Consider the following 113,378-nt stretch of genomic DNA (forward strand, 5'->3'; position numbering starts at 1 on the left):
GGCGTCACCGACAAAGGGTATTACACCAACAGCTTCCACCTCGATGTGGAGAAGAAGGTGAACCCGTACGATAAAATCGATTTTGAAGCGCCTTACCCGCCGCTGGCTAACGGGGGCTTTATTTGCTACGGCGAGTACCCGAATATTCAGCACAACCTGCGGGCGCTGGAAGACGTGTGGGATTATAGCTATCAGCACGTGCCCTATTACGGGACCAATACGCCTATCGATGAGTGCTACGAGTGCGGTTTTACCGGTGAGTTCGAGTGTACCAGCAAAGGCTTCACCTGCCCGAAATGCGGCAACCACGATGCCTCTCGCGTGTCGGTAACCCGCCGGGTATGCGGTTATCTCGGAAGCCCGGACGCCCGCCCGTTCAACGCCGGCAAGCAGGAAGAAGTGAAGCGCCGCGTGAAGCATCTGGGCAACGGGCAGATCGGTTAATTCCAGGTGGTTTAGCCCCTTCCCCTCTCCCCAACGGGGAGAGGGGGCCGGCCCCGTAGCCGTTTGGCCACTAAGGAGCCGTTCCCGGATCGCGGCGCAAAGCGCCTTATCCGGGCTACAACCGCGTATGCGGCTCTTCGTAGCCCGGCCGAGCGCAGCCAACGCGGCTATGGCGTTAATTGAGAAGCGAAAAATGAATTACCATCAGTACTACCCGGTAGATATTGTTAACGGTCCGGGCACCCGCTGCACCCTGTTCGTTTCCGGCTGCGTTCACGAGTGCCCCGGCTGCTACAACAAAAGCACCTGGCGGCTGAACTCCGGCATGCCGTTTACCGCCGAGATAGCCGACCGCATCATTGCTGACCTCAACGATACGCGTATCAGGCGCCAGGGGATCACGCTTTCCGGCGGCGACCCGCTGCACCCGCAGAACGTGCCGGAGATCCTTAAGCTGGTGCAGCGCGTTCGCGCCGAGTGCCCCGGCAAAGATATCTGGGTATGGACCGGCTACAAGCTGGACGAACTTAACGACGCGCAGATGCAGGTGGTGGATCTCATCAACGTACTGGTTGATGGCAAATTTGTGCAGGATCTCAAAGACCCGGCGCTAATCTGGCGCGGCAGCAGCAATCAGGTTGTGCATCACCTGAGATAGCCTCTCGCGACAGCCGTTTATTGACGTTCCGATAGACGGCTAGTTTTTCTCGTTTTCCCACAGGAATAACCTAAACCTTCAATCACCACCTCATCCCGAACCTGATACACCAGTCGGTATCCCGCTGATTTCAGCTGAATTTTATAGCAGTCGGGTCAGCCGCGAAGATTCAATATGAAGGTTCTCCAGCACGACCGCCAGCTGACTTTTGAACTGCTCTTTTACGGTTTCACCCAGCTTATACCATTCTCTGGCAGCGCATCTCAAAACCGGCTGACGCACTCCATGGCCACCGCTTTAAACTCAGCGAAGCTGCGGGTGGCAGCAAGGCGGGTCATTGCGCGCTCGCGCAGGAAGGTGACGAAAATATCGTAGATCGCCATCGCCTCTTCATACTCGCTTTTACTGATGGCGAGCAGGAAGATGATATGCGCGGTTTCATCGCCCCAGGCGATGCCGTGCGGCGCAATTACGGTATAAACCACGGTCTTTTTTGCCAGCAGCCCGAGGGCGTGAGGTAACGCGATCCCGTCGCCGAGCATGGTACTGACGATAGCCTCACGCTCCGCGACCGAATCATGGAACTCCGCCCCGACAAACCCCTCCTGCTGCAGCTGCTGGCACAGCGTAGCAAACAGCGCCTGCTGATCCATCGGGGTATCTATCACCTGAAAGTGAGTCTCATCAAAATACTTATTCAGCATCCAGGGACGGGTGCGGTCCACCAGCACCAGCTTGCCGATTTGGTCGAGCTGGTAGTCGGTAGGAAATGGCGCAATGGTAACTACCGGCTTATCTTTCTCGCTGATGCGCACGGTGGAAATGACAAAATCTTCCGCGATCTCTTCCCGCTGTTCATATTCGCGCTGCGAGAGGGTGGCGGCAATTTCCAGCTGCGGATACTTACGCTGCAGGATGGCTTCAATCATCCTCACCATCGCATTGCTGGTATCGCAGACCAGCAGCACCTGAGGCTGGCGCTGGTAGCCGATATTGTAATGGCGCTCCAGCCCGACGCCGATATGCAGCACCAGAAAGCCGATCTCGTTTTCGCTGATGGCGTAGGGGGTATATTTTCCCCAGCTGGATACCGCCGCCAGGGTCATGTCCCACGCCATGGGGTAGTGCTGTTTGATATTTTCCAGAAGCGGGTTGGGGATCATTATCTGGTAGCGCACGCGGGTGATCATGGTCTTAATATGGGTCAGCAAATCCGCATGCAGCTGGGCATCCTCCAGCAAATTATAGTTATATTGCTGATTGATATAGCGCAGGATGTAGTTCACCAGCGCTTCGTCGTCGTCGGCGCTGATAGTCCCCGGATCGACATCCTGCACCTGGCGGGCGGCAAGGTGGACGCACAGCCACTCCTCTTCCGCCGGAGCAAGCGGTTTGCCCGCCAGCTGCTGCATCGTATTTGCCAGCTCGCGGGCGGCATCGCGTACGTTTTGCGCGACATCCTCGGCGCTAAAATCGGCTAAAGGATATCCTTCGCTCACTCGGCGCACGGCAACCGCGCCGTACAGGCAAATAAAGCGCTCCCCGGCGTCGGTCAGGCGAACGTGATGGCGGGTTAGCATTTCCTGCAGCACGCCAGCCAGCAGCGTCGGTACGCTGGCATCAAACGCTTCTTCACCGATAAGCGGGTTCAGCGGCCCCTGCTGACTTAGCTCCCACAGCAGATCGGTCAGGCAGGCGCGAATGGAGACCTCGCTGCCGAACAGCTTCATACCGTGACGCGGCCGGGTCTCAAGGGTGAGCTGATAACGCTGAAAGCGCTCGCGTACGTCAACCATATCGCCCTGTAAGGTGGCGCGGCTGACGAACCACGCATCGGCCAGATCCTCCAGCTTGATTGAGAAAGCGGAAGTTAAAAAGCGCACCAGCAAAAAGTGGATGCGATCCGCCGCGGTTCGCGGGATATGCTGCGCTTTCGGCGCACTCTCTTCCAGCGTCTGATAGCGCGACGAATCGTGAATCACCAGCTGATAACCGCTGCCGCGGGTGAGGATAAACTGCGCGCCATAGTGCTGCAGCAGCGCGTTCAACGCGGTGATGTCCGCGCGCACCGTGCGAGTAGAAACCGACAGCCGCTGCGCCAGCTCCTCCTGGGGCAGCGTTTCGTTTTGCAACAGGGTAAACAGCTGCGCTAAACGTTGATTGGGAAATCGCATGTCAGTTCCTTTTTCTTACGGCTCAGGGTTGAGCGGATATCACCATCTGCGACGGGCTGCCAACCGGGGTATAGTCCGGAGAGAACGTCAGCCTGCCATCCTTCGGCGCGACGCGAAAGCGGGTGATGTTGTCGCTACGCTGGTTCATGACGTACAGCCACTGCCCCTGACTGTCGAGCGTCAGCGTGCGCGGATAGTCGCCGCGGGTCCAGATATCGTCCTGATGGCGCAGGCTGCCGTCGGCCAGCACCGTAAAGTGGCCGATGCTGTTATGCAGTCGATTAGCAACGTACAGCTGCTTGCCGTCGCGGCTCAGAACCAGACCGGCGGCAAAACTGGTGCCCTTATACGCTTCCGGCAGCGCCGAGACCGTTTTCCCCTCGCGCAACAGGCCGCTTTGCTTATCGAGATGATAGAAAGTGAGCGTCGACGCCTCTTCGTTAATTAACCATAGCCCGTCGCCCTGCGGCGTAAACACAAAATGGCGCGGTCCGGCGCCGGGAGATGAGGCCGCAATAAACGGCGGATCGTTCGGCGTTAGCTTCCCGGTGGCGTTATCCAGCCGGTACTGATAGATCCGATCCAGCCCGAGGTCGGTGGAGTAAACGAACTTACCGCTGGGATCGGCGGCGATCATATGGGCGTGGGGGCCGTTATGATCGCTAATGGCAAAACTGCCTTCGACGGCTGCCGCCGGGCGTTCCGCACCCGCAGGGCCTTGATCCTGATGCACGTCCACCGCCTCGCCCAGGTTACCATCTTCTTTCACCGGCAGCACGGCGATACTGCCGCTGACGTAGTTTGCCACCAGCAGATGGCGTCCATCGGGAGTCAGGGAGAGATAAACCGGCCCGGCGCCGCCGGAAGCGACCTGATTCAGCTCACGCAGTTCGCCGTTACTGCCGATGCGCCACGCCTGCACCACACCCTTTTCCACTTCGCTGGCGGCGTACAGGGTTTTGCCATCCGCCGAAACGGTGAGCTGGGCCAGGTTAGGTAGCTTAGCGACCAGCGCTTTATCGCGCAGCTCCCCAGTCTGGTTATCGACGGTAAAGCGATACAGGCCTTCCCCATTGGGGTTGTAGGTACCGACCCAGGCGTACTGGGTTTGCGCAGCGGCGCCGGCGGCGAGCAGAGAGAGTGAAGCAACAAGCAGGTGACGAGCGGTTGGCATGGTGACTCCTTGATGGTTCGGTGGAGGTTTCCCCTTACCCTAATCCTCGCCCATAGGGCCGAGGGCGCAGTTCGGTATTTCTTCGCGCGATCGGCGCAAAAGGCTCCGTCTCTGCTTTTCTCCCTCTCCCTGTCAGGGAGAGGGCCAGGATGGAGGGGCAATCGGCGCTATTGTACTAACTGTTTGGTGATCGAAAGCAGCTGACGCACGTCCGCCGGGCGGGTATTACCGCTGGCTTTATCAATAATCGAACTGTAGATATGCGGGATAATTTTACTCACGCCGGCGTCCAGCGCGATCTGCAGGATCTCGCCGTAGTTTTCCAGATCGATCCCGCCGGTGGGCTCCAGCCAGAAATCATGACGGGCGCAGGCCTCGGCCACCGCAATAAACTCGTCACGATGCTTTAGCCCGCCCATCGGAAAGTATTTAATTGAACTGCCGCCCATATCTTTCAGCAGGGCAATCGCGGTTTCCAGCGGCACGATGCCGTCCGGCGCGCCGCTGCTGAGCGGGCCGGTGGAGATCTTCACCCTTCCCGGCGTACCGGTTGGCGACACCAGGCCGTTAACCACGGTTTCGTTCTGGCCCAGCAGCGCGCGGCTGGTCGCCACGCCGGTAAATACCTGGTTGACGTGCTGCGGCTGCACCTGACGCGAAATTTCGCTGACCATCGCCGACTGGTTCGGGTCGCCCGCGCCCAGCCCCACGGAGAGCGCGTTATCAATCCGCTGCGCGTATTCACGCATATCGGCAACCGCGCTGGCGACGTCCGGGTAATTTTTGGAGAGCACGCCCACCAGTACATGACCTTCCGCCGCCTCATAAATCTCGCTGGCGTTCTCTTTGCTTACCGCCAGCACGTTCAGGCAGACGCGGTCACGATAAAAATTAGGGGTCAGTTTCATGCGTTTTTCTCCTTGTTCAAAACCTCTGCGATGCGACGGGAGACAATCTCCAGTTGCTGCGCGTTCACGCTGCGGACATCAGCTTCAATAATGCCTTCATTTGCTTTATAGCCACGGAAGTAGATGGCGTATTCGCCCTGCTTCAGCGCATTGACCAGATCGCCGGTGTTGACGCCGGTCACCGCTTCATCAAACTTAATCTCCGCCCGCGCGATATCGCGGCCGGCGCTGTCCCAGACCACGCGCGCGGTGACGCCATCGAGCGTATTAAGCTGCTGAATAAACGGCGTCATCTTCGCCACCATCTCTTCACCGCTCTCTTTGCTCGCCGTCAGATAGTGTTCAATGGCGCAGGTCAGGCCGAGGATCCCCTCTTTACCCACCTTCATCGCCCGGCCAATGCCGTTCGACTGGCGTTTGACCCACTCAACGTATTGGGTTTTGCCGATAACCAGCCCGCTGGTCGGCCCTTCTATCGCCTTCGCGCCGCTATAAATCACCAGATCCGCGCCGGCGCGATAGTAGGCCTGGAGGTCTTCTTCCGCCGCCGCATCGACAATCAGCGGCAGATTATGGCTCTTCGCCACCGCTGCCGCCTGCGCCACGTTGAGCATGCTTTTCTGCACGCAGTGGTGGGATTTGATATACAGAATGGCCGCGGTGCGCGGGGTGATAGCCGCCGCCAGCTGCCCGGCAGAACATTCGTTGGCGTAGCCCGCTTCCACCAGCCTGCCGCCGCCCAGCGCTACCATGGTGCCCACCGGCGCGCCAAAGTTGACGTTGTGGCCCTTAGGCAGCACGATTTCGTTGTTTTCAATCGGCGTCACGTGCAGGTTTTCCAGCAGCCAGTCGCTGTCTTTTACCAGCACCGCCGCCACCGACTGGGCGATGCCCGCCGAGGCGCAGGAGACCACGGTCGCCCCTTCCACGTCCAGCAGCTTCGCAATATACGCGCCGGTTTTATTGACCAGATCTTTCATCTCGAAGTACTGGTTCATCCCCGCCATCGCGGCTTCCACGACTTCCTGTCGCGGCGTCGAGACGCCGAGAATGGTCATGCGCCCGGAGGTGTTAATGACCCGCTTTAAATCATATTTCTCAAAAATCGAAGGCATTTTCCGCGCTCCCTTGTTCGGTCAGATAGCCCTTGCCCGCGCGAATGGCGGCAAGCGGCAGCAGAATCTTGTCGGCCTGAAGGCTCTCTTTTTCAGCATCCACCAGCACCGTTGGCATCTGCGCGAGAGTAAACAGCGTCAGGTCGGCGTCATAGCCCACTTCCAGCCGCCCTTTATGGGAAAGATGCAGGCCTTCCGCGGCGTTGGCGGTCACGCAGTCGATAACCTGCGGCAGCGACATCCCTATAGCGAGGAATTTCGACATCACCAGCGCCAGCGAGCGCACCGGACCGTCGATACGGTTGCGGCAGTAGATATCGGAGCTGATGGTGTGCGGCAGAATGCCCATGGCAATCGCCCGGCGCGCCACTTCGAAGCTGAAGCTGGCGGTGCCGTGGCCGATATCAAGGCGCACGCCGCGCTGTAGCGCGCGGGTAATCGAACTCTTCAGCTCGCCGGACGGCGTCAGAATGCGATTGGGCTTGCCGTTATAGCAGTGAGTAATAATGTCGCCGGAGGTCAACAGATCGGCGATTTCATCCAGATCGGGCGGATTGTTGCCGATATGCACCATCAGCGGCAGGCCGCAGTTTTCCTGCTGAATTGCCTTTGCGCGCGCCAGCGGCGTAATGCCGTTTTCACCCACCACGCTGCTGCTCATCCGCGCCTTCAGGCCGACGATAAAGTTCGGGTAGCGGTTGACCGCCTGCTTCACCGCCTCTGCGTCGATATTCGCCATATTGGCCAGTTCATTCTGGGCAATCAGCCCGACGCGGGAAATGTTAAGCAGGGCATAAACCTCGGTCGCGGCTTTGCGGGTCAGTTGGTAGAAGTCATCAACGTCGTCCGCACCGGTGCTGCCCGCGTCAATCACGGTGGTCACGCCGGTAGCAACCCCCACGCTGTCCGGCTCATCATGGTAAATCGGCGAGTTCGGATAGCAGTGAACGTGAGAGTCAATCCAGCCTGCGCTGACGTAATAGCGGCCGTCCAGTTCAAGGGTTTTGCGCGCAGGCGCGCTAATCTCGCCAAGCGCCGCGATTTTACCGTCCCGGATGGCGATATCGGTCAGGGTATCGTCGACGAGGCGCGCACGGCGCAGGAGTAAATCAAACATATCTCTCTCCTGTTAACGCGGGCGCCGAGGCGCCCGCAGGACTTAACTAATCGCCACCGGGAAGATTGACCCAAGAAGCATGGCGCCAAGGATCGCGCCGCCGGTGATAGGCTTCTGCCAGATGTAGAACAGCAGCGCGCCCACCAGGGAACCGATGCCGATTGGAATAGAAGCGGTCATGGCGCTGAGGATAATCAACGGTCCGAGGAAGCGGCCTGAGGCGTTACCGGCCCCCATCATGACGTCCGCGCCGTAGGTGGAGTCGCTCTGGTTGATGGTGAATTTGCGCGCCAGGATAATGATGTAGCCAATGGCGAGCCCCAGCACCAGGCCAGTGACCAGTGAGGCGGCAAAGTTGGCGACCGGGAAAACAAAGCCCGCGCCGAGCAGCAGCGCCGGAACGCCTAAGCCGACGCCGGTCTGGATCGCCCCGCCGATATCCAGAATCCCCACCAGTGAGCCTTCGATAATACGCGCGAACAGGAAGCTGGCGCCGAACGCCGCTACCGCGCCGTAGGCACCGGTATCAATTCCCGCTTTCAGCATCGCCACGAAGGCGACTTCGTTAAACGCGCCGATGCCGTAGAGGTAGTACATATGCGTCCCGGCAAAAACGCCGGCGGAGAGCAGACCAACAAAGATCGGGAACGACCAGTCGGCATACCAAAAACCTTTATTTTGTTCCATGAGAGGCCCCTGTTATTTACCGCTGAGCGAGTTGTGGATCAGTTCCAGCCAGTTCGGCACGGTCAGATGGAAGGATTCAATCATCTTCATGTCGAAACCGCGGAAGAAGCCGCTCAGAACGAACAGCGCAACGATTGCTACCATCATCACTTTGGTGACGCGGTGCCAGCCGCTCTCTTCCACGCCTTTCCCGATCAGGATGCCCAGCACCAGGCCCGGGACGGCGTTACCCATAATCAGCTGCGCCGCGCCGCCGAAAATCGTCGCCCAAAAGCCCGACTTTTTGCCGGCATCAATCGCCGCCAGCCAGAAGATGACCGGCATCACCGTGTTCACCAGCAGGTTTGCCGCCGGAACCAGCACTTTGACCGCCGTCACCTGTAGCGCTTCCGGTACTGAAGAGGCGGTCAGGTTGAGGAAAGCCACAACGATCATGCCGATAATGCCGCAAGCGATGGCCATCTTTTTCGGATCGTGCAGCGTCTCGCCGACGTTGCGGTTTTTGATCATCAGCGCTGCCGCCCCCCAGTTGGGGATGATGCGGTGGTCAACGTCCTGAGTGAAGGAGCCTGCCGCGACGGAAGAGGCCCAGGCGTTGAAGAAGAAGCCCAGACCAAAAGAGAAGTGTGAAGCCGGATCGCCTTCACATGAATTCAGCTCGCCCAAGGTACGAAACGCCCCCATCCCCTGCGTGGTGGGCGCATGAAACATGCGTGCCGCTCCGGCGCCTACGCCGACGCCGACCAGGCCGCCGATGATGAGCGATTTTATTAAAATTATCAGGAACATAGTCTGACCCTTTGGTGAAAATCAGGTTTGCGTGACGAAATCCACTTTATCGAGATTAATGGCGGTCACGGTGACGGTAACGTTCAGCTCCACGCTGTAGGTCCGTCGCTCACGGCGCAGAAAGAAGAATAAAAATGCCTCTTTCCGTACCGCTTCACGCGCATGAACAACCTCCACATCCTGTGGTTCAATACGCAGTAAGATGTGCGGCGACGTTTTCATCACCGCCGCCTGGACATGGTTCAGGGCATCGGCGAAAGCACGCGTTTTGCTCTCGCCTTTGCCGGTAACGCTCACCGTGGTGGTGAATTGCTCTTTCATACTCACGCGCCGTATTTCTTCTTCCAGGCTTCCACCAGGCGTTCGCCCAGTTCTTCTTTATCCATAAAGCCGAAGCCCAGTACGTTGTAGCCTTCGTTGATCGCGGTGACGCCCTCATCAACGGAACGCATGCCATATTTTGCTTTGTAGCCATGCTTATTCTGCGCGGTGATTGCCCCTGCGCCGCCGCTGCCGCAGAAAGAGATACCGAAGGTAGCGTTTTCGGCTTTCATCATGTCGCCCAGTTTCATATCCGCAGCAACGCCCGGAACGACAACGGCGCGAGCGCCAGCTTTTTCCGCACCTGCGGCAACTTTTTGACCTTTACCCAGGCGATCGCCAATAACAACGGTGATTTGTTCCATTTGTATGCTCCTTACAGGTTATCTTTCGCGACTTCGAAGTGGACAGACAGCAGCCAGGCTTCTTCATCTGGCAGATTGCCGAACTGCGCGACCACTTCGCGGGCCAGCATCATTGAATCTTCTGAGATCTCTTCGAACAGGCTGGCATCCACTTCCGGCAGCGGCTCGCCGCTGATTGACCGATGGGCCATCGCCCGAACGTGGGAAGTCAGCATTTGCTCCTGAACGTCGTTGGGAACGATGTTGCGGCGGCTTAATAGCGCGAAAACCTGCTGCAGCATCCTGTCGGCCAGCTGTTCGGTTAGCGTGGCCTGCTCCTCTGGGACGTGTGTTACCGCTCCGTTATTCACTTGAATTACCCCGTTGATGTCTCTGGGGATAACACTAATGCCGGGGGATAAGAGTTTGTAGCGAGTTGTTTTCCACTTCGAAGTGGAAAGAACGACGGCATGTGTGATTCATTTCACATAACCACAGAGAATGTGTTCATTTAGCTAAATTCGCGTGATGAATATCACATAATCGCAGCGCTGGCGGCGCGGAACGACCTGAAGAGAAAAACGCAGAAATGTGATGGAACAGGTTTTTTATCCGCCCGCCAGGCTGCCGGGAAAGCGGAAAGGGTTGGGATCAAGGTGAGGATGGGAACAGGGCTTGAGGTTACCGACCGAGGATTCAGGTTTAGATTTGGGGTCTGGTAGGCCGGGCAAGGCGTCAGCCTCCGCCCGGCAGAAATACCCGAAATCTGCAGACGATTAACGATACTTCTTATGATACGTATTGCGGGTGGTTTTAAACTCTTCCGCTGCGGCCTGAGCCTCTTTGACTTTACCTTCGTCAGCCAGCTTCAGCGCGCCGTCAATCTGGCCGATCAGCACATCAAAACCGTGACGATAGTCCTTCATTTCCGCGCTGTCATCCGCTTTACCTTCCAGCTTCGGCGGCGTCTCTTTCTGGGCGTCAACCGCCGCTGTACGCATCTTATTCAGCGCCGCTTTCAGCTCACCGGCATCTGAAGTTTTCTGCACCACTTGCAGGTTCTCGGCAAGGGTATCCATATCTTCGCCCAGATCGGCGAAAGCCGATGCCGAACCAAGCGCAAAAGCCGATACGGCCAGCATCGCTAACAGTTTTTTACGCATTGCTCACTTCCTTTTTTATTATTAAGCACACAGGTGTTATTGACCGGCGATCTTCATCTCCGGCAGCAGTACAGAACCGCACTGAATGTTGCTGCGCGTTTCGATATCGTCGCCGATGGTCACGATATTACGCCACATATCTTTCAGATTTCCTGCAATGGTTATCTCACTGACCGGATACTGAATTTCGCCGTTTTCTACCCAGAAGCCGGATGCGCCGCGTGAGTAGTCGCCGGTGACGCCGCTTACACCCTGCCCCATCAGTTCCGTGACGACAAGACCGGTCCCCATCTCTTTAAGCAACTTTGCAAAACTCAGGCCGCGGCCGTTAATACGCCAGTTATGAATGCCGCCCGCGTGGCCGGTGCTCTTCAATCCCAGCTTGCGCGCCGAGTAGTTGGTCAACAGCCACTGGGTTAGTATGCCGTCTTTAATGATATCGCGGCGTTCCGTACGAACGCCTTCGCTATCAAACGGCGTAGAGGCCAGCCCCTTCAGCAGATGCGGATGCTCTTCAATGGTCAGCCAGTCCGGCAGGATCTGGGTTCCCAGCGCATCAAGCAGGAAGGTGGATTTACGGTAAACCGAACCGCCGGCAATCGCCCCGACCAGATGACCAAACAAACCGGTAGCCACTTCATTGGCGAAAATCACCGGCGCTTTCATCGTCGATAGCTTACGCGGGGCCAGGCGCGACAGGGTGCGGCGGGCGCACTCCTCGCCAACCCACTCCGGCGATTGCAGATCGCCAATCGCCCGGCCAATGGTGTAAGCGTAATCGCGCTCCATATCGCCATTCTCTTCAGCAATCACGCAGCTGGAGAGCGAATGGCGAGTCGAGCAGTAGCTCTGCAGCATGCCGTGGCTGTTACCAAACACTTTGATGCCGTAATGGCTGTTAAAGCTACCGCCTTCGGTATTGCTGATGCGTTTATCAGCTTTCAGCGCCGCCTGTTCCGCGCGGGAGGCCAGCTCAATGGCTTCATCCGGGGAAACATCCGCCGGATGGAACAGGTCCAGATCCGGGGCATCAAAAGCCAGCAGTTCTTTATCCGCCACGCCCGCGCACGGGTCCGGCGAGGTGTAGCGGGCAATATCCAGCGCCGCCTGCACCGTGCGGGCAATGGCCTGCGGGCTAAGGTCGGTCGAAGAGGCGCTGCCTTTACGATTCTGATGATAAACGGTGATGCCTAGCGCACCATCGCTATTGAATTCTACGTTCTCCACTTCGCCGTAGCGGGTGCTAACGCCGATACCGGTGGTTTTGCTGACGGAGACTTCCGCGCCGTCGGATTTGCCTGCCGCCAGTTCCAGCGCCGTGGTCACGGCCTCTTCCAGCGTCTTACGCTGTTGTGCAACTTGAGAGATGACTTTCATCGCTAATGCCATAATGTAAGAAGGAGTTAACTGAAGTCTAACAGAGAACCGTTTTTCAGTGCGCGCCTTAACTGGTAACATTAGTCTCTTTTTTAAGGAGCCTGAGATGACAAAGCAGCCCGAAGACTGGCTCGACGACGTCCCTGGTGATGACGTCGAAGATGAAGACGATGAAATTATCTGGGTCAGTAAAAGTGAAATTAAGCGCGACGCCGAAGAACTGAAGCGTCTTGGCGCGGAAATGGTCGAGCTGGGTAAAAACGCGCTCGATAAAATCCCGCTGGATACCGACCTGCGCGACGCGATTGAGCTCGCCCAGCGTATCAAGAAAGAAGGCCGCCGCCGCCAGCTGCAGCTGATTGGTAAAATGCTGCGCAGCCGTGACGTCGAGCCGATCCGTCAGGCGCTGGACAAGCTGAAGAACCGCCACAACCAGCAGGTTGCGCTGTTCCATAAGCTTGAACAGATCCGCGATCGTCTGATTGATAATGGTGATGACGCCGTTGCGGAAGTGCTGAACCTGTGGCCTGACGCCGACCGTCAGCAGCTGCGTTCGCTTATCCGCAACGCGCAAAAAGAGAAAGAAGGTAATAAACCGCCGAAATCCGCGCGGCTTATCTTCCAGTATCTGCGTGAACTGGCCGAAAACGAAGGCTAATTCTGCATAACTCCCCCGGATTACGGCGCTTGCCCGATCCGGGCGACCCGCCCTCCCGTACAAGCGACATCATCGATCTCTCCCTTCTTCTTTTCTCTGTATCCTGATTGGTTTTAATTTTTCATTTTAATTTCAAATAAGCGTTTAATTTTAACTTTTATTTCACAACAAAACCTGACACGGCAAGACAGCCAACCGCTCTCTTTTCACCACCCTTGAAAAATTAAAATTATAATTACATGATTTTAATGAATTAAATAATATCACCTCGCCTTTAACAGGCTGCCTTTAACAGCAGTTTGCTTATCTTTGATCCATCTCTCAAAACGGTTTTTGTATTTCATACATCATTATAATGAAAAATTAATTTCATTAGCGAGCGAATAAACGCAACGGTACCCGAGAAGTTTCTGGTCAGTCAGTTCTGTTAATTAAAACCAGGCATCTGCAGTGGCGGAAGGTTTGGCGTCATTACAGGAAAGGCACATGTTTTACTTAAGAGAATTCAATCCCTTACGGAGAAAACTTATGTCACTCATCACCAGTAATGACGACCTCGATGCCCTGGTCGCGCGGGTACGAAAGGCGCAACAGGCCTATGCCAGCTTTTCTCAGGAGAAGGTCGATAAAATCTTCCGCGCCGCCGCGCTGGCCGCCGCCGATGCCCGCATTCCGCTGGCCAAAATGGCGGTTGCCGAGTCCGGCATGGGCATCGTGGAAGATAAAGTCATCAAAAACCACTTTGCCTCCGAATATATCTACAACGCCTATAAAGATGAGAAAACCTGCGGGGTGCTGTCTGAAGATGACGCCTTTGGCACCATGACCATTGCCGAACCCATCGGCCTGATCTGCGGGATTGTCCCCACCACCAATCCGACCTCCACCGCCATTTTTAAGTCGCTGATTAGCCTCAAAACCCGCAACGGCATCGTTTTCTCCCCGCACCCGCGGGCGAAAAACGCCACCAACCGTGCGGCGGAGATCGTGCTGCGCGCGGCGGTAGAGGCCGGCGCGCCGCCGGATATCATTGGCTGGATTGACGAGCCGACCGTGGATTTGTCCAGCCGCCTGATGCACCACCCGGACATCAACCTGATCCTCGCCACCGGCGGGCCGGGCATGGTCAAAGCGGCCTACAGCTCCGGTAAACCGGCGATTGGCGTCGGCGCGGGCAACACCCCGGTGGTGATCGATGAAACCGCCGACGTGAAGCGCGCTGTGGCTTCGATTCTGATGTCAAAAACCTTCGATAACGGCGTCATCTGCGCCTCCGAGCAGTCGGTGGTGGTCGTGGATGCGGCCTACGACGCAGTACGCGAACGTTTCGCCAGCCACGGCGGCTACCTGCTGCAGGGGCAGGAGCTGAAGGCCGTGCAGGGGATTCTGCTGAAAAATGGTGCGCTCAACGCGGCTATTGTCGGGCAGTCAGCGGTCAATATTGCCGGAATGGCCGGGATCGCGGTGCCTGCGGACACCAAAATCCTGATTGGCGAAGTCCGGGACATCGACGACAGCGAGCCTTTTGCCCACGAAAAGCTGTCGCCCACGCTCGCCATGTACCGGGCGAAGGATTTCGCCGATGCCGTGGAGAAAGCGGTGAAGCTGGTGGATATGGGCGGCATCGGCCACACCTCCTGCCTGTATACCGACCAGGATAACCAGGCGGATCGCGTCAGGCTGTTTGGCGAAAAGATGAAAACCGCGCGCATCCTGATCAACACCCCTACCTCCCACGGCGGGATCGGCGACCTCTACAACTTCAGCCTCGCCCCTTCCCTGACCCTCGGCTGCGGCTCCTGGGGCGGCAACTCGATCTCGGAAAACGTCGGACCGAAGCACCTGATTAACAAGAAAACCGTGGCTAAGCGAGCTGAAAACATGTTGTGGCACAAACTTCCGAAATCTGTCTACTTCCGTCGGGGCTCACTGCCAGTCGCTTTGGACGAAGTGATCACCGATGGTCACAAACGCGCGCTGATCGTCACCGACCGCTTCCTGTTTAACAACGGCTACGCGGATCAGATCACTTCCGTACTGAAAGCGGCTGGCGTTGAAACAGAAGTTTTCTTTGAAGTGGAAGCTGACCCGACTCTGACCATCGTCCGTAAAGGCGCTGAGCTGGCGAACGCTTTCAAACCGGACGTGATTATCGCCCTGGGCGGCGGCTCCCCGATGGACGCGGCGAAAATCATGTGGGTCATGTACGAACATCCGGAAACCCACTTCGAAGAGCTGGCGCTGCGCTTTATGGATATCCGTAAACGTATCTACAAGTTCCCGAAAATGGGGGTTAAAGCCAAAATGGTGGCGATCACCACCACGTCTGGTACCGGCTCGGAAGTGACGCCGTTCGCCGTTGTTACCGATGACGCCACCGGGCAGAAGTACCCGCTGGCTGACTATGCCCTGACCCCGGATATGGCGATTGTTGATGCCAACCTGGTCATGGAAATGCCGAAGTCCCTGTGCGCGTTCGGTGGTCTGGATGCGGTGACCCATGCGCTGGAAGCTTACGTTTCCGTACTGGCCTCCGAGTTCTCTGACGGCCAGGCGCTGCAGGCGCTGAAGCTGCTGAAAGATAACCTGCCGGCGTCTTACCATGAAGGTTCCAGGAACCCGGCAGCGCGTGAGCGCGTGCACAGCGCGGCGACTATCGCCGGTATTGCCTTTGCCAACGCCTTCCTCGGGGTATGCCACTCGATGGCGCACAAGCTGGGTTCACAGTTCCACATCCCTCACGGCCTGGCGAACGCGCTGATGATTTGCAACGTCATTCGCTATAACGCCAACGACAACCCGACCAAACAGACGGCATTCAGCCAGTATGACCGCCCGCAGGCCCGTCGTCGCTATGCAGAAATCGCCGACCACCTGGGTCTGACTGCACCGGGTGACCGCACCGCAGCGAAAATCGAAAAACTCCTTGGCTGGCTGGAAGCACTCAAAGCTGAACTGGGCATACCAAAATCCATCCGCGAGGCGGGGGTGCAGGAGGCCGATTTCCTCGCCCACGTCGATAAGCTGGCGGAAGATGCGTTCGATGACCAGTGCACCGGCGCCAACCCGCGCTATCCGCTGATTTCTGAATTGAAACAGCTGCTGACAGACAGCTTCTACGGCAATCAATACGCTGAAAAATCACCGACCGCAGCCGGAAAATCGCAAAAAGCGGAGGCCGTTGTCCGGAAATAAGCGCTTATTCAATATTCAAGAAAGTGGCTGACCCGGCGGTAAGTGATTTACCGCCGCTCAGAGGCTGATTATGAGAGAAAGTCGACAGATATTATCATGGAGAAAAATATGACTACTGTACCAAGACTGAAATATTTCGTTGATGGTCAATGGCGCGTTTCGCAGACCGAACGCTATATGGACGTCTATAACCCAAGTACCGGGGAAGTCATGGCTCAGGCCCCCTGCTGCACCGAGCAAGAAGTGCTGGATGCCGTTGCCGCGGCGCGCAAAGCCTTTCCGGCGTGGTCAGATACTCCGGCGATTAAACGCTCGCAAATTATGTTTCGCGTTCGTGAATTATTAATCCAGCATCAGGATCGCTTAACCGAGCTGGTGGCGAAAGAAAACGGTAAAGCCTGGGGAGATGCTCAGGGCGATGTATTAAAAGCGAAAGAGGGCACCGAGCTTGCCTGCTCTATCCCGACTCTGCTGGCGGGTGAAAATCTGATGGACGCGTCAGCCGGGATCGACACCAACCTTTACCGTGAGCCGATTGGCGTGTTCGCCGGCATTGTGCCGTTTAACTTCCCGGCGATGATTCCGATGGGATGGATGGCGCCGCTATGCGTCGCATCCGGTAACACTATGGTGATTAAAGCGGCCAGTATGACGCCGATGACCTGTATGGAAATCACCAAACTCTATCAGGAAGCGGGCGTACCGGATGGCGTGATTAACATCGTGACCTGTTCACGTAACGAAGCCGATATTCTGCTGACTCATCCGGACGTTAACGGCGTCTCATTCGTCGGCTCGACGTCCGTCGGCCTGCACGTATACTCCAAAGCCGCCGCCCACGGCAAACGCGTCCAGGCGCTGTGCGAAGCAAAAAACCATGCCCTGGTGCTGGCCGATGCGCCAGTTAACCGTACCGCCGCCGGCATTATCAACGCCGCGTTCGGCTGCGCGGGCGAACGCTGTATGGCGCTGCCGGTCGTCGTGGTGCAGGAAGAGATTGCCGACAAGCTGATTGCCGCCGTCGTCGAAAAAGCCAAACAGCTGAAAATCGGCCCCGGCTATCTGCGCGATACCGACATGGGTCCGGTGATTTCTAAAGACCATAAACAATCCGTCATCAACTGGATTAATAAAGGCATCGAAGAGGGTGCGAAGCTGGTGCTCGATGGTCGCGATATTAAGGTGCCGGGCCAGGAAAAAGGCTTCTATGTCGGGCCGACTATACTCGATGGCGTGACCGAGGAGATGAGCGTCGGGACGCAGGAAATTTTCGGGCCGGTCCTGTGCTTTAAGCGGGTAAAAACCTTCGAAGAAGGTCTGAAATTAATGAACAATAACCCGTTTGCCAACGGCTCGGTTATTTTCACCCAAAGCGGCTACTACGCCCGCGAGTTCCAGAAACGCACCCACGGCGGTATGGTCGGTATTAACGTCGGCATCCCGGTGCCGGTCGGCGTATTCCCCTTCTCAGGTCATAAACAGTCGTTCTTCGGCGACCTGCACTGCCTGGGCAAAGATGGCGTTCGTTTCTATACAGAGTCCAAATGCGTGACTTCGCGCTGGTTTGATGAAGAAGAAGCAAAACGCGAAAAAGTCGACTCCTGGGACGGTACGATTTAATAGCCATTTAAACCCAACATATAACGAGTTGCGGGACAGGTAGCAACCCAGCGAATCCTCAGTCATTTACTGGCGTAAATGGCTGAGGTCAACAAATGCGGGTAACGTACAAGCAGCTTGAAATATGACGGTCAGCTCCCTCCAGATATTGCTCCGGCAGTATCTGGAGCATTAATTCGATTTTTTTATTCTGCACGTGTCGCTGAATCGTTAATAACGACTGCACACTAAAAAAATCCTTAATATTAAATGGAGTTTCCTATGACCCAGGCCTTCTCAATTCCTCGCAGTATTATTTATGGCGAAAATGCTTTAGAGCATCTTTCCACCCTGAGCGGAAAAAAAGCCGCATTAGTCACCGGCGGCAGTTCAATGAAGCGTTTTGGCTTTCTGGATAAAGCCGTCAGCGAACTCAATAAAGCGGGTATAGAGTGCATTATTATCGATAATGTTGAACCCAATCCGTCCATTAAAACCGTCTGGCGCGGAGCCAAAGCGATGCTGGCCTTTGAACCTGACTGGATAGTGGCCATTGGCGGCGGTTCCGCGCTGGATGCCGCTAAAGTTATGTGGTGTTTCTATGAACATCCGCAGCTGAAGTTTGAGGATATTATTCCCGTCGGTGCCATGCCGCCGCTGCGCAGCAAAGCACGGTTTGTGGCGATCCCCTCCACCAGCGGCAGCGCGTCCGAAATCACCGCCTTCTCGGTGATCACCGATACGGCAAATCATATCAAATACCCGATTGTTGCCGCCGATCTGGTGCCGGATATCGCCATTCTCGACCCCACTATTCCGGCAAAAATGCCGCCCCACGTGACGGTTCACACCGGCATGGACGTTTTGACCCATGCGATTGAAGCCTACGTCTCCACTGCAGCCAACTCGTTTACCGACCCTTATGCGGTAGAGGCCATTCGGCTGGTATTTAAGCATCTGGAAACCGCCTGGCGCTCACCCGATGATTTAAATGCCCGCATGCATATGCATAATGCTTCCGCGCTGGCGGGAATCGCCTTCACCAATGCGTCACTGGGATTAGTGCATTCGATGGCGCATAAAATTGGCGGCGAATTTGGCATTACTCACGGTCTGGCGAATGCGATTATGTTGCCGTATATCATTCAATATAATGCGAAGTTCACCAAAAAATATCGTCAGCTGGAAGCCGCATTAGGTATGGATAATTTAATTGCCGCGATCAATGCGCTGAATCAACGGCTGGGCGTCCCGAAAACGCTGAGCCAGTGTGACGAAGTGGAAATCAATGAAGTGACCTTTGTTAATGTGCTCGACCGAATGAGTCGCCATGCCGTCGACGATCCCTGTACATTAACCAATCCTAACTATCCGTCAGTTCAGGACGTTAAAGGGTTGTACACCCTGGCATTCTACGGCGCTTGATAGCCTCAGCGCTGCGATGTTGTGAACGGTAAAGCCACGTTGCCTAAGGCTGCAGGGAATAGCGACTCCCTGCAGCCATCCCTTTTATCCCGCCTCGGTATTTCTGCAATGAACCCAAGCTGAATCGTTAAAGCAAAAGACGATAGTAATCACATAATTTCAGCAACGAAATTCAATATCACTGACGAAAAGAGATTTATATCTCATTTAAAAATATAAAAACGCCTGTTTTCTCACCAGGTGAGACACTTCACATTTTCATAATCCACTTGCAACTAAATTCCCTGCATCAGTGACACAATCGATTCAGCAAAAGGGATGAAAAATGAAAAAGACATTAGCTTTGACGGCCATTGCCGCGCTTATTTCTACGCCGGTAATGGCAAAAACGTGGGTGCTGACAAGCGCTGAAAGCGGCATAGATAAAGGAAACTGGCAAATAACCAGCGATCAGCTGAAGATAAAAGAGCATAACTTCAGCATTGAGCAAAAAGTCCTTCACGGCGGTAAACAAGAAGGCAGTAAAATCCTTGTGATCCATAGTAAAGACGGCCTGACCATCGCGCTTAGCCCGACCCGCGGCATGAACCTGCTAAAAATCGAAGGCTTTGGATCGCGAATGGGCTGGGATTCGCCGGTCAAAGAAGTGGTTAATCCCGCCTTTATTAACCTCGAAAGCCGTAACGGACTGGGATGGCTGGAGGGTTTCAATGAAATGATGGTACGCTGCGGCTACGAGTGGACAGGCCACCCGGTGACCGCCGATGGGCAGATTTACACCCTGCACGGCAAAGTCGGCAACACGCCGGCTTCCCAGGTAGAAGTTGAAGTGGCGGATACCGCGCCATATGAAATTCGCGTTCGTGGACTGGTGAAGGAGAGCACCTTCAAGAAAGCAGATTTGCAGACCATGACCGAACTGCGCTACGTGCCAGGCAGCAATAGCTTTAGCCTGCACGATGTCCTGACCAACCAAGCCGACTATCCGCATGACTATCAAATTATCTATCACAGCAACTTTGGCAAGCCGATCCTCGAAGAAGGCGCCCGCTTCCTGGCCCCGATCGCCAGCATCAGTCCATTCAACGACTACGCCAAAGCGGGCTTAAAAAGCTGGCAAACCTACGCCGGACCAACGAAAGATTTCGATGAAATGGTGTTTAATATGCAGCCTCTGGCGGATGAAAATCATCAAACGCTGGCCGCAGTGGTCAACAAAGCCGGCGATAAAGGAGCATCTATTCAGTTTGATACCCGCCAGCTACCGGTGCTGACCCTGTGGAAAAATACCGATACCGAGAAACAGGGTTACGTCACCGGTATTGAGCCAGGCACCAGCTACGCCTATCCGGTCACTATCGAGCGGGAGCAAAAACGCGTTAAGCAGCTTCAGCCCGGGGAAAGCGCCCAGTTTGATCTGACCTATACGCTGCTGCACAGCAGCGAGCAGGTTGCCGAGGTGGAGAAGAAAATCGCGGCTATTCAGGGCGATAGCAAAGTGGCGGAAAACGAAACGCCTATCGCGAAAGAGTAATTTAACGCGTTGAGCATGTTCCGGGCGACAAAACACGCAGACGGCGGTGAACTTGTCGCCCGGCTAAGCGCAACGCGAACCGGAAGAAAAGCGGAGGCCGTATTACGCACGGCTTCCCGGAGGCGGCGCTTGACGCGCCTTGTCCGGGTGACAAAAACTCAAAACACGCGGACCTTTAGCCCAGCTCAGGCATCAGCCGCAACCGGGGATTTTCCCGGAGGCGGCGCCTGGCACACCTTGTCCGGGCGACAATACCTCGATCGCACCAGCCTGAGCCATGACCACCAAACGCAAATCCCGCGCAAAGCGCTGATACCGCGTCTCATCAATCGGCTGCGGGTAGCTCAACACGATCAATTCATGATCGGCAATACCCTGATGATAGGTCGGATGGCGATGCGCCCAGGGATTCGCGCAAAACCCCATGGTTTCATAAAAGCGCAGACGCTTATGGGCAATCTCGCTGGTCAGCGGATCGATTTCGAGAATAGTCAGCGGCGCAAGCTGAAGTATTTCAGCTAACAGCCGCTTGCCGTAGCCACGCGATCGTAACGTATCGTCGATGGCCAGATGTTCAATGTAACTATAGTCAGCAAACCGCCAGCAGCCGCTCAGGCCGATAAACAGACCATCATCGAACCAGGCTTCCAGTACATAATGGGGATTATCAAGCGCCTGCTGTTTAGCCTCGGCTTCACGCTGTTCGTGCCACGGGAAGGCCCTGCCGTACAGAGCGTCCAGCGCGGGAAAATAAGCGGAATCGGTAGAGGTCACTCTTTGTGAAATCAACATGAACCATCCGTAACTATCCGCCCTCACGCGGAGGGCGGATCAACGCGGAGAATGGCCTATTCGGCCGCCTCGGCTTTTTTCGCCAGCTTATCGAGCAGCTTCTGATGAATGCCGCCAAAACCACCGTTGCTCATGACCAGAATGTGGTCGCCAGGATGCGCGGTCTTCACAATCATATCCACCAGCGTATCGACATCGGCGCTCCAGTGCGCGGGCTGTACGCAGGCGTCAGCTACTTCAGCTACCTGCCACGGAATATGCTGCGGCTGCAGCAGAAAGACCTCGTCGGCACGACCGAGAGACGGCGCCAGGTCATCTTTGCAAATGCCCATTTTCATGGTGTTGGAACGGGGTTCAAGCACGGCAAGAATTCGCGCGGTACCGCCAACTTTGCCGCGTAGCGCCTGCAGAGTCGCCAGAATCGCCGTCGGGTGGTGGGCAAAATCGTCGTATACGGTGACGCCGTTGGCTTCGCCGCGTAGTTCCAGACGGCGGCGGGCGTTGATAAAGCTACCCAGCGCATTGGCCGCATCGGCAGGCAGCACGCCGACATGACGGGCGGCGGCAATGGCCATCAGGCCGTTATGCATATTATGTTCGCCGACCAGCGCCCACTTCACCTCGCCCACTTTCTCGCCGTCCAGCCACACTTCCCATGAGGAAGCATCGGTGGTCAGCTTTTTCGCCTGCCAGTGGCCCTGTTCGCCGACCAGTTCCTGCTCGCTCCAGCAGCCCATCGCCATCGTCTGTTTCAGGTTGATGTCGTTCTCAGGCAGAATGATTTTGCCCTTGCCCGGCACAATGCGCACCAGATGATGGAACTGTTTCTGGATGGCCTTCAGGTCGTCAAAAATGTCCGCATGGTCGAACTCAAGGTTATTGAGAATTAACGTACGCGGGCAGTAGTGAACGAACTTAGAGCGCTTATCGAAGAAAGCGCAGTCGTATTCATCGGCTTCAATCACGAAGAACGGGCTGTCGCCAAGGCGCGCGGACACCTCAAAGTTGCCCGGTACGCCGCCGATGACAAAGCCCGGCTTGTAGCCGCAGGCTTCAAGGATCCAGGTCGCCATTCCGGCAGTGGTGGTTTTACCATGCGTCCCGGCAACCGCCAGCACCCAGCGATCGCGCAGGACAAAGTCGTGCAGCCACTGCGGCCCGGACATATACGGGATGTTATTTTCCAGCACCGCTTCCACGCACGGGTTGCCGCGCGTCATCGCGTTACCGATGATCACCAGATCCGGCTGAGGATCCAGCTGGCTGGCATCATATCCTTGAATTAACTCAATTCCCTGGGTTTCCAGCAGGGTACTCATTGGCGGATAGACGTTTGCATCCGACCCCGTTACCTCATGACCGAGGGAACGCGCCAGCATCGCCAGCCCCCCCATAAACGTGCCACAGATTCCTAAAATATGAATGCGCATTCGTCATTTCCTTCTCTTATCTGAAGCACAGTTTACCGGGATGTTGGGGCTGAAAGAAATGCATTTCAGGGGAATCCGTATTTTGCTGGCGCGATTCACCTGTGCGAACTTTTTTTATTCTTTGTTAAGATTGTTTTGTTCGTTTTACTTCACATAAACATGCAGGGAACGGGTTATGAAAACGTTAGGTGAATTTATTGTCGAAAAGCAGCACGAGTTCTCTCACGCAACGGGCGAGCTGACTGCTTTGTTGTCGGCGATAAAGTTAGGCGCCAAGATCATCCACCGCGATATCAACAAGGCCGGTCTGGTCGATATCCTGGGTGCCAGCGGTGCTGAAAACGTTCAGGGCGAGGTGCAGCAAAAACTCGACCTGTTTGCCAATGAAAAGCTGAAAGCCGCACTGCGAGCACGCGATATTGTTGCCGGGATCGCCTCTGAAGAAGAAGATGAAATCGTCGTCTTTGAAGGCTGTGAACACGCCAAATACGTGGTGCTGATGGACCCTCTGGATGGCTCCTCTAACATCGACGTTAACGTCTCCGTCGGGACGATTTTCTCTATCTATCGCCGCGTCACGCCGGTGGGTACTCCCGTCACCGAAGAAGACTTCCTGCAGCCGGGTAACCGCCAGGTCGCCGCCGGCTATGTGGTTTACGGTTCCTCGACGATGCTGGTTTATACCACCGGCTGCGGCGTCCACGCCTTTACCTACGACCCGTCCCTTGGCGTGTTCTGCCTGTGCCAGGAACGCATGCGCTTCCCGGAAAAGGGGAATACCTACTCGATTAACGAAGGTAACTACATCAAGTTCCCGATGGGCGTGAAGAAGTACATCAAGTACTGCCAGGAAGAAGATAAAGAGACCCAGCGCCCGTATACCTCGCGCTATATCGGCTCGCTGGTAGCGGATTTCCACCGCAACCTGCTCAAAGGCGGTATCTACCTCTACCCGAGCACCGCCAGCCACCCGGACGGTAAACTGCGTCTGCTGTACGAGTGCAACCCGATGGCGTTCCTCGCTGAACAGGCGGGCGGCAAGGCCAGCGACGGTAAAGAGCGCATTCTGGATATTATCCCGGAAAGCCTGCACCAGCGCCGCTCTTTCTTCGTCGGCAATAACCATATGGTCGAAGACGTCGAGAACTTTATTAAAGAGTTCCCGGACGCGTAATATTCAGACGCCGGATAATTCCGGCGTCTATTTGCTTTAGTTCACGAAGGTGAGTTTGACGCGTTTCGACAGGCGGAAATAAGGTATCCAGATGATTATCTGCAGCGCGCATGAGGCCAAAATTTTTATATCTTCAACCTCCAGCCCTAAACCATAAAAATGCGCAGCAATCCAGCAGTCGATGGCGTAGAGAATCGTGGTGAACAGAACCCAGACAGTATAATAATTTGGCAACTGACGTTTCTTCCTGAAAAACAACATCGTCGTATAAACTACCAATAACCAAAGAAATAGTGCCCCAGCCGCTTCAAACAGCGCAAACGCTCTAAACTCCTCTTCAACATCCAGAAAAACCGTCACCGTATTACATATCCCGACGATCTGTAAAAGCGAGCTGAGCGTCAGGGTTAAAGCCGGCAGATAAAGCCAGCCGCCGATACCGGTATATTTTTTATCCTTACAGGTTTTACAATAACGCGCCGGAGGCAATACCTTTTGCCCACAGCTGGCGCACTTGCCTGATAATCCTTCACCTTCAACCATATCCATTAATAGCGTTCCTTTGCTCAAAATATCCCTTTCCAGGGTGCCTGTTGTATCAGGCACCTATCATGGATGAACGTGGCGAGTACGTACATAAGTTGAGCGAAAAACCAGAATACTACTCAGCAGTCGCACGCACATTTACCCTTGTCACCGGCGAACTCTGCCGATTCTCCCACAGCACCGTCAGGCCGCGCTGCAGCGCGATAAAGATGAACAGCAGAATACCGATGGCGATCTTGGTCCACCATGAACTAAGCGTACCGTCGAAGTTGATATAGGTTTGAATCAGCCCCTGAATGGCGACGCCAAACAGGGTGCCGAGAACCGTGCCCACGCCACCGCTTAACAGCGTGCCGCCGATCACCACCGAAGCAATGGCGTCCAGCTCGACGCCAACCCCTGCCAGCGCATAACCCGCCTGGGTATAAATAGAGAAGACGATCCCCGCCAGCGTCGCCAGACCGGTAGAGAGCATATAGATGCGAATCGTCGTACTCCGCGTGGAGATCCCCATCAGGTTGGCCGACGTCGCGTTGCCGCCAATGGCGTAAACCTGATTGCCAAAGCGGGTGCGGTGGGCCATAAAAATGCCACCGATCACCACCAGCAGCATCAACAGCCCCATGGCGCTCAGACGACCGCCGCCGGGGATGGTCCATGCCAGTCCGGAAAGCGCGTCATACACCGGATGATTGATGGGAATCGACTCCTCCGAAACCAGATAGCTGACGCCGCGCAGAAAAAACATCCCGGCAAGGGTGATGATAAACGCCGGGATCTTCAACGCATCGATGAGCAGCCCCATAAAGGCGCCAAAAGCGCAGCCCATCACCAGCACTAGCGGAAATGCCACCAGCGGCGAGATCCCCCAGAAACCGATCGCTTTGGCGAGGAATACCCCGGTGAAGGCGATCACCGACCCCACCGACAGATCGATCCCGCCGGAGAGGATCACGAACGTCATGCCGACGGCGATGATCCCGAGAAAAGCATTGTCGGTCAGGATATTGCAGATCACCCGCGTCGAGGCAAAGCCGGGAAACTGCGTCAGGCAGTAAAGGTATCCCAGTACGAAGACCGCGAGGGTAATCATTAACGGTAAATTACGTTTTATCATGGCCACGCATCCCCTTCAGTATGCTGATAAAGCGCGGCGACTGGACGATCAGTACGCACAGCACCACCACCGCTTTGACTACCTGATTAAGCTCCGGCGGGAAACCGGACAGCAGGATCCCGGTATTCATGCCCTGGATAATCAGTGCCCCGACAACCGAGAGCAGCAGATTAAAGCGCCCGCCCATCAGCGAGCCGCCGCCGATAACGACCGCCAGAATGGCATCCAGCTCCAGCCATAGCCCGGCGTTATTGGCATCCGCGCCGCGAATATCCGCCGCGACGATAATGCCGGCGATGGCCGCGCATACTCCGCTCAGCACGTAGGCCAGCATCACGACGATGCGGGTATTTACCCCAGCGTTTTTCGCCGCACGAATGTTAATCCCCACCGCTTCGATAAACATCCCCAGCGCGGTTTTGCGGGTAAACAGCCAGAACAGCACCAGCGTAACGATGGCGATTATCACCGGCGTCGGGAACAGCAGCAGCGATCCGCTGCCCAACCAGGCCAGCGGCGGGGAGTCAAAGGTGACGATCTGCCCGGAGGTGATCAGCTGCGCCACGCCGCGTCCGGCGACCATCAGGATCAGCGTGGCGACAAACGGCTGGATCTTCAGCACCGCCACAAGGATACCGTTCCACAGGCCCGCCAGCGCGCCGGCTCCCAGCGAAGCCAGCAGCACAACCGGCAGGCTGTGTCCCGCCACGGTCATCGACGCCGCCGTTGCGCCGGCAATCGCCATCACCGCCCCGACCGAGAGGTCAATCCCGCCGGTGGCGATAACCAGCGTCATGCCGATCGCCAGCAGCGCCACCGGCGCGGCGCGGTTCAAAATATCAATCGGGCTGCCGAACAGTCGCCCCTCCTGGAGCACGATCTGGTAGAAATGCGGGGCGACCAGGCTGTCAACCACCAGCACCAGCAGCAGCGCAACGATCTGCGGCATCCCTTTGGGCCAGTTAACGCGCCGTTTCGGCTGGCCGGTTTTCGGAACAGATTGAGGCATCATCGGTTACTCCTTATGCCGCAATAGCGTTCATGATCGCCGGCACGGAGAGCTCGCTCAGAGCCAGCTCCGCCACCTGCTGGCGATCGCGCATGATAATCACCCGATCGGCGTAACCCACCAGCTCTTCCAGCTCTGAAGAAATAACCAGCAGCGCCAGACCATCGGCGCACAGGGTTTCGATCAGGCGGATGATCTCGGCGTGGGCACCCACGTCAATACCGCGGGTGGGTTCATCGAGGATCAGGAACTGCGGTTTCGTCAGCAGCCAGCGGGAGAGCAGTACCTTTTGCTGATTACCGCCGGAGAGAAATTCGATCGGCTGTTCGGCGCTGGGGGTACGAATACCCAGCTGACGAATAAAACGTTCGGCAATCTCATTTTGTTCGCGCCGCCCAATCGGCCGCAGCCAGCCGCGCTGCGCCTGTAGCGCGAGAACAATATTTTCCCGCACCGAGGCGGCGGCGATAATGCCGTCGGTTTTGCGGTCCTCCGGGCAGAAGCCGATCCCGAGGCAGGATGCCTGATGCGGCGAGCGCAGGGTTTGCGGCTTGCCTTTGATCCACGCTTTGCCGCTGTCGGCGGGTTTAATGCCGAAGATAACCTCCGCCGTTTCCGTGCGCCCCGAGCCTAACAGACCCGCCAGGCCGACGATTTCACCGGGACGGACCTGCAGACTAAACGGTGCAATGGTGCCTTTTTTGCCAAAATCTTCGAAGGCGGCCACTGGCTTATCGCTGAGCAGGGTGCGGCCCGCGCGCTGCAAGGCGTTATGCTCCAGCTCTCGGCCCAGCATCATCTTCACCAGCTCAATTTGCGGCAGCTCGCGGGTTTCCCGGCAGCCGACAAAACCGCCGTTGCGCAGCACGGTGATACGATCGCTGACGGCGTAAACCTGGTCGAGGAAATGGGTGACGAAAATCAGGCTGACCCCGCTATCGCGCAGCTGGCGCATCAAGGTGAAGAGCATCTCCACCTCCTGGGTATCCAGGCTGGCGGTCGGTTCATCAAGAATTAACACTTTTGCTGACAGATCGATCGCCCGGCAGATGGCGACAATCTGCTGCATCGCCACTGAAAAGCGGTTCAGCGGCTCGCGTACATCAAGGGAAAAACCGTAGGATGCCATCAGCGCGGTGGCGCGCTTTTCCATCTCTTTACGCCGCAGCAGGCCAAAACGCCGGGGCTCACGGCCGATAAACAGATTGTCCGCCACCGACATGTTAGGCAGCAGGTTCACTTCCTGATAGACGGTACCAATCCCCAGCTGTTGAGCATGGGCGGTGTTTTTCGGCGAAATCGCCTGGCCTTCCAGCCAGATTGTCCCGCGGTCGGCGTGATAGACGCCGGTCAGCGCTTTAATCAGAGTAGATTTACCCGCGCCGTTTTCGCCTAGCAGAGCCATGATTTCGCCCCGGCGCAGGCTGAAATTAACGTTATCCAGCGCTTTCACGCCGGGGAAAAACTTGCTGAGCCCTTCCGTACGAAGGATTTCCTGATGCGATTCGCCGTTCATGCTCCCCCCTCACCTTTGCCCTCTCCCCGAGGGGAGGAGAGGGAAATCAGCCGTGCTATAGCGACCGGGGAAATCCCGGAGGCGGCGCTGCGCGCCTGTCCGGGCTACCCGCTCCGCAGACGGCGGTAAAACTGTAGCCCGGTCAGCGTAGCGCCACCGGGAACGTGGCCTGTTTTTAGCTACGACTCAGTAGCCCATATTTTTCTTCTTCTCTAACTCTTCTTTCGCCGTATCCGGCAGGTAGAGCGTCGATTGAGTGATGGTGACTTTTTCAGGCAGGGTGCCGTCTTTTTTGTATTTCTCCAGCGCATCGAACGCCGGGCCGGCCATATTCGGCGTCAGCTCGACGCTGGCGTTAGCTTCACCGGCCATCATCGCTTTATAGATATCCGGCACGCCGTCGATAGAGCCGGTTAGGATATCTTTGCCCGGCTTCAGCCCGGCTTCTTTAATCGCCTGAATAGCGCCAATCACCATGTCGTCGTTATGGGCGTAAACCATGCAGATGTTCCTGCCGTTGTTCTCCGCTTTGATAAAGCTTTCCATCACTTCTTTGCCCTTACTGCGGGTAAAGTCGCCGGACTGGGAACGGATAATTTTGATATTAGAGGCTTTAGAAATGGCTTCGGCGAAGCCTTTCTTACGGTCAATCGCCACGCTGGCGCCTACGGTCCCCTGCAGCTCAACAACGTTACACGGTTTGCCATCGACGGTTTTCACCAGCCACTCGCCGATCAGCTGGCCTTCCAGCACGTTGTTGGCGGTCACGGTGGTCATGTAGAGGTCTTTATCTTTAACATCAATGGAGCGGTCGAGCAGGAATACCGGGATTTTGGCCTCTTTCGCTTCTTTCAGTACCGGTTCCCAGCCGGTCGCCACCACCGGAGCGATGAAGATGGCATCGACGCCCTGAGCGATAAAAGAGCGGACGGCTTTAATCTGGTTTTCCTGTTTTTGCTGCGCATCGGCAATCTTCAGAGTGATACCGCGCTTCGCGGCTTCCTCCTTCGCGACGTTGGTTTCTGCCGCACGCCAGCCAGATTCAGAGCCGACCTGTGAAAAACCCACGGTCAGAGGGGCAGCCATGGCCATAGACGACATAGCTGCGGAAACTGCGGTGACAAGAAGTAAGCGCTTCCACATAAGAGGATCCTCGTAGGGTTATTGTTGGATAAAGCCTCACCAGCGGACAAACTATAGACAATCGGAGATGTAACTGAATGCGTTACATCACACTTCAAAAAAGTTAATTAGATGTTAATCGGTGCGTTACTCTTCAGCGGAGAGCCGGTGAGGCTTCGCGACCCGCGCGAGCTTCGCCGTTTATGACGAAATTTTGCGCGCTTTGAGATATCAAGCATATGCAATGAAAACGGTTACATAATTTTATTCAGTATGCGGCTATGTTTATGGATTTTCAGGCTGTATTACGCCGAAAAATTCGGACTCCACCCACCCGTTCTGGGGAAAAAGAAGCGAAGACATTCGATGTGAGTTGGCTATAATACCGGGCACTTGTTTGCCATACATTTTAAAGGAAACAGACATGAGCTTACTCAACGTACCTGCGGGCAAAGATCTGCCGGAAGACATCTACGTCGTGATCGAGATCCCGGCGAACGCAGATCCTATCAAATACGAAGTCGACAAAGAGAGCGGTGCACTGTTCGTTGACCGTTTCATGTCCACGGCGATGTTCTATCCGTGCAACTACGGCTACATCAACCACACCCTGTCCCTGGACGGCGACCCGGTTGACGTTCTGGTCCCGACGCCGTACCCGCTGCAGCCGGGTTCCGTTATCCGCTGCCGTCCGGTTGGCGTACTGAAAATGACCGACGAATCCGGTGAAGATGCGAAACTGGTTGCGGTACCGCACACCAAGCTGAGCAAAGAATACGATCACATCAAAGATGTGAACGACCTGCCGGAACTGCTGAAAGCGCAGATCACCCACTTCTTCGAGCACTATAAAGACCTCGAAGCAGGCAAATGGGTTAAAGTTGACGGCTGGGACAACGCTGAAGCGGCGAAAGCCGAAATCGTGGCTTCCTTCGAGCGCGCTAAGAAGTAATTCTGCCGCACTCAGGTTCGCAAAAACACCGCCTCCGGCGGTGTTTTTTTTGGGCGTTGCTCTATTGCTGAGCGGCGGCTGATGCCTTAGCGGGCCGACAACATCCCCCCATAAAAAACAACGCCACCCGAAGGTGGCGTTATCGTTATTAATACTGGTCTTTGTCCAACCAGTTGCCGCTTTCTATCAGCGTGAAGCCCTCAACGGGGCGCTGATAGACATACATCCAGGCGCTACCGTAGGGCGTCTGGATCAGGTGACGAGCATACTCGCCGCCTTTAGTACGCAGCGCATCCAATTCAGCCAGCGTCGATGCGTCAATACGATAGACCTCACCATGTACCGTGCCATCGCCGGGCACCGCGCCTGGATAGTGGCCCAGGCTGTACAGTTGATAATCATTGACACTATGATCGCCCAGCCACTGAGCGTTGGTCATCCAGTGGCTGTTGCCTTGTTTGCGTCGTAAACTGCCGTAAACAAATATTCGCATTGCTAAAACTCAAACTGATAGAGCAAATCGAGAGCCTGGTCTACGCCAGACACGGCTTCCATATATAGCTTAGGCATCAGGCGATAACGTAACGTCAACGTCGCCAGGGAGTCAAAGATCCCTACCCCATATTTTACCTGCAGACCCGGCAGCACGTAGCCGCTGACCACCACCTGGGAGGAGTCGCCCACCCCTTCGGTATCCAGCGCCAGATTACTTACGCCAAACGTCTCGCCGATTTTACCCACAACCTGACCACTTTGTGCAACCCCCATACCAATAAGCATGGAGGTCATTGCCGCACTATCGCTCTGTCCGCTGCCCAAACCCTGCCCGCGCAGCAGGTAAGAGAGCGCTTCCTGCTGCGACATGGCCGGATCGGAGAAAATTTCCGCTTTCGGCTGATCGGCCGAACCGGTCACGCGAACGCCGGCGATCACGTCGTCTTCCGTGGCATCCGGATTACGAATGGCTTCGATGTTCAGCAGCGGCTGATCCGGCGGTCCGGAGAACAGCAGTTCGCCTTTACGCACGATCAGATCCTGGCCGTAGGCATGGAAGCGGCCTTCCGGGATATTAATCTGCCCGTTGAGGCCCAGCCCCTGTTTATCCTGAGCCACTTTCAAATCGCCGGTCAGACGCGCTTTCAGACCAAAGGCGTCGAGGCGAACGTTGTTGCCTACATGAATCGTCAGGTTGCTGTTAATCGGAATACCGGCGCTCTGCTGCTTAATCGGCTGCAGATTTTTATCCAGCATGACTTCGTCAGAAGAGACCCCAACGGCGCTTTCCGGCACTTCATTGACGACGATTCTTGCCCAGGGCACGTCAACGCTACCATCCAGGTTAAACAGGCTTGGCGTGGCGGTAAAGACGACATCTGGCGAAACATCCAGGCGCACCATCGGCGGCACGGTTATCCGCACCCGGCTGCCCTTCGCGGCAATCTGCGCGCGCCAGTTGTCAATCTGCGTCCAGTCGGCGTTACCGCTGAGCGCAATATGGCCCTGGCTGGTATTCACCGTCCCTTGTAGGGTCGAGCGGGTACCGGTGAAATTCATCGCCAGCTGGCTCGGCTGCATATCGAACGGCATAAAGTTGCCGTCAATATCCACGCCATTCAGCTGCATCTGGCCGTACAGCTGCGGGCTCTGTACGTTGCCGCCCAGCGTCAGACGCGCATTGAGCCGCCCTTCCGCCTTTTCACCGCGCGAGAAGATAGGGTTGATCATCGCCAGCGAGAAGTTGCTGATATTCACGTTCCCGCCCAGATTACGTCGGCCCTGCGGATCGGTGACCTGCACCTGCCCATCCAGTTGACCATTGTTGGTCAGGCGAATCAGCCAGCCCAGCTGGGCGCGATTGTTGTGCAGATCGGCCGTAAGATTCAGGGTATCGAACGCCACCGGCAGCGGCGCGTCGTTGACCGTCTGGGTCACCTTCACGTTACGTCCGCTCAGGGTGACCTTGCCCTGCGGTAGCCCCTCTTTGGTGGTGTCCCAGCTCACGTCGGCATTGCCGCTAAACACGCCGCTGGCCTGCGTCTCTTCCGGCATAAACGGCTTCAGCATCGCCAGGTCGAAACGGTTGAGATTCACTACCGCGCGCCCGCTCGCGCCGGCGTCAATGGTCTGCGGTACGCACAGTTCGGCATTCGGGTTAGTCCAGCAGTGCGGTCCAATGCTGATTTTCTGCTCGAGGTTACGGTAATCCAGCGCGATGTTGCGCGTCAGCGCCACCGGCCCTACCGGCGTCTGGAAGCGGGTATTGCTCAGCGTGCCTTTCCAGCGCTCCTCTTTGCGGTCAAAACTGCCTGCCAGCGACAGCTGTCCGGAAACCGGATCGCCCTGCACCCGCAGCTGCAGGTCGTGCTGTTTCTCGTTGCCCTTCGCATTGAGCTGCACCAGGCTGATATTCACGCCCGGCTGGCTAATGCGGTCCACGCGTACGTCAAGATGACCGCCAATCTGGTCGGTGGATTTCACATCGCCCTTCACGTTCACCTGAGCCACCGATAGCTCCTGCCAGCGCAGCGCCCGGGCGGTGATATCCGCCAGCAGCTGCGGCGCATCGACGGTGCCGCGAACTTTTACTAATCCCTTCGCCATCCCGCCCAGGCCCGGCAGGGCGTTATCGAGATGCGGCGTGTCAATGGTGGCGTCGAGGTTAAGATCTTTAACTCCCAGCTCGCCTTTCACGTCGGCGCTGTTGGGGCCCAGAGCCAGATGCAGGCCGGGGATTTTCCACTGCATATAGCTGTTGCCCTGCAGCGAACCGCTCACGTCGACTTTGTTTTGCTTCACGTTACCGGTGATTTTCAGCTCCGGTACCGACATCTGCCAGCTGCCGCCGTACAGGCTGCCCTGGGTCTTAATCAGTCCGTTGAGCTTCGACGGCCAGTCCGGTACCTCTTTAGCGGTGTTGATACCGTTAAGCGTCAGTTCGCCGCGCCAGCTGATCGCCTGCTGCCAGTCGAGCAGCGCTTTCAACTCGGTTTTTCCTTCGAGGGCGGCGACGGTGAGCTTGTCGAGATTCACCTGCTGCTCGTTGCCCTTCGCGTTCAGGCTAATTTTCGCTGGCGGCAGCGACTGCCCTTTCACCGCGGTGCTGAAGGCCAGCGTGTAGTCGGTCATCTTGCCGTTAAATTTCAGCAGTAGGTCGTCAGCCTGATACGCTTTCTCGCCGGTAAATGGCCAGTAAAGCTGCTTGCTTTTCACCTCCATATCCAGCGGCAGGCCGGCCTCCGCCAGCTGCGTTTCGGCGCGCAGCGTCATGGCGACAGGGCCGTTCAGATCCACGCCGAGCGTGAGCTTTTTACGCACTTCGCCGCCCACTTTGAGCTGCACTTTCTCGCCCTTGAGCGGGTCAATATTCAGCGTACCGTTGAGGGTGATATCGACCGGCCAGTTATCCTGCAGTTGTGCATTACCGGAAGCCGTCACTTTGCCCTGGTCAGAATCCACGTCCAGCGCGTCCAGCTTCATCTGCCCATCAATGCTGCTGACTTTGAGTAGCAGTGAGTAGATGGTCATATCGGTATCGCCGGTCAGACGCAGCTGCTCGCCGCGAAACTCCTGAATATTGAGATTCAACGGCAGATGGACATCGGTCATTTCCGGCAGCACCGGCTTCGAGAACAGGTCTTTCATCGTCTCGCCGAGCGGCTTTTCTTCTGGCTGCGGATTGTCAATTTTCGGCTCAACGACCTGCTCCTGGGCCACTTTCGCCACCTTCGGCAGCGCGATAAGCAGCCCCTGCAGCGAGGTTGGCGTCAGGGTCAGGTTTTTCTCTTGCCAGTTAAGCCCCGTGGAAAAATCGCGCAGCGAAACGGCCGTATCGTCAATTTTCACGTTGACGTTATGCAGCGCCACCCGGCTCAGGGTGATGGGGTAAGGCGTGGAGAGATTCAGCGGTCCGCTATCTTCTTCTTCAACCGGCGCCGCTGGCGGCATTTTGCTGGTATCGATCGCCACATAGATATCGCGCAGAGAAATATCGTTGACGCACAGGCTACTGTCCCACAGGCAGCGTAGCTTAACGCCAAGGTGGAACTGCCCGGCGGTGACCGCCACGCCCGGCTGCTCAAAGCGCACGTTCTCCAGCGTCAGATCGCGCCAGCCGCCGGTGGCTTTGCCAATTTCCAGCCCAGGGACCCAGCGATCGGCGGCTTTGATAACCAGATGCAGGCCAGTCGTCGTCCCCACCAGGAATCCTACCGTCCCCAGCAGCAGCACCAGAAAAATCAGTACGCCGAGGCTTATCTTCTTCCATAAACTCATAATTCAGGCCCCAGGCCGATATAAAACTGTAAACCGTGTTCTTCTTTGTCACCGATCGGTCTGGCGATATCCAGCTTGATTGGACCGACCGGGGACTGCCAGCGTACGCCGAGGCCAGCGCCGGTTTTAAAGTTGCTTTCGCGGATATCGCTCACCGCTTCGCCGCTATCGACGAACACCGCGCCCCACCATTTGCCGCTCACGTTGTACTGATACTCCAGCGAGCCGGTGGCCAGCTTCGAAGCCCCCATCAGCTTGCCGTCATCATCTTTTGGCGAGATAGATTTGTATTTATAACCGCGAATGCTGCGGTCGCCACCGGCGAAGAAACGCAGATCCGGCGGGACTTTGCTGAAGTTATCGGCCTCAATCCAGCCAAGGTTGCCGCGTACCACGAAGCGGTGGCGGTCATAAAGGGTGCGGATCCAGACGTCCTGCGCCTGCATCACGATAAAGTTAATATCCGAGCCCCACATGGTGTTGGAGTAGTCCACCGAATAGCGCTGTGAATCGCCCCAGGTCGGCATCAGGCCGCCGCGAGAACGGGTCCGGTTCACCGACACGCCGGGATAGATCAGCATCGTGGTATTGGTGACGTTGGCCTGGGTAAAGTGGTCGAGACTCCAGCGCAGGTTCAGCGCGCGCTGCCAGCCGCTCGACATCTCCCAATAGCGCGACACGGCCAGGGTGGTAGAATCCGCCTGGGTATCATTGAGATCGGTACGCTTAAAGCCGCCCTGCATCAGGTAGTACTGTTCAAGCGGGCTTTTTAGCAGCGGTACCTTGTAGCTGAAATCAAGCTGCTGTTCAGGAGCGGACAGGCTGAGGCTGGAGGTCAGGCTGTGGCCGTAGGAGTTCATCCACGGCTTTCTCCAGGTCCCTTTGACGCGCGGCCCGACGTCGGTTGAGTAGCCGACCCCGGTCTCAACAGTATTCTCTTTGCGCGGAGAAACCACGCCCTGCAAAGGCAACACTTTCGTCTGGCGGGACTTCTCAAACTGCGGCGCCACGACGACGGAACTGAACCAGCCGGTCGCCGCCAGGCGGCGGTTGAGTTCGGCGAGATCCTGCGAGGTGTAATAGTCGCCCTGCTTAAACGGCACCAGATTTTGCAGATATTCGTCGCGAATTTGCGAGCCCTCAAAGGTCACCGGGCCAAAGCGGTAGCGCTCGCCGCTGTTGTAGTCGATATCCCAGAAGGCCTGATGACGGTCAAGAGAAACCCCAAGCTGGCTTTTATTAAACTCGCTATCGAAGTAGCCCTTACGCAGCGCGACCCGGGTCAGAGAGCTTTTAAAGCTATCATAATCACCGTGATTGAGGATGGTACCGATGGCCGGTCGCGTGTTTAACAAATCCAGATAGTCGCGATCGGTTCGGGCTCCGCCGCGTAAAATGACTTCCGTACCACCAATGCGCACCGGTTCGCCAGGCGTGACTTTGGCGATCAGTACCTGGCGCCCCTTCGCCGGCGGCGGACGTAAATCAAAATCGATGGTGGGCTCATAGTAGCCGAGCGCTTTCAGACCTTCGCGGATAGCATCATCCACGCGCGCGCGAAAGCGCCGGTCCGGCGTAACTTCATCGCTCTGGATCGTAGAGAGTTGGGCGCGGACGTTTTTTTCCAGTTCCCCGGATAACCCCTCAACCTGCAAACGCACGTTCGCTGCGCTGGCGACCCCGCTGACCAGCAAAAGGCTGGTGATACATAACTGGCGGATTTGTAGCACGTTTTCTCCTGAATATCCTTGTTTCCCCCCGAAGGAAACGAAAGTGCCGCTCCACGGCTTAACAAAACCCTAACAACTAAGGGTTGAAAAATAGACGTTAACCCAAATAATTCTTATGTTTAAATCTAGACGTATTAAGCGTGGTTATTGTGTTAAAAGTCACGCTTGGTTACAACCTTAACCACATTTTCAGTTAGAGAGGCCCACCGTGAGTCTATTTGATAAAACGCATCTTGTCGCCCAAGCGGACGCGCTGCCGGGACGCAATACGCCGATGCCGGTGGCTACGCTCCACGCCGTCAATGGCCATTCGATGACCAACGTCCCCGCCGGAATGGAAGTCGCTCTGTTCGCCATGGGCTGTTTCTGGGGCGTCGAACGCCTGTTCTGGCAACTGCCCGGCGTTTATAGCACCGCCGCAGGTTACACCGGCGGCTACACGCCAAACCCCACCTATCGTGAAGTTTGCAGCGGCGAGACGGGCCATGCTGAGGCCGTGCGCGTGGTCTACGATCCGCAGGTTATCAGCTATGAGCAGCTGCTTCAGGTCTTCTGGGAAAATCACGACCCGGCGCAGGGCATGCAGCAGGGTAACGACCGCGGCACGCAGTATCGTTCCGCTATTTATCCGCTGACGCCGGAACAGAGCGAAGCCGCGAAAGCCAGCCTCGCGCGTTTCCAGGCGGCAATGAAGGAAGCCAACGACCCGCGCGCTATCACCACCGAGATCGCCACGGCAAAGCCGTTCTATTATGCGGAAGACGATCATCAGCAGTATCTGCATAAAAACCCCTACGGATACTGCGGTATCGGCGGGATTGGGGTTTGTTTACCGCCGCAGCCCTGATGCCGTTGACCCGTAATAGCAGGCTGCCGGATTGAATAATTTACGCTCTGGCGGCTTTACAGTACCTTACGCTATACTACGCCGTGTTATCGCCGGTCCAGAGCCTTCGGACCGGCTTTTTGTGAATTCCACTTAGCGTTATCCACTTCCCTTCCGAGGATCTGATCTCAACGGTCAGATAAGATATGTTAAACAGTATTTTAGTAATACTTTGTCTGATAGCCGTCAGTGCGTTCTTTTCGATATCGGAAATCTCGCTGGCCGCATCACGTAAAATCAAACTCAAGCTGCTGGCCGATGACGGCAACGTCAACGCTCAACGCGTGCTGAAGATGCAGGAAAACCCCGGTATGTTCTTTACCGTGGTGCAAATCGGCCTCAACGCGGTAGCGATTCTCGGCGGTATCGTTGGCGATGCTGCATTTTCGCCGGCGTTTCACGGCCTCTTTAGTCGCTATATGTCCCCCGAGCTCTCCGAGCAGCTGAGCTTTATTATCTCCTTTACCCTGGTCACCAGCCTGTTCATTCTGTTTGCTGACCTGACCCCGAAACGCATCGGTATGATTGCGCCTGAAGCCGTCGCTTTACGCATCATCAACCCGATGCGCTTCTGCCTGTTTCTCTTCCGCCCGCTGGTGTGGTTGTTCAACGGCATGGCCAACAACATCTTCCGCCTGTTCAAAATTCCGATGGTGCGTAAAGACGACATTACCTCCGATGATATTTACGCCGTAGTGGAAGCCGGCGCGCTGGCCGGGGTGCTGCGTAAGCAGGAGCATGAGCTGATTGAGAACGTGTTTGAGCTGGAGTCGCGCACCGTGCCTTCGTCCATGACTTCGCGTGAAAACGTCATCTGGTTCGATCTCCATGAAGATGAACAGAGCCTGAAGAATAAGGTTGCAGAGCATCCGCACTCCAAGTTCCTGGTGTGTAACGAAGATATCGACCACATCATCGGCTACGTTGACTCCAAAGACCTGCTGAACCGCGTGCTGGCGAACCAAAGCCTGGTGCTGACCGGCGGCGTGCAGATTCGCAATACGCTGATTGTCCCGGATACCCTGACGCTGTCTGAAGCGCTGGAAAGCTTTAAAACCGCCGGTGAAGACTTCGCCGTGATCATGAACGAGTATGCGCTGGTCGTCGGGATTATCACCCTTAACGACGTGATGACCACCCTGATGGGCGATCTGGTCGGCCAGGGGCTGGAAGAGCAGATCGTCGCACGCGATGAGAACTCCTGGCTGATTGACGGCGGCACGCCGATCGACGACGTGATGCGGGTGCTGGATATCGATGATTTCCCACAGTCCGGAAATTACGAGACCATTGGCGGCTTTATGATGTTTATGCTGCGTAAAATTCCCAAGCGGACCGACGCGGTGAAGTTCTCCGGCTATAAATTCGAGGTGGTGGATATCGACAACTACCGCATCGATCAGCTGCTGGTGACCCGCATCGACAATAAGCCGACGGTGCTGGTGCCCAAGCTGCCGGACGCGGCGAACAGTGATAAAGAGTCAGCGTAACGCTTTCTCGCGAACACTATTCTTCCCCCCCCCTGTTGCCGGGCGGCGGCTAACGTCTTGCCCGGCCAATAAAGATCGCAATCTCGTCAGATTACGCATTGCCCATCGATATACACTTAAGTCTGCGTATGCCGACCAATCTGGGGCTGATGCCGGGTCCAGAAACATCAACGGCTCCCTGGGGGAGCCGCCTTTTTACCGTGTAGTCATACCACTTTTCAGGTTATGCCATCTCTGTTTGTAGACGGCTGACCTGGCGGTTGACTTCGGACATCACTGACAAATGCAGCTTGTCCTTAACCTTCGGGATAAGGATTTTGCCCTTATCAAACTCAAAAGCGCCAACGTCCTTGATATACAAACGTCCACGGAACAGGATCTTCACGTACTTCGCTACTTGTAGCGGGTTGTAGCGTTGGAAAATTTTCATTGTTGTCTCCTGCCAGGGTTACGCTCCTGTGGTGCCACAGTTAGCCCACGTACCGGAATCGCAAATTTTAATGCCCTGAAACTATAGTCCAGAATCTGAGTGATACCCAGTTTGTATAAGTTTATTTACCTTATGATGACAATAATTCAGAGTTTTCGTTTCAGGCATCCGATGAAGGTAGTATAAGTCGCCGATTTTAGACGGAATTGTGCGTCAACACGCAAACTGGCACCATCATTGCGGGTAATGCCGATAAATCGCACTTATGATTAAAGCAGACCAAGTGGTCGGATCACCTGCAAAGATAATAAAAGGAAACACCATGACCCTACGTAGATTACTGGCCGTTTCATGTCTCCTGTTCCCACTGTTGGCCTCGGCGCATAACTTTGTCGACGGTCAGCGCGTTGCGCCGGTCGGCGTAGCGGATCGGGGAGAACTGGTGCTGGATAACGATAAATTTAGCTATAAAAGCTGGAATAGCGCGCAGCTGGCGGGAAAAGTGCGCGTTGTGATGCACATTGCCGGTCGCTCGTCGGCAAAAGAAAAAAACGCGACCTTAATTGAAGCCATTAAAAGCGCGAAGCTGCCGCACAATCGCTACCAAACGACGACTATCGTCAATACCGATGACGCTATCCCAGGCTCGGGAATGTTTGTCCGCAGCAGTATCGAGAACAATAAGCAGCTCTACCCCTGGTCACAGTTCATCGTCGACAGCAACGGCGCGGTGCGCAAAGCGTGGCAGCTCGAAGAAGAGAGTTCAGCCATCGTGGTGCTGGACAAAGAGGGTCGCGTGCAGTGGGCTAAAGACGGCGCGCTCAGCCAGCAGGAGGTGCAGCAGGTAGTGGGCCTGCTGCACAAGTTGCTTAATAAATAGAGACCCGGAAGCCGGGGTTGAGGAACGATTCACGCGGCGTGTAATCAAGAGTACGCCCCTGCCAGTCGTGAACGTGCGCCCCGGCGGCGCTGGCGACCGCATGACCGGCCGCGGTGTCCCAGGTACTTGTCGGCCCGAAGCGTGGGTAAAGCTGGGCCTGCCCTTCAGCGACCAGACAGAACTTCAGCGACGAACCAATTGAGGTAGTCTGGTGTTCACCAAGCTGCTCAAGATACTCCTGCAGCTCCGGGTCATTGCCGTGTGAACGGCTAATCACCACCAGCGGCGGACGCGCATCGCGGACCTGAATCTGTTTGCGAACGCCGCACTCCTCTTTCCATGCTTTACCCTTTTCCGCACTGTACATCACCTTCATCACCGGCGCGTAGACCACGCCCAGGGTCGGTTTACCGTTTTCAATCAAGGCGATATTGACGGTAAACTCGCCGTTGCGCTTGATAAACTCTTTGGTGCCGTCCAGCGGGTCCACCAGCCAGTAGCGCTGCCAGTGCTGACGTACCTCCCAGGCCGGCGGATCCTCTTCCGACAGAACCGGAATATCGGGCGTCAGGGCCAGCAGGCCGCTGATAATCACCTTGTGCGCCGCAATATCCGCGGCCGTGACCGGAGAATCGTCCTTCTTGCTGGTAACGTCCATCGGCTGTTTTCCATCGTAAACTTCCATGATGGCATCGCCCGCATTCCGTGCAAGCTGACATACTTGTTCTAACATTCTCCACCTCGTCTGGTTACAGTGGCGTTAACTCGTTGTTTTATTTATATCGCATCATTGTGAGTTCCGCTATCTGTGATAACGATGGCGGTTTCCTTCACCGCTTTTCTGGCATGATTCACATTTCTGTAAGCAACAGAATGTAAATACATTTTCTTCTGTGCCACTGCTCATATAAAAAGGACGCCACTGATGATTAAGTTTAGCGCAACGCTACTGGCCACGCTGATCGCCGCCAGCGTAAATGCGGCAACGGTCGATTTGCGGATCATGGAAACCACCGATCTGCACAGTAATATGATGGACTTTGACTATTACAAAGATGCCGCCACGGAAAAATTTGGCCTGGTGCGTACCGCAACCTTGATTGAGAAAGCGCGTCAGGAAGTCAGCAATAGCGTACTGGTCGATAACGGCGATGTTATTCAGGGCAGCCCGCTGGGTGACTATATGGCCGCAAAGGGTCTGAAAGAGGGCGATGTTCACCCGGTCTACAAGGCGATGAATACCCTGAATTATGTCGTGGGCAACCTCGGCAACCACGAGTTTAACTACGGGCTCGACTTCCTGCATAAAGCGCTGGCAGGGGCGAAGTTCCCCTACGTGAACGCCAATATTATCGACGTCAAAACCGGCAAACCGATGTTTACGCCTTATCTGATTCAGGATACCCAGGTGAAGGATAGCGACGGCAAAACGCAGACGCTGCGCATTGGCTATATCGGCTTCGTACCACCGCAGATAATGACCTGGGATAAAGCCAATCTTAGCGGTAAGGTGACCGTTAACGACATTACCGCAACCGCACGCAAGTTTGTCCCGGAAATGCGCGAAAAAGGCGCGGACGTGGTGGTGGTCATTGCCCACTCCGGCCTCTCCGCCGACCCGTATCAGGCCATGGCGGAGAACTCCGTTTACTATTTAAGCCAGGTGCCTGGGGTCGATGCCATTATGTTCGGCCACGCTCACGCCGTCTTCCCGAGCAAAGATTTTGCCGGTATCAAAGGCGCGGATATCGCGAAAGGTACGCTGAACGGCGTACCGGCAGTGATGCCGGGCATGTGGGGCGATCACCTTGGGGTGGTCGATCTGGTCCTGAACAACGACAGCGGCAAATGGCAGGTCAGCGCAGCGAAAGCCGAAGCGCGGCCGATCTACGACTCGGTGGCGAAGAAATCGCTGGCGGCAGAAGACAGCAACATGGTGGCGGTATTAAAAGCCGACCATGACGCCACCCGCGAGTTTGTCGGCAAACCGATTGGTAAATCCTCGGATAATATGTACAGCTACCTGGCGCTGGTGCAGGACGACCCAACCGTACAGGTGGTCAATATGGCCCAGAAGGCCTACGTTGAGCACTACATTCAGGGCGACCCGGATCTGGCGAAGCTGCCGGTACTCTCCGCCGCCGCGCCGTTTAAAGTCGGCGGACGTAAAAATGACCCGGCCAGCTTTGTTGAAGTGGAAAAAGGGCAGCTCACCTTCCGCAACGCCGCCGACCTCTACCTGTATCCCAACACCCTGGTGGTGATGAAAGTCAGCGGTAAAGAGGTTAAAGAGTGGCTGGAGTGCTCCGCCGGACAGTTCAATCAAATTGATCCCGCCAGCAGCAAGCCGCAGTCGCTGATTAACTGGGACGGCTTCCGCACCTACAACTTCGACGTGATTGACGGCGTGAACTACCAGATCGATATCACCCAGCCGGCGCGCTACGACGGCGAATGCAACAGCGTGAATCCGCAGGCCGAGCGAATTAAGCATCTGACCTTTAACGGCAAGCCAATCGATCCGAACGCCACTTTCCTCGTCGCGACCAACAACTATCGCGCTTACGGCGGTAAATTCCAGGGCACCGGCGAGGATCATATCGCGTTCGCCTCACCGGATGAAAACCGCTCGGTGCTGGCGGCGTGGATTGGCGCGGAGTCGAAGAAAAACGGCGAGATCCATCCGGCGGCGGATAACAACTGGCGCCTGGCGCCGATCCACAGCACAGTACCGCTGGATATTCGCTTTGAAACCTCACCGGGCGACAAGGCCGCGGCATTTATCAAAGAGAAAGCGCAATACCCGATGCGCCAGGTGGCTACCGACGATATCGGCTTTGCTATTTATCAGCTGGATTTGAGTAAATAATTGCCGGTTCCCCGGTTGTGCTGCGCTTACCGGGGCTACACTGACATCAACCTCAGGCTACCTGTTCGTGGTTCGCCAGAACCGCGGGCAGGTTCAGTTCAATCCAGTCCGCCAGCGCCGCCACCTTCTCGCTCACCTGCTCACCGAGCGGAGTCAGACTATATTCAACGTGCGGCGGCACCACCGGATACGACATGCGGTTAAGAAAGCCGTCCTGTTCCAGCGCCTGGAGCGACTGGGCCAGCATCTTTTCGCTGACGCCGCCGATCTTACGCCGCAGATCGCTAAACCGATGGGTGCCATCGCGCAGGGACACCAAAATCAGTACGCCCCAGCGGCTGGTCACGTGTTTGAGCACTTCCCGCGAGGGGCACTGTTCGGCAAACAGGTTGCCGTTACGTAGCTGCTCGCTCAGCGTCAGATTCGCCATATTCATACTTACCTTTTTGTACGTACTTACTAAAAGTTAGTTAAGGTGTTAGCTTACCATAACTGCCAATGAACACGAAGGAGAAGACCCATGATCGCAATTACCGGCGCAACCGGCCAGCTTGGCCAACACGTCCTGGAAAACCTGTTAAAAACCGTCCCCGCGGGCCAGGTTGTGGCTATCGTGCGCAACCCGGCAAAAGCCGAATCGCTGAGCCAAAGGGGCATAGGGGTTCGTCAGGCCGACTACAGCGATGAAGCGGCCCTGACCGCCGCCCTCCAGGGCGTGGACAAACTGTTGCTGATCTCTTCCAGCGAGGTCGGCCAGCGCGCCGTCCAGCACCGCAACGTGATTAATGCAGCGAAAGCTGCCGGCGTGAAATTTATCGCCTATACCAGCCTGCTGCACGCCGATACCTCCCCGTTGGGGCTGGCGGATGAACATATCGCCACCGAGCAGATGCTCGCCGACTCCGGCATTGCATATGCCCTGCTGCGCAACGGCTGGTACACCGAAAACTATCTCGCCAGCGCGCCGCCGGCGATTGAGCACGGCGTGTTTATCGGCGCTGCCGGTAACGGCAAAATCGCCTCTGCTACCCGCGCGGATTACGCCGCCGCTGCCGCTCGCGTTATCGCCGAAGAGGGCCACGCCGGAAAAGTGTATGAACTGGCGGGCGATGAGGCGTGGACTTTGAGCGAACTCGCCGCTGAGCTGAGCAAACAAAGCGGTAAAAACGTGGTGTATCAAAACCTCAGCGAAGCCGACTTCGCCGCCGCGCTGAAGGGCGTCGGCCTGCCCGCAGGCCTGGCTGATATGCTGGCGAATTCTGATACCGGCGCCTCCAAAGGCGGGCTGTTCGACGATAGCCGCACCCTGAGTAAGCTCATCGGTCGCCCAACCACGACGCTGGCAGAGAGCGTCAAAGGCATTCTGTAACTGTTACATAGTGGTTAATTTTTGTAGCATCCCGGCGGGCCATCCTCAATAATGTACGGATGTCCGTCGGGAGTTATCGCATGCAAGGCGTACCGGAACAGTTTAATGATGAAAGAGACAGCGCGCGCTTTCGCCATCTGGCGCAGCTGCCCGGCGTTGAGCTGTATCATGCCCACATCTCCCGCTACGCCTTTGAACCGCACACCCATGAAGCCTTTGGTATCGGCGCGATAGAGCTCGGCGCCGAGCGTTTTCGCTATCGCGGCAGCCAGCATGTAGCTTCGGTTAACTCTATCGTCACCATGAATCCCGATGAACTGCATACCGGCGAGGCGGAGACTGCCGACGGCTGGCGCTATCGGATGATTTATCTCGACCCGGATACGCTGGAAAAGGTGACCGGCGTGCGCCACTGGTGGTTCAGCGAAGTGGTGCGTCAGGACCCGCTTCGCTCCCGGCAAATCGGCAATCTCATCTACGGCCTGTGGCATACTGACGATCCGCTCGCGCAGCAGGGTCTGCTGCTGGATTTAATCGATACCTTCCGGCCATTCGCTCACCACGCCGCTGCGCTGCCCGAAGCTCGCCACCGCTTCGAGCGGGTACGAGACTATCTGCATGATAACTATATGCGTACGGTGACCCTCGATGAGCTGGCGCAGGTGGCGGCGCTGAGCCCGTACCATTTCCAGCGCCAGTTCAAAGCGCACTTCCACGTTACGCCGCACCAGATGTTAATGGCCATTCGCCTGTGGCGCGCCAAAGCGTTTCTCACCCACGGTATGCCCGCTGCCGACGTCGCTCTCGCCGCCGGACTGACCGACCAGTCGCACCTGACCCGCGCGTTTACCCGCCGTTACGGCATTACCCCGGTACGTTATCAAAAGCAGGTTCTCCCGCGCTAATGCGCAACCTCATACAATATTCCCGCTAAAGCCTCTCCTACACTGTCGCCAACAAAAAGAGTAATGGAAAGCATGATGATTAGTGGTGTGCTGTACGCCCTGCTGGCAGGGCTGATGTGGGGATTGATATTCGTGGGCCCTTTACTGGTGCCGGAATACCCGGCTGTTTTACAGTCGATGGGGCGCTATCTGGCGCTGGGGCTGATCGCCCTGCCGCTGGCCTGGCTGGGCCGCGCACGGCTGCGCCAGCTCGCCAGGAAAGACTGGTGGACGGCGCTGGGACTGACCCTGATGGGCAACTTAATCTATTACGTCTGCCTGGCCAGCGCGATTCAGCGTACCGGCGCGCCGGTGTCGACCATGATTATCGGCACTCTGCCGGTCGTGCTGCCGGTTTTCGCCAACCTGCTCTATAGCCAGCGCGATGGAAAGCTGCCGTGGCGGCGACTGTTCCCGGCGCTGGTCTGTATTGCCTTCGGCCTGGCATGCGTCAATATCGCTGAACTGCATCAGGGCTTACCCGATTTCAGCCCGTGGCGCTACGGCTCCGGTATCTTGCTGGCGTTGATCTCGGTGGTGTGCTGGGCCTGGTACGCGCTGCGCAACGCCCGTTGGCTGCGGGAAAACCCGGATAAACCGCCGATGATGTGGGCTACCGCGCAGGCGCTGGTGACCCTGCCGGTATCGCTGGTCGGATACCTTATCGCCTGCGGGTGGCTGCATGGACAGCACCCGGACTTCCCGCTCCCCTTCGGCCCGCGCCCGACGGTGTTCGTCACCCTGATGCTGGCGATCGCTATCTTCTGTTCATGGGTTGGGGCGTGGTGCTGGAACGTTGCCAGCCAGCGTCTGCCAACGGTGATCCTCGGGCCGCTGATCGTCTTCGAAACCCTTGCCGGACTGCTGTATACCTTTATTCTGCGCCAGAGTCTGCCCCCGCTTCTGACCCTAAGCGGTATTCTGCTGCTGGTGCTCGGCGTGGTGTCTGCCGTGCGTGCTCGTCCGGAAAAACCCGTGCTGCAGAAACTGGTCAGCGAGAAAAAATAGCCTGGTACCCTAAAGGGGTATTCCCTGGAACATAAGATGCATTTAAAATACAACTTATATTCTTGATGACGAGGTAACTGCTATGGCTTTCCGTGACCAACCTTTAGGCGAGCTGGCGCTGACGATTCCGCGCGCCTCCGCGCTGTTCCGTAAGTACGATATGGACTACTGCTGCGGCGGCAAACAGACGCTGGATCGCGCGGCATCTCGCAAAGAGCTGGACGTCGCGGTGATTGAAGCCGAGCTGGCAAAACTGGCGGAAGAGCCGGTAGAGCGCGACTGGCGGGTTGCGCCCTATGCGGAAATTATCGATCACATTATCGTTCGCTATCACGACAGGCATCGCGAGCAGCTGCCGGAGCTGATTTTACAGGCCACTAAAGTCGAGCGCGTTCACGCCGACAAGCCCAACGTTCCGAAAGGCTTAACCAAGTATCTGACCATGCTGCACCAGGAGCTTTCCAGCCATATGATGAAAGAGGAGCAGATTCTGTTCCCGATGATCAAACAGGGCATGGGAACGCAGGCCGGCGGCCCTATCAGCGTGATGGAAAGCGAGCATGATGAAGCAGGCGAGCTGCTGGAGGTGATTAAGCACATCACGCAGAACGTGACGCCGCCGGCGGAAGCCTGCACCACCTGGAAAGCGATGTACAACGGCATCAACGAACTGATTGATGACCTGATGGAGCACATCAGTCTCGAAAATAACGTGCTGTTCCCGCGTGCCCTCGCAGGTAAATAGCAAGTAATAAAAAAGGCGCCCGCAGGCGCCCTCGACATTGTCAGTCTTATTGGCCACCCCGGGTGGCCTTTTTTATGACGGGCGTCCTGCCCCCCCTTCGGGCCGTTGCAAGCAACGTTAAACATCTCTCCCGAAGATTTTTTATTTCGCCAGACGCTTCTTGCCGGCAAACAGCCAGCCCGCGCCGAGCAGTACAAACCACAGCGGGGTCACCATCAGCGCTTCGCGGGTATCGGCTTCCAGCGTCAGCAGCACCAGCACAAAGACGAAGAATGCCATGCACACCCAGCACATCAGTTTGCCCAGCGGCATCTTATATTTGGACTGCTCATGCAGCTGCGGACGTTTCCTGCGATAGGCCAGATACGAGCACAGGATAATCGTCCAGACGAACATAAACAGGATCGCCGACACCGTGGTAATCATGGTAAACGCCGCAATGACGCTTGGATTGACCATCAGCATGACCACGCCGCCCAGCAGACACATACAGGAGAAGGTCAGGCCTTTCGCCGGTACCGCGCGTTTCGACAGCTTGGCGAACATTTTCGGCGCCTGCCCGTCCTGCGCCAGACCAAACAGCATACGGCTGGTAGAGAATACGCCGCTGTTAGCGGAAGAAGCCGCCGAGGTCAGCACCACGAAGTTGATCAGGCTCGCCGCCGCCGGCAGCCCGACCAGCACAAACAGCTCAACGAACGGGCTCTTTGACGGCACGACTGAGCTCCACGGAGTCACCGACATAATGACGATCAGCGCAAAGACGTAGAACATAATGATACGAATGGGAATCGAGTTAATCGCCCGCGGCAGGGATTTCTCAGGATCTTTCGTTTCCGCCGCCGTGGTTCCCACCAGTTCGATGCCCACGAAGGCGAAAACGGCGATCTGGAAGCCGGCAAAGAATCCGCTGATGCCTTTCGGGAACCAGCCGCCGTCATTCCACAGATGGGCGAAAGAGGCTTCCACGCCGGTCGGTGACTGGAAGTGCATCAGCACCATCACCAGGCCGACCACGATCAGCGCCACGATAGCGACGATTTTGATCATCGCAAACCAGAATTCCATCTCGCCGAACATCTTCACGGTGGCGAGGTTAAGACCCAGCAGCAGCAGGATGACCGCCAGCGAGGCGACCCAGTCGGAGAGTCCCGGGAACCAGAACTGCGCGTAGGCGGTGATCGCCACCACGTCCGCCATCCCGGTCACCACCCAGCAGAACCAGTAGGTCCAGCCGGTGAAATAACCTGCCCAGGGGCCCAGCAGGTCGGCGGCAAAATCGCTGAATGACTTGTATTCGAGATTCGACAGCAGTAATTCACCCATGGCGCGCATGACGAAAAACAGCATGAAACCGATGATCATATAAACAAAAATAATTGACGGCCCGGCAAGGCTGATGGTTTTGCCTGACCCCATAAACAGCCCGGTGCCTATCGCACCACCGATAGCAATAAGCTGAATATGCCGGTTAGTGAGATTTCGCCGCAGCGACTGTTCAGTCGGCGCCTGTTCGTCGGCAACGACTTTTACCTGATCTACCATGTGATTTTTCCTGTTGTACCTGTCTGTGTTGTTCGGGCTCTATTGGCCCTTCATTCGTATTAACCCCGGAACGAGGGTTTATCGATATTAGGTAAGAATCGGAGGGATGAATACTATGATTTAGAGATAATGTTAATTTTATGTTTAAAGTGAGTGTTATATCACTCCGGTTACGCGAAACAGCTCACAAAAATACACCCATTCAGCAGATATGCAATATAAAGCTCCAGCAAATGCTCAACTTAAGGGTTTTACACTATTTAAAGCGGCTCCCTCCCCCATACGGAAGAGGAAGCACCAGCTATTTAAATAATGTCCAGCAGTTCAACTTCAAAAATCAGGGTACTGAACGGAGGAATGGATGCGCCCGCGCCGCGCTCGCCGTAGGCCAGGTTGTGCGGAATCGTCAGTTCCCATTTAGAGCCTACCGGCATCAGGGTCAGCGCTTCAATCCAGCCGCCGATCACGCCGGTCACCGGGAACTCAGCCGGTTCGCCGCGCGCAACGGAGCTATCGAAGACGGTGCCATCGATCAGTTTGCCGGTGTAGTGAACGCGAACGCGGTCAGTACGCGCAGGGATCGGGCCTTCACCCTGGGTCAGTACGCGGAACTGCAGGCCAGATTCGGTGCTGTTCACGCCTTCGCGCTCGCGGTTTTCTTCCAGGTATTTCTCGCCATCCGCGGCCATTTCCTGGAAACGTTCGCGACGCACGGCGTCAGCGCGTTCGTGAATTTCACGCAGCGCGCGGTGAACGGCTTCCACCGGCACCTGCGGCTGTTTACCTTCCAGCGCGTCAGCAATACCCGCGACCAGCGCTTCCGGCAGCAGCCCCTGCAGGCCAGATTCGCTCAGCTGTTGTCCAACCTGCAAGCCGATACCGTAACTTGCCTGTGCTTCAATCGTGTCAAAAGTAGGGGTTGCCATCTTTGTTCCTTTTTTGGGTGAGAATTTCATATTCCACGGCTTCACGCAGCATAAGCAGAAAAGCCGGAACATATACCCTAAATAATTCGAGCTGCAGCCAACGCATCTGCAACCTGAAGTATGACGGGTATAAAGAGGTGGGCAGCATATCAGCCACAGCACGACGGGTAAAACTTTGTCGGCAGGATGATGACAAATCTGACGGAAACAGAAACAATAGAGAGATAAGGTTAACCTCACGAAACATATCTTTGTCTCGTCCTTCAGAAAGTTAGCCATCTATACTCTAGAGACAGCAGGATAAAAATATGCGGAGCAGGAGGAAAGCCATGCCCGGGCGCTTTGAACTGAAATCTACCCTGGAGAAGATCTGGCATGCCCCGGATCATTTTCGCCTCATGGATCCGCTACCGCCGATGCACCGCCGCGGTATTATTGCCGGAGCGCTGCTGGTGGTTATCGGCGTTCTGCTCCCTTCAGAGGATAACGGCAGTTCAGTTCAGGCCAGCCGCGAGGCGAATCTCGACCTGCAATCTCAGTCGCAGCCGCAGTCTTCAGGTAATCAGGCCGTCCCACTGCCGCCCATCACCAACACGCCGCCGGTCAACGATGCCGATCAGGTGGCGCCGGTCGCGCCGGAGCCCATTCAGGATGAGCAGCTGGATCAGCCGCAGCAGCAGACCGCTTCCCAGCCTTATCAGGAGCCGCAGTCGACTCCTGGCATTGAGCAGCAGTGGCGGACCTACCGCATTGAATCCGGCAAAACCCTCGCGCAGCTGTTCCGCGACCACAACCTGCCGCCGACCGACGTTTACGCCATGGCCCAGGTTGAAGGTGCCGGTAAGCCGCTAAGCTCGCTGCAAACCGGGCAGACGGTACAGATCCGCCAGAATGCCAGCGGCGTGGTCACCGGGCTGACTATCGATACCGGCGGCGGGCAGCAGGTGCTGTTTACCCGCCAGTCGAACGGTAGCTTTATTCGCGTCCGTTAAGCGTTCCGGCCGGGTAGCTTACCCGGCCTGCTGTGAAGTTTTTCCGGATGTTGCCCCCGGCTTATTTACCCACCAGATCCCGGCGCACACCAGCACCAGCGCAACCGCATATTTCGGTTCAAAAATATTCTCGCCAAGGAAGATGGCCGACAGCACGGTTCCGGCTACCGGGATGACAAAGTTGAACGGCGCAATCATGCTCACGCGGTTATGCTTCAGCAGCACGCTCCACAAAGCAAAAGCGATGGAGGAGAGCAGCGTCAAATAAGCCAGAACCAGCACCGCTGCGGAGCTGTGAACCTCGAGGGTTCCGCCGGTCAGGTAACCGCCGCCAACCAGCACCAGACCGCCAAACGCCAGCTGCCAGCCGGTCATCACCGTTGGGTCAACCGTTTGTGAAATGCGTTTACCATATAGCGTCGCCGCCGACAGAATAAAAGCCGCCAGCACCACAAAACCATCTCCTTGCCAGACAAAGCTAAAATCGCTCAATGAATGATTAAAGTTCACCAGCATGACGCCGGCAAAACCGAGAATGCAGCCGATGGCCTTGTTATAGCTCAGCTTGTCATTCTGATAGATGAAGTGCGCCAACAGGACGCTGAAGAAGGTTCCGGTAGCGTTCATAATCGAGCCCTTCACGCCGGTGGTAAACGCCAGGCCCACGTAGAAGAAAACGTACTGGATAGACGTTTGCGTAACGCCCAGTATCGCCAGCTGCCCGCACTGACGCGGATTTAAGCGGGCAATCGGCTTACGTTGCACCAGCGCGAAGAGCAGCAGCAGGGTTCCGGCAAACAGGAAGCGATAGCCAGCAAAAACGATTTTTGACGGCACATCATCAGTGGCAATCTGAAACAGTTCATAGCCGCTTTTAATCGCCGGATAGGAGCTTCCCCACAGCAGGCAGCAGAGGGTTGCGCAGGCATAAGCCACATTCTTGCGGGAAAATATTGAGGGTGCGTCCATTCACTTTACCAGAAATAAAATAGTGTTTTATTTTATTATCCAGAAAGTTGCTAAGAATAGCCACCATACCAGGAAAAGATTAAGCAAATACAGAAAAGCAAAACGCCGGCACAGGGCCGGCGTCTCGACGTGAGTTGAGTAATAAATTACTCAGCTACAACGTTAACAACCAGTTTAGCGAAGACTTCGCTGTGAACCTGGAAGTCCACTTCGTGCTCACCGGTGGTGCGCAGAACGCCGTTCGGCAGACGAACTTCGCTCTTAGCAACGGCAACGCCAGCTGCAGTTACAGCGTCAGCGATGTCGCGAGTACCGATGGAACCGAACAGTTTACCTTCGTCGCCAGATTTAGACGCGATGGTAACGGTGCCCAGTGCGTTGATTGCTTCAGCACGTGCGTTAGCAGCGCTCAGAACTTCTGCCAGTTTGGCTTCCAGTTCAGCACGGCGTGCTTCGAAGAATTCAACGTTTTTCTTGGTAGCAGGAACAGCTTTACCCTGTGGTACCAGGAAGTTACGAGCATAGCCCGCTTTAACGTTAACCTGATCACCCAGGCTACCCAGGTTTGCTACTTTATCAAGCAGAATAACTTGCATTACCTTATCCTCTCAAAGTCGTATTAATGGACCGTGACCGATTACTGATGACGATCAGTGTACGGCAGCAGGGACAGGTAGCGAGCGCGTTTGATAGCGCGAGCCAGCTGACGCTGATATTTTGCACGGGTACCGGTGATACGGCTCGGGACAATCTTACCGCTTTCGGTGATGTAGTTTTTCAGCGTAGCGATATCTTTATAGTCGATCTCTTGAACGCCTTCCGCGGTGAAACGGCAGAACTTGCGACGACGGAAATAACGTGCCATATGGCTAGTCTCCAGAATCTATCAATTCAATCTGCTCGGCATGCAGAACCATTTTGCTCAAGCCGTTCTTTGCCTTGTGGCAAGAGATGAACCCTCGAACGATTACTGCGCTACCGACCGTTATACTGTGAGTAATGGCCTGGTTCTGGTGTCCGCTGATTATCACGGGCATCTGGCACCACGCCTGCCGGTGAAAACCGGCTTCCTCCTGCACTGAACGATGCTCAAGCACGAACTGGCAGTGTGGAATTCCTGACGGGCTGACCTTACGAAGTGGAGTCCTGCAAACAATGCCGGACAGCTCCAGACGATTGGTCATCAGGATTACTCTTCAGAATCCCCAGCTTCAGAATCATCTGCGGTTTCGTTAGCGAAATCTTCGCGACGCTCACGGCGCTCGTCTTTCGCTTTAACCATCGGAGATGCTTCGGTAACAGCGTGCTTAGTACGCATTACCATGCTGCGGATAACGGCGTCGTTGAAGCGGAAGTTAGTTTCCAGCTCATCGATCGCTTCCTGCGGCGCTTCAACGTTCAGCAGAACGTAGTGAGCTTTGTGCAGTTTGTTGATCGGATAAGCCAGCTGACGGCGGCCCCAGTCTTCCAGACGGTGGATCGTACCTTCTGCTGCAGTGATTGCACCAGTGTAACGTTCGATCATGCCCGGAACCTGTTCGCTCTGGTCAGGATGGACCATAAAAACGATTTCGTAATGACGCATCGAATTGCTCCTTACGGATTATTCAGCCTCCTGTCTGGGTCAGCCGCGGCCCATGGAGGCAAGGAACGTGTTAAAGGGCGGCTGAAAAATTGACGCGTCATAATACGGGCGAGCGGGGTTTAAGACAAGTGAATTGTGCAAATAATTCGCACTAAGCGCAAAGTGACCCTAAGCCAGTGATTTAAAATTAATCAACAGCGGAAGCGACAATTTTTTGAACAACTGCATCAGAAATGGTCGCGATGCGCCAGAGAGGCAGCGATTACAATTAGATCAGAAGCAATCCATACCCCAGGGAAGCGGGTGAACGTCAGGACTGTCATAAGGAGCGTAGATGATGAAATACATCCTCATAACCATGATGGCAGCGCTTTTGTTATGCGCCAACGCGCTGGCTGCTATTAAAATCGATGCCCGCCAGGCCCGCAATATGGATGATGTGCAGAGCCTCGGCGTTATCTATATCAACCATAACATCGCCACCGAGCAGGAAGCTGACCAGGCGCTTAGCCAGCAGAGCGATGTTCAGGGAGCGAAATACTTCCAGCCAATCCTTATTCATGAACCGGGAAGCGATGGGCAAATTCACGCCAGCGCCGTCATTTACCGCTAACGCCTCCGGAGCGCTGACTTCATCCAATAACAGAGGAAGTCAGCGATGCTCCTGCCCGGCCCGCTGACGTTGCTCAATTCGACACAAAACACAGAACCTGATGTTTGTAAGGCGTCAGCCGCGTCGCGGAAGAGAGCGTTGCTTAATGCAATTGAGAATTATTTTTCCTCGTGACTTATCAGCCTGCGCGTAACCTGATTTAATCTCTCTTTAACTACATGATTCTCTGGAGTGATTCATGGTTCCGCGTTTTGCCACGCTCAGCCGTATCCCAAAAGGGGTTTGGGTGCTGGGCGGCGTTAGCTTGCTCATGGATGTTTCCTCAGAAATGATCCACAGCCTGCTCCCTTTATTTATGGCCACCACGTTGGGAGCCAGCGTGATTATTATCGGCATTATCGAAGGCGTGGCGGAAGCCACCGCGCTGATGCTGAAGGTGTTTTCCGGCGTCATCAGCGATTATGTCGGCAAACGTAAAGGGCTGGCGCTGCTCGGCTATGGTCTGGGAGCGCTGAGTAAGCCTCTTTTTGCTATCGCCCCTACCTCCGGCATGGTGTTTAGCGCACGAATGATCGACCGCATCGGCAAAGGAATACGCGGCGCGCCGCGGGATGCGCTGGTTGCCGACGTCACTCCCCCGGGAATTCGCGGGGCCGCCTACGGACTGCGCCAGGCGCTGGACACCATCGGCGCGTTTCTGGGCCCGCTGCTTGCCGTCGCGCTGATGTTTCTCTGGGATAACGATTTCCAGTCGATTTTCTGGGTCGCGGCGATTCCCGCCGTCCTCTCAATCGCTCTGTTGGGCTTTGGGTTAAAAGAACCCAACACATCGGTCGTCCAGAAACGCACCAATCCCCTGCGCCGCGAGAATCTCAAGAAGCTTTCCGCCGCTTACTGGTGGGTGGTGGCTATTGGCTCGATTTTCACCCTCTCCCGCTTCAGCGAAGCCTTTCTGGTGCTACGCGCCCAGCAAATGGCGATCCCGCTATTCGCCATACCGCTAGTAATGGTCGCCATGAACCTGGTCTACAGCCTGACTGCCTATCCTTTCGGGAAATTATCGGACAGGATGAGCCACAGCAAAATGCTGCAGTGGGGCCTGCTGGTGCTGATTGCCGCCGATATCGTGCTGGCGCTGAGTAGCCACTGGAGCACGCTTTTAGCCGGCGTCGCGCTGTGGGGTATTCATATGGGCATGACGCAGGGTCTACTGGCGGCAATGGTGGCGCATACCGCCCCGCCTGAACTGCGCGGCACTGCGTTCGGAATGTTCAACCTGATGAGCGGAATCGCGCTACTGCTGGCCAGCGCCGGTGCAGGCGTGCTGTGGGAAATGTTGGGCGCCGCCTCGACGTTTTATGCTGGCGCGATAATTTGCGTCGTGACGCTGATAGGTATGCGCTGTATGCCGTCGGCTTATCAACAACGTTAAAAAAGGCTCCGGAGCAGACCGGTTGATTCATCATAAAGATGAAATGCTCCGGAGCACGTATTTCACTTTTGCCCGTAGTAGGCGTTTGGCCCGTGCTTGCGCATGAAGTGTTTGTCCATCAGCCAGCTATCGATGGGCTTCAGCTGCGGGTTGATCGCGCGGGCTATCCACGCCATCCGCGCCACTTCTTCCATCACCACCGCGTTGTGCACCGCATCGTGCGCATCTTTGCCCCAGGCAAAAGGCCCGTGCTGATAGACCACGACGCCCGGCGTATGCAGCGGCTCAACATCGCCCAGCGTTTCGATAATCACGTGGCCGGTATTCAGCTCATAAGCCTCTTCCACTTCCCGGGGGCTCAACGCCCGGGTGCAGGGGATATCGCCAAAGAAGTAGTCCGCATGGGTCGTTCCCAGCGCGGGAATGGCCAGACCCGCCTGCGCCCAGGCCGTTGCGTGCGTCGAATGAGTATGTACCACGCCCCCCAGACTCGGGTAGCGGCGATACAGCGCCAGATGCGTGGCGGTATCGGAAGAGGGACGATACCGCCCGTCTACCACTCTCCCCTCCAGATCCACGACCACCATATCGTCCGCTTTCATGGCCTCGTAGGCGACTCCGCTGGGCTTAATCGCCACCAGCCCGCGTTCGCGGTCGATAGCGCTGACGTTACCCCAGGTAAAAGTGACCAGGCCGTAGCGCGGTAAATCCATATTGGCTTCAAATACCTGCCGTTTTAGCGTTTGCATTATGCTGCCTCCACCAGACCGGCGCTGGCCATCCTCGCCTTCACCCAATCGCGCGCTTTCGCGACCTCGGCGGCCGGATCGTCGGTCGTTTCGCTCCACATTTCAATTAGATACGGGCCGCAGTAGCCCGTCTGCTTGAGCGTTTCGAAACAACGTTCAAAATCGACGACGCCTTCGCCGAACGGCACGTTTTTAAATACGCCGGGTTTCGTATCTTTTATATGCACCGCCACGATATGCCCCATACCGGCCTGCAGCTCCATCTGCACGTCGTTATCCCAGGCGGAAAGGTTGCCGATGTCCGGATAGAGCTGGAACCACGGATTATTCAGGTAATGAGCATAGCCCAGCGCCTTGCTGATCGAGTTCATCAGCGGATAGTCCATGATTTCCATCGCCAGCGTTACCTGCGCGCGGCTGGCCATTTCAACGCTCTCTTTTAGCCCGTCACGGAAACGACGGCGCGTCTCGTTGTTGGCCTCCTGGTAGTAAACGTCGTAACCCGCCAGCTGAATAACGCGAATGCCTACATCCTGCGCCAGCTGAATGGCTTTGCGCATAATCTCCAGCCCCTGCGCCCGTACCGCGTCGTCTTCGCTACCGAGCGGGAAGCGCCGATGGGCGCTCAGGCACATAGAGGGCACGCGCACCCCGGTTTCGGCAATCGCGTTAACCAGCGCGAAGCGCTGCTCCCGGCTCCAGTCGAGTCGGGCCAGGCGGGCGTCAGTTTCATCGACCGACATTTCGACGAAATCAAAACCGAGCGCCTTAGCCAGCTGCAGGCGTTCCAGCCAGCACTCCCCGGCGGGGAGCGCTTTTTCATAGATGCCGAGCGGAATATGTTTCGACAGCATAGCCGCTCCTTAGCCCCACAGTTGGGCGATAGAACGTTTGAACTGCCGGGCGGCTTCCACCGGCGAAGCAGCGTCGCGAATGCTGCGCCCGGCGATAAAGACGTGGATCGGAATTCCCTGGAACAGCGGCAAATCCTCCAGCGCCAGGCCGCCGGTGACGGTGACTTTAAAGCCCATATCGGACAGGCGTTTGATAGCGTTAATATCCGCCTCGCCCCATGCCACCCCGGCCGCCTGGGCGTCGCGGCTACGGTGATAGACTACCTGCTGGATACCCGCTTCGCGCCACTCCTGCGCCTGCTCCCAGGTCCAGTAGCCGGTCAGTTCAATCTGAACGTCGCCGTTGAACTCTTTCGCCACGTCCAGCGCGCCTTTGGTGGTGTTGATGTCCGCACAGCAGATCACGGTTACCCAGTCGGCGTTGGCTTCAAAGCACATGCGGGAGAGGATTTTACCAGCATCGGCGATTTTAGCGTCCGCCAGCACGATTTTGTTGGGATAGAGCGCCTTCAGGTCGCGAACGGCACGAACGCCTTCAGCCACGCAAAGGATGGTGCCGACTTCAATAATATCCACTTCATCGGCTATCAGGCGCGTCGTTTCATACGCGGAAGACATGGATTGATTATCGAGCGCAACCTGCAACATAGGTAATGACATTTTCTCTTCCTTTTAAACGGCCGCCGCCGTGGCGTTATCAATTAAATCCAGCACTTGCTGCGCGGTGCGGCAGGCGCGTAAACGGTCAAAATTGGCTTCGTCTTCAAACAGATTGACGATCTGCATAATGCCCACTTCCTGATGGGTATTGGCATCCACGGCCGCCATGGTGATCAGGATGTCGACCGGGTCGTTATCCTCATGATTGAAAACCAGCGGCGTTTTCAGCGTGACCAGCGCAAAGCCAGTTTTCTTGACCCCCTCTTCCGGGCGACCGTGCGGCATCGCCAGGCCGGGAGCTATCACAAAATAAGGGCCGTGCTGAGCTACGCCATCCAGAATGGCCTGGTAGTAGCGCGGCTCTACCACATCGGCTTTCACCAGCAAATCAACGCTCAGCTTGACGGCTTCCTGCCAGGTGCTGGCATCAGCCTGTAAAAGGATGGAGTTATTCTCCACCAGCGAATCACGTAATTTCATTTGGCGTCCTTACTTCACATCCTGCGGAAAGTGCGCTTTGATCACTTCCAGCAGTTTTGGGCCAAAATCCGCTGGCGAGAGCATGTTGCGTACGCCAACCACGTATTTATTGCCGGAGACGCTAATCTCACCGGCGATATGGGTGGAGGCGATGATAATGTCCGCGCCGTTTAGTTCGCTTTTATATTCCCCCACCGCGCAGCTGTTCACCGTGTGATCGATATTTGACTGGGTCAAAAACTGGTCCACCTTCATCTTCATGATCATGGAACTTCCTTGCCCGTTGCCACATACAGCCAGAATACGTACGGTCATAGTCAAAACTCCTTATTGAGCAGAAGCATCTGCCAGTTGTTTTTCCGCGTCCTCTTCAGCACGCAGCGTGCGCCCTGCGAAGAACATATAAGCCAGTGCAATAATGATGATGACGGCCATAAACGCGATACCGATGGAGGCGAAGCCCTGCATCATCGGCGGCGCCAGAATTGACCAGTCCGCCATGCCCATCCAGGCGCTCATGCCGGTCAGCTTCACCGCCCAGACGCAGCCAAAGATTTCAATCATTCCCATCACCAGGCAAATCTTGAGCGCCGCGCGCCAGCCGCCAAAGTGGTTAGCAAAGACGCCGATGGTGGCGTTCGAGAAGAACATCGGGATAAAGCCCGGAATAATCAGAATGGAAGAGCCGACGCCCACCAGAATACCGACGGCGATCAGCTGGCCGATGGTGCCCCACATAAAGCCCCAGACGACGGCGTTTGGCGCAAAGCTATAGATCGCCGCACAGTCAATGGCCAGTACGGCCCCGGGAATCAGGCGCTGTGAGATGCCGTTAAACGCCTCGGAGAGCTCGGCGACGAACATGCGCACGCCCTGGGTGATAATGAAAATAGCCACGGCGAACGAGAAGCCCGTTTGCAGGATATAGACCGTCCAGTGGGTATTGCCCGCCATCGCCTGTACGGTATCGATGCCGAAGGAGAGCAGGATCGCGCCGAAGAAAATGGTCATCACAATGGCCGTGGAGACGATGTTGTCGTGAAAGATGTTCAGCCAGCCCGGCAGCTTAAGATCTTCAACGCTCTCCTCTTTTTTACCCAGATACGGAGCGACCTTGTAAGCAATCCATGAAGCGAACTGTTGCTGGTGACCGATGGAGAAGCCGCAGCCGTCGGTCACTTCCTGGGTCGGCTTGTACATCATGTTCGAGGTAATGCCCCAATAGAGCGATACCAGCACCGCCGTACAGATGATGGTCGTCCACATCGGGTAGCCGAAGATGTAAAAAGAGACGGCAATCAACCCAGCCTGCTGGAACATGATGTGCCCGGTCAGCATGATGGTGCGAATACCGGTAATACGCCGCAGCAGGACGTAACAAATATTCAACGCCAGAGCTAACAGCACGGCATAGCCCACCCAGCTGTAGGCGTCTCCCATGCGTTCGATCGTGGCCATCATTGATGCGTAGGTATCGGAGATAGCCCCGTTAATGCCATAAACCTCAGACATTTTCGCCACTACCGGCTTAAAGGTGCTGGTCAGAATGCCGGAGCCGGCCTGCAACAGCATAAAACCGATAATGGTTTTAATCGTCCCTTTAACAATAACGCTGGCGCTTTTACGCAGCAGGATATAGCCCAGGCAGGTCACAATCCCCAGCAGTAGCGGGGCGTTAGTCATTACCTGGTTAAAGAACACGGTAAAGATGTGGTAGAGAATCTCCATAACACACTCCAGAAGGTGGACGCTCTGAACGCACGCTACGCTCAGGGTTTGTTGTTGGGATCACTCTAATAATCAAAAATAATCACAACAAGATTATATTTGATTAAATGTGACGCAAGCCGCAAATAATCACACAATCCGCTATCGTATTAATTCTCATTTTCATAAAATAAAAAATAACACATTAAAATCAATAAAATATAATTCCACCTATATCATAAAATATGTCTTAACCTCCGTTTACCCCTTAGGATTGCCCCCAGAACAGGCAAAATTCAGGATTGCAATCCTGAACAAACGATGCCAGTATTCTTCAAAACAAATCACAATGTGATTACTTTTGATAATATGTGAGGGGAAAATAAATGAGTAAAGTGCAAACCATCACCCGCGAATCATGGATCCTGAACACTTTTCCGGAATGGGGCAGCTGGCTGAACGAAGAGATTGAGCAAGAGCAGGTGGCGCCGGGCACCTTTGCCATGTGGTGGTTGGGTTGTACGGGCATCTGGCTAAAATCCGAAGGCGGAGCCAATATCTGCGTCGACTTCTGGTGCGGCACCGGCAAGCAAAGCCACGGCAACCCGCTGATGAAAACGGGCCACCAGATGCAGCGCATGGCGGGTGTGAAGAAGCTCCAGCCAAACCTGCGGACCACTCCGTTTGTCCTCGATCCGTTCGCCATTCGCCAGATCGACGCCGTGCTGTCTACCCACGATCATAACGATCATATTGATGTGAACGTAGCCGCCGCGGTCATGCAGAACTGCGCCGAAGACGTACCGTTTATCGGCCCGCAAACCTGCGTCGATCTGTGGATGGGCTGGGGCATTCCGAAAGAACGCTGCATAGTGATGAAACCGGGTGATGTGGTTAAAATCAAAGATATTGAAATCCACGCGCTCGACGCCTTTGACCGTACCGCCCTGATCACCTTACCCGCAGAACAAAAAGCCGCGGGCGTGCTGCCGGATGGGATGGATCAGCGCGCGGTGAACTACTTGTTTAAAACGCCGGGCGGCAACCTGTACCACAGCGGCGATTCTCACTACTCTAACTACTACGCGAAGCACGGGAATGAGCACCAAATCGACGTGGCTCTGGGCTCCTATGGCGAGAACCCGCGCGGCATTACCGACAAAATGACCAGCGCCGATATCCTGCGCATGGCCGAGTCGCTGAATACCAAAGTGGTGATCCCTTTCCATCACGATATCTGGTCAAATTTCCAGGCCGATCCGCAGGAGATCCGCGTTCTGTGGGAAATGAAAAAAGACCGCCTGAAGTATGGCTTTAAGCCATTTATCTGGCAGGTCGGCGGGAAGTTCACCTGGCCGCTGGATAAAGACAACTTTGAATACCACTATCCTCGCGGATTCGACGATTGCTTCACCATGGAACCGGACCTCCCCTTTAAGTCCTTCCTCTAAGGCATCTCCGGCGGGAGCCCCCGCCGGAAATTATCCCCGTCAGCATTAGTATTTTCACCTGATTTCAAATATCATCTTTGCTTATCACTTTTAATCGGATTTGCTCATGACGGAAGCGCAAAGACATCAAATTTTACTGGATTTGCTGGCACAAACGGGATTTGTCACCGTGGAGCAGGTGATTTCCCGACTGGGAATTTCTCCGGCGACGGCACGGCGCGATATCAATAAGCTCGACGACAGCGGCAAACTAAAAAAAGTCCGCAACGGCGCGGAAGCCATCAGCGAGCAGCGCCCGCGCTGGTCACCAATGAATATTCACCAGGCGCAAAACCACGACGAGAAAGTGCGGATTGCACGTGCGGCTTCGCAACTGGTCAACCCCGGCGAAAGTATTGTTATCAACTGCGGCTCTACCGCCTTCCTGCTTGGGCAAGAGCTGTGCGGAAAACCGGTACAGATCATCACGAACTATTTGCCGCTGGCCAATTACCTGATCGATCAGGAACACGACAGCGTCATCATTATGGGCGGACAGTATAACCGCAGCCACTCCATCACCCTGAGCCCGCAGGGCAGCGAAAACAGCCTGTACGCCGGGCACTGGATGTTTACCAGCGGGAAAGGTCTCACCGCCGAAGGGCTATATAAAACCGATATGCTGACAGCGATGGCGGAGCAAAAAATGCTTAACGTCGTCGGTAAACTCGCGGTACTGGTCGACAGCAGTAAAGTTGGCGAACGCGCCGGAATGCTGTTTAGCCAGGCCGGGCAAATCGACCTGGTGATTACCGGAAAACAGGCGGATGAAGCGATCCTCAAGCAGCTTGAGGATCAGGGCGTTCAGGTGATTCGCGTTTAAAGATGGCGTTGAAAAAACGCCACCGTCGCTGCTAACGCCTCTGGCGTAATGCGGTGACGGACGCCCTTCTGCCAGAGGCAGGTTAACTTATCGGTCATTTCATGTTGCCGCAGCGCCTGCTGCAGACGGAAAGTCTCTTCCGGAGGCACCACATCATCTTCATCGCCGTGCCAGAGCAGCAGCGGCCGACTGGCAAGCGTCGCCAGCTGCTGGCTGACGTCCCAATCCGCCAGCTGTGCTGCATCAAATGAAGGCGAAGGGAAAAGCCTCTGCGAGAGCGTACTGAAATAGCCAGACCCCATCAGGCAGGCAACGCTTTTCAGCTCTGGATGATGGGTCATTATCCCCAGCGCCGTCATTCCGCCCATCGATGCTCCGGCAACCGCCAGCCTGTCATCAGCAAGCCATCCCTGCGCGCGAATCGCCTCCTGTAATGCCGGAAATTCAGCAAAATTTTGCATCAGGATCGGCCAGAAGCGCTGCATCCGCCCTTGTTCATCTCCCTGATAGCGCGCACCGTGTTCCGCCGCATCGGGCATAATGACCCGAAACCCGGCCTCTGCCAGAGCAACGGCAAAGTAGCTGTAGACTAGCTTAGAAGAGGTAAATCCATGATAAAAGACGATGCAAGGCAGCGGTGAATCCGCAGCGCCGTGCGGGCACGCATGGAGAACTTCCCCACCCGCAAGGTTACGCATTTCTAGTGCAATCATTTACCGTCTCCTTTCTCTATAGTGGTGTGGTGCTATGTTATTACTCGAGTCTCTTGTTCGCACATGATTCATAATCTTGAGAACCAGATTACGCTTTCACGATATTTTCATTCGAAAATCGCGTACCGGATAACAATTTGGGAACATTCCCCAGAAATGAGATTCAGGCTACCACTACACTATGACTATCAGGAAACGAGATATGGCTATGCGTAGGTTTATACCCTGGCTATTGGCTATCGCTTTAAGCGGCTGTAGTGCGCTACAAGGGACGCCAGAAGCGCCGCCGCCAGCAACCGACCATCCGCAAGAGATCCAACGTAATCAGACGATGGGCTTGCAGAAGATGGGCACGGTGAGTGTCTTAAAGTACGGCTCACCGATGGATGTCGAGGCTGCGCTAAAAGTCAAAGCTGAAGCAGCTAAGGCGGATTACTACGTCATCATTATGATTGATGACACCATGGTTCCCGGCCAGTGGTATTCGCAGGCGATTTTGTACCGTAAATAGCGGTCAATCTTTAAGCGAGCTTTACACTGCTTTGCGCCCATTCACGTTCTCCTGTGCATAATAACGTTCGGCCAGCTGTAACCTGGCAGAACGTTAGCAACGGACTGCCCTCAGGACTATGTGAAATGGAGCTGACGATGAAACGAAATTTTTCCCTACCCAGCCTGATGTTGACCACCGTCACGGCCAATACCTCCGCGCAGTCAGCGGAGTTTGCCAGCGCTGACTGCGTGACTGGCCTGAACGAAATTGGCCTGATTTGCGTTAACAATATTTCCGGCAGCCAGCAGGACGTTGAACATGCTATCGCCTTGCAGGCCGATGAGCAGGGCGCGTCCTGGTATCGCATCGTCCAGATGTACGAAGAGCAGCAGCCGGATAACTGGCGGGTACAGGCCATTCTCTATGCCTGAGGCGCCTGACGTCCACGCCCCATTGCCCGTAGCAGCAAGTCGTCCAGCGTCTGCTCGTCCAGACGCATGCCGCCGCGCGTGTCGAGCATCATACGGCACCAGACTTCCGCCAACGGCGGTGAAGCAACGCGTAATACCTGCGCGCCAGCGCCCAGCCTATAGACCAGCCGGGTAATTTCCCGCCCCTGCGCTTCCACAGGTCGCCGCAACCATTGCTGCAACTGCCGCCATGCGCGATCGAAATGACGGTTTTGCCCTTTCACTTCCGCGCACTCCGCCGCCAGTAGTTCAAGCGCCGCAGGCTGCTTCATCAGTACACGCATCACGTCCAGGCACATAATATTAGCGGAACCTTCCCAGATACTGTTTACCGGCATTTCGCGGTACAAACGCGGTAGTTCACTCTCTTCGCAATAGCCCGATCCCCCCAGCACCTCCATCGCTTCAGCGACGAAGGCGATCCCGGATTTGCAGACCGCAAATTTTGCCGCGGGCGTGAAAAGCCTTGCCCATAGCGCTTCCTGCGCATCACCGCGTCTGTCCCAGGCGCGCGCCAGGCGGAACAGAAAGGCGGTTTGCCCTTCCAGCCGCAGCGCCATTTGCCCCAGAACCTGACGCATCATCGGTTGATCGACCAGATTTTTGCCAAATGCCTGGCGCTGCAGAGCATGATACAGGGCGACTGAATAAGCCCGGCGCATCAGCGCATGGCTGCCCAGCGCGCAGTCAAATCGGGTCAGGCCCCCCATCTTAAGAATCTGACGGATGCCATCGCCCTCTTCCCCGATCGGCCAGCCGCAAGCATTGTAAAACTCAACCTCGCCACTGGCGTTCGCGCGGTTACCTAATTTATCTTTCAGCCTTTCCAGGCGTACGCCGTTACGCTGACCGTCCGGCAGCAGACGCGGGACAAAAAAGCAGGAGAGTCCCGCCGGCGCCTGCGCCAGCACCAGATGAGCATCGCTCTGCGGTACCGAGAAAAACCATTTATGACCGATAAGATGATAAAAGCCTTCGGCGGTTTTTTCCGCACGCGTCGTGTTGCTCAGGACATCGGATCCCCCCTGCTTTTCCGTCATCCCCATTCCGATAAGCAGCCCTCGCTTCTGGTTACCCGGCGCCAGATGCGGATCGTAGCGATCGCTTAGGAGCGGCGATAGCCAGTCGCTAAAAGCCCCGGGTAAGGAGCGCTGCAGCAATGGAATAGCGGCAAAGGTCATCGTGACGGGGCACAGGGTTCCCGCCTCGACCTGCGCATGCAGCATAAAGCGGGCAGCGCGGGCAATGAAGGCACCTTCGCGAGCGTCATCCTGCCAGGCAAGGTTATGCACCCGGTTAGCGCATAATCCTTGCATCAGCAGATGCCAGGCGGGATGGAAACGAACATCGTCAAGCCGCGATCCCGTCGCATCATAGCGCAATAGTTCCGGCGGATTACCGTTAGCCAGACGCCCCAGCTCCAGCGATTCTGCCGTCCCCAGCTGTTGGCCAATACTCGCCAGCAGATCGCCATCCCAGCCCGCGCCTTCGCGGACAACGGCTTCACGCAGGGCGGTATCGGACAGGAATAAGTTGCTGTTACACAGCGGCGCGGGTTGATTAAATACGGTATGAGTTTGCCAGTGCATGATGTTTCCCTCCTTCAATGGCTCTGCCGATAAGTATGGACAACGGCGCACTTTCCGTCAGAGAACTCTGTTATAAAGTTCTCTCACAATCTGAAAGGGAATTTCATGATTCATTTAATTATTGAAGATCGGGAAAACGCACTGACCTATATTCCGCTTATCCGTCGGCATCTACCCCATCTGGCGATTAACGCCATCAAGCAGAACCTGAACGCTTCGGGCTACGTTACCTCATTTGATGAAAGCAAAATTTGCGACGATATCCTTGAAGAGCAGAATCCTGTTGGAAATTTTCTCAATCTCATCAAGATATTAAAAAATCGGGGCGCGCAGCTTAAATTCATCGAGCAAACGGGAGATGAACCAGGAGAGGCGTTATCCTTAAGCCAGCTATTGAACTATGTGGAAAGAGGTCTGGAAATCGCCCGTCAGACGGAACGAGAAGATGAACAGGCAAGACGAAGATAAGCCATCCCGGAGAATGGCTTATACAGGAAGAAGAGATTAGCTGCGCTGACGCACCGCTTCAAACAGGCAAATCCCGGTGGCGACCGATACGTTCAGCGACGAGACGCTGCCGGCCATCGGAATGCTGATCAATTCGTCGCAGTGCTCGCGGGTCAGGCGTCGCATGCCTTCACCTTCCGCGCCCATCACCAGCGCCAGCGAACCGGTCATCTTGCTCTGGAACAGCGTATGGTCGGCTTCACCCGCGGTACCGACGATCCAGACGTTCTCTTCCTGCAGCAGACGCATGGTGCGTGCCAGGTTGGTGACGCGAATGAGCGGAACGTTCTCCGCCGCGCCGCAGGCGACTTTTTTCGCCGTGGCATTCAGCTGCGCGGAGCGATCTTTGGGCACAATCACCGCATGTACTCCTGCAGCATCAGCGCTACGCAAACAGGCGCCGAGGTTGTGCGGATCGGTCACGCCGTCGAGGATCAAAAAGAATGGCTGATCGAGAGAAGCGATCAGATCCGGCAGATCGTTCTCCTGATACTGACGTCCGGGCTTCACGCGGGCAATAATTCCCTGATGAACGGCGCCTTCGCTTTTCTCATCGAGAAACTGGCGGCTGGCGACCTGAATCACTACGCCCTGTGCTTCCAGAGCATGGATCAGCGGCATAAGGCGCTTATCCTCACGGCCTTTCAGAATAAAGACTTCCTGAAAACGCTCAGGTGCGCGCTCCAGCAGTGCCTGCACCGCGTGGATGCCGTAAATCATTTCACTCATTTATCTACTCGTTTTAGGTTCTGTTATCAGTTCCCTTCACCCCGACCACTGCGGAATAACGCAAGAAGCCAGGGTAAAGGAAATCTCATTACTCAGCTATTTTCTTTTTCGCCGCGCGCCTGGCTTTGGTCGCAGCAGCTATCTTTTGGGTTTTCGCCGACGGCTTCTTCGCTTTCTTCTCGCCTTTTGGCTGAGCGGCCTTCGGCTGGGATTGACCTTTCGGTTTACGGAATGCGCTATCCGGCTCGAAGTTTACCTGCTTACCAGCCTGGCGGCGACGTCCGGAAGCTTTACCTGCCGCCCCTTTCTTCGCCTTTTCACGCTCGGTCTTACCGACGTTGCGCGGGGCGCGCTCGCTGGAGATAAGCGAGAAATCAATTTTACGCTCATCCATATTCACCGCTTCAACGCGTACTTCAACGCGATCGCCCAGACGATAGGTTTGACCGCCGGATTCACCGATCAGACGCTGTCCTACCTGGTCGAAACGGTAGTAATCGTTATCAAGGGAAGAGACGTGCACCAGACCATCGATAAATAGTTCATCAAGACGTACGAAGAAACCAAAGCCGGTCACGCTGGCAATCACGCCCTTAAAGACGTTACCGACCTGATCCAACATGAAATCACACTTCAACCAGTCCGAAACATCGCGCGTCGCTTCATCAGCACGGCGCTCGGTCATCGAACAGTGCGCCCCCAGCTGCAGCATCTCATCCATGCTGTAGTGCCAGCCGCCGGTCTCAGTGCTATTACCTTTATGCCCTTGCTCTTTCGCCAGTAAATACTTGATCGCGCGATGCAGCGACAGGTCAGGATAGCGGCGAATCGGCGAAGTAAAGTGAGCGTAAGATTGCAGCGCCAGACCAAAGTGGCCGCGGTTTTCCGGATCGTATACTGCCTGTTTCATCGAGCGCAGCAGCATAGTTTGCAGCATCTCAGCGTCAGGACGGTCGGCGATAGACTGCAGTAATTGCGCATAGTCGCGCGGCTCCGGCTTGTTGCCGCCAGGCAGCTCAAGCCCCAGCTCTGCAAGAACCGAACGGAATGCGGTAATCGCTTCGGTGCTTGGTTTGTCATGGATACGGAACAGCGCCGGCTCCTCGGCCTTCTCAACGAAGCGCGCCGCGGAAATGTTCGCCAGGATCATGCACTCTTCAATCAGCTTGTGCGCGTCGTTACGCTGAGTCTGCTCAATACGTTCAATACGACGTTCAGCATTAAAGATGAATTTAGCTTCTTCACTCTCAAATGAGATACCGCCACGCTCTTCACGCGCGCCGTCCAGCACTTTGTAGAGGTTGTGTAGCTCTTCAATGTGCTTGACCAGCGGCGCGTACTGTTCACGCAGATCCCGATCGCCCTGCAGCATATGCCAGACTTTGGTATAGGTCAGACGGGCATGAGAGCTCATCACCGCTTCGTAGAATTTAAAGCCGGTGAGACGGCCCTTAGCCGAAATCGTCATTTCACAAACCATACAGAGTCTGTCGACCTGAGGATTCAGTGAGCACAGGCCGTTAGAGAGAACTTCAGGCAGCATGGGAACGACCTGCGACGGGAAGTAGACCGAGGTGCCGCGGCTGCGCGCCTCGCCATCCAGCGGCGTACCAGGACGCACGTAGTAGCTCACATCGGCAATCGCCACCCACAGACGCCAGCCGCCGCCGCGTTTCTTCTCGCAGTACACGGCATCATCAAAGTCACGGGCATCTTCGCCATCAATAGTAACCAGCGGCAGATTACGCAAATCCACGCGACCGGCTTTCGCTTCTTCCGGTACCTGCTCTTTCAGGCCAGCAACCTGTTTTTCTACTGCTGGCGGCCAGACGTAAGGGATTTCATGGGTGCGCAGGGCCATATCGACCGCCATGCCGGTACCCATGTTGTCGCCGAGGACCTCAACAATTTTGCCGACCGCTTTGGTGCGCCGGGTTGGACGCTGGGTCAGCTCAACCACCACTACAAAGCCCATCCTCGCGCCCATGATCTCTTCGGGAGGAATCAGGATATCGAAGCTCAAGCGGCTATCATCAGGCACAACGAAGCCTACGCCCGCTTCGGTAAAGTAGCGGCCCACAATCTGGCTGGTTTTGGGCACCAGCACGCGGACGATACGCGCTTCCCGGCGGCCTTTACGGTCGGCGCCTAACGGCTGCGCCAGTACCTGATCGCCGTGAATGCAGGTTTTCATCTGCTCGGACGACAAATAAAGGTCATCTTTACGGCCTTCAACGCGCAGGAAGCCATAACCGTCGCGGTGGCCAATAACGGTCCCCTTTAGCAGATCGAGACGTTCCGGCAGCGCATAGCACTGACGACGCGTAAAGACCAGTTGACCATCGCGTTCCATTGCGCGCAGTCTGCGGCGCAATGCTTCTTGTTGTTCTTCGCCTTCAATATTCAGCTCAATTGCCAGCTCATCTCGGCTGGCCGGTTTTTCACGTTTTGCTAAATGATCGAGGATAAATTCCCGGCTCGGGATTGGATTAGCGTATTTTTCAGATTCGCGGTCCAGGAAAGGATCTTGTGACATGTCGGTTCCTCCGTTGTCATCTCCAGTGAAGTTTACGTCACTCCACCAGTAATAATTTATAAAGCGGTTGATTCTTTTCAACCAAATCGGCCAGCGTGTAGTTATCCAGTTCCTTGAGAAAACTTTGCGCGGCTTCAGCAAGCGCCTGTTTCAGACGACAGGCGGGCGTAATATGGCAAAATTCACTGCTGCAGTTGACTAAAGAGAGCGGCTCCAGATCGCGAACCACATCACCCACGCGAATCATATTTGCCGGTTTCCCCAGACGAATTCCGCCGTTCTTTCCCCGAACCGCCGTCACATAACCCACGCGGCTCAGCTGATTGATTATCTTAACCATATGATTACGGGAAACGCCGTAAACCTCCGTCACTTCGGAGATACTGGTCATTCTTCCATCCGGCAGCGACGCCATATAAATCAGCGCGCGTAGTCCGTAATCAGTGAAACTCGTTAACTGCACAATCAACCTCAGGGAAAAGAAAAACAGAGTGCGTCGGTAGACGTAATTACTATTGATGATAAACCAGCCAGCGCTCAGGCCGCTAATTTATTTAAATGGGGCGGGCGAACAGCAAAAACAAGAGGCGCCTGAACGGCGCCCCTGGAGATAATTATGCGTCGAAAGGATCGCGCAGAATCATCGTCTCGGTACGGTCAGGACCGGTAGAGATAATATCAACCGGTACGCCGGTCAGCTCTTCAATGCGGGCGATGTAGTTCAGCGCTGCCTGCGGCAGACCGCTGCGCTCTTTCACACCGAAGGTGGTTTCAGACCAGCCCGGCATTGTTTCATAAACCGGCTCAATACCTTCCCAGTTGTCGGCAGCCAGCGGAGTGGTGGTCACTTCACGGCCATCCGGCATACGGTAGGCAACGCAGATTTTAACTTCTTTCAGGCCGTCCAGGACGTCAAGCTTAGTCAGGCAGAAACCAGACAGTGAGTTAATCTGCACCGCGCGGCGTACCGCAACGGCATCCAGCCAACCGGTACGACGACGACGGCCGGTGGTGGCGCCAAACTCGTTACCCTGTTTACACAGGAACTCGCCGGTTTCATCAAACAGCTCAGTCGGGAACGGGCCTGCGCCTACGCGAGTAGAGTAGGCTTTGATAATACCCAGAACGTAATCAACATAACGCGGGCCCAAACCGGAGCCGGTCGCCACGCCACCTGCGGTGGTGTTGGAAGACGTTACGTACGGATAGGTACCGTGGTCGATATCAAGCAGCGTACCCTGCGCGCCTTCAAACATGACGAAATCGCCACGCTTACGCGCCTGGTCAAGCAGATCGGAAACATCAACCACCATGGAGGTCAGGATGTCGGCAATCGCCATCACGTCATCCAGAACTTTCTGGTAATCAACCGCTTCAGCTTTATAGAAATTCACCAGCTGGAAGTTGTGATATTCCATCACCTCTTTCAGTTTGTCAGCGAAGGTAGCTTTATCAAACAGATCGCCAACGCGTAGACCGCGGCGAGCCACTTTATCTTCGTAAGCCGGGCCGATACCGCGACCGGTCGTACCGATAGCTTTCGCGCCGCGCGCTTTCTCACGCGCAACATCCAGCGCAACATGATATTCGAGGATAAGCGGACAAGCTTCAGAAAGCAGCAGACGCTCGCGAACAGGGATACCACGGTCTTCCAGACCTTTCATCTCTTTCATCAGCGCAGCCGGAGACAGCACCACACCGTTACCGATGATGCTGGTGACATTCTCACGAAGAATTCCTGATGGAATGAGATGGAGGACGGTTTTTTCACCGTTGATTACGAGAGTATGGCCGGCGTTGTGACCGCCCTGATAGCGCACAACATATTTAGCCCGTTCAGTCAGGAGATCGACGATCTTCCCTTTACCTTCGTCACCCCATTGGGTGCCCAGTACGACGACGTTGTTACCCATTTTTCAAAATCACCGTTTGCTTAAAAATGGATTCTACCATCGCTTTTTCAGAGTTACAGCACTTTTTGCACTCAAAAGACGGTAAATTAGTCTACTTTGCGCTCAGCCAATCGTTTTCCTCAACATGTAGTAGATGACGATGCCGGCAACCACAAGTCCCCCGCCAAAGCGGCGTAATAAATTATCCGGTAGCTGGCTCATCGTGGCGACCATACGGCGCCATGCGCGGGGATAAAGCAGCGGTCCAAGCCCTTCAAGTACTAAAACCAGCGCCAGTGCCAACCAGATTGTTGAGTTCATTATTCACCTTTATTTAAATGCAGCCAGTACAGCACCAGTCGCTCACTCGCGTTGAGTTGCACTCACTTCACATTCTCCGCTATTTCATCAATGTTATGAACCGGCTTTATGAAACGAAATACATAACAACCTGTTTTTTCTTAATTTCAATGATCGATTAGCGTACTAACACCAGAAACGAAGATAATGAATTAAGCGCTGGTTTTATAAATGAAGCATTCTCGCAAAACGTAGCATCCGTGGGTTCATTGAATAAAAAACACCGCGGTAATTAATCGCTTTCATCATGTAAAAAAGGCGCCCTGATGGACGCCTTTTTGCATACTCATTGCTTATCAGCGAGTCGCTGCCGCTGGAGATTTCATATAGCGGAAGAAATCACTGTCCGGACTGAGAACCATCACGTCCTGATTGCTCTTGAAGCTGTTCTCGTACGCACGCAGGCTACGGATAAAGGCGTAGAATCCTGGATCCTGACTGAATGCATCAGCAAACAGTTTTGCGGATTCCGCATCGCCTTCACCGCGCAGGATACGCCCCTGGCGCTCGGCTTCCGCCAGCGTTTTGGTGACTTCATAGTCCGCAGTCGCGCGCAGTTTTTCAGCTTCTTCCTGACCCTGTGAGCGATGGCGACGAGCTACCGCTTCACGCTCAGCGCGCATACGGTTGTAGATCGCTTCAGACACTTCAGCAGGCAGGTTGATCTGCTTAATACGAACGTCGACGACTTCAATACCCAGCGCCGCCATACTGTTCGGGTTGATCACCTGAACCTTACCGTTCGTTTCTGCTTCAACTCGCTCCGCCGCTTTGGCGATTGCATCATCGGCAGCCGGCGTACTGACTTCATCTTCTGTGCCCGCAGAGCCTGAGTTCAGGGCATCGCGCACTTCCAGGGTCAAACGACCGCGGGAGTCGGTCACGATGTCTTTCACATCCAGACGACCAATTTCAGAACGCAGACGGTCGGAGAATTTACGCTTCAACAGTACTTCGGCCTGGGAGACGTCACCACCGCCGGTAGCCAGGTAGTAACGGCTAAAGTCGCTGATGCGCCACTTGATATAGGAGTCAACGATCAGGTCCTTTTTCTCTTTGGTAACAAAGCGGTCGGCCTGATTGTCCATCGTCTGAATACGCGCATCGAGCATCTTCACGGATTCAATAAATGGAATCTTGAAGTGAAGGCCAGGCGCATACACCAGCGGTTTGTTTTCATCGTCGCGCAGAACTTTACCAAAACGCAGCGTGATACCGCGCTCGCCCTCTTTGACAACAAAGATGGACATATAGAGCACCACCAGCACGATGACAATTATCGCGATAACAGATTTACGCATCGTTATTCCCCCTGACGCTGGTAGTCGTTACGCTGCGCGTTGGCGCGGCGTTGGTCCATAATGGTGCCTCCCGTAGAGGTAGAAGCGTTACTGGCGCTGCTTGAGCTGGATGCAGGCGGCAGACGCAGCAGATCGCTTGCGCCACTGCTATCACTCTTTGCCGCTGGCGCGCCAGCGCCTTTCAGCATCTGATCCAGAGGCAGAACCATCAGGTTGCTCCCCTTATCGTTAACCAGCACTTTGCGAGTATGGCTCAGCACTTTTTCCATGGTTTCGATATACAGACGCTCGCGGGTGATTTCCGGAGCCGCTTTATACTCAGGCAGAATTTTTGCAAAGCGAGCCACTTCACCCTGCGCTTCAAGAACGGTCTGGGTCTTGTACGCACGAGCCTCTTCAAGGATACGCTGCGCCTGACCGTTAGCCCGTGGCTGAACTTCGTTGGTGTAAGCTTCCGCTTCACGAATGTACTGCTGTTCGTTTTCACGTGCGGCAATCGCATCATCAAATGCGGCTTTCACTTCCTCCGGCGGACGCGCCGTCTGGAAGTTGACGTCCAGCAGGGTGATACCCATGTTATACGGACGAATCGTCTCTTCCAGCTCACGCTGGGTATCGCTACGAATGACGGTACGCCCTTCGGTCAGGATACGGTCCATCGTGTATTTACCAATAACGCCACGCAGCGCGCTGTCGGTTGCCTGACGCAGGCTGTCGTCAGCGCTGGTCACGCTAAACAGATAGCGTTCCGGGTCGGTCACGCGGTACTGTACGTTCATCTCAACGCGCACGACGTTTTCGTCTGACGTCAGCATGACGCCAGAAGCCGCCAGTTCGCGCACCGACTCAACGTTAACCGCCTGAACGTTATCAATGAAGGTGGGTTTCCAGTTAAGGCCAGGCTCAACCAGATGGCTAAATTTACCAAAGCGAGTGACGACGCCACGTTCAGCTTCTTTAATGGTATAGAAACCGCTGGCTGCCCAGATAATAACCGCAGCGGCGGCAACGATGCCGACGATACGTCCGCCCATAGGCCCGCGTGGTCCCTGTGAGCCGCTACCGCCGCCCAGTCCACCTTTCCCGCCGCCCAGGCCGCCAAGTTTTTTACTTAGCTTACGGAAGATATCATCCAGATCGGGAGGTCCCTGCTCGCGACCACCTTTGTTGCCATTTCCCCCAGAGTTGCCGCCTTGGTTATTGCTGCTTCCCCACGGGTCGCGGTCCTGTCCGTTATTACCGGGCTGATTCCACGCCATGTATATGCTCCATATTTGTTTTTGATATCCCCACAGGGGTTAATATCTTCAGGCAAGCTGCAAGGTCAAATCACGTATTCAACCAGCGCTGGCTCTTGTTTACAGAGGCGACGCCAGTCAACGATCGGCATGCGCACCTGCAGACCAACGCTACCGTCATCCTCCATCCACTCTTTCTCTATCGCCTGAAGCTGATAGAATCGGCTTCTCAACCGGCCTTCCTGCGGCGGCAGGCGCAGCGTATGCTGAGCCACTTCACCAGAGAGCCGTTCCGTCAAAGCCTGAAAAAGCAGCGGTACGCCAACCCCGGTCTGGGCGGAAAGCCAGACCCGAATCGGTTTGTTTTCTTCATCCCGATCGATACGCGGCTCAAAATCATCCAGCATGTCGATTTTATTCATGACCAGCAGCGCCGGGATCTCATCGGCCTCGATTTCCGCGAGTACCGTATTTACTGCGTCAATATTTTCCTGCACGCGAACATCCGCCGCATCAATGACATGCAGCAGCAGCGTCGCCTGGCGCGTCTCCTGGAGAGTCGCTTTAAACGCGGCCACCAGATCGTGCGGCAGATGACGAATGAAACCTACGGTATCCGCCAGCACGGTTTCGCCAACATCAGGGACATCGATGCGGCGCAGCGTCGGATCCAGAGTGGCGAACAGCTGGTTCGCTGCATAGACCTCAGCTTCAGTTATCTGATTGAACAGCGTGGATTTACCGGCGTTGGTATAACCGACCAACGACACGGTGGGAATATCGGCTTTGGCCCGTGACCGCCGTCCTTGCTCGCGCTGTTTTTCAACTTTTTCCAGTCGCGACAGGATCTGCATAATACGGTTACGCAGCAATCGGCGGTCAGTTTCGAGCTGGGTTTCACCCGGGCCGCGCAAACCAATCCCGCCTTTCTGTCTTTCAAGGTGGGTCCAGCCGCGAACGAGGCGAGTCGCCATGTGGCGCAGCTGCGCCAGCTCAACCTGCAGTTTCCCTTCGTGGGTACGCGCTCGTTGGGCAAAAATATCTAAAATCAGGCCGGTGCGATCGATAACCCGACATTCGCATAAGCGTTCGAGATTTCGTTCCTGCGCCGGACTCAGGGCATGATCGAAGAGCACGACCGATGCACCGGTCGCTTTTACGGCTTCCGCAATTTCGACAGCTTTACCTTCACCAACAAAATACTTCGGGTGCGGTGCTTTACGGCTACCGGTAATCACCTGCATTGCTTCGACACCGGCGGAAGAGGCCAGAGTTTCAAACTCCTGGAGATCTTCCATATCTTTGTCTTGCGAAAAATAGATGTGTACCAGTACCGCCTGCTCACCGGCATCATAACGGTCAAACAAGCGTAAACCCCTTATAAAATACCAGCGGGGAACGCAGAAAACCTGGCTCCCCGACGTGGAAAAACAGCATCTGCCTTATTCGGCGTCTTCGCTGTCTTGCTGCGGTGCAGAAGAACCCTGCGCACCACCACCGTGGTGATAGTTGTTAGTACCGCCGCCAGCATTGTTGCTGTGGTGTGACACCGGGCGAGACGGGACAACGGTAGAAATTGCGTGCTTATAGACCATCTGGCTGACCGTGTTTTTCAACAGGATCACGAACTGATCGAAAGACTCAATTTGCCCTTGCAGCTTAATACCATTCACCAAATAAATAGAAACCGGAACACGTTCCCGACGCAAAGCGTTCAGGAACGGATCTTGTAAAGATTGCCCCTTAGCCATTCTCTCTTTTCCTTATATGTATGCTTGTTTTGTACTCAGAACCTTACGATTCTTAAAAATTACGCACGATACCGTTCAATTGTACACGTTCAGTCCAGGCTAGCACCAACAACCTGTAATACTTTGTTGAACGCTTGTTCAGGTTGTTCACTGTCTAACCAGTGAATACCTTCCCAACCGCGCAGCCAGGTAACCTGACGTTTAGCTAACTGTCTCGTGGCGCAAACACCTCGATAAACCATTTCATCATACGGGATCTCGCCATTAAGGTAAGACCACATCTGGCGATATCCGACACAACGAATGGAAGGCATATCCGTATGCAAATCTCCCCGGGCAAAAAGCGCCCGCACTTCTGCTTCAAAACCTGAAGCCAACATCTGATGAAAACGCTGTTCTATGCGCTGATGGAGCAGTTCACGGCTCGCCGGGGCGATGGCGAACTGGTGCACCTTATACGGCAGAGCATCACCTGACGTTTGCGTCAGCTCCGTTAAAGTTTTACCCGAAATGAAAAAAACTTCCAGTGCTCGGGAAAGTCTTTGCGGATCATTTGGATGAATACGCGCTGCGGCAACGGGATCTATTTCCTGTAGCTGCTGGTGTAACGCGTTCCATCCCTGCTCTGCGGCCTGTTGCTCAATCCGCGCTCTGACCTGCGGATCTGCCGAAGGCAAAGGCGACAATCCTTCCAGCAACGCTTTGAAATACAACATTGTTCCGCCAACCAGTAGCGGAATACGCCCGGCCGCAACGATATCAGCCATCTCTGCCAGCGCATCGCGACGGAAATCCGCCGCGGAATAAGCCTCGGCCGGGTCCAGAATATCCAGCAGGCGATGCGGCGCAGCGCTCAGCTCCGCGGCATCGGGCTTGGCCGTACCGATATCCATCCCTCGATAGATTAGGGCTGAATCAACGCTAATCAACTCTACTGGCAAAACTTTACGCAGGGCGATAGCCAATGCGGTTTTACCAGAGGCCGTCGGGCCCATTAAAAATATTGCCTTAGGCAGGCTTGCCTCGGTTACATCACTCATCTTTCAGGGCATTCATCGCCGAATGTAAATCAACAGGTTGTAACAGACCACCCGGCGGCGCTTTAACCAGCTGCGGACATAAACGCTCGATATCCGCCAGGACGGCAATCGCCTGCGCCATATTCCACTGCGCATGTTCGCTCGCCAGATTACGCGCTATCCATTGAGCAATATTGTCGGCGTCGCATGTTTTTTGCTGCGCCAGGTAGCCTATCAGTTCAGGAATCAAGATTTGTAAATTTTGTTGTCTTAAGGGTAAAGGCACTGCGCGGATCGTCACGTAGTGCGCATCGGACTGCAGTTCAATACCGACTTCTGCCAGCGCCGACTGCGCCTGCTCAAGCGCGTCCTTTTCTGCCCCGGACACTTTTATCCGCAGCGGGATAAGCAGCGGCTGGGCACAGACCGCCTCCGCGCCCGGCGTTAGCTGCGCCTGGCGTAGCCAGCGCTCGGCAACCGGCAGGGCCAGCAGCGCAAGCTTGCCATCGCGCTCCAGCAGCGCACAGTCGTTATCGACGATCGTCAGCACGCGGCCAAAACTTTGGCTATGGCCTGCCAGGCCTTCCGCTACCGGCGCAGGAGATTTTGGTTTTCGCTCCGCGGCCGGAGTATCCAGCAGTTGGCGATAGAGCGCCCCCTGCTGTTTTTGATAACCTGGCTGCGCATGCGGCCAGCCGGCTCCGCCAGGTGACCCTGTGGCAGCGGATTCTCGCGAGCCGCCGGTGCTGGTATTAAAGCGCGGCGCGACGGGCTCGTCACGATAACGGGGAGCGGCGGTTTCACGCGCAACGGCGGGCTGGGCAAAATGATTGCCGCCTGCCGCAATGCGGTTTTCAGGTACCTGACGCGGCGCGGGCTCTGCGCCCTCTTCTGCCAGGGGAGCGTTCAGCTGCTGCTGCAGAACGCTTAGCACGCCTTGATAGATAAAATCGTGCACCAGGCGCGACTGATGAAAACGCACCTCATGCTTGGCCGGGTGCACGTTCACATCCACCTGATGCGGATCTATCTTCAGGTACAGCACAAAAGCGGGCTGCTGATCGGCGCCCAGTTTGTCTTCGCAGGCCTGACGGATCGCGTGATTAATCAGGCGATCGCGCATCATCCGTCCGTTGACATAGCAATACTGAATCTCCGCCAGCGTCGGATTGGTATGCAGAGGATCGGCCACCCAGCCGCTGAGGGTCAGGTCGCCGTGCTGCCACTCGATAGCCAGAGCATGTTCGAGAAACGGCAAACCGCAGATTGCACCCAGACGCCGTTCGCGCTGGCCATCCTGCGATACCGCCCGGTACTGGCGCACGGCCTTTCCGTTGTGGCTGAGGTTAATGGTCACGTCAAAGCGCGCCAGCGCGATGCGCCGTACGATCTCGTCGATATGGCCAAACTCGGTTTTCTCAGTGCGCATAAACTTGCGCCGGGCGGGGGTGTTATAAAACAGATCCAGTACTTCCAGCGTCGTACCCACCGGGTGCGCCGCCGGCTTCACGGTTACCGCCTGATCGCGTCCTTCGGCATAGGCCTGCCAGGCCTCCTGCTGATCCTCGGTACGCGAGGTCAACGTCAGGCGAGCGACTGAGCTGATACTGGCCAGGGCTTCGCCGCGAAAACCGAGGCTAATTATCGCTTCAAGATCATCAAGCGAAGCAATTTTACTGGTCGCGTGGCGAGCCAGCGCCAGCGCCAGCTCGTCTTTTTTAATGCCGCAGCCGTTATCGCGGATGCGGATTAACTTCGCGCCGCCGCGCTCAATATCAATATCGATGCGCGTCGCCCCGGCATCGAGGCTATTTTCCACCAGCTCTTTAACCACCGACGCCGGTCGTTCCACCACTTCACCTGCGGCAATCTGGTTGGCGAGCTGCGGCGGTAGAACCTGAATCGGCATGGCCGTCTCCTTAATTTAACAGCGTCCCATCTGACGAACCTGCGCTGGCAGTCTGCGCGGCTGCCCCGCGCGGCGCGGATTGTAGAGGATGTTGCATAAAGTAGTTACGCAGACCGTTATAAATGGCCTCTGCGACCTGCTGTTGATAAGCATCGCTCCCCAGCAGCCGCTCTTCGCCGTTATTACTGATAAACCCCGTTTCCACCAGGATTGACGGGATATCCGGCGAGCGCAGTACGCCGAGGCTGGCATGTTCAGGACGACGCTTATGTAAATCGCCGATCCGCTGCAGCTGGCTCAGCACGTTAGTCGCCACATCATACCCGACGCGCTGGGAATGGCCGAACTGTAAATCCAGCACCGCCTGGCTCAGGTAAGGGTCCGACTGGCTGTTGGCCAACACATCGCCTGCACCGCCCAACAGTTCGGATTGTTTCTCATGTTGCTCGAGCCAGCCGGCCATTTCGCTGTTCGCGCGACGGTTGGAAAGCACCCAAACCGATGCTCCGGTAGCATCGCGATTCGGTGCAGCGTCGGCGTGAATCGAGACAAGGAAATTGGCGTTTTGCTTACGCGCGACGTCAGAACGACCCATTACTGAAATGAAATAATCGCCGTCGCGCGTCAGCACGGGTTTGAACTGAGGATCGGCATTCAGCAGCGCGCGGAGCTTACGCGCAATAGCAATGGTCACATTCTTCTCTTTAGTGCCGTTCGGACCAATCGCTCCCGGATCCTGGCCACCGTGACCGGCATCAATGGCGATAATCACTTTATCGTCGGTAGAAACGGTACGTGCCGCAGGACGCGTTACGCTGGTCGTACTGGTCACCGCAGTCAGGCGGTCGTTATCGGCTTTAAACGGGTTGCGCGCCGGTTCGCTCGGACGCAAGGGCTGCGCCACGGGCCGTTCTGCCTGTTTCACCACGACACGCGGTGGCGGAGGCGGTTCATCGGCATTAATCGTAAACACCACGGTATAGTTAGAACCGTTCTGCTGTTTCACCGCGCGCGTTTTGCCGTCGGCGGTTAAATCCACCAACAGACGCAGCGACTGGGTATCCTGCGGCGCTCCGGAACGAATGCTTTTTACCAGATTATTGCCGCTAAACTGCAGCGGCAAGCCCTGGAGTACGCCGCTCTGTTTGATATCCAGCGCGACGGTGCGTTTGCCCTGCGGGCTAAACGAATATTCAGGGTCGCCGATAAAACTTATGGTAATACGGGCCTGCCGATCGCCATTTGAGACCTGGATATCGGATAAACTTGCCGCAGTGGCCTGAATGCTGAACAGCATCAGTGCGGCGGTCAGCCAACTGGTTAAGCGATACATCATCCCGTCGTCCTTCAGGCTAATTAGCCAAACGCGCCAATAAAGACTCACCCAATGAGGAGACCGCAGTTACGCGCGCCTCACGCCCTTGAGCCTGATATTCAAGGTGAATTTCAACATCCGGTTCCGGCAGTACGCCTGTACCCTGCTGCGGCCATTCCACCAGGCAGATGGCGTCGTCGGTAAAATAATCGCGGATCCCCATAAACTCGAGCTCTTCAGGGTCCGCCAGGCGATAGAGATCGAAGTGATAGACCATCAACTTATCGAGACTATAAGGCTCGACAAGGGTATAGGTCGGGCTTTTAACGTTGCCGCGGTGACCGAGAGCCTGAAGGAAACCGCGGCTAAAGGTCGTTTTACCCGCCCCTAAATCGCCGTACAAATAGATGACCGTCGCGCCAGTGCATGCCTGCGCTACGCGGTTGCCAAGGCTGAGAGTTGCCTGCTCGTCGGGTAAAGGAATCACTCGATTAATCATGGTCTACGTCAATCACATCCGGGTTAACAACACGCCTGAGCGTGGAAAAAAGATCGGTCGCCAGCATGCCGCGGGTGCCGTATCTGGCCGCCAGACGATCGGCGGCTTCGCCATGAGCAACGCATCCGGCGCAAGCGGCATCATACGGCGTCAGCTGCTGGCCTAACAACGCAGCAATAATGCCGGTCAGGACATCGCCCATTCCGCCGCTGGCCATTCCGGCGTTGCCGGCATCGATAATACCCGTCTCGCCAGCGTCACTCGCCACGATCGTACCTGCGCCTTTCAGCACAACGACGCCGCCATAACGTTTTACCAGACGTTGTGCAGAATGTAAGCGATCGCTTTCAATTTCTGCCGCACTCACGTTCAGCAGACGAGCGGCTTCGCCGGGATGCGGCGTCAGCACGCGATTGTGACGTTTATCGGGATTGATTGCCAGCAGGTTCAGCGCATCCGCATCCCAGACCATCGGTTTGCGAAAATTCTCCACCTGGCGCAGCGCATTTTTACCCCACTCGCCCTGCCCCAGACCCGGCCCAATCGCGACGACATCCGCCCATTGCAGACTCTCTTCGAGCGAGCGGGAGGTCAGCTCATGGACCATCAGTTCAGGCCTGGCGGTCAGAATGGGCGCAATGTTGTCCCGGTGAGTCAGGACTCGCACCAGCCCGGCGCCCGCGCGCAGAGCCGCCTCGCCGCTCATGCGGATGGCTCCCGCCGTACCCGGTTCGCCGCCGATAATGACCAGCTTCCCGTGGTCGCCTTTGTGCGACGTTGGGCGTCTGGGCGGTAGCCAGTCGGCAAGCTTCGAGGCATCGAAGCGACTGAGCGCCGTCGTCTGGCCTGCCAGCCAACCCTCAAGCCCTAGGGCGTGGTGATGCAAGCGGCCAACGACATCGCGAGCCTTGCCGGTCAGCAATCCGGGCTTAAGCGCGATAAAGGTGATGGTATGAGCAGCCTGGATAACCGCACCCGGCGTGGTCCCCGTCTGCGCATTCAGACCTGAGGGGATATCCAGCGCCACAACCGGCGCCGGATGGGCATTAACGCGCGCGATAAGCTCCGCAACGTTTTCCCGTGGAGCGCTCTGCAATCCGGTCCCGAGCAGGCCGTCAATAATTAGCGTGATATCTTCTGGCCAGGCGATGTCGGCGGCATGAATCGTACCGCCGGCGTTGAGCCACTCTTCACGCGCGGTACTGGCCTCTTTCGGCAGCGGCTTCTCGCTATCCAGCGACACCAGCGTGACCTGAATACCTCGCGACTGCGCCAGGCGAGCCACCACGTAGCCGTCGCCGCCGTTATTGCCGTGACCGCAGAGAATCAGCCAGCACCGGTTTTCAGGATAGTACTCGTAAGCCCGTTCAAAAGCCGCTTCGCCCGCACGACGCATCAGCTCGTATAACGTCAGCCCGAGGGCATCCGCCGCCTCTTTTTCCGCCCGCCGTAGCGCATCCGCCGACCAGATGATATGTGGTATACTGTCAGCGTTTTTCGTCATCGTATGGTCCATCATGTCACAGCCCCTCGATCTCAATCAGTTAGCGCAGCAAATCAAACAATGGGGCACAGAGCTGGGGTTCCAGCAGGTCGGTATTACCGATACCGATCTCAGCGCCAGCGAACCCAAACTGCAGGCGTGGCTGGATAAACAATACCATGGCGAAATGGAGTGGATGGCGCGTCATGGCATGATGCGCGCGCGACCTCATGAACTCCAGCCCGGTACGCTCCGCGTGATTAGCGTCAGGATGAACTATCTTCCCGCTAATGCCGCTTTCGCCCGAACCCTGAAAGATCCCGCGTTGGGTTACGTTAGCCGTTATGCCCTTGGACGGGACTATCACAAGCTGTTACGTAATCGCCTGAAAAAATTAGGTGAGATGATTCAGGGGCAGTGTGCTTCGCTCAATTTTAGACCTTTTGTCGATTCCGCGCCGATTCTTGAACGCCCTTTAGCCGAAAAAGCGGGGCTGGGATGGACAGGTAAGCACTCACTCATCCTTAGCCGCGATGCCGGCTCGTTCTTTTTCCTCGGCGAATTGCTTATCGATCTCCCTCTTCCCGTCGACCAGCCCGTTGAAGAAGAGTGCGGACGCTGCGTTGCCTGCATGACCATCTGCCCAACCGGCGCCATCGTCGAGCCCTATACCGTTGATGCCCGGCGCTGTATCTCCTATCTGACTATCGAACTGGAAGGCGCTATTCCGGAAGAATTTCGTCCGCTGATCGGTAACCGCATATACGGCTGTGATGACTGCCAGCTGATTTGCCCGTGGAACCGCTTCGCGCAATTAACCGATGAAGATGATTTCAGCCCGCGTCAGGCGCTGCATGCCCCGGCGCTGGTAGAACTGTTCGCCTGGAGCGAGCCCTGGTTTTTAAAAGTGACGGAAGGATCGGCCATTCGCCGTATTGGTCATCTGCGCTGGCTGCGTAATATCGCCGTTGCGTTGGGCAATGCGCCCTGGAATGAAGCGAACCTGCAGGCGCTGGAAAGCCGCCGGGGTGAGCACCCACTTCTCGACGAACATATCGAATGGGCGATTGCGCAGCAAATTGCAAAAAGAAATGCCAATGTGATTGAGGTGCAACTACCGAAAAAGCTACGGCTGGTCAGGGTGGTTGAAAAAGGGTTACCGCGCGACGCCTGATTCATTCACAGGGTGTGAATAAAAATAAAAACACATTGCGTTTCAACATGCAGACGTTCGTCAAGCGATCGAGTTAACACTTTGAAATGAAATTTTATTCTTATATTTCAACAATATAGATAAATACTATTTACATAGTGAAGTATTTTTCGGGATTAAGGCAAAAGATTAACCTGTGGATAAGTCTGTTCACAGTATTTTCTGGACAGGACGAAAATCATCCCCGGCGCGTGATTGCGCTGTGGATAAATCAGGTATAAGAAGAAATTTGGAGCGGGAAACGAGACTCGAACTCGCGACCCCGACCTTGGCAAGGTCGTGCTCTACCAACTGAGCTATTCCCGCTTGGGTATGGTGACTTTCAAATTTTGGAGCGGGAAACGAGACTCGAACTCGCGACCCCGACCTTGGCAAGGTCGTGCTCTACCAACTGAGCTATTCCCGCTTAATCTTTGTCTTTCAAGCCGCTTCTGCGTTAGCTGCCTTCACTCACTTTAGTCACTTACTTTAGTAAGCTCCTAAATATTCGTTCAGTTGCTGCCTTACTGCAACTCAAAATCCGGTGATTAGGATGGTACTTTCAAATTTTTGGAGCGGGAAACGAGACTCGAACTCGCGACCCCGACCTTGGCAAGGTCGTGCTCTACCAACTGAGCTATTCCCGCAAACTTCTGGCCATATTTCTATGGCGTCGTGATTTGCATTTCTGCTTCGTCACGGGAGGCGCATTATACGAGAATTCGATTTACCTGCAACCCCCCTGAAAGCAATTTTTTTCGTTTTTGATTTAAGTGACCACTTTATCGCCACATTCAGGCATGTTTTGTCTAAATAAGCAGCAAATGCGGCAAAATGACTTTTTCCGGGCTCGCTAAAGGCGCAAAATCACTCAAGTTTACAGGCGGATATCGCCCGCTGACGGTCAACAACGATGATAACCAGGGAAATAAAATGAAAAAAGCGCTTACCGTCCTGCTGCTGGCTACGCTTGCCACAGGAACAGCATCGGCAACAACGCTACATTTTGGAACAACGACGGCCAACCCGCCGTTTGAAACCGTCAGTGGCAAAAACCAACCCACGGGTTTTGATATCGATTTGGCCAACGCGTTGTGCAAGCAGATGCAGGTCGAATGCAAATTTACTCCCCAGGGCTTCGATACTCTCATCCCGGCGCTGCGCTTTAAGAAATTCGACGCCGTGATTGCCGGTATTGAAGTGATTCCAATGCGAGAAAAGCAGGTTGCATTCAGCCATCCCTATCGCCAGGAGCTCTCCGGTGCAATAGTCACAGCGAAAGACGCTGCCCATACCTTTGCCGATCTCAAAGATAAAAAACTCGGCGTCGTAAAGGGCACCATTCATCAGCACTACCTGCGTGATAAACAAAAAGCCGTGCACGTGCTGCCTTATGACAGCGATGAAAGCGCCCTGAACGCGCTGAAAGAAGGTGTGATTAGCGGAGTGATGGGCGATCAGGAGACCTTAACGAAATGGCTCGAGGATAATCCCGAATACGCGATTATGGACGAGCGCGCCACGGATCCCAGCTACTACGGTAAGCAGTACGCCATTGCGGTGCGTAAAGACGATCCTGAGCTGCTGAATAACATCAATGCCGCTCTGGATGTCGTCAAAGCCTCGCCGGAATTCCAGGCGATGGAACAGAAGTGGTTTAAATAGTCAGACGTACTACCGGGGCACTTCTGGCCCCGGCATAAGCATTAGAGCTTGATGAAGTGCTCGCGGTAGTAAGCCAGTTCCGCTACCGATTCGCGAATATCATCCATCGCCTGATGCGTTCCTTGTTTTTTAAAGCCGTCGAGAATTTCCGGCTTCCAGCGACGAGCCAGCTCTTTAAGCGTACTGACGTCAAGATAGCGATAGTGGAAATAGGCTTCCAGCTCAGGCATATATTTAAACAAGAATCGGCGATCCTGGCCGATGCTATTGCCGCAGATCGGTGACTTACCCGCCGGCACCCACTTTTTGAGAAATTCGATAGTCGCCAGTTCTGCCTCACGATCGCCCTGGGTACTCGCCTTCACCCGCTCCACCAGTCCGCTACCGGTATGGGTACGCACGTTCCACTCATCCATTAATGCCAGCTGCGCGTCTGACTGATGTACGGCAATCGTCGGCCCTTCCGCCAGAATGTTCAGATTCGCGTCAGTCACCAGGGTGGCGATTTCGATGATGCGATCGCGCTCCGGATCCAGCCCCGTCATTTCAAGATCGATCCAAATCAGGTTGTTTTCATCTGCACTCATGTTATTTTCCACCCTTCTTACGTCACTATATTCATCTAAAATAGCGTGTATCATAGAGGTTTTGCCCGTACAGGGCGACCAGGAGCCAGTTCGATTGAGTAAAAATAAACTCTCCAAAGGCCAACAGCGCCGCGTGAAGGCCAACCACCAGCGCCGCCTGAAAACGACTTCGGAGAAGGCCGATTTTGATGACAACCTGTTCGGTGAAAAATCCGAAGGGACCGTTATTAGCCGCTTTGGCATGCATGCCGATGTCGAATCCGCCGACGGTAGCGTCCACCGTTGCAATATACGCCGCACTATCCGTTCGCTGGTCACCGGCGATCGTGTGGTCTGGCGGCCAGGCAAAAGCGAAGCTGACGGCGTCAACGTCAAAGGCATCGTCGAGGCCGTGCATGAACGGACCTCCGTACTGACGCGCCCGGATTTCTATGACGGCGTCAAACCTATCGCCGCCAATATCAATCAGATTGTCATCGTTTCCGCCATCTTGCCTGAGCTTTCTCCGAATATTATCGACCGCTATCTGGTGGCCTGCGAAACGCTGAACGTCGAGCCGCTGATCGTGCTCAATAAGATCGATCTCCTGGATCAGGAGAGCATGGACTTCGTCAACGAGCAAATGGACATTTATCGCCATATTGGTTACCGCGTACTGATGGTCTCCAGCCGCACGCAGGATGGCCTGAAGCCGCTTGAAGAGGCGCTTACCGATCGTATCAGTATCTTTGCCGGGCAGTCTGGGGTAGGCAAATCCAGCCTGCTGAACGCGCTGCTGGGCCTGCAGGATGACCAAATCCTTACCAATGACGTTTCGGATGTCTCCGGACTGGGGCAGCACACCACTACGGCCGCGCGCCTGTACCACTTCCCGCACGGCGGCGATGTGATTGACTCGCCGGGGGTACGCGAGTTCGGCCTGTGGCATCTCGACGCGGAACAAATCACCCACGGCTTTGTCGAATTCCATGATTATTTAGGCCGATGCAAATACCGCGACTGCAAACACGATACCGATCCGGGCTGCGCCATTCGCGAAGCGGTGGAGAAGGGCGAAATCGCTGAAAGCCGGTTTGAAAACTACCATCGCATTCTGGAAAGCATGGCGCAGGTGCAGGTAAAAACGCGTAAAAGCTTTTCATCAACCGATGACTGACATTTAAGCTGAGCATCGTTAGAATCGTCCCCCTTTTTCAGGCCCCCGCCGACGCGCGGGGGTCAGGAACGACAAATAATGGCCTGGAGGCTACCTTGTTAAACGATCTTAAACTTTCACTGCAATACATTCTGCCTAAACTGTGGCTCACCCGCCTCGCAGGCTGGGGTGCACGCAAGCGGGCAGGCTGGCTGACAAAACTGGTCATCGATCTGTTCGTGAAATATTACAAGGTCGATATGAAAGAGGCGCAAAAGCCTGATACTGCCAGCTACCGGACCTTTAACGACTTTTTTGTTCGCCCGCTGCGCGATGACGTTCGTCCATTAAATACTGACCCGAACGTTCTGGTGATGCCCGCCGATGGCGTCATCAGCCAGCTCGGCGCTATTGAAGACGATAAAATTTTGCAGGCCAAAGGCCACAACTACAGTCTGGAAGCGCTGCTGGCCGGCAACTACCAGATGGCGGATCTGTTCCGAAACGGCAGCTTTGTCACTACCTATCTTTCCCCGCGCGATTACCACCGCGTGCACATGCCGTGCAACGGTATTCTGCGCGAAATGATCTACGTACCGGGAGATCTGTTCTCCGTAAATCATCTGACCGCGCAAAACGTGCCGAATCTGTTTGCCCGCAACGAGCGCGTCATCTGCCTGTTCGATACTGAGTTTGGCCCCATGGCGCAGATCCTGGTCGGCGCCACCATCGTCGGCAGCATCGAAACCGTGTGGTCCGGTACCGTCACGCCGCCGCGTGAAGGCATCATTAAGCGCTGGACCTGGCCTGCGGGCGAGAGCGAAGGTTCCGTCGCCCTGCTTAAAGGCCAGGAGATGGGCCGCTTTAAACTGGGTTCCACGGTGATTAACCTGTTTGCTCCGGGTCAGGTGAAGCTGGTTGAGCAGTTACAAAGCCTGTCGGTAACCAAAATAGGCCAGCCGTTGGCGATCGCGCCTGAAGCCGTGACGCCGGTCGAGCCCGCTCCGCTGGCAGTCGAAGAAGTCCGCGCTGAACACGCCGCCAGTCCGCTGGTTGACGATAAACAAGACGAAGGTTAATTCCTGAAAGAAAAGGTTACGCCGTGCGCCTGATATACACTTTCCTGTTGGCCTGGTGCCTCAGTTTCGGGGCGTACGCAGCGACAGCCCCGGATGCTAAACAGATAGCCCAGGAGCTGGAACAGGCGAAGGCGGCAAAGCCCGCCCAGCCTGAAACCGTCGAAGTCCTGCAGTCTGCCCTGAATGCGCTTGAGGAGCGTAATGCCTCCCTTGAGCGCGCCCGTCAGTATCAGGACGTTATTGATAACTTCCCCAAACTGTCGCAAACCCTGCGCGCGCAGCTCAACAATCTCAGCGATGAGCCGCGCCAGGTCTCCACTACCCTCTCCTCCGATGCCCTGAACCAGGAGATTCTCCAGGTCAGCAGCCAACTGCTGGAAGCCAGTCGTAAAGCTCAGCAGGAGCAGGACCGCGCCCGCGATATCGCCGACTCGCTCAACCAGCTGCCGCAGCAACAGAGCGATGCCCGCCGCCAGCTGAATGAGGTCGAGCGCCGGATCGGCGCGCAAAGCAGCAATACGCCGCTGGCGCAGGCGCAAAATCTAGGTTTACAGGCGGAGTCCGCGCGGCTGAAAGCGCTGGTCGATGAACTGGATCTGGCGCAGCTTTCCGCCAATAACCGCCAGGAGCTATCACGGTTGCGATCCGAGCTGGCGCAGAAAGAGAGTGAGCAGCTCGACGCCTGGCTACAGGCATTAAGAAATCAGCTCAATAACCAACGGCAGCGCGAGGCGGAGAAAGCGCTGGAAAGCACCGAGCTGCTGGCGGAAAACAGCGAAAACCTGCCGCCGGATATCGTGGCGCAGTTCAAAGTGAACCGCGAGCTGTCGCAAGCGCTAAACCAGCAGGCGCAGCGGATGGATTTGATCGCCTCTCAGCAGCGCCAGGCGACCAATCAAACCCTGCAGGTGCGTCAGGCTTTAAACACGCTCCGCGAGCAGTCCCAATGGTTAGGTTCTTCCAATCTGCTTGGCGAAGCCCTGCGCGCGCAGGTGGCGCGTCTGCCGGAAATCCCGCGACCGCAGCAGCTGGATACCGAAATGGCGCAGCTGCGCGTGCAGCGCCTGCGTTATGAGGATCAGCTCGGCAAGCAGCCGCAGCTAAGACAAATTCGTCAGGCCAACGGTGAACCCCTCACCAGCGAGCAGAACCGCATTCTTCAGGCTCAGATGCGCACGCAGACAGAGCTGCTCAACTCCCTGCTGCGCGGCGGCGATACGCTTATGCTCGAACTAACCAAGCTGAAAGTCGCCAACGGCCAGCTGGAGGATGCGCTCAAAGAGATCAACGAAGCGACCCACCGCTATCTGTTCTGGACCTCCGACGTCAGCCCAATCGGCTTCTCCTGGCCACTGGAGATTGTTCAGGATTTACGCCGGCTGATCTCGCTCGATACCATGAGCCAGCTCGGTAAGGCCAGCATGATGATGCTGACCAGCAAAGAGACCCTGCTGCCGCTCTTCGTCGCGCTCATTCTGGTAGGGTTCAGCGTCAGCTCGCGGCGCCATTTCACCAGCTTCCTGGAGCGTTCCAGCGCGCGCGTCGGCAAGGTTACGCAGGATCACTTCTGGCTCACCCTGCGAACGGTGTTCTGGTCTATACTGGTGGCCTCGCCGCTGCCGGTACTGTGGATGACGCTGGGCTACGGTCTGCAGTCTGCCTGGCCTTTCCCGCTGGCCGTGGCGATTGGCGATAGCGTCACCGCAACGGTGCCGCTGCTGTGGGTGGTAATGATTTGCGCCACTTTTGCCCGCCCGAACGGTCTGTTCATCGCCCACTTTGGCTGGCCGCGCAGTCGGGTTAGCAAGGCGATGCGCTACTATCTGATGAGCATCGGGCTCATTGTGCCGCTTATTATGGCGCTGATTACTTTTGATAATCTCAACGATCGCGAGTTCTCCGCCTCGCTGGGTCGCCTCTGCTTTATGCTGATTTGCGGCGCGCTGGCGATGGTGACCCTGAGCCTGAAACGCGCCGGCATCCCGCTGTATCTCGATAAAGAAGGCAGCGGCGACAATATGCTTAACCGGCTGCTGTGGAATATGCTGCTCGGCGCGCCGCTGGTGGCAATGCTGGCGGCGGCAATCGGCTATCTCGCTACATCGCAGGCGCTGCTCGCCAGGCTCGAAACGTCGGTCGCCATCTGGTTCCTGCTGCTGGTGGTTTATCACATCATTCGCCGCTGGATGCTGATTCAGCGCCGTCGTCTGGCGTTCGATCGCGCTAAGCACCGTCGGGCGGAGATCCTTGCCCAGCGCGCGCGTGGTGAAGAGGAAGTCCAGCATACCAGCAGCCCGGAAGGTTCAATGGAAGCCGAGGTTAGCGAGGTCGATCTGGATGCTATCAGTACCCAGTCCCTGCGTCTGGTGCGCTCCCTGCTGATGCTGATCGCGCTGGTGTCGGTTATCGTGCTATGGTCAGAAATCCACTCCGCATTTGGCTTCCTGGAGAATATCTCGCTGTGGGACGTGACCTCCACGGTGCAGGGCGTTGAGAGCCTGGAGCCGATCACCCTCGGCGCGGTGCTGATTGCTATTCTGGTGCTGATTATTACCACCCAGCTGGTGCGCAACCTGCCCGCTCTGCTGGAACTGGCCATCCTCCAGCATCTGGAACTGACGCCGGGCACCGGCTACGCCATCACCACCATCACCAAGTATCTGCTGATGCTGATTGGTGGTCTGGTCGGCTTCTCGATGATTGGGATTGAGTGGTCGAAGCTGCAGTGGCTTATTGCCGCGCTCGGTGTAGGTCTCGGTTTTGGTTTGCAGGAGATCTTCGCCAACTTCATCTCCGGCCTGATTATTCTGTTTGAAAAACCGATACGCATTGGCGATACGGTCACCATTCGCGATCTCACCGGTAGCGTGACGCGCATTAATACCCGCGCCACCACCATCAGCGACTGGGACCGTAAAGAGATTATCGTGCCGAACAAGGCGTTCATCACCGAACAGTTCATCAACTGGTCGTTGTCGGATTCTGTAACCCGCGTGGTGTTAACAGTGCCTGCCCCGGTGGATGCCAATACCGAAGAGGTGGCGCAGATCCTGCTAAATGCCGCGCACCGCTGTTCGTTGGTTATCGATACCCCGGCGCCGGAAGCGTTTCTTGTTGACCTGCAGCAGGGGATCCAGATTTTCGAGCTGCGTATCTACGCCGCCGAAATGGGTCACCGTATGCCGCTACGCCATGAGATGCATCAGCTGATTCTGGCCGGATTCCGCGAGCACGGTATCGATATGCCGTTCCCGCCGTTCCAGATGCGCCTGGAGAGCATCGATGGCAGAAAAAGCAGCAGGGCGCTGACCTCGGCAGGGAAAACCAGTCGCGCGCCCGGCAGTCTGTAATATCGGCCTTGCCTGAACGCGGGCAAGGCCAGAACTGTCGCACTCCCGGACAATCAACCATACCGCCGCACATCGGCGGTCATCCCGGTCAATATCCTGCGGGAAAGCGGAAAGAAAGATCAGGCGCGGTCGACGGTAAACGAGATAACGTCGCCGATGCTTTCTGCGCCCAGCGCCAGCATCACCACCCGGTCAACGCCCAGCGCTACGCCGGAACAATCCGGCAGCCCGGCTTCCAGAGCGGCCAGCAAATGATGATCGATTGGCTGCTGCGGCAGTCCGCGAGCCGCACGCTTGCGGTTATCCTGCTCAAAACGCTGCCGCTGTTCTCGGGCGTCGGTGAGCTCATGAAAACCATTAGCCAGCTCAATGCCTTTGTAATAGACCTCGAAACGTTCCGCTACGCGATGATCTTCGGTGCTGATTTGCGCCAGTGACGCCTGGCTGGCCGGGAAATGATAGATAAACGTCGGACGATCTTTACCAATATGCGGCTCGACGCCCATGACAAAAAGTAGCTGAAGCAGCGTGTCCCGATCCTCTTCCGTATCGGCAATATTGCTCAAATCGAGCTTAGCCGCCACTTCGCGCAGCTGCGTTTTATCTGCCGACAGCGGGTCGATTTCCAGATGACGCAGGAAGGCTTGCTGATAAGAGAGGCTTTCGGCCGGCTGGCAGTCGAGTACCTGCTGTAGCAGATCGTCTACTTCGTTGATTAGCCGGTACATGTCATAGCACGGACGATACCACTCCAGCATGGTGAATTCCGGATTATGGTGGCGCCCCATCTCTTCATTGCGGAAGCTACGGCATAGCTGAAAAACCGGGCCGCAACCGGCCGCCAGCAGGCGCTTCATGTGATACTCCGGGCTGGTCATCAGATACAGATTCAGCCCCTGAGAATGACCCGGTCCTACGAAACGCGTTTCAAACGGGACCATATGGATATCCGTCACCGTCGCCTGACTCATGCAGGGCGTCTCCACCTCCAGCACGCCGCGGTCGGTAAAAAAACGACGAATTTCCGCCATCACCGCTGCACGTTTTAACAGGTTTGGAATGGATGCGCTCGGCTGCCAGGTTGCCGTTTCGCTCATGGTACTTTCTCCGATTTGAAACAAGGGCCCGAAGTCTACTCGTAACTGGCGAATGAAACAAATTTTGTGCGAAAAGGCAAAAGCGTCACATACGCTTAATTTATTGATAACCCAAAAACATACAGTGGATAGATAAACAACCGCACATAACGATAAAAAAATCGAACACGTCAATTTTCCCTCATAACCCTGCGGCTATACTCCTTACCTATAAAGGAGCAGTGATACGTTTTCGCCAGCCCGGCGGCGAAATAAACAAAAACTGGAGGAATGTCGTGCAAACTTTTCAAGCCGATCTTGCCGTTATTGGCGCAGGCGGAGCAGGTCTTCGTGCTGCAATTGCCGCCGCGCAAGCTAATCCAAATGCTAAAATCGCTCTAATTTCAAAAGTCTATCCTATGCGCAGCCATACCGTTGCTGCTGAAGGGGGTTCCGCTGCCGTCGCGCAGGATCATGATAGCTTTGAGTACCATTTCCACGATACTGTTGCAGGCGGCGACTGGCTATGCGAACAGGATGTCGTCGACTACTTCGTTCATCACTGCCCGACGGAAATGACCCAGCTTGAGCAGTGGGGTTGTCCGTGGAGCCGCCGCCCTGACGGCAGCGTCAACGTCCGGCGCTTCGGCGGTATGAAGATCGAGCGAACCTGGTTCGCAGCCGATAAAACCGGCTTTCATATGCTTCACACCCTGTTCCAGACCTCGCTTCAGTTCCCCCAAATCCAACGCTTCGACGAACACTTTGTCCTCGATATCCTGGTCGATGAAGGTCAGGCGCGCGGTCTGGTCGCGATGAATATGATGGAGGGTACGCTGGTACAGATCCGCGCCAACGCGGTAGTTCTGGCGACCGGCGGCGCAGGACGCGTATATCGCTACAATACCAACGGCGGGATCGTCACCGGCGATGGTATGGGTATGGCGCTCAGCCACGGCGTACCGCTGCGCGATATGGAGTTCGTGCAATATCACCCAACCGGCCTGCCGGGTTCCGGTATTCTGATGACGGAAGGCTGCCGCGGTGAAGGCGGTATTCTGGTCAACAAGAATGGCTACCGCTATCTGCAGGATTACGGCATGGGCCCGGAAACTCCGCTGGGCGAGCCAAAAAACAAATATATGGAGCTGGGTCCGCGCGACAAAGTCTCCCAGGCTTTCTGGCACGAATGGCGTAAAGGCAACACGATCCCAACGCCGCGAGGCGACGTGGTCTACCTCGATCTGCGTCATTTGGGCGAGAAAAAGCTGCTTGAACGTCTGCCGTTTATCTGTGAACTCTCAAAAGCCTACGTGGGCGTCGATCCGGTGAAAGATCCCATTCCGGTACGTCCAACCGCGCACTACACCATGGGCGGTATCGAAACCGACCAGCAGTGTGAAACCCGTATTAAAGGGCTGTTTGCCGTTGGCGAATGCTCTTCTGTCGGTTTGCACGGCGCTAACCGTCTCGGCTCCAACTCGCTGGCGGAGCTGGTGGTGTTTGGTCGTCTGGCCGGCGAACAGGCCATGCAGCGCGCCACCGAAGCGGGCGAAGCCAATAGCGCCGCGCTGGACGCGCAGGTCGTCGATATCGAGAAGCGCCTGAAGGACCTGGTGAATCAGGAAGGTAACGAAAACTGGGCGAAGATCCGTGATGAAATGGGTCTGTCGATGGAAGAAGGCTGCGGCATCTACCGTACGCCGGAGCTCATGCAGAAAACGGTTGATAAGCTGGCCGAGCTGCAGGAGCGCTTCAAGCGCGTGCGTATCACCGACACCTCCAGCGTGTTCAATACCGACCTGCTGTATACCATCGAACTGGGTCATGGTCTGAACGTCGCCGAATGTATGGCGCATTCCGCCATCGCGCGTAAAGAGTCCCGCGGCGCGCATCAGCGTCTGGATGAAGGCTGCACCGAGCGTGACGACGTCAACTTCCTCAAGCATACCCTCGCCTTCCGCGACGCCAACGGTAATACCACTCTGGAGTACAGTGATGTGAAAATCACCACTCTGCCGCCGGCAAAACGCGTGTACGGGGCGGAAGCGGAAGCAGCCGAGAAGAAGGAGACGACGAATGGCTGAGATGAAAAACATGAAAGTCGAAGTGGTGCGCTATAACCCGGAAGTGGATATCGCACCGCACAGCGCTTTCTATGAAGTTCCCTACGACGAGCAAACCTCGCTGCTGGATGCGCTGGGCTATATCAAAGATAACCTCGCGCCGGATCTTAGCTACCGCTGGTCCTGCCGCATGGCGATTTGCGGTTCCTGCGGCATGATGGTGAACAAAGTACCAAAGCTGGCCTGTAAAACCTTCCTGCGCGAATACACCAAAGGCATTAAGGTTGAAGCGCTGGCTAACTTCCCGATTGAACGCGATCTGGTGGTCGATATGACCCACTTTATTGAAAGTCTGGAAGCCATTAAGCCGTACATCATCGGCAACCCGCGCACGCCCGATCAGGGACCAAACAAGCAAACGCCGGCGCAGATGGCGAAATACCATCAGTTCTCCGGCTGCATTAACTGCGGCCTGTGCTACGCGGCCTGCCCGCAGTTTGGTCTTAATCCGGAGTTTATCGGCCCGGCGGCGATCACCCTCGCCCATCGCTATAACGAAGACAGCCGCGACCACGGTAAAAAGGAACGTATGGCGCAGCTTAACGGCCAGAATGGCGTATGGACATGTACTTTCGTGGGCTACTGCTCCGAAGTCTGCCCGAAACACGTCGACCCGGCGGCCGCGATCCAGCAGGGTAAGGTAGAAAGCTCGAAAGACTTTCTTATCGCCACCCTGAAACCACGCTAAGGAGTGCAGTATGACGACTAAACGCAAACCCTACGTGCGGCCGATGCCGTCCACCTGGTGGAAAAAGCTGCCGTTTTATCGCTTCTATATGCTGCGTGAAGGAACAGCGGTCCCCACGGTCTGGTTCAGTATCGTGCTGATCTACGGGCTATTCGCGCTGAAGCACGGTGCTGAGAGCTGGGCCGGGTATATCGGTTTTCTGCAAAATCCGATTGTCGTGATTCTGAACCTGATCACGCTTGCGGCCGCGCTGCTGCATACCAAGACCTGGTTTGAGCTGGCACCGAAAGCTGCCAATATTATCCTCAAAGGCGAAAAAATGGGGCCAGAGCCAGTGATTAAAGGGCTTTGGATCGTCACCGCGGTCGTCACCGTAGTGATTCTGTTTGTCGCCCTGTTCTGGTAAGGAGGCTGGAATGATCAATCCTAAACCAAAACGTTCTGATGAGCCCGTATTCTGGGGGCTGTTTGGCGCTGGCGGCATGTGGGGAGCAATTGTCGCTCCTGTCATCGTACTGCTGGTAGGTATTATGCTGCCGCTGGGCCTTGCGCCCGCAGATGCCTTCAGCTACGAACGCGTGCTGGGCTTTGCCCACAGCTTCATTGGCCGTGCGTTTATTTTTCTGATGATTGTGCTGCCGCTATGGTGCGGACTTCATCGTATTCACCATGCGATGCACGATTTAAAAATTCACGTACCCAACGGTAAGTGGGTCTTCTACGGCCTCGCGGCGATTCTGACCGTCGTCACGCTGGTCGGGATATTGTTCATCTAAACCGCTGCTTTAACCTCGACTGCGGCAAGCCCGGGAGCAGGATGTTACCGGGCTCTCTTCTCAAGAAAAATCTGCCGCATTTTTCCTGCCTGAATCTACACTTAGCTTAAAACTGGCAAGGAAATAACTATGCGTCTGCTCCCCGTCATGGCGGTTGTTGCCGCTTCATTTCTGCTTATCGCCTGTAGCACGCCGACGCCGCCTACCGGCGTCACCGTGGTCAGCCCATTCGACACGCAACGCTATCTCGGTACCTGGTATGAAATCGCCCGTTTCGATCACAATTTTGAGAGTGGCTTAGAAAAGGTCACCGCAACGTATAGCCTGCGCGATGATGGTGGGCTGAACGTGGTAAACAAGGGATATAACCCCGACCGGGGTATGTGGCAGAAAACCGACGGCGTCGCTTACTTTACCGGCGATCCCACGCGCGCCGCGCTGAAGGTCTCATTTTTCGGCCCTTTCTATGGCGGCTATAACGTCATTTCACTGGATAAGGATTATCGCTATGCGCTGGTTTGTGGGCCAGATCGCGACTATCTCTGGCTACTGGCGCGTGCGCCGAAAATCCCGCCGGAAGTGAAGCAGCAGATGCTGGATATCGCCAGCCGGCAGGGATTTGACGTGAGCAAGCTCATCTGGGTCAATCAACGCTATTAATGAGCGCTCATTTTCAGGCCAATGATGCCAATGACAATACATGCCAGGCTGGCAATGCGCATCGGGCTGGCGGATTCTCCTAGCAGGATAATCCCCGTGACCGCTGCGCCAACCGCGCCAATACCGGTCCAGACGGCGTAAGCCGTTCCCACGGGCAGCGTTTTCATCGCCCATGATAAAAGCGCCATACTGATAACCATGGCGGCAATCGTAATTACGCTCGGCACAAGCCGACTAAAACCATGGGTATACTTCAGGCCGACTGCCCAGACAACTTCCAGCAGCCCCGCGATAAACAGAATTAACCAGGACATAAGGCTCCTTTGATGGGGCCGTCCCCAGATGTGGAACGCTTACGGGTCGTCCCGCAAGGTAGATGATAATCCGCGGAAATAATACACGATGTCGCTAAAGAGAGGAAGAACGGTACGACCACGGCCGTACCGCCATGGTCTATTGCTGAGCTTTGGTTGCAGCGCCAGAAATCGCATCGCCGCCATCTGAAATATCCTGACCGACACCGCGCGTGGTGTTACATCCGGTCAATGCTGAGGAGAGGACCAAAACCGTAAAGACCGCTGCAATCGCTTTTTTTACCATGATGTTATCCTTAATTTACCAGTTTTAGTTATCGTGCCTTATAAGCATAGACAACCTGGTTCAGGATGAGGGAATCTCAACGTTTTTTCGGAGAAAAAGAGGTTTAAGGTATTAAGTCAGGAAAAGAAATGGATTATGAATGAGGATTTCCTGATGAAATCAGGTTAGCTGGCAGCGTGAGAAATAGCATGACCCAGGCTTTGGATATCCTCACCCACGCCGCGAGCCGTATTGCATCCGGACAGAAGGGCGCAGCTAAGAAATAATAATACCGGAAGCGTTAATTTATGAGCCATCTTCCCTGCCTGCAGTTACGCCGGTAGAGGGCGCAGCGAAAGGCTGCGCCAACCGTCTCAGCGCATCGATTACTTCACGCGGGATACGTATTCGCCAGAGCGAGTATCCACTTTGATGACTTCGCCAATCTGAACGAACAGAGGAACTTTAACCACTGCACCAGTGGACAGGGTAGCCGGTTTACCGCCGGTGCCAGCAGTATCGCCCTTCAGACCTGGATCGGTTTCAACGATTTCCAGCTCAACGAAGTTCGGCGGGGTAACGGAGATCGGCTGACCGTTCCACAGAGTAACGATGCATTCAGCCTGATCCAGTAGCCATTTAGCATTATCACCAACGGCTTTAGAATCTGCGGCCAGCTGTTCAAACGTCGAGTTGTTCATGAAGTGCCAGAACTCACCGTCGTTGTACAGATAAGTCAGGTTCATATCGACAACGTCTGCGCCTTCAGCAGAATCTGTAGACTTGAAGGTTTTCTCTACGCGGGTACCGGTCAGCAGGCGGCGCAGCTTAACGCGCGCAAAAGCCTGGCCTTTGCCCGGTTTAACGAATTCACTGGCTTCAACTGCATAAGGTTCGCCGTCCATCATGATTTTAAGACCGGCACGAAAATCGTTGCTATAGTAAGTCGCCATAAGGCCCTCTGAAACTTTGTTAATTGGTAGCTAAGCCACAAAATGGCGCATATTGTAACCCTAAATACCCCATCCAGAGAAGATTGGTTAACGCAACTTGCCGATGTTGTGACCAGTCCCGATGAACTGCTGCAGCTTTTAAATGTAGACGCTGATGCGAATCTATTGGCAGGACGCGACGCTAAGCGCCTGTTCGCACTGCGTGTCCCACGGGCATTTATTGCTCGTATGGAACCAGGAAATCCAAACGATCCTCTTCTCCGTCAGGTACTTACCTCCCAGGAGGAGTTTATTCATGCTCCAGGATACTCCACCGATCCGCTGGAAGAACAGCATAGCGTTGTGCCAGGTCTGCTGCATAAATACAGCAACCGCGCTTTACTGTTGGTGAAAGGCGGCTGCGCGGTAAATTGTCGATATTGTTTCCGTCGGCACTTCCCGTACGCGGAAAACCAGGGCACGAAGCGCAACTGGCAGAAGGCTATGGAATACATCGCGGCTCATCCAGAGCTGGATGAAATTATTTTTTCCGGCGGTGACCCGTTAATGGCGAAGGACCATGAACTGGACTGGCTGCTTACCCAGCTGGAATCCATTCCACATATTAAACGCCTGCGCATCCACAGTCGGTTACCCATTGTGATTCCTGCGCGGATTACCGATACCCTGGTTGCGCGCATCTCTGCATCTTCGTTGCAGGTGCTGCTGGTGAACCATATTAACCATGCCAACGAGATCGATACCGCGTTTCGTAGGGCAATGAAGAGCCTGCGTATGGCTGGCGTCACCTTACTCAATCAAAGCGTACTGTTACGCGGTGTGAACGATAATGCGCGCACGCTCGCCGATCTGAGCAATGGGTTGTTCGATGCCGGGGTTATGCCTTACTACCTGCATGTTCTGGACAGAGTGCAGGGAGCGGCGCATTTCATGGTCAGTGACGAAGAGGCCCGGGCAATCATGCGCGAACTACTCACGCTGGTCTCCGGCTATTTAGTCCCTAAACTTGCACGGGAAATCGGCGGAGAACCAAGCAAGACGCCCCTGGACTTAGGATTGAAGCAACGATAGCGAATCCGTCTGCCGGGCACTGCCTGGCAGACTACCTGTTGCTAATACTTACTGGTGTATAAATACTGACGCTTTATAATTTTCGTAGAACCAGTAATTATTCTTCCAGGGGAGAGTAAAGCGAATATAAAAGCAAGCGGTTAATCCATTCATTATTACTTACAAAAAAAGAGAAAGAATGTTTGCGGCGGTCATCACCAATAACAGAGGCAAAATCCACCCGGGTAATTTAAATACTGTTGTTTTATCGTCTGTGGAAATTTTTTGCGCATCTTCGCGGACAGCGGAATTATTCATCACATTTTTCTCAATCGGAGGCGAAGAGGTGCTTGCGGTAACCTGCACATTTTCAGAGTTTTCCGGTTCCTTTTCTTCCGAGCGTAAGAATGAGGCAATATTTGAGCCTGCCGCGAGAACAAACCCGCGCTGCCTGACTGTAACAATAATATCTTGCGATAATCCTGCTTTCACTAACGACTTTCTTAACAATGATATGTTTTGATAAAAAGTATTCTGCGAAACGACAACCCCTCTGGTTTTCCAGACACTATCCAGAAACTCTTCTCGGGATATAATTTTCCCATTGCTTTCCAGTAAAAGTTGCAGGCAGCGTGCAGTCGGCGCGTTCAGCGTCACGCTCTCACCCTTTTCCCCCACGGGCTGCAACTCATTCATATTTACATTAAAAATAACTTCATTGTTAATGATATATTCATTGAATATCATAATCCCTTTCCTCCCTCACCATTCCATATGAAACAAAGATGAATTAAATTCAAATTCATCTTTAGCTATCACAGTACATCCCTTTAAGCCTGCCAGATTAGATAATTTCAAAGAAAAATCCCAGCTCTTCCCAGAGCAAAGATAAGATTATCATGATATTTGAACCAAAGGGAAGACTGATTTACAACTATACCTTCCAGGCACACTCATTATTATCTACGAAATCTGCTTGTGAAATTGCAACCTTCAATAAACAGAGTTTAAATTCAAACAGAATTCACATGCATTTTATCAGTCCTGCACTTAGATTTGTCACCGCTCCGGCACATTACGCTCTATGTATACCAGGTATACAAAATGCGGCGGCAGGAGAATGATAACGATAGCGATCGGGCAGACATAGCAGAATGTTAGTTATTACCTATCAGACTAATTAACATCTTCGTCTTGACGCTATTCAGGACTTTAGTATCTATAAATGGATTAAATAAATGAAAAAAACAATTGTAGCTGTAATGGTTGCTGCTTCTGCAGTTCTGAGTGCTCAGGCTTTCGCGGCAGGGAACAGTTCTTCTCTGACTATTCTGGGTAACGTTACCGACACCGGCGAATCCTGTAACGTAACGCCGTCCGCTATGATTTCCGGCGGTTCTTTAACTCTGGACGATGTTAAAGCATCTGTACTGGACGCAATGGCAGTTAACACTCCGTATATGTCAACTGCAAAAGACATTGAGTACAAAATCGAAGATTGCCAGAAAGGTGCAACTAATTACACCGGTAACATCAACGTGACCGTAACCGGCGACTATATCAGCGGCCAGGACAACGTGCTGACCAACACGGCTGCCAGCCCGGCAACTAACGCTGCGGTTACCGTAGTGAACACCGACGGCACTCGCGTAAGCTTCACCGGTACGACTCCAAAAGTTGTTGCTTATACCGCGGGTACCCCGTCTTACCTGCGTTATAAAGCTGCATACGTTAAAACTGCAAACGGCGTTACCGATGGTGCAGTTAAAGGTGTAGCCACCTTTACTATTAGCTACTAATAAGTACAACGGGGTTTGCCTCAGGCAGGCCCCGTTATTTTTTTATTCAGGGAATGAATTATGCTGAAGTCATTATTAAGATTAGCTGCAATTTCTTTTATTTCTGTCAGCTTTGTGGCCCAGAGTGGAGTCGTGGTTGATTCAACCCGCCATCTTTATAAAGAAGGTTCGCGAGAAATCAGTACGAACATTGAAAACAAAGATGACACGCCTTATTTAATTAAATCCTGGGTAGAAGCGTCTGAAGGAATGAAAGATAGCTTTTTTATGGTGACTCCCCCGCTTTTCCGCCTGGAGGGCAAGCAAACCAACACGGTACGTATTTTTCCTAACGCGTATATCTCTAAAGCCCCTCAGGATCGTGAAACTGTCTACTTCTTTAACGTAATGTCTATTCCGCCAACCAGCGACAGTGAAGCTGACAAAAACAAGCTGCAGCTGGCGGTGCGCCATAGAATGCGTCTTATCTATCGCCCTCGCGCCATTCAGGATATGAATATTAATACCGAAGCTAAAAATCTGCAGTGGCATAAATCCGGTAATAAGATAACGCTAAAGAATCCGACACCCTTTTTCATTTATTTTAAGTCGATAAAAATAAACGGCAGAGATATTAGCAACTCAGTCAATAACATTGATGCTTTTTCCAGCAAAGAATTTACTTTGCCTGCAGGTATAAATGGTTCAGAAATCGAGTGGAAGGTCGCCACTGATAACGGAGGCTCGGGTTCTGCCCACACATCATCGATTTAAATTTTTTTTGATTGGCCAGGGTGAAAAGTATGTCTATTTCTATAAAAAAAAGGGGAGGCGCGCTATCCGGAACCTCCCACACATTTTTCGTTCTTGTTCCTGCGCTAGCTCTCGGTTTATGCGCCAATGCTTTAGCTCGTGATTTTTTTGATCCCGCATTTATAAAATCAGTCGGTCAGAGCGACCCCTCTTCAATACCGGACTTATCCCTCTACGCCACCCGCGATGCCCAGGCTCCGGGGGAGTATCGCATTGACGTTATTTTAAATAACAGTCTGCAAGAAACGGCTGATATCCGGTTTGTGGAAAAAAAAGATCCAACAACAGATACGTTGAAATTAGTTCCCTGTTTAAGCATTGCTAAATTAACCAGCTATGGTTTGCGTGCTGACGCTTTTCCTGGCTTAAAAGAAGATGCGAATGGCTGCGCAGATACTCATGTTATTCCTGATTTCACCACCGATTTTAACTTCAATACTCAACAGCTGCTGGTATCCATACCGCAGGCGGCGCTGTCCACTATCGCGCAGGGTTTCGTTTCCCCAGATGAGTTTGACGACGGTATTAATGCCTTACTGACCAACTATCAGTTTAGTTCAGGCAAAGACTATGAAGCCAATAATGAGTATTACAATCTTAACTTACAATCCGGCCTGAACCTCGGGCCATGGCGCCTGCGCAATCTGAGTACATGGAATAAGTCAGCGGGGGCAAAGAGCGACTGGGATTCCGTATATCTCTATGCGCAGCGGAGCATTGTCCCGTTAAAAAGTACTTTAGTCATGGGCGAAAGCAGCTCGCTGTCGAGCATCTTTGACAGCGTGCCGTTCACCGGGATTCAGCTGGCAACCGACACGGACATGATTCCTGAAAGCCTGCGTGGATTCGCGCCCATCGTTCGCGGTATTGCCCGAACCAATGCGCGTATCGTCATCAAGCAGAATGGCTACCAAATTTACCAGGCTTTTGTCGCTCCGGGCGCTTTCGAAATTACCGACCTCTACTCAACCGGCGGCAACGGTGACCTTTACGTCACCGTCGAGGAGTCCGATGGCTCCCGACAAAACTTCGTGGTGCCCTACGCTTCTCTGCCATTAATGCTCCGGGAAGGCCAAATGGAGTATGAGATTACCAGCGGGAAATATCGTCCCTACGATGGCAACGTTGACGAGAAACCCTTTACGCAAGCAACGATCAGCTACGGCGTATTAAGCAATACCACTCTCTATACGGGCGTACAGGCGGCGGCCAATTACCAGGCGCTCGCTTTCGGCGCCGGGCAAAACCTCGGCGATATTGGCGCGGTTTCCGCCGATGTAACGGCGGCATGGTCTAAAAAGAAAGATGAAGAGAAAACGTCCGGCCAGTCATGGCGCATTCGCTACGGTAAAAATATCCTTGAAACCGGCACCAATATTACCGTAGCCGGCTACCGCTATTCGACCTCCGGGTACAATACGCTAACTGATGTGATGAATACCTATAACAACAGCTACGGCGGATATACGCCACACTCGCTGCGTAACAGAACCAATATTACCGTGAGCCAGAGCCTGGGTTCGGGACTAGGTAACCTTTCTGTATCCGGCATTTTTGAGGATTATTGGGATAGCAATCGCCGCAATAACTCGCTGAATATTGGCTATAACGGCGGGTTCCGCCGCTTTAACTATTACGCTGGCTATAGCTATAGCCGCTATAGCTGGGGAAATAATGGTTCCAGCCGTCACGTTGAGGATGACCATGTTGTTTCATTTAATATCTCCATTCCTTTAAGCGATTGGTTACCTAATGCCTATGCGACCTATAACGTGACCAACAGCAGTCCGGGTTCAACCGATCAGTATGTTTCTCTGAGCGGCGTCGCGCTGGAGAACCATAACCTGGACTGGAACGTCCAGCAGGGCTACAGCAATCGTGAAGATGCCAGCGGCGGCGTCTACGGCAACTATCGTGGTTCCATGGGTTCGGCTAACGCCGGCTACAGCTATGCCAAAAATAGTCAGTTAATTAACTACGGCCTGAGCGGCGGCGTGCTGGTTCATGCTGACGGAATAACATTAGGTCAGGAAATGTCTGAAACCGCCGTATTGGTTAAGGCGCCCGGCCTGAAAAACGTCCGTCTGGAAAACGACGCGACGATCGAAACGGACTACCGCGGCTATGCGATTATTCCTTACGTTACGCCATACCATCGAACCAGCGTGACCTTAGATAGCACGACTTTGGGAGATAATATGGAATTGCCAAATACGACGCAGAAAGTGGTGCCAACCCGTGCAGCCGTGGTACGGGCAAACTTCGCGGGCAATATTGGCCGCCGCGCGTTCCTTATTCTCAAGAGAGCGTCGGGTGAAAACGTTCCTTATGGCGCCACGGTAACGTTGACCACGGATAAAAACGCCCAGGCTAGCATCGTTTCTGATGGCGGTATGGTCTATTTGTCCGGCCTGAAAGATAACGGTGAAGTCTATGCTCAGTGGGGTTCAAAGAGCGGGCAGCAGTGTAAAGCGCCTTATAGCCTGGCTGCGGTAAATGAAGGTATTGCTCAGGCCACTGCGGTTTGCCAGTAACAGGGATGAATACAGACTATGAAAAAAATACTCCTTTTTATTAGTTTACTTTTACTTAATCAGACAGTAATGGCTGACTGTAATTACAACGGAACTGATGCTGCATTCAATGTTACATTCAGCCCAGCTAAAATTTTATCCGATTCAAGCCTGGCGCCCGGTAGCGTACTGGCAGTAAGAACGGTAGGCGGAGCGATTGCCAATGCAAAAACTTTTTATAACTGCAAGGCAAATGATATTTACGCCATTATCGCCACGCCCAGCGTCAATCTGGCGGCAGGCGTGACCGGTGTGCTCGGTGGACCGGTTTATGAAACAGGGATACCGGGTATTGGTTTTGAAATTTCGGAAGCAATTGCCGGCGCCAACGGCCGCCCCGTTCCGGCTACGTTAGGTACTGTTTCTGCCTATGGCCTTAGCGATCCCGGCGTGAAACAACTCACCGTCTGGCTGATAAAAACCAGGGACAATATTGATACGAGCTTCTCAGGAAAAAAAGAGATTTCGGTGTCCTATCGGGCGGGAAGCGTCAATCAGGTCAATGCTAATTCATCAATTGCCCGACTTGCCCAAGCCAACATCAAACTCGGCCCTTTCACTTACAGGGAAACAACCTGCAATATAAATCCACGAGGTGGGAGCACGGTCAATCTATCTAATATAGAAGCATCGCAGCTTAAAGCTCTCACTCAGGGCGGGGTAACTGGCAAGCAAAAAGACTTTACGCTTGACATTACCTGCCCTGACTCATCCGTTGGAACCAAATATACCTACTGGTTTAACCCTATAACCGAGAACTCAGCATCAAAAGATGGCGTACTGCTAAACTCCATCCCTGATACTATCGGAGGAGCCAAAGATGTTGGTTTCATAATTAAACAGGGTTCCAGCCCTATCACCTTTTTTGATTATAAAAACTACTCTATTGCCAGTATGAAAAAGAGCCAGTCTCTTACCTTCACTGCGGACTATTACAAGCTATCTAACACCATAACACCAGGTAGCGTTCGAGCTATATTTGAAATTATTCTCCAGGAAGAATAAAAAGCATCCAATAACATGAGTAACCCGATTGTAGTATACGGAACTCTTGTACCACTATTGATACCATTTTCTTAAGCCATAGACCAGAAAATGTAAGCGCTGGAATGTTCTCCAACCACTAAATACCGAGGAATTCAATTGTGAATTCCTCGTTCACAAATACATGAACAACTAAAATTCATCATTAACAAAAAAAAATCAATTGAAATCAAACTAATCATCTTTAAACTTTGTCGTGAAATGAAAACAGAGAATACTTACTGAATTCATTTCAAATAATTTAACCAACCACAAATAATATTAAGATTGTAAATATTATTATAAAAGCTCATTAAATAAGGAAAATTTATGAAGCAACTAACTGTTTTTGAAATGGAAGCTATTTCTGGTGGCTATTCTTGGGATATGTCTTCTATTGGTGGCATTCTCACCTCTTTGGTAAGTAATGCTGCCGAATTAGCAACTTCTGCAACACTAGGGGCATCAGTTGGCGGAATTTACGGTTCTATCATCGGAGGTCGTTGGGGCGGTGCTGGCGGCGGTATTCTTGGGTTTGGCGCAATCGGTCAGGGCGTCGGTATGGTTTGGGGCCTGGTTGTAGGTGCCATTGGATGCGGTGTTGCAGCCTCTGTTGTAGGATGGGACAAGACTTACGAATTAGCGATGGGGGCGATTGCTGGCTCTATTGACGGAACCTTGACCCCCTGGAATTAATATAAGCGTTTTAACTTAAGGCTTGGGTGACCAGGCCTTTTTTTACTTATTAATAAAAAGTGATTTGCATGTTAAAAAACATATATCGCAAGGAAGCGATTGAGTACAAAAAAATCCACTGGAAAGGAAAAGCATTATTATTAGCAGGCATTCCAGCGTGGTTAGTCACTCTTCTGGCATTTATTTTTCTTATTGCCATTGTACTTTCACTCATATTTTGCACCTTTACCCAGCGTATTGATGTACGCGGAGAGGTCATTACGCTCCCTCACTCCGTTAACGTCTTTGCCCCACAGCAGGGTTTTGTTGTGAATCTGCATGTAAAGGTGGGAGACATTGTCAAAAAAGGCCAACCGCTTTATGAACTTGACGTTTCACGTAATACGATCGGTGGCAACGTTAGCGCGGCTCAGATTGAAGTTATCAATGAAAAAATTGCTAACGCAGAAGATATTATAAGCAAACTGACGCGTAATAAGGCTGAAACGCTCGCGGCTCTTGAAAAACAGATTAAGACTACCAGCGCCTCGTTAACGGAAACCAACCGTATGCTGGCTAATACTCAGGTAGGCTTAAACAAAATGCATACCAACCTGGCCAGCTATGATAAATACTTAAAGGATGGTCTGATAACTAAAGATCAGTATAACTATCAGCACTCGCTATATTTTCAACAGCAAAGCGCCTATCAATCCCTGGTGACTCAAAAGATGCAGCTGGAATCTCAGCTCACGCAAACCAGCAGCGATAAAATCACCAAAGCAGCAGACTTTGATAATCAGATTTCAAGCCAGCATAACCAAATCAATGATTATAAAAATCAGCTGGTAGAATCGAACGCTAACGGTAATCTGATTATTAAAGCAACGACCAACGGTAAGATTGAATCGCTGGCCGTGACTAAAGGGCAGATGGTAGAGAACGGCAGCAGCCTGGCGCAGATCAAACCTACCGGTGATATTGAGTATTATCTGATCCTCTGGTTACCCAATAATACCATCCCCTACGTGAAACCCGGGGACACCATTAATATTCGCTATGATGCTTTCCCTGCCGATAAATTTGGCCAATTTCCAGGTAAGGTTGTTTCTATTTCCTCGGTACCGGCGTCACGTCAGGAGATGGCAGAATATACCAATGTCAGCAACGGAACTAATCAGCAGGAATTAGCGCTCTATAAAGCAATTATAAAAATCAAGGACAAGACCTTTAGCTACAATGGAAAAACGCTCACGCTCTCTAACGGTCTGAAGGCTCAGGCGGTAGTTTTCCTTGAAGAACGCCCGCTTTACATGTGGATGTTTACTCCTTTCTATAAGATGACGCAAAGCGTGAGTGGCCCGATCGATGAATAAAGAACTGTTTAAAACCATTACCGATAAGCTTAATTTCTCATTCCGTCATAAAACGCCGGTTATTTTACAGTCGGAAGCCGCCGAATGCGGTATCGCCTGTCTGGCAATGGTTTGCGGCTTTTACGGGCTTAATATCGACCTGTTCAACTTCCGCCATCGTTACGGTAGCCCTTCTCAGGGCGTTACGCTCATGTCGCTGAGCAAAACGGCGGAACATGCCGGTCTGAAAAGCCGGGCCCTCTCTCTGGATCTGGATGAAATCAAGCAGCTGAAGCTACCCTGTATTATCCACTGGGGAATGAATCATTACGTCGTGCTCACTAAGGTACGTAAAAACAGCTTTATTGTTCACGATCCGGCGCTGGGTAAGCGGGTTATTGGTATCCAGGAAATGTCCAATAACTTTACCGGCGTTGCGCTGGAACTATGGCCGGACCAAAACTTTCAGCAAGAACAGGCAAAATCACGCCTGCGTCTATTAGACCTGATGCGCAATATTGTGGGACTTAAATCGGTCCTGCTAAAAATCTTTGCCTTTTCGGTAGTGGTTGAAGCTATCGGCCTGCTATTACCTATCGGTACGCAGCTGGTGACTGACCATGTCATCATGGCGCACGACCAGAGCCTGCTTTCGGTTATCTGTATCGGCCTGGTCTTCTTCACGCTTTTCCGCACCTTTATTAGTATGCTGCGAGCGTGGACCTCATTAACGCTAAATACGCTGACGAACATCCAATGGAAAACCACGCTGTTCGATCATCTGACAAGCCTGCCGTTATCCTTTTTTGAAAAACGTCATTTAGGGGATATTCAGTCTCGTTTTTCGTCGCTGGATACTATCCGTTCCACCTTCACCAATAGCATTGTTACCGGCATTATCGACTCAATCATGACGATTGGCCTGCTGGTTATGTTAACGCTGTACGGCGGCTGGCTGGTTTGGGTCGTGATTGGATTCACCTTATGCTATGCCATCATGCGTTTTGCCACCTACAGCTTCTACCGTCGCGTTGCCGAAGAGCAGGTTATCAAGGGCGCACGCTCCAGCTCGCACTTTATGGAGTCCCTATACGGTATTTCCACCATTAAAGCGCTGAACTTAAAAGAGCGTCGTTCTCAGCACTGGTTAAATATCAACATTGACGCCTGCAATGCCGGTATCAAACAGACTCGCTTCGATATGATGTTTGGCGGTATTAATACTTTTATTACCTCCATCGATCAGGTCGCCGTACTCTGGCTGGGCGCGATCATGGTCATTGATAACAATATGACCCTCGGTATGTTTATGGCTTTTAACGCCTATCGTGGGCAATTCTCCCAGCGCGCATCAAGCTTGATCGACCTGGTCATGCAGCTGCGAATGCTGTCGTTACATAATGAGCGTCTTTCAGAAATTGTATTTAGCGAGCCGGAAAAAGAGCTGCCTGCACGCCGGGTTTTTGCAGAAAATACTGGCGTGAAATTAGAAGTGAAGAATCTCAGCTATCAGTACGATCCGTTCTCACAACCTATTTTTTCTAATTTAAATATTACCGTTGAGCCCGGAGAATCCATCGCGCTGGTTGGCCCTTCCGGCGTCGGTAAGACCACGCTGCTGAAAGTCATGTGCGGTCTGTTAGCGCCCACCAGCGGTGACGTGATAGCGGATAACCTTGATATTCAAAAAATTGGCATCAATAACTTTCGTCTCGGAACGGCCTGCGTCCTTCAGGAGGACCGCCTTTTCTCAGGCTCGCTTATCGATAATATCAGCGGCTTTGAAGATAATGCCGATATGGACTTTATCGTTGAGTGCGCACGCAGATGTAATATCCATGATGAAATCATGAAAATGCCGATGGGGTACGAAACGATTGTCGGCGAGCTTGGCTTAGGTATCTCAGGTGGACAAAAACAGAGAATTTTAATCGCTCGCGCGCTCTATCGAAAACCCAGCATTCTGTTTATGGATGAAGCCACCAGCCATCTCGACCTGAAAAATGAATCGGTCATTAACCAGTCTATCTCTGGTTTAAGCATTACCCGAATCATTGTTGCCCATCGGCCATCCACCATTGCCTCAGCCGATCGCATCATTGATATGTCACAGCTCCATATGCAGGCACCAGCGTAACCACCAGGAAAAGGAGATCCGTATGCAAGGAACATTTATTGGTTTTAATACCGCATCTATTAAATATGATGACAAATTTTTGGCTTTAATGCTCAAAGTCAAACTGAGTAATCAACTCTGTCAGTCTTATTATCTTCAGGCGCCGATTCTTGCGGATCTCCTGTTAGTTCTGCAGCACAGAATGGCCATCGTCCTGCAGCGCTTAAATGCTGAAGGTGAAAGTTATAAGAATGAACTGGTGGCCTTTAATGAACGCCTTATAGAAAATACACCGGCGATCGATATACCTGAAGTACAGCACCCTAATCCGGAAAGACGTATTATGTCGATAACGTTAAAACCCGGCGACACCTGGTCAACGCTCATTCTGGTGCTGCAAAATGAGCAAATTGCTACGCTGCGTATTGATGATATGCAAGTTGAAGCGCTGCTGGTGGGCATTCAGCAGTCTCTTAAACACACGGGAGATAGCGATCTGATTAATTATTTAACTTCCTCGCTGGAAGGCCTGATGCTTTATGCGGTGGATTTAACGAATACCAGCAACGTTGATTATCAGCAGTATCTTCAGGATGAATGGAAGCTCAATCTGTTTTCCCATTATCTCGGCGTGTTGTACTGTTGTGACACGGAGGAAGGGCGAAAAATCATCTCCGGCGCAGTGATTAAAACCAATGCCGCTCATCCATCAGAACAGGAAAATATCGTTGTAATGCGCTTAATTGAGAGAAGCCCAAAGCTGAAAGAAGTGCATACCCAGCGCCAGCCCAGCCAGATTTTTAGCCAAATCATCCCTTCTCAGCCAGGAAGAATGATGACGCTGGAGGAGTGTCTGCGTCCTTTGCATGCGTTCTACCAGCAAACTCAGGCGCAACTCAGCAAGCAATAAAAAGAGATCAAGAGGGTGCCTCAATTTAGGCAAGAGAGGCACCGGTTAAATCAGTTCGGGCACTTATAAACCTGGCCGTTCATTTGGCTATCGGTCGGCACAAAGCTGGACAGCAGATTCTGCGTCGGGCTGCTGACGCCGTAAATGACGTTGCCACCCATCTCTGCGGCCTTGTTACGCAGGGCGTTTGCCGCGCCGCGCATGGAGCCGCCTTCGTCACCATTCTGTCCGGACAGCCAGTTGCTCTGCGTGCCGCTTGCGGTACCTAACAGCTGGCATTCAGAACCTGGTTTATCTTCAACAAAGCGTACGTTCTGGCCACCAGAGGTCAATTCGTTGCTGGAGCTGCAACCTGCTAACAACAATGCTGCGCCGACAATCCCTGCTAAATATTTTACCTGCATGTTATTCCCCACGATCAATGAGCTGGACGCACTGGCCCGGATGTACAACCTTATACTAAAAAGACGACAAAAAGAAAAACCCCCGAGCATTTCTGCCCGAGGGTTTCTTTATATCTAAGGGGTATAGCGCACGATTACATCATGCCGCCCATACCGCCCATGCCACCCATGCCGCCAGCAGCACCTAAGTCAGGCGCGTCGCTTTTCGGCAGGTCGGTGACCATGCACTCGGTGGTGATCATCAGACCAGCAACGGATGCTGCGTACTGCAGAGCAGAACGAGTCACTTTAGTTGGGTCCAGAATACCGAAGTCGATCATGTTGCCATACTCTTCGGTTGCAGCGTTGTAACCGTAGTTACCTTCACCACCTTTCACAGTGTTCGCCACAACAGACGGTTCTTCACCGGCGTTGGAAACGATCTGACGCAGCGGAGCTTCCATTGCGCGCAGCGCAACTTTGATACCGACGTTCTGATCTTCGTTCTGAGCGGTCAGGCCAGCCAGTTTAGCGGCAACGCGAACCAGCGCTACGCCACCACCGGCAACCACGCCTTCTTCAACCGCAGCACGGGTCGCGTGCAGGGCATCGTCAACGCGTGCTTTCTTCTCTTTCATTTCAACTTCGGTAGCCGCGCCCACTTTGATTACTGCAACGCCGCCTGCCAGTTTAGCCACGCGCTCCTGCAGTTTTTCACGGTCGTAGTCAGAAGTTGCTTCTTCAATCTGCTTACGGATCTGAGCAACGCGGCCCTGGATCGCAGCTTCTTCGCCCACGCCATCGATGATAGTGGTGGTGTCTTTGTTGATAACAACGCGTTTCGCCTGACCCAGATCTTCCAGAGTCGCTTTTTCCAGCTCCATACCGATCTCTTCAGAGATAACGGTACCGCCGGTCAGAGTTGCGATGTCCTGCAGCATAGCTTTACGACGGTCGCCGAAGCCCGGTGCTTTAACCGCAGCGACTTTAACGATGCCGCGCATGGTGTTCACTACCAGGGTCGCCAGCGCTTCGCCTTCTACGTCTTCAGCGATGATAACCAGCGGTTTGCCCGCTTTTGCTACGGCTTCCAGAACCGGCAGCATTTCGCGGATGTTGGAGATTTTTTTGTCAGCCAGCAGGATGAACGGGCTTTCCAGTTCAACAGCGCCGGTTTCCGGCTTGTTGATGAAGTACGGAGACAGGTAGCCGCGGTCAAACTGCATACCTTCAACCACGTCCAGTTCGTCTTCCAGACCAGTACCGTCTTCAACGGTGATCACGCCTTCTTTACCGACTTTGTCCATCGCTTCAGCGATCAGTTTACCTACGGTTTCGTCGGAGTTAGCGGAGATGGTACCAACCTGAGCAATGGCTTTAGAGTCAGAGCACGGTACGGACAGCGCTTTCAGTTCTTCAACAGCGGCTACGACAGCTTTGTCGATACCACGTTTCAGATCCATCGGGTTCATACCCGCAGCAACGGCTTTCAAGCCTTCAGCGATGATAGCCTGAGCCAGTACGGTTGCGGTGGTGGTACCGTCGCCTGCAGCGTCGTTCGCTTTAGAGGCAACTTCTTTCACCATCTGCGCGCCCATGTTCTCGAACTTGTCTTCCAGCTCGATTTCACGCGCTACGGAAACGCCGTCTTTAGTGATAGTCGGCGCACCGAAGGATTTGTCCAGAACCACGTTACGGCCTTTCGGGCCCAGGGTTACTTTAACTGCGTCTGCCAGTACGTTTACGCCGCGCAGCATTTTCACACGAGCGTCGTTACCGAATTTTACGTCTTTAGCTGCCATTTTATCTTTCCCTTAAATTCGTATGTTCAGTGTCGTTCGCGGATTAAGCTTCAACAATTGCCAGAATGTCGCTTTCGGACATGATCAACACTTCTTCATTGTCGATCTTCTCGGATTTCACGCCGTAGCCATCGTTGAAAATTACGATGTCACCAACTTTAACGTCCAGAGGCTGCACGGTTCCGTTTTCCAGGATGCGGCCCTTACCGACAGCGATGATTTCGCCACGAGTTGATTTTGCTGCCGCAGAACCGGTCAGAACGATGCCGCCAGCAGATTTCGTTTCAACTTCTTTACGTTTGACGATCACACGATCATGTAACGGACGAATACTCATTGATAGCTCTCCTTTGAGAAAGTCATTATCAGTTATGGATGACGCCGGTCCGCACACGGTTTTCCGGCTAGTGCCCTGAGAGATGGGGGTGGGGTTTTAGCGCTTCAAGGGGAAAAGTAAAAAAAAATTTGTCCTCGTGCTCAGACGCACACAAATTTGCCGCCGTTGCCTGACGTCATAAGCAAAAGCGATTGTGATACCATCCCTTTTTTGCCGGGCGCAGGGTTGAAACATGAGTGGTTTAAAACAGGAGTTGGGGCTTGCCCAAGGAGTGGGGTTACTCTCCACATCATTACTGGGAACCGGCGTCTTCGCCGTTCCGGCGCTGGCCGCGTTGGTCGCTGGCGACAACAGCCTGTGGGCCTGGCCGGCGCTGATTTTACTGGTGTTTCCCATCGCTATCGTCTTCGCCACGCTGGGTCGGCACTTTCCCAGCGCCGGCGGCGTGGCCCATTTTGTGGATATGGCTTTTGGACCGCGTCTGGCGCGCGTCACCGGCTGGCTCTTTTTATCGGTGATCCCGGTCGGATTACCCGCGGCCCTGCATATCGCCACCGGCTTCGGTCAGGCACTTTTTGGCTGGCACGATAGCCAGCTGCTGCTGGCTGAACTGGGCACGCTGGCGATTATCTGGTGGGTCGGCTCTCGCGGAGCCAGCTCCAGCGCCAATCTACAAACGCTGGTTGCCGTGCTGATTGTCGCCCTGATCGTCGCTATCTGGTGGCGCGGCGGGATCAACCCCACGCAGATCCCCTTCCCGGCGCCCGCTGAAATCGATAGTTCGCAGCTTTTCTCCGCGCTTTCGGTGATGTTCTGGTGTTTTGTCGGTCTGGAGGCTTTCGCTCATCTGGCCTCTGAGTTTAAGCAGCCGGAGCGCGATTTTCCCCGCGCGCTGATGATCGGCTTATTGCTGGCGGGTTCGGTCTACTGGGCCTGTACCGTGCTGGTCCTGCACTTTCATGCCTTTGGTGAGGAGATGGCCGCAGCCGCGTCGCTGCCCAATATCGTCGTACGCCTGTTCGGCGTTCAGGCGCTGTGGATTGCCTGCGTTATCGGCTATCTCGCCTGCTTCGCCAGCCTCAATATCTATATCCAGAGCTTTGCC

At 54.6% G+C, this 113,378-nt stretch carries 109 protein-coding genes, 3 tRNA genes and 1 pseudogene (2 of these 113 cut by a window edge); 45 read left to right on the forward strand and 68 right to left on the reverse strand.

Annotated elements, in window-relative coordinates; all coding sequences use genetic code 11:
* Together nrdD and nrdG are read left to right on the forward strand one after the other, a co-directional pair.
* On the forward strand, nucleotides 1-444 hold the 3' end of the coding sequence (nrdD, locus tag KO1_RS15275) for an anaerobic ribonucleoside-triphosphate reductase (RefSeq protein WP_004108965.1). It extends 1,695 nt beyond the left edge of the window; only the last 444 of its 2,139 coding nucleotides appear in the window; the start codon falls outside the window, past its left edge; it ends in the stop codon at nucleotides 442-444.
* A 193-nt stretch (nucleotides 445-637) separates the two neighbouring features.
* Nucleotides 638-1,102: an anaerobic ribonucleoside-triphosphate reductase-activating protein gene (gene nrdG, locus KO1_RS15280; protein WP_004108967.1), complete on the forward strand. Its 465-nt coding sequence runs from the start codon at nucleotides 638-640 to the stop codon at nucleotides 1,100-1,102.
* Nucleotides 1,103-1,112: 10 nt separating this feature from the next.
* Here the strand turns inward: nrdG and KO1_RS28745 are convergent.
* The 13 genes and pseudogenes from KO1_RS28745 to pmbA all read right to left on the reverse strand — a co-directional run.
* Nucleotides 1,113-1,384 (reverse strand): annotated as a pseudogene (locus KO1_RS28745) (type II toxin-antitoxin system RelE family toxin); the annotation flags it as partial.
* Nucleotides 1,366-3,276 (reverse strand): BglG family transcription antiterminator, encoded by a 1,911-nt coding sequence (locus KO1_RS15290; RefSeq protein ID WP_024273630.1) that lies wholly within the window; start codon nucleotides 3,274-3,276, stop codon nucleotides 1,366-1,368. The pseudogene KO1_RS28745 and the gene KO1_RS15290, both read right to left, overlap by 19 nt.
* A gap of 22 nt (nucleotides 3,277-3,298) precedes the next feature.
* Nucleotides 3,299-4,450, reverse strand: a complete 1,152-nt coding sequence (locus tag KO1_RS15295; protein WP_004108973.1) for a lactonase family protein — start codon at nucleotides 4,448-4,450, stop codon at nucleotides 3,299-3,301.
* A gap of 167 nt (nucleotides 4,451-4,617) precedes the next feature.
* Nucleotides 4,618-5,358, reverse strand: a complete 741-nt coding sequence (gene dagF, locus KO1_RS15300; protein WP_024273629.1) for a 2-dehydro-3-deoxy-phosphogluconate aldolase — start codon at nucleotides 5,356-5,358, stop codon at nucleotides 4,618-4,620.
* A complete protein-coding gene (locus KO1_RS15305) occupies nucleotides 5,355-6,473 on the reverse strand; it encodes a DgaE family pyridoxal phosphate-dependent ammonia lyase (protein WP_024273628.1) in 1,119 nt (372 codons plus the stop codon). Before KO1_RS15305 ends, dagF begins: the two co-directional genes overlap by 4 nt.
* On the reverse strand, nucleotides 6,457-7,590 hold the full coding sequence (locus KO1_RS15310; protein WP_016809339.1) for an amidohydrolase/deacetylase family metallohydrolase: 1,134 nt from the start codon (nucleotides 7,588-7,590) through the stop codon (nucleotides 6,457-6,459). The genes KO1_RS15305 and KO1_RS15310 overlap by 17 nt, the downstream gene beginning before the upstream one ends.
* A gap of 42 nt (nucleotides 7,591-7,632) precedes the next feature.
* Nucleotides 7,633-8,277, reverse strand: coding sequence for a DUF4310 family protein (locus KO1_RS15315; protein WP_016809340.1), 645 nt, complete (start codon nucleotides 8,275-8,277; stop codon nucleotides 7,633-7,635).
* A 12-nt stretch (nucleotides 8,278-8,289) separates the two neighbouring features.
* Complete coding sequence (locus tag KO1_RS15320) at nucleotides 8,290-9,066, reverse strand: DUF4311 domain-containing protein (RefSeq protein WP_004098075.1); 777 nt, start codon at nucleotides 9,064-9,066, stop codon at nucleotides 8,290-8,292.
* Nucleotides 9,067-9,087: 21 nt separating this feature from the next.
* The gene (locus KO1_RS15325; RefSeq protein WP_004108982.1) at nucleotides 9,088-9,387 is read right to left on the reverse strand and encodes a DUF4312 family protein; all 300 of its coding nucleotides are present in this window, start codon (nucleotides 9,385-9,387) and stop codon (nucleotides 9,088-9,090) included.
* Between the two features lie 2 nt (nucleotides 9,388-9,389).
* Nucleotides 9,390-9,752 carry an SFCGS family glycine-rich protein gene (locus KO1_RS15330; protein ID WP_004098072.1) on the reverse strand — a complete coding sequence of 121 codons (363 nt, stop codon included), beginning with the start codon at nucleotides 9,750-9,752 and terminating at the stop codon, nucleotides 9,390-9,392.
* Nucleotides 9,753-9,763: 11 nt separating this feature from the next.
* Nucleotides 9,764-10,102 carry a glycine dehydrogenase gene (locus KO1_RS15335; protein WP_004108984.1) on the reverse strand — a complete coding sequence of 113 codons (339 nt, stop codon included), beginning with the start codon at nucleotides 10,100-10,102 and terminating at the stop codon, nucleotides 9,764-9,766.
* A gap of 405 nt (nucleotides 10,103-10,507) precedes the next feature.
* On the reverse strand, nucleotides 10,508-10,894 hold the full coding sequence (gene cybC, locus KO1_RS15340; protein ID WP_004108991.1) for a cytochrome b562: 387 nt from the start codon (nucleotides 10,892-10,894) through the stop codon (nucleotides 10,508-10,510).
* Between the two features lie 36 nt (nucleotides 10,895-10,930).
* The gene (gene pmbA, locus KO1_RS15345) at nucleotides 10,931-12,283 is read right to left on the reverse strand and encodes a metalloprotease PmbA (RefSeq protein WP_004108992.1); all 1,353 of its coding nucleotides are present in this window, start codon (nucleotides 12,281-12,283) and stop codon (nucleotides 10,931-10,933) included.
* 94 nt (nucleotides 12,284-12,377) lie between these two features.
* Here pmbA and yjgA point away from each other — a divergent pair, with 94 nt between their 5' ends.
* The 5 genes from yjgA to KO1_RS15370 all read left to right on the forward strand — a co-directional run bounded on the left by yjgA (nucleotide 12,378) and on the right by KO1_RS15370 (nucleotide 20,682).
* Nucleotides 12,378-12,929, forward strand: a complete 552-nt coding sequence (yjgA, locus tag KO1_RS15350; protein ID WP_016809342.1) for a ribosome biogenesis factor YjgA — start codon at nucleotides 12,378-12,380, stop codon at nucleotides 12,927-12,929.
* A gap of 528 nt (nucleotides 12,930-13,457) precedes the next feature.
* A complete protein-coding gene (gene adhE, locus KO1_RS15355) occupies nucleotides 13,458-16,124 on the forward strand; it encodes a bifunctional acetaldehyde-CoA/alcohol dehydrogenase (protein ID WP_017145071.1) in 2,667 nt (888 codons plus the stop codon).
* A 108-nt stretch (nucleotides 16,125-16,232) separates the two neighbouring features.
* Complete coding sequence (locus tag KO1_RS15360) at nucleotides 16,233-17,744, forward strand: CoA-acylating methylmalonate-semialdehyde dehydrogenase (protein WP_004108995.1); 1,512 nt, start codon at nucleotides 16,233-16,235, stop codon at nucleotides 17,742-17,744.
* A 261-nt stretch (nucleotides 17,745-18,005) separates the two neighbouring features.
* Nucleotides 18,006-19,148, forward strand: coding sequence for an iron-containing alcohol dehydrogenase (locus tag KO1_RS15365; protein WP_017145072.1), 1,143 nt, complete (start codon nucleotides 18,006-18,008; stop codon nucleotides 19,146-19,148).
* A gap of 325 nt (nucleotides 19,149-19,473) precedes the next feature.
* Nucleotides 19,474-20,682, forward strand: a complete 1,209-nt coding sequence (locus KO1_RS15370; RefSeq protein ID WP_004117480.1) for an aldose 1-epimerase family protein — start codon at nucleotides 19,474-19,476, stop codon at nucleotides 20,680-20,682.
* Between the two features lie 192 nt (nucleotides 20,683-20,874).
* Here the strand turns inward: KO1_RS15370 and KO1_RS15375 are convergent, their stop codons facing one another.
* Both KO1_RS15375 and mpl read right to left on the reverse strand, forming a co-directional pair.
* Complete coding sequence (locus KO1_RS15375; RefSeq protein WP_004109002.1) at nucleotides 20,875-21,474, reverse strand: GNAT family N-acetyltransferase; 600 nt, start codon at nucleotides 21,472-21,474, stop codon at nucleotides 20,875-20,877.
* A 56-nt stretch (nucleotides 21,475-21,530) separates the two neighbouring features.
* Complete coding sequence (mpl, locus tag KO1_RS15380) at nucleotides 21,531-22,904, reverse strand: UDP-N-acetylmuramate:L-alanyl-gamma-D-glutamyl-meso-diaminopimelate ligase (RefSeq protein WP_004109005.1); 1,374 nt, start codon at nucleotides 22,902-22,904, stop codon at nucleotides 21,531-21,533.
* Nucleotides 22,905-23,079: 175 nt separating this feature from the next.
* Here mpl and fbp point away from each other — a divergent pair, with 175 nt between their 5' ends.
* Nucleotides 23,080-24,078 (forward strand): class 1 fructose-bisphosphatase, encoded by a 999-nt coding sequence (fbp, locus tag KO1_RS15385; protein WP_004109008.1) that lies wholly within the window; start codon nucleotides 23,080-23,082, stop codon nucleotides 24,076-24,078.
* Nucleotides 24,079-24,114: 36 nt separating this feature from the next.
* Here fbp and KO1_RS15390 read toward each other — a convergent pair whose 3' ends face one another.
* From KO1_RS15390 to ytfQ, 5 genes are all read right to left on the reverse strand, one after another.
* Nucleotides 24,115-24,627 carry a DUF2569 domain-containing protein gene (locus tag KO1_RS15390; protein WP_024273625.1) on the reverse strand — a complete coding sequence of 171 codons (513 nt, stop codon included), beginning with the start codon at nucleotides 24,625-24,627 and terminating at the stop codon, nucleotides 24,115-24,117.
* Nucleotides 24,628-24,739: 112 nt separating this feature from the next.
* On the reverse strand, nucleotides 24,740-25,741 hold the full coding sequence (gene yjfF / locus KO1_RS15395; RefSeq protein ID WP_004109013.1) for a galactofuranose ABC transporter, permease protein YjfF: 1,002 nt from the start codon (nucleotides 25,739-25,741) through the stop codon (nucleotides 24,740-24,742).
* Nucleotides 25,728-26,753 (reverse strand): galactofuranose ABC transporter, ATP-binding protein YtfT, encoded by a 1,026-nt coding sequence (gene ytfT, locus KO1_RS15400; protein WP_017145075.1) that lies wholly within the window; start codon nucleotides 26,751-26,753, stop codon nucleotides 25,728-25,730. Before ytfT ends, yjfF begins: the two co-directional genes overlap by 14 nt.
* A 10-nt stretch (nucleotides 26,754-26,763) precedes the next feature.
* Nucleotides 26,764-28,266, reverse strand: coding sequence for a galactofuranose ABC transporter, ATP-binding protein YtfR (gene ytfR, locus KO1_RS15405; RefSeq protein WP_004109019.1), 1,503 nt, complete (start codon nucleotides 28,264-28,266; stop codon nucleotides 26,764-26,766).
* A 186-nt stretch (nucleotides 28,267-28,452) separates the two neighbouring features.
* Entirely contained in the window at nucleotides 28,453-29,409 is a 957-nt protein-coding gene (ytfQ, locus tag KO1_RS15410; protein WP_024273624.1) for a galactofuranose ABC transporter, galactofuranose-binding protein YtfQ, read from the reverse strand.
* A 403-nt stretch (nucleotides 29,410-29,812) separates the two neighbouring features.
* Between ytfQ and ppa the strand changes: the two genes are divergently transcribed.
* Nucleotides 29,813-30,340, forward strand: coding sequence for an inorganic diphosphatase (ppa, locus tag KO1_RS15415; RefSeq protein WP_004109025.1), 528 nt, complete (start codon nucleotides 29,813-29,815; stop codon nucleotides 30,338-30,340).
* A gap of 148 nt (nucleotides 30,341-30,488) precedes the next feature.
* Here the strand turns inward: ppa and KO1_RS15420 are convergent, their stop codons facing one another.
* From KO1_RS15420 to tamA, 3 genes are read right to left on the reverse strand one after another with little or no spacing between them, the layout of a single operon-like run.
* Nucleotides 30,489-30,833: a gamma-glutamylcyclotransferase family protein gene (locus tag KO1_RS15420; RefSeq protein WP_004098039.1), complete on the reverse strand. Its 345-nt coding sequence runs from the start codon at nucleotides 30,831-30,833 to the stop codon at nucleotides 30,489-30,491.
* Between the two features lie 2 nt (nucleotides 30,834-30,835).
* Nucleotides 30,836-34,612 carry an autotransporter assembly complex protein TamB gene (tamB, locus tag KO1_RS15425; RefSeq protein ID WP_064406997.1) on the reverse strand — a complete coding sequence of 1,259 codons (3,777 nt, stop codon included), beginning with the start codon at nucleotides 34,610-34,612 and terminating at the stop codon, nucleotides 30,836-30,838.
* Nucleotides 34,609-36,342, reverse strand: coding sequence for an autotransporter assembly complex protein TamA (gene tamA, locus KO1_RS15430; protein WP_004109036.1), 1,734 nt, complete (start codon nucleotides 36,340-36,342; stop codon nucleotides 34,609-34,611). The genes tamB and tamA overlap by 4 nt, the downstream gene beginning before the upstream one ends.
* Nucleotides 36,343-36,550: 208 nt before the next feature.
* Between tamA and msrA the strand changes: the two genes are divergently transcribed.
* Nucleotides 36,551-37,189, forward strand: coding sequence for a peptide-methionine (S)-S-oxide reductase MsrA (gene msrA, locus KO1_RS15435; protein WP_004109039.1), 639 nt, complete (start codon nucleotides 36,551-36,553; stop codon nucleotides 37,187-37,189).
* 185 nt (nucleotides 37,190-37,374) lie between these two features.
* On the forward strand, nucleotides 37,375-38,718 hold the full coding sequence (gene paeA, locus KO1_RS15440) for a polyamine export protein PaeA (protein WP_004109043.1): 1,344 nt from the start codon (nucleotides 37,375-37,377) through the stop codon (nucleotides 38,716-38,718).
* A 223-nt stretch (nucleotides 38,719-38,941) separates the two neighbouring features.
* Here paeA and KO1_RS15445 read toward each other — a convergent pair whose 3' ends face one another.
* Nucleotides 38,942-39,148: a DUF1107 domain-containing protein gene (locus tag KO1_RS15445; protein ID WP_004098023.1), complete on the reverse strand. Its 207-nt coding sequence runs from the start codon at nucleotides 39,146-39,148 to the stop codon at nucleotides 38,942-38,944.
* 322 nt (nucleotides 39,149-39,470) lie between these two features.
* Between KO1_RS15445 and KO1_RS15450 the strand changes: the two genes are divergently transcribed.
* Complete coding sequence (locus KO1_RS15450) at nucleotides 39,471-40,028, forward strand: YtfJ family protein (protein ID WP_004109045.1); 558 nt, start codon at nucleotides 39,471-39,473, stop codon at nucleotides 40,026-40,028.
* On the opposite strand, the gene cysQ is transcribed toward KO1_RS15450, so the two are convergent.
* Nucleotides 40,018-40,761, reverse strand: a complete 744-nt coding sequence (gene cysQ, locus KO1_RS15455; protein ID WP_004109048.1) for a 3'(2'),5'-bisphosphate nucleotidase CysQ — start codon at nucleotides 40,759-40,761, stop codon at nucleotides 40,018-40,020. The two genes, KO1_RS15450 and cysQ, sit on opposite strands and share 11 nt — an antisense overlap.
* Nucleotides 40,762-40,953: 192 nt before the next feature.
* Between cysQ and KO1_RS15460 the strand changes: the two genes are divergently transcribed.
* Nucleotides 40,954-42,897 (forward strand): bifunctional 2',3'-cyclic-nucleotide 2'-phosphodiesterase/3'-nucleotidase, encoded by a 1,944-nt coding sequence (locus tag KO1_RS15460; protein WP_017145076.1) that lies wholly within the window; start codon nucleotides 40,954-40,956, stop codon nucleotides 42,895-42,897.
* A gap of 52 nt (nucleotides 42,898-42,949) precedes the next feature.
* On the opposite strand, the gene KO1_RS15465 is transcribed toward KO1_RS15460, so the two are convergent.
* A complete protein-coding gene (locus KO1_RS15465; RefSeq protein WP_139531628.1) occupies nucleotides 42,950-43,327 on the reverse strand; it encodes a winged helix-turn-helix transcriptional regulator in 378 nt (125 codons plus the stop codon).
* A gap of 90 nt (nucleotides 43,328-43,417) precedes the next feature.
* Between KO1_RS15465 and KO1_RS15470 the strand changes: the two genes are divergently transcribed.
* The 4 genes from KO1_RS15470 (at nucleotide 43,418) to ytfE (ending at nucleotide 46,963) form a co-directional block, all read left to right on the forward strand.
* On the forward strand, nucleotides 43,418-44,266 hold the full coding sequence (locus KO1_RS15470; protein ID WP_032728788.1) for an SDR family oxidoreductase: 849 nt from the start codon (nucleotides 43,418-43,420) through the stop codon (nucleotides 44,264-44,266).
* Between the two features lie 80 nt (nucleotides 44,267-44,346).
* Nucleotides 44,347-45,171: an AraC family transcriptional regulator gene (locus KO1_RS15475; RefSeq protein ID WP_004109060.1), complete on the forward strand. Its 825-nt coding sequence runs from the start codon at nucleotides 44,347-44,349 to the stop codon at nucleotides 45,169-45,171.
* Nucleotides 45,172-45,246: 75 nt separating this feature from the next.
* On the forward strand, nucleotides 45,247-46,218 hold the full coding sequence (locus KO1_RS15480; RefSeq protein ID WP_024273623.1) for a DMT family transporter: 972 nt from the start codon (nucleotides 45,247-45,249) through the stop codon (nucleotides 46,216-46,218).
* An 82-nt stretch (nucleotides 46,219-46,300) separates the two neighbouring features.
* Complete coding sequence (ytfE, locus tag KO1_RS15485) at nucleotides 46,301-46,963, forward strand: iron-sulfur cluster repair protein YtfE (RefSeq protein WP_004109062.1); 663 nt, start codon at nucleotides 46,301-46,303, stop codon at nucleotides 46,961-46,963.
* A gap of 141 nt (nucleotides 46,964-47,104) precedes the next feature.
* Here the strand turns inward: ytfE and cycA are convergent, their stop codons facing one another.
* Nucleotides 47,105-48,508: a D-serine/D-alanine/glycine transporter gene (gene cycA / locus KO1_RS15490; protein WP_004109063.1), complete on the reverse strand. Its 1,404-nt coding sequence runs from the start codon at nucleotides 48,506-48,508 to the stop codon at nucleotides 47,105-47,107.
* Nucleotides 48,509-48,813: 305 nt separating this feature from the next.
* The gene (gene bamJ, locus KO1_RS15495) at nucleotides 48,814-49,434 is read right to left on the reverse strand and encodes a BamJ family beta-barrel-assembly machinery protein (RefSeq protein ID WP_004109064.1); all 621 of its coding nucleotides are present in this window, start codon (nucleotides 49,432-49,434) and stop codon (nucleotides 48,814-48,816) included.
* 329 nt (nucleotides 49,435-49,763) lie between these two features.
* Here bamJ and KO1_RS15505 point away from each other — a divergent pair, with 329 nt between their 5' ends.
* The gene (locus tag KO1_RS15505) at nucleotides 49,764-50,426 is read left to right on the forward strand and encodes a LysM-like peptidoglycan-binding domain-containing protein (protein ID WP_053064545.1); all 663 of its coding nucleotides are present in this window, start codon (nucleotides 49,764-49,766) and stop codon (nucleotides 50,424-50,426) included.
* A gap of 18 nt (nucleotides 50,427-50,444) precedes the next feature.
* On the opposite strand, the gene KO1_RS15510 is transcribed toward KO1_RS15505, so the two are convergent.
* The 5 genes from KO1_RS15510 to rpsF form a co-directional block, all read right to left on the reverse strand.
* Nucleotides 50,445-51,395, reverse strand: coding sequence for a DMT family transporter (locus KO1_RS15510; protein ID WP_032728786.1), 951 nt, complete (start codon nucleotides 51,393-51,395; stop codon nucleotides 50,445-50,447).
* 146 nt (nucleotides 51,396-51,541) lie between these two features.
* Complete coding sequence (gene rplI / locus KO1_RS15515) at nucleotides 51,542-51,991, reverse strand: 50S ribosomal protein L9 (RefSeq protein WP_004109068.1); 450 nt, start codon at nucleotides 51,989-51,991, stop codon at nucleotides 51,542-51,544.
* A 41-nt stretch (nucleotides 51,992-52,032) separates the two neighbouring features.
* Complete coding sequence (gene rpsR, locus KO1_RS15520) at nucleotides 52,033-52,260, reverse strand: 30S ribosomal protein S18 (protein ID WP_000135199.1); 228 nt, start codon at nucleotides 52,258-52,260, stop codon at nucleotides 52,033-52,035.
* A gap of 4 nt (nucleotides 52,261-52,264) precedes the next feature.
* Complete coding sequence (priB, locus tag KO1_RS15525) at nucleotides 52,265-52,579, reverse strand: primosomal replication protein N (protein ID WP_004098002.1); 315 nt, start codon at nucleotides 52,577-52,579, stop codon at nucleotides 52,265-52,267.
* A gap of 5 nt (nucleotides 52,580-52,584) precedes the next feature.
* Nucleotides 52,585-52,980 carry a 30S ribosomal protein S6 gene (rpsF, locus tag KO1_RS15530; protein ID WP_004098001.1) on the reverse strand — a complete coding sequence of 132 codons (396 nt, stop codon included), beginning with the start codon at nucleotides 52,978-52,980 and terminating at the stop codon, nucleotides 52,585-52,587.
* Between the two features lie 337 nt (nucleotides 52,981-53,317).
* Between rpsF and KO1_RS15535 the strand changes: the two genes are divergently transcribed.
* Both KO1_RS15535 and KO1_RS15540 read left to right on the forward strand, forming a co-directional pair.
* Nucleotides 53,318-53,593: a YdgH/BhsA/McbA family protein gene (locus tag KO1_RS15535; protein WP_004109070.1), complete on the forward strand. Its 276-nt coding sequence runs from the start codon at nucleotides 53,318-53,320 to the stop codon at nucleotides 53,591-53,593.
* A gap of 238 nt (nucleotides 53,594-53,831) precedes the next feature.
* Nucleotides 53,832-55,025, forward strand: a complete 1,194-nt coding sequence (locus KO1_RS15540) for an MFS transporter (protein WP_064406998.1) — start codon at nucleotides 53,832-53,834, stop codon at nucleotides 55,023-55,025.
* Between the two features lie 62 nt (nucleotides 55,026-55,087).
* On the opposite strand, the gene KO1_RS15545 is transcribed toward KO1_RS15540, so the two are convergent.
* The 6 genes from KO1_RS15545 to ulaA are packed head-to-tail and all read right to left on the reverse strand — an operon-like array spanning nucleotide 55,088 to nucleotide 59,496.
* A complete protein-coding gene (locus tag KO1_RS15545; protein WP_004109075.1) occupies nucleotides 55,088-55,774 on the reverse strand; it encodes an L-ribulose-5-phosphate 4-epimerase in 687 nt (228 codons plus the stop codon).
* Nucleotides 55,774-56,628, reverse strand: coding sequence for an L-ribulose-5-phosphate 3-epimerase UlaE (ulaE, locus tag KO1_RS15550; protein ID WP_016809363.1), 855 nt, complete (start codon nucleotides 56,626-56,628; stop codon nucleotides 55,774-55,776). The genes KO1_RS15545 and ulaE overlap by 1 nt, the downstream gene beginning before the upstream one ends.
* 9 nt (nucleotides 56,629-56,637) lie before the next feature.
* Nucleotides 56,638-57,288, reverse strand: a complete 651-nt coding sequence (gene ulaD / locus KO1_RS15555; RefSeq protein WP_004109088.1) for a 3-keto-L-gulonate-6-phosphate decarboxylase UlaD — start codon at nucleotides 57,286-57,288, stop codon at nucleotides 56,638-56,640.
* 12 nt (nucleotides 57,289-57,300) lie between these two features.
* A complete protein-coding gene (gene ulaC / locus KO1_RS15560) occupies nucleotides 57,301-57,768 on the reverse strand; it encodes a PTS ascorbate transporter subunit IIA (RefSeq protein WP_004109090.1) in 468 nt (155 codons plus the stop codon).
* Nucleotides 57,769-57,777: 9 nt separating this feature from the next.
* Nucleotides 57,778-58,083: a PTS ascorbate transporter subunit IIB gene (ulaB, locus tag KO1_RS15565; RefSeq protein ID WP_004109091.1), complete on the reverse strand. Its 306-nt coding sequence runs from the start codon at nucleotides 58,081-58,083 to the stop codon at nucleotides 57,778-57,780.
* 12 nt (nucleotides 58,084-58,095) lie between these two features.
* Nucleotides 58,096-59,496, reverse strand: coding sequence for a PTS ascorbate transporter subunit IIC (gene ulaA, locus KO1_RS15570; protein WP_004109094.1), 1,401 nt, complete (start codon nucleotides 59,494-59,496; stop codon nucleotides 58,096-58,098).
* Nucleotides 59,497-59,861: 365 nt separating this feature from the next.
* Here ulaA and ulaG point away from each other — a divergent pair, with 365 nt between their 5' ends.
* Nucleotides 59,862-60,926 carry an L-ascorbate 6-phosphate lactonase gene (gene ulaG / locus KO1_RS15575; RefSeq protein ID WP_064406999.1) on the forward strand — a complete coding sequence of 355 codons (1,065 nt, stop codon included), beginning with the start codon at nucleotides 59,862-59,864 and terminating at the stop codon, nucleotides 60,924-60,926.
* Between the two features lie 106 nt (nucleotides 60,927-61,032).
* A complete protein-coding gene (ulaR, locus tag KO1_RS15580; RefSeq protein WP_004109113.1) occupies nucleotides 61,033-61,788 on the forward strand; it encodes an HTH-type transcriptional regulator UlaR in 756 nt (251 codons plus the stop codon).
* Here ulaR and yjfP read toward each other — a convergent pair.
* Nucleotides 61,785-62,501, reverse strand: coding sequence for an esterase (gene yjfP / locus KO1_RS15585; RefSeq protein WP_004109116.1), 717 nt, complete (start codon nucleotides 62,499-62,501; stop codon nucleotides 61,785-61,787). The two genes, ulaR and yjfP, sit on opposite strands and share 4 nt — an antisense overlap.
* Before the next feature lie 202 nt (nucleotides 62,502-62,703).
* On the opposite strand from yjfP, the gene bsmA reads away from it, so the two are divergent.
* On the forward strand, nucleotides 62,704-63,012 hold the full coding sequence (gene bsmA, locus KO1_RS15590; RefSeq protein ID WP_004109119.1) for a biofilm peroxide resistance protein BsmA: 309 nt from the start codon (nucleotides 62,704-62,706) through the stop codon (nucleotides 63,010-63,012).
* Between the two features lie 137 nt (nucleotides 63,013-63,149).
* Entirely contained in the window at nucleotides 63,150-63,425 is a 276-nt protein-coding gene (gene yjfN, locus KO1_RS15595) for a DUF1471 family protease activator YjfN (RefSeq protein ID WP_026055994.1), read from the forward strand.
* On the opposite strand, the gene KO1_RS15600 is transcribed toward yjfN, so the two are convergent.
* Nucleotides 63,416-65,053, reverse strand: a complete 1,638-nt coding sequence (locus KO1_RS15600) for an isovaleryl-CoA dehydrogenase (protein WP_064407000.1) — start codon at nucleotides 65,051-65,053, stop codon at nucleotides 63,416-63,418. The two genes, yjfN and KO1_RS15600, sit on opposite strands and share 10 nt — an antisense overlap.
* Before the next feature lie 105 nt (nucleotides 65,054-65,158).
* On the opposite strand from KO1_RS15600, the gene KO1_RS15605 reads away from it, so the two are divergent.
* Nucleotides 65,159-65,521, forward strand: a complete 363-nt coding sequence (locus KO1_RS15605) for a hypothetical protein (protein ID WP_004109127.1) — start codon at nucleotides 65,159-65,161, stop codon at nucleotides 65,519-65,521.
* A 36-nt stretch (nucleotides 65,522-65,557) separates the two neighbouring features.
* Here the strand turns inward: KO1_RS15605 and rlmB are convergent, their stop codons facing one another.
* The 14 genes from rlmB to nnr all read right to left on the reverse strand — a co-directional run bounded on the left by rlmB (nucleotide 65,558) and on the right by nnr (nucleotide 81,613).
* A complete protein-coding gene (gene rlmB, locus KO1_RS15610) occupies nucleotides 65,558-66,289 on the reverse strand; it encodes a 23S rRNA (guanosine(2251)-2'-O)-methyltransferase RlmB (RefSeq protein WP_004109129.1) in 732 nt (243 codons plus the stop codon).
* An 88-nt stretch (nucleotides 66,290-66,377) separates the two neighbouring features.
* On the reverse strand, nucleotides 66,378-68,825 hold the full coding sequence (rnr, locus tag KO1_RS15615; RefSeq protein WP_023320204.1) for a ribonuclease R: 2,448 nt from the start codon (nucleotides 68,823-68,825) through the stop codon (nucleotides 66,378-66,380).
* A 37-nt stretch (nucleotides 68,826-68,862) separates the two neighbouring features.
* Nucleotides 68,863-69,288: a nitric oxide-sensing transcriptional repressor NsrR gene (gene nsrR, locus KO1_RS15620; protein ID WP_004097980.1), complete on the reverse strand. Its 426-nt coding sequence runs from the start codon at nucleotides 69,286-69,288 to the stop codon at nucleotides 68,863-68,865.
* A gap of 151 nt (nucleotides 69,289-69,439) precedes the next feature.
* The gene (locus tag KO1_RS15625; protein WP_004109135.1) at nucleotides 69,440-70,738 is read right to left on the reverse strand and encodes an adenylosuccinate synthase; all 1,299 of its coding nucleotides are present in this window, start codon (nucleotides 70,736-70,738) and stop codon (nucleotides 69,440-69,442) included.
* Nucleotides 70,739-70,840: 102 nt separating this feature from the next.
* The gene (locus tag KO1_RS15630; protein ID WP_004097978.1) at nucleotides 70,841-71,038 is read right to left on the reverse strand and encodes a DUF2065 domain-containing protein; all 198 of its coding nucleotides are present in this window, start codon (nucleotides 71,036-71,038) and stop codon (nucleotides 70,841-70,843) included.
* Nucleotides 71,039-71,373: 335 nt separating this feature from the next.
* Nucleotides 71,374-72,378 carry a protease modulator HflC gene (gene hflC / locus KO1_RS15635; RefSeq protein WP_004109137.1) on the reverse strand — a complete coding sequence of 335 codons (1,005 nt, stop codon included), beginning with the start codon at nucleotides 72,376-72,378 and terminating at the stop codon, nucleotides 71,374-71,376.
* Nucleotides 72,379-72,380: 2 nt separating this feature from the next.
* Nucleotides 72,381-73,637 (reverse strand): FtsH protease activity modulator HflK, encoded by a 1,257-nt coding sequence (gene hflK / locus KO1_RS15640; RefSeq protein WP_004109140.1) that lies wholly within the window; start codon nucleotides 73,635-73,637, stop codon nucleotides 72,381-72,383.
* Between the two features lie 65 nt (nucleotides 73,638-73,702).
* Nucleotides 73,703-74,983, reverse strand: a complete 1,281-nt coding sequence (gene hflX, locus KO1_RS15645) for a ribosome rescue GTPase HflX (RefSeq protein ID WP_004109143.1) — start codon at nucleotides 74,981-74,983, stop codon at nucleotides 73,703-73,705.
* Between the two features lie 75 nt (nucleotides 74,984-75,058).
* Nucleotides 75,059-75,367: an RNA chaperone Hfq gene (hfq, locus tag KO1_RS15650; protein ID WP_004097968.1), complete on the reverse strand. Its 309-nt coding sequence runs from the start codon at nucleotides 75,365-75,367 to the stop codon at nucleotides 75,059-75,061.
* An 89-nt stretch (nucleotides 75,368-75,456) separates the two neighbouring features.
* On the reverse strand, nucleotides 75,457-76,407 hold the full coding sequence (gene miaA / locus KO1_RS15655) for a tRNA (adenosine(37)-N6)-dimethylallyltransferase MiaA (RefSeq protein WP_016809366.1): 951 nt from the start codon (nucleotides 76,405-76,407) through the stop codon (nucleotides 75,457-75,459).
* On the reverse strand, nucleotides 76,400-78,295 hold the full coding sequence (mutL, locus tag KO1_RS15660) for a DNA mismatch repair endonuclease MutL (protein WP_024273618.1): 1,896 nt from the start codon (nucleotides 78,293-78,295) through the stop codon (nucleotides 76,400-76,402). The genes miaA and mutL overlap by 8 nt, the downstream gene beginning before the upstream one ends.
* Before the next feature lie 10 nt (nucleotides 78,296-78,305).
* Nucleotides 78,306-79,631 carry an N-acetylmuramoyl-L-alanine amidase AmiB gene (gene amiB / locus KO1_RS15665; protein WP_004109152.1) on the reverse strand — a complete coding sequence of 442 codons (1,326 nt, stop codon included), beginning with the start codon at nucleotides 79,629-79,631 and terminating at the stop codon, nucleotides 78,306-78,308.
* 16 nt (nucleotides 79,632-79,647) lie between these two features.
* A complete protein-coding gene (tsaE, locus tag KO1_RS15670; RefSeq protein WP_004109155.1) occupies nucleotides 79,648-80,109 on the reverse strand; it encodes a tRNA (adenosine(37)-N6)-threonylcarbamoyltransferase complex ATPase subunit type 1 TsaE in 462 nt (153 codons plus the stop codon).
* Nucleotides 80,102-81,613, reverse strand: coding sequence for a bifunctional ADP-dependent NAD(P)H-hydrate dehydratase/NAD(P)H-hydrate epimerase (gene nnr, locus KO1_RS15675; protein WP_024273617.1), 1,512 nt, complete (start codon nucleotides 81,611-81,613; stop codon nucleotides 80,102-80,104). Before nnr ends, tsaE begins: the two co-directional genes overlap by 8 nt.
* 13 nt (nucleotides 81,614-81,626) lie before the next feature.
* Here nnr and queG point away from each other — a divergent pair, with 13 nt between their 5' ends.
* Nucleotides 81,627-82,766: a tRNA epoxyqueuosine(34) reductase QueG gene (gene queG / locus KO1_RS15680; RefSeq protein ID WP_004109161.1), complete on the forward strand. Its 1,140-nt coding sequence runs from the start codon at nucleotides 81,627-81,629 to the stop codon at nucleotides 82,764-82,766.
* 269 nt (nucleotides 82,767-83,035) lie between these two features.
* Here the strand turns inward: queG and KO1_RS15685 are convergent.
* The 3 genes from KO1_RS15685 to KO1_RS15695 all read right to left on the reverse strand — a co-directional run bounded on the left by KO1_RS15685 (nucleotide 83,036) and on the right by KO1_RS15695 (nucleotide 83,431).
* Nucleotides 83,036-83,111, reverse strand: a tRNA-Gly gene (locus KO1_RS15685).
* Between the two features lie 24 nt (nucleotides 83,112-83,135).
* Nucleotides 83,136-83,211, reverse strand: a tRNA-Gly gene (locus KO1_RS15690).
* A gap of 144 nt (nucleotides 83,212-83,355) precedes the next feature.
* A tRNA-Gly gene (locus KO1_RS15695) sits at nucleotides 83,356-83,431 on the reverse strand.
* 286 nt (nucleotides 83,432-83,717) lie between these two features.
* On the opposite strand from KO1_RS15695, the gene KO1_RS15700 reads away from it, so the two are divergent.
* Nucleotides 83,718-84,449, forward strand: a complete 732-nt coding sequence (locus tag KO1_RS15700) for an arginine ABC transporter substrate-binding protein (protein WP_024273616.1) — start codon at nucleotides 83,718-83,720, stop codon at nucleotides 84,447-84,449.
* A gap of 41 nt (nucleotides 84,450-84,490) precedes the next feature.
* On the opposite strand, the gene orn is transcribed toward KO1_RS15700, so the two are convergent.
* Nucleotides 84,491-85,036, reverse strand: coding sequence for an oligoribonuclease (gene orn / locus KO1_RS15705; RefSeq protein ID WP_004097954.1), 546 nt, complete (start codon nucleotides 85,034-85,036; stop codon nucleotides 84,491-84,493).
* A 94-nt stretch (nucleotides 85,037-85,130) separates the two neighbouring features.
* Between orn and rsgA the strand changes: the two genes are divergently transcribed.
* The 3 genes from rsgA (at nucleotide 85,131) to mscM (ending at nucleotide 90,600) form a co-directional block, all read left to right on the forward strand.
* Nucleotides 85,131-86,192 carry a small ribosomal subunit biogenesis GTPase RsgA gene (gene rsgA / locus KO1_RS15710; protein ID WP_004109167.1) on the forward strand — a complete coding sequence of 354 codons (1,062 nt, stop codon included), beginning with the start codon at nucleotides 85,131-85,133 and terminating at the stop codon, nucleotides 86,190-86,192.
* Between the two features lie 95 nt (nucleotides 86,193-86,287).
* Complete coding sequence (gene asd / locus KO1_RS15715) at nucleotides 86,288-87,250, forward strand: archaetidylserine decarboxylase (protein WP_004109169.1); 963 nt, start codon at nucleotides 86,288-86,290, stop codon at nucleotides 87,248-87,250.
* A 23-nt stretch (nucleotides 87,251-87,273) separates the two neighbouring features.
* The gene (mscM, locus tag KO1_RS15720) at nucleotides 87,274-90,600 is read left to right on the forward strand and encodes a miniconductance mechanosensitive channel MscM (protein WP_017145089.1); all 3,327 of its coding nucleotides are present in this window, start codon (nucleotides 87,274-87,276) and stop codon (nucleotides 90,598-90,600) included.
* A 119-nt stretch (nucleotides 90,601-90,719) separates the two neighbouring features.
* On the opposite strand, the gene epmA is transcribed toward mscM, so the two are convergent.
* Nucleotides 90,720-91,697, reverse strand: coding sequence for an elongation factor P--(R)-beta-lysine ligase (gene epmA, locus KO1_RS15725; RefSeq protein WP_004117360.1), 978 nt, complete (start codon nucleotides 91,695-91,697; stop codon nucleotides 90,720-90,722).
* A gap of 275 nt (nucleotides 91,698-91,972) precedes the next feature.
* Here epmA and frdA point away from each other — a divergent pair, with 275 nt between their 5' ends.
* From frdA to KO1_RS15750, 5 genes are all read left to right on the forward strand, one after another.
* Entirely contained in the window at nucleotides 91,973-93,763 is a 1,791-nt protein-coding gene (gene frdA / locus KO1_RS15730; protein WP_026055996.1) for a fumarate reductase (quinol) flavoprotein subunit, read from the forward strand.
* Nucleotides 93,756-94,490 (forward strand): succinate dehydrogenase/fumarate reductase iron-sulfur subunit, encoded by a 735-nt coding sequence (locus KO1_RS15735; RefSeq protein WP_004109180.1) that lies wholly within the window; start codon nucleotides 93,756-93,758, stop codon nucleotides 94,488-94,490. The genes frdA and KO1_RS15735 overlap by 8 nt, the downstream gene beginning before the upstream one ends.
* A gap of 10 nt (nucleotides 94,491-94,500) precedes the next feature.
* Complete coding sequence (gene frdC / locus KO1_RS15740; protein WP_004117355.1) at nucleotides 94,501-94,896, forward strand: fumarate reductase subunit FrdC; 396 nt, start codon at nucleotides 94,501-94,503, stop codon at nucleotides 94,894-94,896.
* Between the two features lie 10 nt (nucleotides 94,897-94,906).
* Nucleotides 94,907-95,266 carry a fumarate reductase subunit FrdD gene (frdD, locus tag KO1_RS15745; protein WP_004109192.1) on the forward strand — a complete coding sequence of 120 codons (360 nt, stop codon included), beginning with the start codon at nucleotides 94,907-94,909 and terminating at the stop codon, nucleotides 95,264-95,266.
* Between the two features lie 129 nt (nucleotides 95,267-95,395).
* The gene (locus KO1_RS15750; RefSeq protein WP_004109193.1) at nucleotides 95,396-95,926 is read left to right on the forward strand and encodes a lipocalin family protein; all 531 of its coding nucleotides are present in this window, start codon (nucleotides 95,396-95,398) and stop codon (nucleotides 95,924-95,926) included.
* Here KO1_RS15750 and sugE read toward each other — a convergent pair.
* The 4 genes from sugE to efp form a co-directional block, all read right to left on the reverse strand.
* On the reverse strand, nucleotides 95,923-96,240 hold the full coding sequence (gene sugE, locus KO1_RS15755) for a quaternary ammonium compound efflux SMR transporter SugE (RefSeq protein ID WP_004109196.1): 318 nt from the start codon (nucleotides 96,238-96,240) through the stop codon (nucleotides 95,923-95,925). The two genes, KO1_RS15750 and sugE, sit on opposite strands and share 4 nt — an antisense overlap.
* Nucleotides 96,241-96,379: 139 nt before the next feature.
* The gene (gene ecnB / locus KO1_RS15760; RefSeq protein ID WP_004109200.1) at nucleotides 96,380-96,526 is read right to left on the reverse strand and encodes a lipoprotein toxin entericidin B; all 147 of its coding nucleotides are present in this window, start codon (nucleotides 96,524-96,526) and stop codon (nucleotides 96,380-96,382) included.
* Between the two features lie 164 nt (nucleotides 96,527-96,690).
* Nucleotides 96,691-96,822 carry an entericidin A/B family lipoprotein gene (locus KO1_RS27350; protein ID WP_016809373.1) on the reverse strand — a complete coding sequence of 44 codons (132 nt, stop codon included), beginning with the start codon at nucleotides 96,820-96,822 and terminating at the stop codon, nucleotides 96,691-96,693.
* Between the two features lie 69 nt (nucleotides 96,823-96,891).
* Nucleotides 96,892-97,458: an elongation factor P gene (gene efp / locus KO1_RS15765; protein WP_004109203.1), complete on the reverse strand. Its 567-nt coding sequence runs from the start codon at nucleotides 97,456-97,458 to the stop codon at nucleotides 96,892-96,894.
* 42 nt (nucleotides 97,459-97,500) lie between these two features.
* Here efp and epmB point away from each other — a divergent pair, with 42 nt between their 5' ends.
* Nucleotides 97,501-98,529: an EF-P beta-lysylation protein EpmB gene (gene epmB / locus KO1_RS15770; protein WP_017145090.1), complete on the forward strand. Its 1,029-nt coding sequence runs from the start codon at nucleotides 97,501-97,503 to the stop codon at nucleotides 98,527-98,529.
* 159 nt (nucleotides 98,530-98,688) lie between these two features.
* On the opposite strand, the gene KO1_RS15775 is transcribed toward epmB, so the two are convergent.
* A complete protein-coding gene (locus KO1_RS15775; protein WP_024273612.1) occupies nucleotides 98,689-99,255 on the reverse strand; it encodes a winged helix-turn-helix domain-containing protein in 567 nt (188 codons plus the stop codon).
* 491 nt (nucleotides 99,256-99,746) lie between these two features.
* Here KO1_RS15775 and KO1_RS15780 point away from each other — a divergent pair, with 491 nt between their 5' ends.
* The 8 genes from KO1_RS15780 to yjeJ all read left to right on the forward strand — a co-directional run bounded on the left by KO1_RS15780 (nucleotide 99,747) and on the right by yjeJ (nucleotide 109,751).
* Nucleotides 99,747-100,307, forward strand: a complete 561-nt coding sequence (locus tag KO1_RS15780) for a fimbrial protein (protein ID WP_004117347.1) — start codon at nucleotides 99,747-99,749, stop codon at nucleotides 100,305-100,307.
* A gap of 60 nt (nucleotides 100,308-100,367) precedes the next feature.
* Nucleotides 100,368-101,060, forward strand: a complete 693-nt coding sequence (locus KO1_RS15785) for a fimbrial biogenesis chaperone (protein ID WP_024273611.1) — start codon at nucleotides 100,368-100,370, stop codon at nucleotides 101,058-101,060.
* 29 nt (nucleotides 101,061-101,089) lie between these two features.
* On the forward strand, nucleotides 101,090-103,633 hold the full coding sequence (locus KO1_RS15790; RefSeq protein ID WP_004109216.1) for a fimbria/pilus outer membrane usher protein: 2,544 nt from the start codon (nucleotides 101,090-101,092) through the stop codon (nucleotides 103,631-103,633).
* Between the two features lie 18 nt (nucleotides 103,634-103,651).
* Nucleotides 103,652-104,677, forward strand: coding sequence for a fimbrial protein (locus tag KO1_RS15795; protein ID WP_004109219.1), 1,026 nt, complete (start codon nucleotides 103,652-103,654; stop codon nucleotides 104,675-104,677).
* A 348-nt stretch (nucleotides 104,678-105,025) separates the two neighbouring features.
* The gene (locus tag KO1_RS15800) at nucleotides 105,026-105,391 is read left to right on the forward strand and encodes a hypothetical protein (RefSeq protein WP_004109222.1); all 366 of its coding nucleotides are present in this window, start codon (nucleotides 105,026-105,028) and stop codon (nucleotides 105,389-105,391) included.
* 68 nt (nucleotides 105,392-105,459) lie between these two features.
* Nucleotides 105,460-106,746 (forward strand): HlyD family secretion protein, encoded by a 1,287-nt coding sequence (locus tag KO1_RS15805; RefSeq protein WP_004109226.1) that lies wholly within the window; start codon nucleotides 105,460-105,462, stop codon nucleotides 106,744-106,746.
* Nucleotides 106,739-108,862 carry a peptidase domain-containing ABC transporter gene (locus KO1_RS15810; protein ID WP_004109230.1) on the forward strand — a complete coding sequence of 708 codons (2,124 nt, stop codon included), beginning with the start codon at nucleotides 106,739-106,741 and terminating at the stop codon, nucleotides 108,860-108,862. Before KO1_RS15805 ends, KO1_RS15810 begins: the two co-directional genes overlap by 8 nt.
* 22 nt (nucleotides 108,863-108,884) lie before the next feature.
* A complete protein-coding gene (yjeJ, locus tag KO1_RS15815; protein WP_004109233.1) occupies nucleotides 108,885-109,751 on the forward strand; it encodes a YjeJ family protein in 867 nt (288 codons plus the stop codon).
* Nucleotides 109,752-109,801: 50 nt separating this feature from the next.
* Here yjeJ and KO1_RS15820 read toward each other — a convergent pair whose 3' ends face one another.
* From KO1_RS15820 to KO1_RS15830, 3 genes are all read right to left on the reverse strand, one after another.
* Nucleotides 109,802-110,155: a DUF4156 domain-containing protein gene (locus tag KO1_RS15820; protein ID WP_004109236.1), complete on the reverse strand. Its 354-nt coding sequence runs from the start codon at nucleotides 110,153-110,155 to the stop codon at nucleotides 109,802-109,804.
* 134 nt (nucleotides 110,156-110,289) lie between these two features.
* Entirely contained in the window at nucleotides 110,290-111,936 is a 1,647-nt protein-coding gene (groL, locus tag KO1_RS15825) for a chaperonin GroEL (protein WP_004109240.1), read from the reverse strand.
* 43 nt (nucleotides 111,937-111,979) lie between these two features.
* Nucleotides 111,980-112,273 (reverse strand): co-chaperone GroES, encoded by a 294-nt coding sequence (locus KO1_RS15830; RefSeq protein WP_003855929.1) that lies wholly within the window; start codon nucleotides 112,271-112,273, stop codon nucleotides 111,980-111,982.
* Between the two features lie 232 nt (nucleotides 112,274-112,505).
* Here KO1_RS15830 and yjeH point away from each other — a divergent pair, with 232 nt between their 5' ends.
* Nucleotides 112,506-113,378, forward strand: the 5' portion of a protein-coding gene (gene yjeH / locus KO1_RS15835; protein WP_004117327.1) for an L-methionine/branched-chain amino acid transporter. Its footprint extends 387 nt past the window's final position; 873 of the gene's 1,260 nt are visible here — the first part of the coding sequence; it begins with the start codon at nucleotides 112,506-112,508; its stop codon lies off the right edge, out of view.

The sequence above is a fragment of the Klebsiella oxytoca NBRC 105695 genome (genome assembly GCF_001598695.1).
Taxonomy (GTDB): domain Bacteria; phylum Pseudomonadota; class Gammaproteobacteria; order Enterobacterales; family Enterobacteriaceae; genus Klebsiella; species Klebsiella oxytoca.

Excerpts from the sequence above, each read along its gene's own strand:
- amiB (WP_004109152.1), bottom strand. The coding sequence starts at position 79,631 with ATGATGTATCGCTTAACCAGTTGGCTGACCGCCGCACTGATGCTGTTC.
- KO1_RS15830 (WP_003855929.1), bottom strand. The coding sequence starts at position 112,273 with ATGAGTATTCGTCCGTTACATGATCGTGTGATCGTCAAACGTAAAGAA.
- ytfQ (WP_024273624.1), bottom strand. The coding sequence starts at position 29,409 with ATGTGGAAGCGCTTACTTCTTGTCACCGCAGTTTCCGCAGCTATGTCG.
- rnr (WP_023320204.1), bottom strand. The coding sequence starts at position 68,825 with ATGTCACAAGATCCTTTCCTGGACCGCGAATCTGAAAAATACGCTAAT.
- yjgA (WP_016809342.1), top strand. The coding sequence starts at position 12,378 with ATGACAAAGCAGCCCGAAGACTGGCTCGACGACGTCCCTGGTGATGAC.
- KO1_RS15750 (WP_004109193.1), top strand. The coding sequence starts at position 95,396 with ATGCGTCTGCTCCCCGTCATGGCGGTTGTTGCCGCTTCATTTCTGCTT.
- KO1_RS27350 (WP_016809373.1), bottom strand. The coding sequence starts at position 96,822 with ATGGCTCATAAATTAACGCTTCCGGTATTATTATTTCTTAGCTGCGCC.
- dagF (WP_024273629.1), bottom strand. The coding sequence starts at position 5,358 with ATGAAACTGACCCCTAATTTTTATCGTGACCGCGTCTGCCTGAACGTG.
- KO1_RS15470 (WP_032728788.1), top strand. The coding sequence starts at position 43,418 with ATGATCGCAATTACCGGCGCAACCGGCCAGCTTGGCCAACACGTCCTG.
- ulaR (WP_004109113.1), top strand. The coding sequence starts at position 61,033 with ATGACGGAAGCGCAAAGACATCAAATTTTACTGGATTTGCTGGCACAA.
- priB (WP_004098002.1), bottom strand. The coding sequence starts at position 52,579 with ATGACCAATCGTCTGGAGCTGTCCGGCATTGTTTGCAGGACTCCACTT.
- paeA (WP_004109043.1), top strand. The coding sequence starts at position 37,375 with ATGTTAAACAGTATTTTAGTAATACTTTGTCTGATAGCCGTCAGTGCG.
- ytfT (WP_017145075.1), bottom strand. The coding sequence starts at position 26,753 with ATGATGCCTCAATCTGTTCCGAAAACCGGCCAGCCGAAACGGCGCGTT.
- pmbA (WP_004108992.1), bottom strand. The coding sequence starts at position 12,283 with ATGGCATTAGCGATGAAAGTCATCTCTCAAGTTGCACAACAGCGTAAG.
- bamJ (WP_004109064.1), bottom strand. The coding sequence starts at position 49,434 with ATGGCAACCCCTACTTTTGACACGATTGAAGCACAGGCAAGTTACGGT.
- KO1_RS15315 (WP_016809340.1), bottom strand. The coding sequence starts at position 8,277 with ATGGAACAAAATAAAGGTTTTTGGTATGCCGACTGGTCGTTCCCGATC.
- rpsF (WP_004098001.1), bottom strand. The coding sequence starts at position 52,980 with ATGCGTCATTACGAAATCGTTTTTATGGTCCATCCTGACCAGAGCGAA.
- orn (WP_004097954.1), bottom strand. The coding sequence starts at position 85,036 with ATGAGTGCAGATGAAAACAACCTGATTTGGATCGATCTTGAAATGACG.
- KO1_RS15540 (WP_064406998.1), top strand. The coding sequence starts at position 53,832 with ATGGTTCCGCGTTTTGCCACGCTCAGCCGTATCCCAAAAGGGGTTTGG.
- mutL (WP_024273618.1), bottom strand. The coding sequence starts at position 78,295 with ATGCCGATTCAGGTTCTACCGCCGCAGCTCGCCAACCAGATTGCCGCA.
- yjfN (WP_026055994.1), top strand. The coding sequence starts at position 63,150 with ATGAAACGAAATTTTTCCCTACCCAGCCTGATGTTGACCACCGTCACG.
- KO1_RS15465 (WP_139531628.1), bottom strand. The coding sequence starts at position 43,327 with ATGGCGAATCTGACGCTGAGCGAGCAGCTACGTAACGGCAACCTGTTT.
- KO1_RS15700 (WP_024273616.1), top strand. The coding sequence starts at position 83,718 with ATGAAAAAAGCGCTTACCGTCCTGCTGCTGGCTACGCTTGCCACAGGA.
- queG (WP_004109161.1), top strand. The coding sequence starts at position 81,627 with ATGTCACAGCCCCTCGATCTCAATCAGTTAGCGCAGCAAATCAAACAA.
- bsmA (WP_004109119.1), top strand. The coding sequence starts at position 62,704 with ATGGCTATGCGTAGGTTTATACCCTGGCTATTGGCTATCGCTTTAAGC.
- KO1_RS15780 (WP_004117347.1), top strand. The coding sequence starts at position 99,747 with ATGAAAAAAACAATTGTAGCTGTAATGGTTGCTGCTTCTGCAGTTCTG.
- KO1_RS15630 (WP_004097978.1), bottom strand. The coding sequence starts at position 71,038 with ATGAACTCAACAATCTGGTTGGCACTGGCGCTGGTTTTAGTACTTGAA.
- hflK (WP_004109140.1), bottom strand. The coding sequence starts at position 73,637 with ATGGCGTGGAATCAGCCCGGTAATAACGGACAGGACCGCGACCCGTGG.
- KO1_RS15795 (WP_004109219.1), top strand. The coding sequence starts at position 103,652 with ATGAAAAAAATACTCCTTTTTATTAGTTTACTTTTACTTAATCAGACA.
- KO1_RS15375 (WP_004109002.1), bottom strand. The coding sequence starts at position 21,474 with ATGTTGATTTCACAAAGAGTGACCTCTACCGATTCCGCTTATTTTCCC.
- fbp (WP_004109008.1), top strand. The coding sequence starts at position 23,080 with ATGAAAACGTTAGGTGAATTTATTGTCGAAAAGCAGCACGAGTTCTCT.
- hfq (WP_004097968.1), bottom strand. The coding sequence starts at position 75,367 with ATGGCTAAGGGGCAATCTTTACAAGATCCGTTCCTGAACGCTTTGCGT.
- nrdG (WP_004108967.1), top strand. The coding sequence starts at position 638 with ATGAATTACCATCAGTACTACCCGGTAGATATTGTTAACGGTCCGGGC.
- KO1_RS15605 (WP_004109127.1), top strand. The coding sequence starts at position 65,159 with ATGATTCATTTAATTATTGAAGATCGGGAAAACGCACTGACCTATATT.
- ulaB (WP_004109091.1), bottom strand. The coding sequence starts at position 58,083 with ATGACCGTACGTATTCTGGCTGTATGTGGCAACGGGCAAGGAAGTTCC.
- KO1_RS15390 (WP_024273625.1), bottom strand. The coding sequence starts at position 24,627 with ATGGATATGGTTGAAGGTGAAGGATTATCAGGCAAGTGCGCCAGCTGT.
- KO1_RS15450 (WP_004109045.1), top strand. The coding sequence starts at position 39,471 with ATGACCCTACGTAGATTACTGGCCGTTTCATGTCTCCTGTTCCCACTG.
- rpsR (WP_000135199.1), bottom strand. The coding sequence starts at position 52,260 with ATGGCACGTTATTTCCGTCGTCGCAAGTTCTGCCGTTTCACCGCGGAA.
- epmA (WP_004117360.1), bottom strand. The coding sequence starts at position 91,697 with ATGAGCGAAACGGCAACCTGGCAGCCGAGCGCATCCATTCCAAACCTG.
- miaA (WP_016809366.1), bottom strand. The coding sequence starts at position 76,407 with ATGAGTGATGTAACCGAGGCAAGCCTGCCTAAGGCAATATTTTTAATG.
- sugE (WP_004109196.1), bottom strand. The coding sequence starts at position 96,240 with ATGTCCTGGTTAATTCTGTTTATCGCGGGGCTGCTGGAAGTTGTCTGG.
- yjeJ (WP_004109233.1), top strand. The coding sequence starts at position 108,885 with ATGCAAGGAACATTTATTGGTTTTAATACCGCATCTATTAAATATGAT.
- KO1_RS15810 (WP_004109230.1), top strand. The coding sequence starts at position 106,739 with ATGAATAAAGAACTGTTTAAAACCATTACCGATAAGCTTAATTTCTCA.
- KO1_RS15360 (WP_004108995.1), top strand. The coding sequence starts at position 16,233 with ATGACTACTGTACCAAGACTGAAATATTTCGTTGATGGTCAATGGCGC.
- KO1_RS15790 (WP_004109216.1), top strand. The coding sequence starts at position 101,090 with ATGTCTATTTCTATAAAAAAAAGGGGAGGCGCGCTATCCGGAACCTCC.
- KO1_RS15320 (WP_004098075.1), bottom strand. The coding sequence starts at position 9,066 with ATGTTCCTGATAATTTTAATAAAATCGCTCATCATCGGCGGCCTGGTC.
- KO1_RS15820 (WP_004109236.1), bottom strand. The coding sequence starts at position 110,155 with ATGCAGGTAAAATATTTAGCAGGGATTGTCGGCGCAGCATTGTTGTTA.
- ulaG (WP_064406999.1), top strand. The coding sequence starts at position 59,862 with ATGAGTAAAGTGCAAACCATCACCCGCGAATCATGGATCCTGAACACT.
- KO1_RS15775 (WP_024273612.1), bottom strand. The coding sequence starts at position 99,255 with ATGATATTCAATGAATATATCATTAACAATGAAGTTATTTTTAATGTA.
- nnr (WP_024273617.1), bottom strand. The coding sequence starts at position 81,613 with ATGACGAAAAACGCTGACAGTATACCACATATCATCTGGTCGGCGGAT.
- KO1_RS15365 (WP_017145072.1), top strand. The coding sequence starts at position 18,006 with ATGACCCAGGCCTTCTCAATTCCTCGCAGTATTATTTATGGCGAAAAT.
- KO1_RS15800 (WP_004109222.1), top strand. The coding sequence starts at position 105,026 with ATGAAGCAACTAACTGTTTTTGAAATGGAAGCTATTTCTGGTGGCTAT.
- KO1_RS15445 (WP_004098023.1), bottom strand. The coding sequence starts at position 39,148 with ATGAAAATTTTCCAACGCTACAACCCGCTACAAGTAGCGAAGTACGTG.
- KO1_RS15330 (WP_004098072.1), bottom strand. The coding sequence starts at position 9,752 with ATGGAACAAATCACCGTTGTTATTGGCGATCGCCTGGGTAAAGGTCAA.
- rplI (WP_004109068.1), bottom strand. The coding sequence starts at position 51,991 with ATGCAAGTTATTCTGCTTGATAAAGTAGCAAACCTGGGTAGCCTGGGT.
- KO1_RS15625 (WP_004109135.1), bottom strand. The coding sequence starts at position 70,738 with ATGGGTAACAACGTCGTCGTACTGGGCACCCAATGGGGTGACGAAGGT.
- KO1_RS15460 (WP_017145076.1), top strand. The coding sequence starts at position 40,954 with ATGATTAAGTTTAGCGCAACGCTACTGGCCACGCTGATCGCCGCCAGC.
- epmB (WP_017145090.1), top strand. The coding sequence starts at position 97,501 with ATGGCGCATATTGTAACCCTAAATACCCCATCCAGAGAAGATTGGTTA.
- ytfR (WP_004109019.1), bottom strand. The coding sequence starts at position 28,266 with ATGAACGGCGAATCGCATCAGGAAATCCTTCGTACGGAAGGGCTCAGC.
- tamB (WP_064406997.1), bottom strand. The coding sequence starts at position 34,612 with ATGAGTTTATGGAAGAAGATAAGCCTCGGCGTACTGATTTTTCTGGTG.
- KO1_RS15510 (WP_032728786.1), bottom strand. The coding sequence starts at position 51,395 with ATGGACGCACCCTCAATATTTTCCCGCAAGAATGTGGCTTATGCCTGC.
- ulaE (WP_016809363.1), bottom strand. The coding sequence starts at position 56,628 with ATGCTGTCGAAACATATTCCGCTCGGCATCTATGAAAAAGCGCTCCCC.
- hflC (WP_004109137.1), bottom strand. The coding sequence starts at position 72,378 with ATGCGTAAATCTGTTATCGCGATAATTGTCATCGTGCTGGTGGTGCTC.
- KO1_RS15735 (WP_004109180.1), top strand. The coding sequence starts at position 93,756 with ATGGCTGAGATGAAAAACATGAAAGTCGAAGTGGTGCGCTATAACCCG.
- KO1_RS15785 (WP_024273611.1), top strand. The coding sequence starts at position 100,368 with ATGCTGAAGTCATTATTAAGATTAGCTGCAATTTCTTTTATTTCTGTC.
- yjfF (WP_004109013.1), bottom strand. The coding sequence starts at position 25,741 with ATGATAAAACGTAATTTACCGTTAATGATTACCCTCGCGGTCTTCGTA.
- KO1_RS15600 (WP_064407000.1), bottom strand. The coding sequence starts at position 65,053 with ATGCACTGGCAAACTCATACCGTATTTAATCAACCCGCGCCGCTGTGT.
- KO1_RS15310 (WP_016809339.1), bottom strand. The coding sequence starts at position 7,590 with ATGTTTGATTTACTCCTGCGCCGTGCGCGCCTCGTCGACGATACCCTG.
- KO1_RS15290 (WP_024273630.1), bottom strand. The coding sequence starts at position 3,276 with ATGCGATTTCCCAATCAACGTTTAGCGCAGCTGTTTACCCTGTTGCAA.
- frdD (WP_004109192.1), top strand. The coding sequence starts at position 94,907 with ATGATCAATCCTAAACCAAAACGTTCTGATGAGCCCGTATTCTGGGGG.
- KO1_RS15545 (WP_004109075.1), bottom strand. The coding sequence starts at position 55,774 with ATGCAAACGCTAAAACGGCAGGTATTTGAAGCCAATATGGATTTACCG.
- adhE (WP_017145071.1), top strand. The coding sequence starts at position 13,458 with ATGTCACTCATCACCAGTAATGACGACCTCGATGCCCTGGTCGCGCGG.
- KO1_RS15805 (WP_004109226.1), top strand. The coding sequence starts at position 105,460 with ATGTTAAAAAACATATATCGCAAGGAAGCGATTGAGTACAAAAAAATC.
- groL (WP_004109240.1), bottom strand. The coding sequence starts at position 111,936 with ATGGCAGCTAAAGACGTAAAATTCGGTAACGACGCTCGTGTGAAAATG.
- ulaC (WP_004109090.1), bottom strand. The coding sequence starts at position 57,768 with ATGAAATTACGTGATTCGCTGGTGGAGAATAACTCCATCCTTTTACAG.
- KO1_RS15475 (WP_004109060.1), top strand. The coding sequence starts at position 44,347 with ATGCAAGGCGTACCGGAACAGTTTAATGATGAAAGAGACAGCGCGCGC.
- KO1_RS15480 (WP_024273623.1), top strand. The coding sequence starts at position 45,247 with ATGATTAGTGGTGTGCTGTACGCCCTGCTGGCAGGGCTGATGTGGGGA.
- ytfE (WP_004109062.1), top strand. The coding sequence starts at position 46,301 with ATGGCTTTCCGTGACCAACCTTTAGGCGAGCTGGCGCTGACGATTCCG.
- cysQ (WP_004109048.1), bottom strand. The coding sequence starts at position 40,761 with ATGTTAGAACAAGTATGTCAGCTTGCACGGAATGCGGGCGATGCCATC.
- efp (WP_004109203.1), bottom strand. The coding sequence starts at position 97,458 with ATGGCGACTTACTATAGCAACGATTTTCGTGCCGGTCTTAAAATCATG.
- tsaE (WP_004109155.1), bottom strand. The coding sequence starts at position 80,109 with ATGATTAATCGAGTGATTCCTTTACCCGACGAGCAGGCAACTCTCAGC.
- ecnB (WP_004109200.1), bottom strand. The coding sequence starts at position 96,526 with ATGGTAAAAAAAGCGATTGCAGCGGTCTTTACGGTTTTGGTCCTCTCC.
- KO1_RS15295 (WP_004108973.1), bottom strand. The coding sequence starts at position 4,450 with ATGCCAACCGCTCGTCACCTGCTTGTTGCTTCACTCTCTCTGCTCGCC.
- mpl (WP_004109005.1), bottom strand. The coding sequence starts at position 22,904 with ATGCGCATTCATATTTTAGGAATCTGTGGCACGTTTATGGGGGGGCTG.
- KO1_RS15505 (WP_053064545.1), top strand. The coding sequence starts at position 49,764 with ATGCCCGGGCGCTTTGAACTGAAATCTACCCTGGAGAAGATCTGGCAT.
- KO1_RS15535 (WP_004109070.1), top strand. The coding sequence starts at position 53,318 with ATGAAATACATCCTCATAACCATGATGGCAGCGCTTTTGTTATGCGCC.
- KO1_RS15305 (WP_024273628.1), bottom strand. The coding sequence starts at position 6,473 with ATGCCTTCGATTTTTGAGAAATATGATTTAAAGCGGGTCATTAACACC.
- KO1_RS15325 (WP_004108982.1), bottom strand. The coding sequence starts at position 9,387 with ATGAAAGAGCAATTCACCACCACGGTGAGCGTTACCGGCAAAGGCGAG.
- ppa (WP_004109025.1), top strand. The coding sequence starts at position 29,813 with ATGAGCTTACTCAACGTACCTGCGGGCAAAGATCTGCCGGAAGACATC.
- yjfP (WP_004109116.1), bottom strand. The coding sequence starts at position 62,501 with ATGATTGCACTAGAAATGCGTAACCTTGCGGGTGGGGAAGTTCTCCAT.
- ulaA (WP_004109094.1), bottom strand. The coding sequence starts at position 59,496 with ATGGAGATTCTCTACCACATCTTTACCGTGTTCTTTAACCAGGTAATG.
- KO1_RS15370 (WP_004117480.1), top strand. The coding sequence starts at position 19,474 with ATGAAAAAGACATTAGCTTTGACGGCCATTGCCGCGCTTATTTCTACG.
- rlmB (WP_004109129.1), bottom strand. The coding sequence starts at position 66,289 with ATGAGTGAAATGATTTACGGCATCCACGCGGTGCAGGCACTGCTGGAG.
- cycA (WP_004109063.1), bottom strand. The coding sequence starts at position 48,508 with ATGGTAGATCAGGTAAAAGTCGTTGCCGACGAACAGGCGCCGACTGAA.
- KO1_RS15420 (WP_004098039.1), bottom strand. The coding sequence starts at position 30,833 with ATGCGAATATTTGTTTACGGCAGTTTACGACGCAAACAAGGCAACAGC.
- frdC (WP_004117355.1), top strand. The coding sequence starts at position 94,501 with ATGACGACTAAACGCAAACCCTACGTGCGGCCGATGCCGTCCACCTGG.
- cybC (WP_004108991.1), bottom strand. The coding sequence starts at position 10,894 with ATGCGTAAAAAACTGTTAGCGATGCTGGCCGTATCGGCTTTTGCGCTT.
- ulaD (WP_004109088.1), bottom strand. The coding sequence starts at position 57,288 with ATGTCATTACCTATGTTGCAGGTTGCGCTCGATAATCAATCCATGTCT.